Annotated in this window: 112 protein-coding genes and 1 tRNA gene (1 of these 113 only partly in view); 65 read left to right on the top strand and 48 right to left on the bottom strand. The window is 67.3% G+C overall.

Features of this window, described 5'->3' with window-relative positions; all coding sequences use genetic code 11:
• The 3 genes from recF to dnaA all read right to left on the bottom strand — a co-directional run.
• A protein-coding gene (gene recF, locus C9J49_RS12575) for a DNA replication/repair protein RecF (protein ID WP_111382310.1) crosses the window boundary here: on the bottom strand, positions 1 to 531 show its start. It extends 585 nt beyond the left edge of the window; only the first 531 of its 1116 coding nucleotides appear in the window; it begins with the start codon at positions 529 to 531; its stop codon lies off the left edge, out of view.
• Between the two features lie 4 nt (positions 532 to 535).
• Positions 536 to 1639, bottom strand: a complete 1104-nt coding sequence (dnaN, locus tag C9J49_RS12570; RefSeq protein WP_035594570.1) for a DNA polymerase III subunit beta — start codon at positions 1637 to 1639, stop codon at positions 536 to 538.
• Between the two features lie 64 nt (positions 1640 to 1703).
• On the bottom strand, positions 1704 to 3170 hold the full coding sequence (dnaA, locus tag C9J49_RS12565) for a chromosomal replication initiator protein DnaA (protein ID WP_046078887.1): 1467 nt from the start codon (positions 3168 to 3170) through the stop codon (positions 1704 to 1706).
• 516 nt (positions 3171 to 3686) lie between these two features.
• Here dnaA and rpmH point away from each other — a divergent pair.
• From rpmH to mnmE, 4 genes are all read left to right on the top strand, one after another.
• Positions 3687 to 3821 (top strand): 50S ribosomal protein L34, encoded by a 135-nt coding sequence (gene rpmH / locus C9J49_RS12560; protein ID WP_008959105.1) that lies wholly within the window; start codon positions 3687 to 3689, stop codon positions 3819 to 3821.
• A 13-nt stretch (positions 3822 to 3834) separates the two neighbouring features.
• Positions 3835 to 4230 (top strand): ribonuclease P protein component, encoded by a 396-nt coding sequence (gene rnpA / locus C9J49_RS12555; protein WP_107181721.1) that lies wholly within the window; start codon positions 3835 to 3837, stop codon positions 4228 to 4230.
• A 204-nt stretch (positions 4231 to 4434) separates the two neighbouring features.
• Entirely contained in the window at positions 4435 to 6120 is a 1686-nt protein-coding gene (yidC, locus tag C9J49_RS12550) for a membrane protein insertase YidC (protein ID WP_107181722.1), read from the top strand.
• 111 nt (positions 6121 to 6231) lie between these two features.
• Positions 6232 to 7602, top strand: a complete 1371-nt coding sequence (gene mnmE, locus C9J49_RS12545) for a tRNA uridine-5-carboxymethylaminomethyl(34) synthesis GTPase MnmE (RefSeq protein WP_107181723.1) — start codon at positions 6232 to 6234, stop codon at positions 7600 to 7602.
• Positions 7603 to 7752: 150 nt separating this feature from the next.
• Here mnmE and C9J49_RS12540 read toward each other — a convergent pair whose 3' ends face one another.
• From C9J49_RS12540 to C9J49_RS12525, 4 genes are all read right to left on the bottom strand, one after another.
• Complete coding sequence (locus tag C9J49_RS12540; protein ID WP_107181724.1) at positions 7753 to 8598, bottom strand: 23S rRNA (adenine(2030)-N(6))-methyltransferase RlmJ; 846 nt, start codon at positions 8596 to 8598, stop codon at positions 7753 to 7755.
• A gap of 74 nt (positions 8599 to 8672) precedes the next feature.
• A complete protein-coding gene (locus C9J49_RS12535) occupies positions 8673 to 9344 on the bottom strand; it encodes an OmpA family protein (RefSeq protein ID WP_107181725.1) in 672 nt (223 codons plus the stop codon).
• 86 nt (positions 9345 to 9430) lie between these two features.
• Positions 9431 to 10597, bottom strand: coding sequence for a radical SAM family heme chaperone HemW (hemW, locus tag C9J49_RS12530; RefSeq protein ID WP_107181726.1), 1167 nt, complete (start codon positions 10595 to 10597; stop codon positions 9431 to 9433).
• Positions 10594 to 11202, bottom strand: coding sequence for an XTP/dITP diphosphatase (locus tag C9J49_RS12525; RefSeq protein WP_046078883.1), 609 nt, complete (start codon positions 11200 to 11202; stop codon positions 10594 to 10596). The genes hemW and C9J49_RS12525 overlap by 4 nt, the downstream gene beginning before the upstream one ends.
• A 374-nt stretch (positions 11203 to 11576) precedes the next feature.
• On the opposite strand from C9J49_RS12525, the gene C9J49_RS12520 reads away from it, so the two are divergent.
• The 3 genes from C9J49_RS12520 (at position 11577) to C9J49_RS12510 (ending at position 15103) form a co-directional block, all read left to right on the top strand.
• Entirely contained in the window at positions 11577 to 12251 is a 675-nt protein-coding gene (locus C9J49_RS12520; RefSeq protein ID WP_107181727.1) for a LuxR C-terminal-related transcriptional regulator, read from the top strand.
• Between the two features lie 126 nt (positions 12252 to 12377).
• Entirely contained in the window at positions 12378 to 13808 is a 1431-nt protein-coding gene (locus tag C9J49_RS12515; RefSeq protein WP_107181728.1) for a sigma-54 dependent transcriptional regulator, read from the top strand.
• 218 nt (positions 13809 to 14026) lie between these two features.
• A complete protein-coding gene (locus C9J49_RS12510; protein ID WP_107181729.1) occupies positions 14027 to 15103 on the top strand; it encodes a transporter in 1077 nt (358 codons plus the stop codon).
• Between the two features lie 224 nt (positions 15104 to 15327).
• Here C9J49_RS12510 and C9J49_RS12505 read toward each other — a convergent pair whose 3' ends face one another.
• The 9 genes from C9J49_RS12505 to C9J49_RS12465 all read right to left on the bottom strand — a co-directional run bounded on the left by C9J49_RS12505 (position 15328) and on the right by C9J49_RS12465 (position 24793).
• Positions 15328 to 15990 carry a hypothetical protein gene (locus C9J49_RS12505; protein WP_146613001.1) on the bottom strand — a complete coding sequence of 221 codons (663 nt, stop codon included), beginning with the start codon at positions 15988 to 15990 and terminating at the stop codon, positions 15328 to 15330.
• A 23-nt stretch (positions 15991 to 16013) separates the two neighbouring features.
• Positions 16014 to 16727 (bottom strand): C39 family peptidase, encoded by a 714-nt coding sequence (locus C9J49_RS12500; RefSeq protein WP_107181730.1) that lies wholly within the window; start codon positions 16725 to 16727, stop codon positions 16014 to 16016.
• A gap of 52 nt (positions 16728 to 16779) precedes the next feature.
• A complete protein-coding gene (locus tag C9J49_RS12495) occupies positions 16780 to 17166 on the bottom strand; it encodes a hypothetical protein (RefSeq protein ID WP_146613000.1) in 387 nt (128 codons plus the stop codon).
• Positions 17167 to 17268: 102 nt separating this feature from the next.
• On the bottom strand, positions 17269 to 18402 hold the full coding sequence (locus C9J49_RS17415; RefSeq protein ID WP_181454298.1) for a hypothetical protein: 1134 nt from the start codon (positions 18400 to 18402) through the stop codon (positions 17269 to 17271).
• A gap of 564 nt (positions 18403 to 18966) precedes the next feature.
• Positions 18967 to 20202 carry a bifunctional aminoglycoside phosphotransferase/ATP-binding protein gene (locus C9J49_RS12485; protein WP_107181733.1) on the bottom strand — a complete coding sequence of 412 codons (1236 nt, stop codon included), beginning with the start codon at positions 20200 to 20202 and terminating at the stop codon, positions 18967 to 18969.
• Between the two features lie 36 nt (positions 20203 to 20238).
• Entirely contained in the window at positions 20239 to 21528 is a 1290-nt protein-coding gene (gene hemL / locus C9J49_RS12480) for a glutamate-1-semialdehyde 2,1-aminomutase (RefSeq protein WP_107181734.1), read from the bottom strand.
• A gap of 198 nt (positions 21529 to 21726) precedes the next feature.
• Positions 21727 to 22578, bottom strand: coding sequence for a hydroxymethylpyrimidine/phosphomethylpyrimidine kinase (locus C9J49_RS12475; RefSeq protein ID WP_107181735.1), 852 nt, complete (start codon positions 22576 to 22578; stop codon positions 21727 to 21729).
• Positions 22578 to 23009, bottom strand: a complete 432-nt coding sequence (hemJ, locus tag C9J49_RS12470) for a protoporphyrinogen oxidase HemJ (RefSeq protein ID WP_046078874.1) — start codon at positions 23007 to 23009, stop codon at positions 22578 to 22580. Before hemJ ends, C9J49_RS12475 begins: the two co-directional genes overlap by 1 nt.
• 8 nt (positions 23010 to 23017) lie before the next feature.
• The gene (locus tag C9J49_RS12465; RefSeq protein WP_107181736.1) at positions 23018 to 24793 is read right to left on the bottom strand and encodes a chloride channel protein; all 1776 of its coding nucleotides are present in this window, start codon (positions 24791 to 24793) and stop codon (positions 23018 to 23020) included.
• Between the two features lie 112 nt (positions 24794 to 24905).
• Between C9J49_RS12465 and argC the strand changes: the two genes are divergently transcribed.
• From argC to C9J49_RS12375, 18 genes are all read left to right on the top strand, one after another.
• Positions 24906 to 25940, top strand: coding sequence for an N-acetyl-gamma-glutamyl-phosphate reductase (argC, locus tag C9J49_RS12460; RefSeq protein ID WP_107181737.1), 1035 nt, complete (start codon positions 24906 to 24908; stop codon positions 25938 to 25940).
• Positions 25941 to 26069: 129 nt separating this feature from the next.
• The gene (gene erpA, locus C9J49_RS12455) at positions 26070 to 26423 is read left to right on the top strand and encodes an iron-sulfur cluster insertion protein ErpA (protein WP_035594520.1); all 354 of its coding nucleotides are present in this window, start codon (positions 26070 to 26072) and stop codon (positions 26421 to 26423) included.
• 114 nt (positions 26424 to 26537) lie between these two features.
• Positions 26538 to 27296, top strand: coding sequence for a transporter substrate-binding domain-containing protein (locus C9J49_RS12450; RefSeq protein WP_107181738.1), 759 nt, complete (start codon positions 26538 to 26540; stop codon positions 27294 to 27296).
• Positions 27297 to 27391: 95 nt separating this feature from the next.
• Positions 27392 to 28063, top strand: a complete 672-nt coding sequence (locus tag C9J49_RS12445; protein ID WP_035594515.1) for an amino acid ABC transporter permease — start codon at positions 27392 to 27394, stop codon at positions 28061 to 28063.
• A 14-nt stretch (positions 28064 to 28077) separates the two neighbouring features.
• On the top strand, positions 28078 to 28851 hold the full coding sequence (locus C9J49_RS12440; RefSeq protein WP_046078872.1) for an amino acid ABC transporter ATP-binding protein: 774 nt from the start codon (positions 28078 to 28080) through the stop codon (positions 28849 to 28851).
• A gap of 537 nt (positions 28852 to 29388) precedes the next feature.
• Complete coding sequence (gene mnmG, locus C9J49_RS12435) at positions 29389 to 31284, top strand: tRNA uridine-5-carboxymethylaminomethyl(34) synthesis enzyme MnmG (RefSeq protein WP_046078871.1); 1896 nt, start codon at positions 29389 to 29391, stop codon at positions 31282 to 31284.
• The gene (gene rsmG / locus C9J49_RS12430) at positions 31281 to 31934 is read left to right on the top strand and encodes a 16S rRNA (guanine(527)-N(7))-methyltransferase RsmG (RefSeq protein ID WP_046078870.1); all 654 of its coding nucleotides are present in this window, start codon (positions 31281 to 31283) and stop codon (positions 31932 to 31934) included. The genes mnmG and rsmG overlap by 4 nt, the downstream gene beginning before the upstream one ends.
• Before the next feature lie 64 nt (positions 31935 to 31998).
• Positions 31999 to 32769, top strand: a complete 771-nt coding sequence (locus C9J49_RS12425; protein WP_046078869.1) for a ParA family protein — start codon at positions 31999 to 32001, stop codon at positions 32767 to 32769.
• Positions 32770 to 32806: 37 nt separating this feature from the next.
• Positions 32807 to 33733, top strand: coding sequence for a ParB/RepB/Spo0J family partition protein (locus C9J49_RS12420; RefSeq protein WP_035594505.1), 927 nt, complete (start codon positions 32807 to 32809; stop codon positions 33731 to 33733).
• Between the two features lie 215 nt (positions 33734 to 33948).
• Positions 33949 to 34335, top strand: coding sequence for an ATP synthase subunit I (locus C9J49_RS12415; RefSeq protein ID WP_107181739.1), 387 nt, complete (start codon positions 33949 to 33951; stop codon positions 34333 to 34335).
• 14 nt (positions 34336 to 34349) lie between these two features.
• Positions 34350 to 35174, top strand: coding sequence for a F0F1 ATP synthase subunit A (gene atpB, locus C9J49_RS12410; protein ID WP_035594500.1), 825 nt, complete (start codon positions 34350 to 34352; stop codon positions 35172 to 35174).
• Positions 35175 to 35232: 58 nt separating this feature from the next.
• Entirely contained in the window at positions 35233 to 35460 is a 228-nt protein-coding gene (gene atpE / locus C9J49_RS12405; protein ID WP_016854214.1) for a F0F1 ATP synthase subunit C, read from the top strand.
• 75 nt (positions 35461 to 35535) lie between these two features.
• Positions 35536 to 36006, top strand: a complete 471-nt coding sequence (locus C9J49_RS12400) for a F0F1 ATP synthase subunit B (protein ID WP_107181740.1) — start codon at positions 35536 to 35538, stop codon at positions 36004 to 36006.
• Positions 36007 to 36020: 14 nt separating this feature from the next.
• Positions 36021 to 36560: a F0F1 ATP synthase subunit delta gene (locus tag C9J49_RS12395; protein WP_035594498.1), complete on the top strand. Its 540-nt coding sequence runs from the start codon at positions 36021 to 36023 to the stop codon at positions 36558 to 36560.
• A 16-nt stretch (positions 36561 to 36576) separates the two neighbouring features.
• Positions 36577 to 38121, top strand: coding sequence for a F0F1 ATP synthase subunit alpha (gene atpA / locus C9J49_RS12390; protein WP_035594496.1), 1545 nt, complete (start codon positions 36577 to 36579; stop codon positions 38119 to 38121).
• 71 nt (positions 38122 to 38192) lie between these two features.
• Positions 38193 to 39074, top strand: a complete 882-nt coding sequence (gene atpG, locus C9J49_RS12385; RefSeq protein WP_046078867.1) for a F0F1 ATP synthase subunit gamma — start codon at positions 38193 to 38195, stop codon at positions 39072 to 39074.
• 66 nt (positions 39075 to 39140) lie between these two features.
• The gene (gene atpD, locus C9J49_RS12380) at positions 39141 to 40517 is read left to right on the top strand and encodes a F0F1 ATP synthase subunit beta (RefSeq protein WP_016854219.1); all 1377 of its coding nucleotides are present in this window, start codon (positions 39141 to 39143) and stop codon (positions 40515 to 40517) included.
• A 24-nt stretch (positions 40518 to 40541) separates the two neighbouring features.
• Positions 40542 to 40973, top strand: a complete 432-nt coding sequence (locus C9J49_RS12375; protein WP_035594491.1) for a F0F1 ATP synthase subunit epsilon — start codon at positions 40542 to 40544, stop codon at positions 40971 to 40973.
• 104 nt (positions 40974 to 41077) lie between these two features.
• Here C9J49_RS12375 and C9J49_RS12370 read toward each other — a convergent pair whose 3' ends face one another.
• From C9J49_RS12370 to C9J49_RS12360, 3 genes are all read right to left on the bottom strand, one after another.
• Complete coding sequence (locus C9J49_RS12370) at positions 41078 to 42145, bottom strand: HlyD family secretion protein (RefSeq protein ID WP_107181741.1); 1068 nt, start codon at positions 42143 to 42145, stop codon at positions 41078 to 41080.
• Positions 42142 to 43689 (bottom strand): MFS transporter, encoded by a 1548-nt coding sequence (locus C9J49_RS12365; RefSeq protein ID WP_107181742.1) that lies wholly within the window; start codon positions 43687 to 43689, stop codon positions 42142 to 42144. The genes C9J49_RS12370 and C9J49_RS12365 overlap by 4 nt, the downstream gene beginning before the upstream one ends.
• Positions 43690 to 43826: 137 nt before the next feature.
• The gene (locus tag C9J49_RS12360; protein WP_052719324.1) at positions 43827 to 44258 is read right to left on the bottom strand and encodes a MarR family winged helix-turn-helix transcriptional regulator; all 432 of its coding nucleotides are present in this window, start codon (positions 44256 to 44258) and stop codon (positions 43827 to 43829) included.
• 190 nt (positions 44259 to 44448) lie between these two features.
• Between C9J49_RS12360 and mgtE the strand changes: the two genes are divergently transcribed.
• From mgtE to C9J49_RS12325, 7 genes are all read left to right on the top strand, one after another.
• Positions 44449 to 45819 (top strand): magnesium transporter, encoded by a 1371-nt coding sequence (gene mgtE, locus C9J49_RS12355; RefSeq protein WP_035594486.1) that lies wholly within the window; start codon positions 44449 to 44451, stop codon positions 45817 to 45819.
• 96 nt (positions 45820 to 45915) lie between these two features.
• The gene (locus C9J49_RS12350) at positions 45916 to 46713 is read left to right on the top strand and encodes an undecaprenyl-diphosphate phosphatase (RefSeq protein WP_046078865.1); all 798 of its coding nucleotides are present in this window, start codon (positions 45916 to 45918) and stop codon (positions 46711 to 46713) included.
• 30 nt (positions 46714 to 46743) lie between these two features.
• Positions 46744 to 47850, top strand: coding sequence for an FAD:protein FMN transferase (locus tag C9J49_RS12345; RefSeq protein ID WP_107181743.1), 1107 nt, complete (start codon positions 46744 to 46746; stop codon positions 47848 to 47850).
• A 45-nt stretch (positions 47851 to 47895) separates the two neighbouring features.
• Complete coding sequence (gene glmU / locus C9J49_RS12340; protein ID WP_046078863.1) at positions 47896 to 49263, top strand: bifunctional UDP-N-acetylglucosamine diphosphorylase/glucosamine-1-phosphate N-acetyltransferase GlmU; 1368 nt, start codon at positions 47896 to 47898, stop codon at positions 49261 to 49263.
• A gap of 10 nt (positions 49264 to 49273) precedes the next feature.
• A complete protein-coding gene (gene glmS / locus C9J49_RS12335; protein WP_046078862.1) occupies positions 49274 to 51106 on the top strand; it encodes a glutamine--fructose-6-phosphate transaminase (isomerizing) in 1833 nt (610 codons plus the stop codon).
• Complete coding sequence (locus C9J49_RS12330) at positions 51103 to 51996, top strand: DUF72 domain-containing protein (RefSeq protein ID WP_107181744.1); 894 nt, start codon at positions 51103 to 51105, stop codon at positions 51994 to 51996. The genes glmS and C9J49_RS12330 overlap by 4 nt, the downstream gene beginning before the upstream one ends.
• 342 nt (positions 51997 to 52338) lie before the next feature.
• Complete coding sequence (locus tag C9J49_RS12325) at positions 52339 to 53685, top strand: sodium-dependent transporter (protein WP_035594471.1); 1347 nt, start codon at positions 52339 to 52341, stop codon at positions 53683 to 53685.
• A 95-nt stretch (positions 53686 to 53780) separates the two neighbouring features.
• On the opposite strand, the gene C9J49_RS12320 is transcribed toward C9J49_RS12325, so the two are convergent.
• On the bottom strand, positions 53781 to 53990 hold the full coding sequence (locus C9J49_RS12320) for a PA3496 family putative envelope integrity protein (RefSeq protein ID WP_016854228.1): 210 nt from the start codon (positions 53988 to 53990) through the stop codon (positions 53781 to 53783).
• A gap of 203 nt (positions 53991 to 54193) precedes the next feature.
• Here C9J49_RS12320 and hexR point away from each other — a divergent pair, with 203 nt between their 5' ends.
• The 3 genes from hexR (at position 54194) to C9J49_RS12305 (ending at position 58617) form a co-directional block, all read left to right on the top strand.
• Positions 54194 to 55054, top strand: coding sequence for a transcriptional regulator HexR (gene hexR, locus C9J49_RS12315; RefSeq protein WP_035594469.1), 861 nt, complete (start codon positions 54194 to 54196; stop codon positions 55052 to 55054).
• Between the two features lie 67 nt (positions 55055 to 55121).
• Positions 55122 to 57320 carry a DNA helicase II gene (gene uvrD / locus C9J49_RS12310; protein WP_107181745.1) on the top strand — a complete coding sequence of 733 codons (2199 nt, stop codon included), beginning with the start codon at positions 55122 to 55124 and terminating at the stop codon, positions 57318 to 57320.
• Between the two features lie 196 nt (positions 57321 to 57516).
• On the top strand, positions 57517 to 58617 hold the full coding sequence (locus tag C9J49_RS12305) for a TRAP transporter substrate-binding protein (protein ID WP_046078859.1): 1101 nt from the start codon (positions 57517 to 57519) through the stop codon (positions 58615 to 58617).
• Positions 58618 to 58633: 16 nt separating this feature from the next.
• Here C9J49_RS12305 and C9J49_RS12300 read toward each other — a convergent pair whose 3' ends face one another.
• Positions 58634 to 59041 carry an acyl-CoA thioesterase gene (locus C9J49_RS12300; RefSeq protein ID WP_035594462.1) on the bottom strand — a complete coding sequence of 136 codons (408 nt, stop codon included), beginning with the start codon at positions 59039 to 59041 and terminating at the stop codon, positions 58634 to 58636.
• 167 nt (positions 59042 to 59208) lie between these two features.
• Between C9J49_RS12300 and C9J49_RS12295 the strand changes: the two genes are divergently transcribed.
• From C9J49_RS12295 to cysZ, 6 genes are all read left to right on the top strand, one after another.
• Entirely contained in the window at positions 59209 to 60156 is a 948-nt protein-coding gene (locus C9J49_RS12295; RefSeq protein ID WP_046078858.1) for a PstS family phosphate ABC transporter substrate-binding protein, read from the top strand.
• Positions 60157 to 60221: 65 nt separating this feature from the next.
• Positions 60222 to 61448: an ABC transporter permease subunit gene (locus C9J49_RS12290; RefSeq protein ID WP_046078857.1), complete on the top strand. Its 1227-nt coding sequence runs from the start codon at positions 60222 to 60224 to the stop codon at positions 61446 to 61448.
• Positions 61445 to 63004 carry a phosphate ABC transporter permease PstA gene (gene pstA / locus C9J49_RS12285; protein ID WP_107181746.1) on the top strand — a complete coding sequence of 520 codons (1560 nt, stop codon included), beginning with the start codon at positions 61445 to 61447 and terminating at the stop codon, positions 63002 to 63004. The genes C9J49_RS12290 and pstA overlap by 4 nt, the downstream gene beginning before the upstream one ends.
• A 28-nt stretch (positions 63005 to 63032) precedes the next feature.
• Positions 63033 to 63845, top strand: coding sequence for a phosphate ABC transporter ATP-binding protein PstB (gene pstB / locus C9J49_RS12280; protein WP_107181747.1), 813 nt, complete (start codon positions 63033 to 63035; stop codon positions 63843 to 63845).
• A gap of 24 nt (positions 63846 to 63869) precedes the next feature.
• Positions 63870 to 64598 (top strand): phosphate signaling complex protein PhoU, encoded by a 729-nt coding sequence (gene phoU / locus C9J49_RS12275; protein WP_035594454.1) that lies wholly within the window; start codon positions 63870 to 63872, stop codon positions 64596 to 64598.
• A gap of 83 nt (positions 64599 to 64681) precedes the next feature.
• A complete protein-coding gene (gene cysZ / locus C9J49_RS12270) occupies positions 64682 to 65422 on the top strand; it encodes a sulfate transporter CysZ (RefSeq protein ID WP_107181748.1) in 741 nt (246 codons plus the stop codon).
• Between the two features lie 84 nt (positions 65423 to 65506).
• Here the strand turns inward: cysZ and phoR are convergent, their stop codons facing one another.
• The 4 genes from phoR to C9J49_RS12250 all read right to left on the bottom strand — a co-directional run bounded on the left by phoR (position 65507) and on the right by C9J49_RS12250 (position 69059).
• Entirely contained in the window at positions 65507 to 66820 is a 1314-nt protein-coding gene (gene phoR, locus C9J49_RS12265) for a phosphate regulon sensor histidine kinase PhoR (protein ID WP_106488144.1), read from the bottom strand.
• A 1-nt stretch (position 66821) separates the two neighbouring features.
• A complete protein-coding gene (phoB, locus tag C9J49_RS12260; RefSeq protein ID WP_035594446.1) occupies positions 66822 to 67511 on the bottom strand; it encodes a phosphate regulon transcriptional regulator PhoB in 690 nt (229 codons plus the stop codon).
• Positions 67512 to 67635: 124 nt separating this feature from the next.
• Positions 67636 to 68529 carry a 4-hydroxybenzoate octaprenyltransferase gene (gene ubiA, locus C9J49_RS12255; RefSeq protein WP_107181749.1) on the bottom strand — a complete coding sequence of 298 codons (894 nt, stop codon included), beginning with the start codon at positions 68527 to 68529 and terminating at the stop codon, positions 67636 to 67638.
• Between the two features lie 53 nt (positions 68530 to 68582).
• Entirely contained in the window at positions 68583 to 69059 is a 477-nt protein-coding gene (locus tag C9J49_RS12250) for a chorismate lyase (RefSeq protein ID WP_081945801.1), read from the bottom strand.
• A 137-nt stretch (positions 69060 to 69196) separates the two neighbouring features.
• On the opposite strand from C9J49_RS12250, the gene C9J49_RS12245 reads away from it, so the two are divergent.
• From C9J49_RS12245 to C9J49_RS12235, 3 genes are all read left to right on the top strand, one after another.
• Positions 69197 to 70357: an FAD-dependent oxidoreductase gene (locus tag C9J49_RS12245; protein WP_107181750.1), complete on the top strand. Its 1161-nt coding sequence runs from the start codon at positions 69197 to 69199 to the stop codon at positions 70355 to 70357.
• A 166-nt stretch (positions 70358 to 70523) separates the two neighbouring features.
• Positions 70524 to 70799 (top strand): HU family DNA-binding protein, encoded by a 276-nt coding sequence (locus C9J49_RS12240; protein WP_016855929.1) that lies wholly within the window; start codon positions 70524 to 70526, stop codon positions 70797 to 70799.
• Between the two features lie 72 nt (positions 70800 to 70871).
• Complete coding sequence (locus C9J49_RS12235; RefSeq protein WP_046080328.1) at positions 70872 to 71228, top strand: hypothetical protein; 357 nt, start codon at positions 70872 to 70874, stop codon at positions 71226 to 71228.
• Positions 71229 to 71398: 170 nt separating this feature from the next.
• Here the strand turns inward: C9J49_RS12235 and recG are convergent, their stop codons facing one another.
• Positions 71399 to 73480, bottom strand: a complete 2082-nt coding sequence (gene recG, locus C9J49_RS12230) for an ATP-dependent DNA helicase RecG (protein ID WP_107181751.1) — start codon at positions 73478 to 73480, stop codon at positions 71399 to 71401.
• Positions 73477 to 74397, bottom strand: a complete 921-nt coding sequence (locus tag C9J49_RS12225; protein WP_035594432.1) for a hydrogen peroxide-inducible genes activator — start codon at positions 74395 to 74397, stop codon at positions 73477 to 73479. The genes recG and C9J49_RS12225 overlap by 4 nt, the downstream gene beginning before the upstream one ends.
• A gap of 99 nt (positions 74398 to 74496) precedes the next feature.
• On the opposite strand from C9J49_RS12225, the gene C9J49_RS12220 reads away from it, so the two are divergent.
• A complete protein-coding gene (locus tag C9J49_RS12220) occupies positions 74497 to 75372 on the top strand; it encodes an SDR family oxidoreductase (RefSeq protein WP_107181752.1) in 876 nt (291 codons plus the stop codon).
• Here the strand turns inward: C9J49_RS12220 and thpR are convergent.
• From thpR to C9J49_RS12185, 7 genes are all read right to left on the bottom strand, one after another.
• The gene (thpR, locus tag C9J49_RS12215) at positions 75369 to 75926 is read right to left on the bottom strand and encodes an RNA 2',3'-cyclic phosphodiesterase (RefSeq protein WP_107181753.1); all 558 of its coding nucleotides are present in this window, start codon (positions 75924 to 75926) and stop codon (positions 75369 to 75371) included. The genes C9J49_RS12220 and thpR overlap by 4 nt on opposite strands.
• A 169-nt stretch (positions 75927 to 76095) precedes the next feature.
• Complete coding sequence (locus C9J49_RS12210) at positions 76096 to 76485, bottom strand: RidA family protein (protein WP_016855923.1); 390 nt, start codon at positions 76483 to 76485, stop codon at positions 76096 to 76098.
• Positions 76486 to 76577: 92 nt separating this feature from the next.
• Positions 76578 to 78710, bottom strand: a complete 2133-nt coding sequence (locus C9J49_RS12205) for a bifunctional (p)ppGpp synthetase/guanosine-3',5'-bis(diphosphate) 3'-pyrophosphohydrolase (RefSeq protein ID WP_107181754.1) — start codon at positions 78708 to 78710, stop codon at positions 76578 to 76580.
• Between the two features lie 54 nt (positions 78711 to 78764).
• Complete coding sequence (gene rpoZ, locus C9J49_RS12200; RefSeq protein ID WP_107181755.1) at positions 78765 to 79028, bottom strand: DNA-directed RNA polymerase subunit omega; 264 nt, start codon at positions 79026 to 79028, stop codon at positions 78765 to 78767.
• A gap of 126 nt (positions 79029 to 79154) precedes the next feature.
• The gene (gmk, locus tag C9J49_RS12195; protein WP_035594417.1) at positions 79155 to 79769 is read right to left on the bottom strand and encodes a guanylate kinase; all 615 of its coding nucleotides are present in this window, start codon (positions 79767 to 79769) and stop codon (positions 79155 to 79157) included.
• A gap of 73 nt (positions 79770 to 79842) precedes the next feature.
• The gene (locus C9J49_RS12190; protein ID WP_107181756.1) at positions 79843 to 81039 is read right to left on the bottom strand and encodes an MFS transporter; all 1197 of its coding nucleotides are present in this window, start codon (positions 81037 to 81039) and stop codon (positions 79843 to 79845) included.
• A gap of 118 nt (positions 81040 to 81157) precedes the next feature.
• Positions 81158 to 82021: a YicC/YloC family endoribonuclease gene (locus C9J49_RS12185; RefSeq protein WP_046078845.1), complete on the bottom strand. Its 864-nt coding sequence runs from the start codon at positions 82019 to 82021 to the stop codon at positions 81158 to 81160.
• A gap of 111 nt (positions 82022 to 82132) precedes the next feature.
• Between C9J49_RS12185 and rph the strand changes: the two genes are divergently transcribed.
• On the top strand, positions 82133 to 82870 hold the full coding sequence (gene rph, locus C9J49_RS12180) for a ribonuclease PH (RefSeq protein ID WP_035594347.1): 738 nt from the start codon (positions 82133 to 82135) through the stop codon (positions 82868 to 82870).
• Between the two features lie 99 nt (positions 82871 to 82969).
• Here the strand turns inward: rph and C9J49_RS12175 are convergent, their stop codons facing one another.
• Positions 82970 to 83737 (bottom strand): exodeoxyribonuclease III, encoded by a 768-nt coding sequence (locus tag C9J49_RS12175; protein ID WP_035594346.1) that lies wholly within the window; start codon positions 83735 to 83737, stop codon positions 82970 to 82972.
• Positions 83738 to 83828: 91 nt separating this feature from the next.
• Here C9J49_RS12175 and pyrE point away from each other — a divergent pair, with 91 nt between their 5' ends.
• From pyrE to rep, 4 genes are all read left to right on the top strand, one after another.
• Positions 83829 to 84512, top strand: coding sequence for an orotate phosphoribosyltransferase (pyrE, locus tag C9J49_RS12170; RefSeq protein WP_046078844.1), 684 nt, complete (start codon positions 83829 to 83831; stop codon positions 84510 to 84512).
• 17 nt (positions 84513 to 84529) lie between these two features.
• Positions 84530 to 85084, top strand: a complete 555-nt coding sequence (locus C9J49_RS12165; protein WP_107181773.1) for a YfaZ family outer membrane protein — start codon at positions 84530 to 84532, stop codon at positions 85082 to 85084.
• An 84-nt stretch (positions 85085 to 85168) separates the two neighbouring features.
• Complete coding sequence (gene trmL, locus C9J49_RS12160; protein WP_046078843.1) at positions 85169 to 85675, top strand: tRNA (uridine(34)/cytosine(34)/5-carboxymethylaminomethyluridine(34)-2'-O)-methyltransferase TrmL; 507 nt, start codon at positions 85169 to 85171, stop codon at positions 85673 to 85675.
• Entirely contained in the window at positions 85672 to 87729 is a 2058-nt protein-coding gene (rep, locus tag C9J49_RS12155) for a DNA helicase Rep (protein WP_046078842.1), read from the top strand. The genes trmL and rep overlap by 4 nt, the downstream gene beginning before the upstream one ends.
• A gap of 95 nt (positions 87730 to 87824) precedes the next feature.
• Here the strand turns inward: rep and C9J49_RS12150 are convergent, their stop codons facing one another.
• On the bottom strand, positions 87825 to 88622 hold the full coding sequence (locus C9J49_RS12150) for a cytochrome c5 family protein (RefSeq protein WP_107181757.1): 798 nt from the start codon (positions 88620 to 88622) through the stop codon (positions 87825 to 87827).
• Between the two features lie 209 nt (positions 88623 to 88831).
• Between C9J49_RS12150 and C9J49_RS12145 the strand changes: the two genes are divergently transcribed.
• Positions 88832 to 88908: transfer RNA gene (locus tag C9J49_RS12145), tRNA-Arg, on the top strand.
• Positions 88909 to 89112: 204 nt separating this feature from the next.
• Positions 89113 to 89859, top strand: a complete 747-nt coding sequence (locus C9J49_RS12140) for a sulfite exporter TauE/SafE family protein (protein WP_107181758.1) — start codon at positions 89113 to 89115, stop codon at positions 89857 to 89859.
• A gap of 9 nt (positions 89860 to 89868) precedes the next feature.
• Here C9J49_RS12140 and C9J49_RS12135 read toward each other — a convergent pair whose 3' ends face one another.
• Complete coding sequence (locus tag C9J49_RS12135) at positions 89869 to 91962, bottom strand: bifunctional diguanylate cyclase/phosphodiesterase (protein WP_107181759.1); 2094 nt, start codon at positions 91960 to 91962, stop codon at positions 89869 to 89871.
• Positions 91963 to 92326: 364 nt separating this feature from the next.
• On the opposite strand from C9J49_RS12135, the gene C9J49_RS12130 reads away from it, so the two are divergent.
• Positions 92327 to 94042 carry an EAL domain-containing protein gene (locus C9J49_RS12130; RefSeq protein ID WP_181454297.1) on the top strand — a complete coding sequence of 572 codons (1716 nt, stop codon included), beginning with the start codon at positions 92327 to 92329 and terminating at the stop codon, positions 94040 to 94042.
• A gap of 15 nt (positions 94043 to 94057) precedes the next feature.
• Here the strand turns inward: C9J49_RS12130 and C9J49_RS12125 are convergent, their stop codons facing one another.
• From C9J49_RS12125 to flgA, 3 genes are all read right to left on the bottom strand, one after another.
• Positions 94058 to 94507, bottom strand: coding sequence for a flagella synthesis protein FlgN (locus C9J49_RS12125; protein ID WP_046078838.1), 450 nt, complete (start codon positions 94505 to 94507; stop codon positions 94058 to 94060).
• On the bottom strand, positions 94504 to 94794 hold the full coding sequence (gene flgM, locus C9J49_RS12120) for a flagellar biosynthesis anti-sigma factor FlgM (protein ID WP_052719322.1): 291 nt from the start codon (positions 94792 to 94794) through the stop codon (positions 94504 to 94506). Before flgM ends, C9J49_RS12125 begins: the two co-directional genes overlap by 4 nt.
• 92 nt (positions 94795 to 94886) lie before the next feature.
• Positions 94887 to 95567, bottom strand: coding sequence for a flagellar basal body P-ring formation chaperone FlgA (gene flgA / locus C9J49_RS12115; RefSeq protein WP_107181761.1), 681 nt, complete (start codon positions 95565 to 95567; stop codon positions 94887 to 94889).
• A gap of 159 nt (positions 95568 to 95726) precedes the next feature.
• Between flgA and flgB the strand changes: the two genes are divergently transcribed.
• From flgB to flgL, 11 genes are all read left to right on the top strand, one after another.
• Positions 95727 to 96143, top strand: a complete 417-nt coding sequence (gene flgB / locus C9J49_RS12110) for a flagellar basal body rod protein FlgB (protein WP_107181762.1) — start codon at positions 95727 to 95729, stop codon at positions 96141 to 96143.
• An 11-nt stretch (positions 96144 to 96154) separates the two neighbouring features.
• Positions 96155 to 96562, top strand: coding sequence for a flagellar basal body rod protein FlgC (flgC, locus tag C9J49_RS12105; protein WP_035594316.1), 408 nt, complete (start codon positions 96155 to 96157; stop codon positions 96560 to 96562).
• Positions 96563 to 96566: 4 nt separating this feature from the next.
• Entirely contained in the window at positions 96567 to 97280 is a 714-nt protein-coding gene (gene flgD, locus C9J49_RS12100) for a flagellar hook assembly protein FlgD (RefSeq protein ID WP_046078835.1), read from the top strand.
• 73 nt (positions 97281 to 97353) lie between these two features.
• The gene (locus tag C9J49_RS12095) at positions 97354 to 98889 is read left to right on the top strand and encodes a flagellar hook protein FlgE (RefSeq protein WP_046078834.1); all 1536 of its coding nucleotides are present in this window, start codon (positions 97354 to 97356) and stop codon (positions 98887 to 98889) included.
• A 17-nt stretch (positions 98890 to 98906) separates the two neighbouring features.
• Positions 98907 to 99659 carry a flagellar basal body rod protein FlgF gene (locus C9J49_RS12090; RefSeq protein ID WP_107181763.1) on the top strand — a complete coding sequence of 251 codons (753 nt, stop codon included), beginning with the start codon at positions 98907 to 98909 and terminating at the stop codon, positions 99657 to 99659.
• A gap of 25 nt (positions 99660 to 99684) precedes the next feature.
• Positions 99685 to 100467, top strand: a complete 783-nt coding sequence (gene flgG / locus C9J49_RS12085; protein WP_035594307.1) for a flagellar basal-body rod protein FlgG — start codon at positions 99685 to 99687, stop codon at positions 100465 to 100467.
• A gap of 37 nt (positions 100468 to 100504) precedes the next feature.
• Positions 100505 to 101179, top strand: a complete 675-nt coding sequence (locus C9J49_RS12080; RefSeq protein ID WP_082090855.1) for a flagellar basal body L-ring protein FlgH — start codon at positions 100505 to 100507, stop codon at positions 101177 to 101179.
• A gap of 78 nt (positions 101180 to 101257) precedes the next feature.
• Positions 101258 to 102325 carry a flagellar basal body P-ring protein FlgI gene (locus tag C9J49_RS12075; RefSeq protein WP_106488212.1) on the top strand — a complete coding sequence of 356 codons (1068 nt, stop codon included), beginning with the start codon at positions 101258 to 101260 and terminating at the stop codon, positions 102323 to 102325.
• Positions 102325 to 103341: a flagellar assembly peptidoglycan hydrolase FlgJ gene (gene flgJ, locus C9J49_RS12070; protein ID WP_046078831.1), complete on the top strand. Its 1017-nt coding sequence runs from the start codon at positions 102325 to 102327 to the stop codon at positions 103339 to 103341. The genes C9J49_RS12075 and flgJ overlap by 1 nt, the downstream gene beginning before the upstream one ends.
• Positions 103342 to 103447: 106 nt before the next feature.
• On the top strand, positions 103448 to 105091 hold the full coding sequence (flgK, locus tag C9J49_RS12065) for a flagellar hook-associated protein FlgK (protein WP_107181764.1): 1644 nt from the start codon (positions 103448 to 103450) through the stop codon (positions 105089 to 105091).
• Positions 105092 to 105109: 18 nt separating this feature from the next.
• Positions 105110 to 106333 (top strand): flagellar hook-associated protein FlgL, encoded by a 1224-nt coding sequence (gene flgL, locus C9J49_RS12060; protein WP_107181765.1) that lies wholly within the window; start codon positions 105110 to 105112, stop codon positions 106331 to 106333.
• A gap of 102 nt (positions 106334 to 106435) precedes the next feature.
• Here the strand turns inward: flgL and fliR are convergent, their stop codons facing one another.
• The 8 genes from fliR to C9J49_RS12020 all read right to left on the bottom strand — a co-directional run bounded on the left by fliR (position 106436) and on the right by C9J49_RS12020 (position 111446).
• A complete protein-coding gene (gene fliR, locus C9J49_RS12055) occupies positions 106436 to 107230 on the bottom strand; it encodes a flagellar biosynthetic protein FliR (protein ID WP_107181766.1) in 795 nt (264 codons plus the stop codon).
• A 6-nt stretch (positions 107231 to 107236) separates the two neighbouring features.
• Positions 107237 to 107506, bottom strand: coding sequence for a flagellar biosynthesis protein FliQ (fliQ, locus tag C9J49_RS12050; RefSeq protein ID WP_046078827.1), 270 nt, complete (start codon positions 107504 to 107506; stop codon positions 107237 to 107239).
• A 16-nt stretch (positions 107507 to 107522) separates the two neighbouring features.
• On the bottom strand, positions 107523 to 108275 hold the full coding sequence (fliP, locus tag C9J49_RS12045) for a flagellar type III secretion system pore protein FliP (RefSeq protein WP_046078826.1): 753 nt from the start codon (positions 108273 to 108275) through the stop codon (positions 107523 to 107525).
• A complete protein-coding gene (gene fliO, locus C9J49_RS12040; RefSeq protein ID WP_107181767.1) occupies positions 108272 to 108691 on the bottom strand; it encodes a flagellar biosynthetic protein FliO in 420 nt (139 codons plus the stop codon). The genes fliP and fliO overlap by 4 nt, the downstream gene beginning before the upstream one ends.
• The gene (fliN, locus tag C9J49_RS12035; RefSeq protein ID WP_046078825.1) at positions 108688 to 109197 is read right to left on the bottom strand and encodes a flagellar motor switch protein FliN; all 510 of its coding nucleotides are present in this window, start codon (positions 109195 to 109197) and stop codon (positions 108688 to 108690) included. The genes fliO and fliN overlap by 4 nt, the downstream gene beginning before the upstream one ends.
• Positions 109190 to 110233, bottom strand: a complete 1044-nt coding sequence (fliM, locus tag C9J49_RS12030; RefSeq protein ID WP_106488171.1) for a flagellar motor switch protein FliM — start codon at positions 110231 to 110233, stop codon at positions 109190 to 109192. The genes fliN and fliM overlap by 8 nt, the downstream gene beginning before the upstream one ends.
• Before the next feature lie 19 nt (positions 110234 to 110252).
• On the bottom strand, positions 110253 to 110732 hold the full coding sequence (gene fliL / locus C9J49_RS12025) for a flagellar basal body-associated protein FliL (protein ID WP_046078823.1): 480 nt from the start codon (positions 110730 to 110732) through the stop codon (positions 110253 to 110255).
• Positions 110733 to 110852: 120 nt separating this feature from the next.
• Entirely contained in the window at positions 110853 to 111446 is a 594-nt protein-coding gene (locus tag C9J49_RS12020; RefSeq protein WP_107181774.1) for a flagellar hook-length control protein FliK, read from the bottom strand.
• On the opposite strand from C9J49_RS12020, the gene C9J49_RS17245 reads away from it, so the two are divergent.
• Positions 111445 to 111690, top strand: a 246-nt coding sequence (locus C9J49_RS17245) for a hypothetical protein (RefSeq protein ID WP_220084872.1), incomplete at its 3' end; no start/stop codon positions are given. The genes C9J49_RS12020 and C9J49_RS17245 overlap by 2 nt on opposite strands.

Here is a 111690-nt window from a genome sequence, read left to right as displayed (position 1 = left end):
GGCATCCAGTGAAGCATCGTGCATTCTACCATGCCTGAACAGGGCATTCCGATGCTTGAGGGCGCGACGATAGCGCCGCCAGGCGTCGAGGAAATCGTGTTTCACGTGAAACACGCCCCAGTCGAGAAACTCGCGGCGACCGGCCGGCGAGCCCTCGAGCAGGCGGAAGGCGTCGGGATTGATCAGCTGCAGCGGCAGCACCTCGACCAGCCCCGAGAGGCGGTCCAGGCGCTCGCCGCCCAGCCGCAGCTCGAGTTCCTCGGCATCGCGCCGGCGGCGGACGCCGAGCGGCACCGGGGGATCGCCCGCCAGGCGGGCGTGGAGGGTCAGGCTCTCGGCATCGTGGGCGATGGCATTGGGCAAGCGGCGCGTGCGAAACGAACGCCCCATGCCCAGCACGTGGATGCCCTCGAGCAGGCTGGTCTTGCCGCTGCCGTTGGCGCCCGCGAAGAGATTGATCCCCGGCCCGGGGGTGAGCTCCAGGGCCTGCAGGTTGCGCAGGCCCTGGAAGGCGAGACGATCGAGGGGCATCCCGTCAGAGACGCATGGGCATGACGACGTAGAGGGCGTCGCCGCCTCCCGTCTCTTCCATCAGCGCACTGCTGTTGGGATCGGCCAGGGTCATCTGCACCCGCTCCTGGTCGAGCACGTTGAGCACGTCCACCAGATAGCCGACGTTGAAGCCGATCTCCATGGCCGGCCCGGAGTATTCGATGGCCACGTTCTCCTCGGCCTCTTCCTGCTCGGGGTTATTGGCCATGACCCGCAGGTTGCCCTCCTCCAGGTTGAGGCGCACGCCGCGATACTTCTCGTTGGAGAGGATGGCGGTACGCGACAGCACCTGACGGAGCTCGGAACGCTCGGCGATGAACACCTTGTCGCCGTTGCGCGGCACGACGCGCTCGTAGTCGGGGAACTTGCCGTCCACCAGCTTGGAGGTGAAGGTGAAGTCGCCGGTGTGGGCGCGGATATGGGTGGCGCCGAGGGTCAGGCTGACCGGCTCGTCGCTGTCGTCGAGCAGGCGTACCAGCTCGAGAATGCCCTTGCGCGGCACGATCAGCTTCTGCGACGGCTCGACCTGAATCTCGGCCGGGCGCGAGCAGACCGCCAGGCGGTGGCCGTCGGTGGACACCGCACGCACCAGGTTGCTGGCGAACTCCAGCAGCATGCCGTTGAGGTAGTAGCGCACGTCCTGCTGCGCCATGGCGAAGGAGGTGGAGTCGATGAGGTGCTTGAGCGTGCCGCGCGGCAGGCTCAGCTCGACGCTGCTCTGGCCGTCCTCGATACTCGGGAATTCGGCCACCGGCAGGGTCGAGAGGGTGAAGCGCGAGCGGCCGCTACGCAGCACCGCGCGCCCCTCTTCCAGCGACAGCTGGATCTCGGACTGGTCCGGCAGCGACTTGCAGATGTCCATCAGCTTGCGCGCCGGCACGGTGATGCCGCCCGGCTGTTCGACCTGGCTGGCCACGGTCCGCCCGATCAGCTCGACCTCGAGATCGGTGCCGGTCAGCGAGACCTGGTCCTGCTCGACCTGGATCAGCACGTTCGACAGCACCGGCAGGGTCTGGCGACGCTCCACCACGCCGGCGACCAGCGCCAGCGGGCGCAGCAGCGCTTCACGGGAGATGGAAAATTTCATGTCGACTCCACTTCTCTTGTCCTGGAGGAATTGAGGCCGGGCCCGGCCCTTCGCATTCGGGCAATCAGCTGGTCAGCAGACGCAGCAGATTCTTGTAGTCCTCGCGGATGTCCGCGTTCTCTTCCTGAAGCGCCTGCACCTTGCGGCAGGCATGCAGCACGGTGGTGTGGTCGCGCCCGCCGAAGGCATCGCCGATCTCCGGCAGGCTGTGGTTGGTCAGCTCCTTGGCCAGGGCCATGGCGACCTGGCGGGGGCGTGCCACCGAGCGTGAACGCCGCTTGGAGAGCAGATCGGCGAGCTTGATCTTGTAGTACTCGGCGACGGTGCGCTGGATGTTGTCGACCCCGACCTGCTTGTCCTGCAGGGCCAGCAAGTCCTTGAGCGATTCGCGGATGAAGTCCTGGGTGATCGGCCGCCCCATGAAGTGGGAGTCGGCGATGACCTTCTTCAGGGCGCCCTCCAGCTCGCGAACGTTGGAGCGGATCTTCTGGGCGATGAAGAAGGCAGCGTCATGGGGCAGATCGACCTTGGCCTGGTCGGCCTTCTTCATCAGGATCGCCACCCGGGTCTCGAGCTCCGGCGGCTCGATCGCCACCGTCAGACCCCAGCCGAAGCGCGATTTGAGGCGCTCCTCGACGCCGCTGATCTCCTTGGGATAGCGATCCGAGGTCAGGATCATCTGCTGGCCGCCCTCTAGCAGGGCGTTGAAGGTGTGGAAGAACTCCTCCTGGGAGCGCTCCTTGCCGGCGAAGAACTGGATGTCATCGATCAGCAGCGCATCGACGCTGCGATAGAAGCGCTTGAAGTCGTTGATCGCATTGAGCTGCAGCGCCTTGACCATGTCGGCGACGAAGCGCTCGGAGTGCAGATAGACCACCCGCGCGTTCTCTCGTCGACCGGCCAGGGCATTGCCGACGGCATGCATCAGGTGGGTCTTGCCGAGGCCGACGCCGCCATAGAGGAACAGCGGGTTGTAGGCGCCGCCGGGATTCTCCGAGACCTGGCGAGAGGCGGCCCGGGCCAGCTGGTTGGACTTGCCCTCGACGAAGGTCTCGAAGGTGAAGCTCGGGTTGAGGCCGCTGTTGTGCTTGAGGCTGCCTTCCACCTGTACCTGGCGCTCGCTGCCAGGCCGGCGGGGCGCCTCCGCACCCTCGTCGCGCAGCTGGTCGATCTCGCTCTCGTCGGCCACGTCGCCACGCGGTGGCGTCTGCACCGCCGGGGCGCGAGGCGCGGCGGAGACCGGGTCGCCCAGTTCGCGGGTCTGCGGGGCCGGCGACGCCACACGACGACTGCCCACGGTCACCACCACCTTGGGCGGCTTGGCCGGCGACAGTTCGCGCATGAGTTCGCTGATCCGCTTGGCGTACTTGTCACTGACCCAGTCGCGCACGAAGCGATTGGGGGCCAGCAGCCGCAGCTGGTTGGCGTCCCCTTCCTCCGCCTGCAATGGGCGAATCCAGGTGTTGAACTGCTGGGAACTCAGTTCGTCCTGCAGGGTATCCAGACATTGTTGCCAGAGAGCGAGCGACACGCGACCTCACCATTCGGTTGAAGAACGACCGGATATTGTATCGTGCCACCCGCAGGTTATCCACATGGATGACGCCTGCGGACATCGCTGTGGAAAACCTGCCCGGGGAGGTAGGAAGATCCTGCGAGGAATCTGAGTACGTGAGTGGCCCTGTGGATGACTCGAGATTCCATCCACCCTTCATCCACCGGTTGCTCGCCGATCGCCAACGGGGTGTCCACACGATTATGATACCCACAGCTTATTGAAGAGGAAGCGAATATATCGGTTATCCACAAATCTTTTCCCCACCAATAATCACAGGGCGTAATAGAAAACCCATACTAGTAATGGTAATGGATCTACCAAGGCCCGCGAGAGAACGACCCGTCGAAAAGTCGCAAGGAAAAATTGCGCCCGAGGCCCGATATCACTACAATTTCCGGTCCTGAGCCGAATCTACCCGGATTCCCCACCGGAACCCGGGCGCCTCTGAATCGCCGATTTGTTCCAAAAACCACGTGGGAATAACGAGTTATGAAACGCACATTTCAACCTAGCGTTCTCAAGCGCAAGCGCGCGCATGGTTTCCGTGCTCGCATGGCCACCAAGAACGGTCGTGCCGTCCTGGCGCGTCGTCGCGCCAAGGGCCGCAAGCGCCTGAGCGCCTGATCGCGGACCTCGCGTGTCCAGTCAGGGCTTTCCCCGGCAGCTGCGCCTGCTGACTGCCGGGGACTACCGACGCGTCTTCGACACCGCTGCCTTCAAGGTCCATGGCAAGGGATTGATGGCCCTGGCCTCCCCCAATGATCTGGGGCATCCCCGCCTCGGACTGATCTTCAGCAAGAAGAACGTGCGTCGGGCCGTCGACCGCAACCGCCTCAAGCGCATCGCGCGCGACTCCATTCGTCTTCGCCAACACCGACTTCCCCCTGTGGATATCGTGCTGCTCGCCAGACGCGGCGTTCAGGATCTGGACAACGCCACCGTCCACCGTCAGCTGCACGGCATGTGGAAACGTCTGGAACGCGAAGCGAACAAGGCGGCCACGAGCGACGCACCTGAGGCAGAGCGTCGATGACGCCGACTGCCCGTCGCTGTTGGCACCGCCCGGAGCCTGCATGCGCGTGATCACGCCAGACGCCATCCCGCTTGACCTCGTCGCGTTCCCAAGGGACGCTCGGCGAGCCAACGCTAGCCTGCCCCCGGCAGGCTTTCGCGTATGTCGGGCCGGCGAGCGGCATCGCGCCACCGGATTGTTCACCACCCATCGAGCAGACCCCTCATGGATGTAAAACGACTACTACTGCTGATTCCCCTGGCGGTCCTCGCCTACCTGATCGTCGTGCAGTGGAATCAGGATTACGGTCAGGTGGCCACCGCCCCCCAGGCCCCGACCATCACCAGCGAGAATCCGACGTCCTCTTCCCCGGACGCCGGCGGTGACGACCTCTCGGTACCGACCCGGAACACGGCACCCGACGACATGGCCGGCAACATTCCCGGTCAGGCACCGTCCGGCAACAGCCGTGACCTGGTGGCCGTCTCCACCGACGTGCTGGACGTGCGCATCGATCCGCAGGGCGGCGACATCGTCTACGCCGCCCTGCCCCAGCACCAGTTCGCGCTCGATTCCGGACAGCCCTTCGTGCTGCTGTCCAACGACCAGACGCGTAGCTACGTGGCCCGCTCCGGCCTGCAGCTGGAAGGTCACCAGGGCCGCCTGACCTTCGCTTCCGAACAGACCGAATATCGTCTCACCGAGGGCGAAGACGCACTGCAGGTGGATCTCTCCGCCAGCGTCGACGGCGTGGACGTCATCAAGCGCTTCACCTTCGATCGCGACAGCTACGCGGTGAAAGTCGACTACCTGCTGGACAACCAAAGCGAGACGCCGCTCACCGCGCGCTTCATCGGTCAGCTGGTCCGCGACGACAGCGCCGACCCGTCGACCGGGCCCAAGATGGGCATGAGTTCCTATCTGGGCGCCGCCTACTCGACGCCGGACGACAGGTACCTGAAGGTCGACTTCGACGAGGTCAAGAAAGGCAGCTTCGAGAACCGCGACGTCGAAGGCGGCTGGGTCGCCATGATCCAGCACTACTTCACCTCCGCCTGGGCCCCGCCCCAGGACCAGCAGAACCTCTACTACGCCACCACCGACTCCCAGAACCGCAACGTGGCCGCCTTCGCCGGCGCGACCGAGAACGTGGCCGCGGGCGGCTCCGCCACCCTGGGCGCCACCCTCTACATGGGCCCCAAGATCCAGGAGCGCCTCGAGGCCGTGGCCCCGCACCTGGAACTGACCGTCGACTTCGGCTGGCTGTGGTTCATCGCCAACCCGCTGTTCTGGCTGCTGGATCACATCCAGAACGTGATCGGCAACTGGGGCTGGTCGATCGTCATCCTGACCCTGCTGGTCAAGGCCGCCCTGCTCCCGCTCTCCGCCAAGGCCTACAAGTCCATGGCACGGATGCGCAAGCTCGGCCCGGAGATGCAGCGGCTCAAGGAGCAGTACGGCGACGATCGCCAGAAGATGTCCCAGGAGATGATGAAGTTCTACCAGAAGGAGAAGATCAATCCTCTGGGCGGCTGCCTGCCGATCCTGGTACAGATGCCGGTGTTCATCGCCCTGTACTGGATGCTGCTCGAGTCTGTGGAGCTGCGCCACGCCCCCTTCATGTTCTGGATCCAGGATCTGTCGGTGAAGGATCCGTTCTTCGTGCTGCCGATCCTGATGGGCGCCTCGATGTTCGTGCAGCAGCTGCTCAACCCGACGCCGCCGGACCCGACCCAGGCGAAGATCATGAAGCTGTTGCCGGTGGTCTTCACCTTCTTCTTCCTGTGGTTCCCGGCCGGCCTGGTGATCTACTGGGTGGTGAACAACATCACCTCGATCGCCCAGCAGTACTTCATCACGCGCAAGATCGAGGCCGACCCCAACGTCGGCAAGGGCATGAAGACCAAGTAACGGTTCCCCGTCACAGGTCTTCCCTCCCGCTCCAGACCCCCGCTTCGGCGGGGGTCTGGCGTTTGCGGGGCCGTCACCGGACAATAGCCACGTCTCACCGAGGAGCCACCGATGGCCGAAAGCCTCTATTCCCAGGACACCATCGCCGCCCTGGCCACGCCCCCGGGGCGCGGCGGCGTCGGCATCATTCGCGTCTCAGGGCCTGCCTGCCGGTCGATCGCCAGCAGCCTGCTGGGACACTGCCCTGCCCCGCGCTTCGCCCTCTACGGGCCGTTCAGGGGCGACCAGGGCATGATCGACGAGGGCATCGCGCTGTTCTTCGAGGGCCCGAACTCCTTCACCGGCGAGGACGTGCTGGAGCTCCAGGGCCACGGCGGCCCGGTGCTCATGGACCTGCTGCTGGAGCGCTGCGTGCGGCTCGGCGCCCGCCTGGCCCGCCCCGGCGAGTTCTCCGAGCGCGCCTTCCTCAACGACAAGCTCGACCTGGCCCAGGCCGAGGCCATCGCCGACCTGATCGAGGCCAGCTCCCGGGGCGCCGCCGAGAACGCCCTGCGCTCGCTGCAGGGCGAGTTCTCGCGGCGGGTCGAGGGGCTGGTGCAGCGCCTGATCGAACTGCGCATGTACGTCGAGGCGGCCATCGATTTCCCCGAGGAGGAGATCGACTTCCTGGCCGACGGCCACGTGGCCGCCAAGCTGGCCGAGATCCGCGGCGAACTCGGTGAGGTGCGAGCGGCGGCGGCCCAGGGCGCGCTGATGCGCGAGGGCATGAGCGTGGTGATCGCCGGGCGTCCCAATGCCGGAAAGTCCAGCCTGCTCAATGCCCTCACCGAGCAGGAGACCGCCATCGTCACCGATATCGAGGGCACCACCCGGGACGTGCTGCGCGAGCACATCCATCTGGACGGCATGCCGCTGCACGTGATCGATACCGCCGGCCTGCGCGACACGCCGGACGCGGTGGAGCAGATCGGCGTGGCCCGGGCCTGGAGCGAAATCGAGAAGGCCGACCGGGTGCTGCTGATGGTCGATGCCGCCACCACGGATGCCCTCGACCCCATGGCGATCTGGCCGGAATTCGTCGAGCGCCTGGCCGATCCGTCGCGGCTGACGCTGGTGCGCAACAAGGTCGATACCAGCCAGGAAACGCCGGGACTCGACTTGTCCACAGCCACACCGGTAGTGCGGCTGTCGGCGAAGACCGGTGAGGGTGTGGATAACCTCAAGGAGCATCTCAAGGCGGTGATGGGCTTCTCGGCCACCACCGAGGGCCGCTTCTCGGCCCGGCGACGCCATCTGGACGCCCTGGATCGCGCCGAGCAGGCGCTCGGCAACGGCGAGGCCCAGCTGGCCGGCTACGGCGCCGGCGAACTGCTTGCAGAGGACCTGCGCGACGCCCAGCAAGCGCTGGGCGAGATCACCGGCGAGTTCAGTGCCGACGATCTGCTGGGTGAGATCTTCGGCAGTTTCTGTATCGGCAAATAGGGGCAAGCGGGTCACAGCAGTCGGCGCGCTGCGCCGGCTCTCCACCAGCCCCCGGGTTCGATCTTCGGCAGTTTCTGTATCGATAAATGGCGGCGAGCAAGGCAGCAGGTGCCTCTGCGTCGGGCCGTAGAGACTTTCCTGAGCCCGTTCCTACTCGCCCACCCACCAGTCACCGCGATGGCGGGCGGTGGGCCCCCACAGCGGCAGCAGTGCCGCCATGGCCTCATGGATGCGCTCATCGAGGCCCCAGGGCGGGTTCACGACCAGGATGCCGCTGCCGTACATGCCATGGCCCTCACCGGGGTCGCCCAGCGTCAGTTCGCTGCACCAGATCTTGCGCAGGCCGCCGTCGCGAAGGCCTTCCAGCAGCGCCTGATGGCGTCCGGCGGGCAGCATCGGATACCAGATCATGACCACGGCGTGGCGCGCCTTGCGCATGGCCGACAGCACGGTGTCGGCCACCTCGTCGTATTCCGCCTTGCGCTCGTAGCTGGGATCGATCAGCACGCACAGCCGCGGCGTCTTCACCGGTAGCGCCTTCAGCAGCCCGGCCAGGCCATCGCCCTGGATGCGCTTCACCGCCTCCGGCAAGGCCTGGTCGGCCAGGTGGCCGTGCTCGCCGGGGTGCAGCTCGAACAGCCGCAGCCGGTCCTGCTCGCGCAGGCGATGCGACAGCCACCAGGGCGAACCGGGATAGTGGTCAAGCCCGCCGCCCTGCTGGACCTCGCCCACCGCCGCCAGCCAGTCGCCCAGCAGCGAGGAGGCCTTCGACAGCCCCGTCCTTTTCGCCCACGGCCTGGCCACGCCCTGCTGGTATTCCTGCAGCCGTGCCGTCTCGGCGGCGGCCAGCGGATAGAGCCCGCGACCGGCGTGAGTATCGATATACGTAATAGATGATTTTTTACGTAACAAGTGATCGACGACGGCGTAAAGCGTCAGATGCTTGTGAACGTCGGCGAAGTTGCCCGCATGGTAGGCGTGCTGATAGGAAAGCATGGCGGTGGTCGTGTCATGGGAAAGAAAAGGGCCCGCCCCTGACAGGGGCGGGCCCGGCAAGCGTGGGAACCCGATCAGCCCTGGGTCATGGGCGTCAGAGTGATCTCCACGCGACGGTTCTGAGCACGGCCGGCTTCGGTCTCGTTGCTGGCCACCGGCTGGTTCTCGCCGTAGCCGTTCATGTAGAGACGGTTGGAAGCCACACCGCTTTGCGAGAGGTAGCTGCCGACCGCCTGGGCACGACGCTCGGAGAGACGCTGGTTGTAGCTGGCGTCTCCGGTACTGTCGGTGTGGCCGGCGATGTTGACGCGTGTCTCGGGGTACTGGGTCAGCACCGAGGAGACATCGTTCAGCGCGTTGCGCGCCTGCATGGTCAGCTCGCTGGAATCGAAGCCGAAGGTCACGCTGCTGGGCATGTTGAGAATGATGTCGTTGCCCTGACGTTCGACACCGATGCCGGTGCCTTCCATGCTCTGGCGCAGTTGCTCTTCCTGCTTGTCCATGTAGGCGCCGATGCCGCCACCGGCGGCGGCCCCCACGGCGGCGCCGATCAGCGCGCGGTCGCGACGACTGGTGCTGCCGTCGCCGCTGAGCGCACCGGCGGCGGCACCGACCACCGCGCCGATGGTGGCGCCGGTGCCGGTCTGGCTGCGCTGGGTCTCACCGGTGTTCGGGTTGGTCGTGGTGCAGCCCACCAGCAGGGCGGCGGCCGCGAGCGGCGCGATCATGCGAACGGTCTTGGTCATAGCGTCGTCGACTCCGTGTTGACGAATGGCATTCCGGCCGGCCCCTCTCTTTCCCAGGTTACCAAGGTATTCACCAGGGCCTTCTTTCAGGCGTCGATCAGGGCCAGCAGCTCGTTCAAGAATAATAGACCCTGGGGGGAGGCTTGAAGCCTTTCGCCATCTTCCACCAGAAGTCCTTTTTTCCTCGCCACTTCGAGATTTGCCTGCAGCCGACCCACCGGCCGGCCGGTATGGGCCGACCAGGTCGACAGCGGCACGCCCTCGACGAGACGCAGCGCGTTCATGGCGAACTCGAGCGGCAGCTCGTCGGGCGAAATCGGCTCGCGACCGGCCACGAAGCCGCGCGGGTCATCATGCCGTCGCAGGTAGGCCTCGGGCTGGCGGGTCTTCCAGCGACGCTCGACATGAAAGCCGTCATCGTCGTGAGCGCTCAGCTTGCCATGGGCGCCGGCCCCGATGCCCAGATAGTCGCCGAATCGCCAGTAGTTGAGATTGTGGCGCGCCGGGCGGCCTGGCTGGGCATAGGCGGAAATCTCGTAGCGCGCGAAGCCGGCGGCTTCCAGGCGCTCGTGCCCGAGCTCCTGGATGTCCCAGAGGGCCTCCTCCTCGGGCAGCTCGGGCGGGCGCGAGTGAAACTCGGTGTTGGGCTCGAGGGTGAGCTGGTACCAGGACAGGTGCTCGGGCGCGAGCGCCAGTGCCTGTTCCAGGTCGTCGAGGGCCAGCGCCGGCGTCTGGCCCGGCAGGCCATGCATCAGGTCCAGGTTGAGGTTATCGAACCCGGCCTCGCGGGCCTCGGCAACGGCCAGTCGGGCCTCTTCACCGCTGTGGATGCGGCCCAGCGCGGACAGCTGCGCGTCCTGAAAGCTCTGCACGCCGATCGAAAGCCGGTTGATGCCCGCGGCGCGATAGCCGGCGAAGCGGCCCCGCTCCACGGTCCCCGGATTGGCCTCCAGGGTGATCTCGATATCGTCGGCGAAGGGCAGGCGAGATGAAACCGCCTCGAGCAGACGGCGGTAGAAGTCGGCCGACATCAGGCTCGGCGTGCCGCCGCCGATGAAGATGCTGACCAGCACCCGCCCCGCCGCCAGCGGAAGATCGGCGTCCAGGTCGGCGATCAGCGCCGCCAGATAGGCCTCCTCGGGCAGGCTGGCTCTGGCCCCGACACCGTGGGAGTTGAAATCGCAGTAGGGGCACTTGCGCACGCACCAGGGCACGTGGATATAGAGCGCCAGGGGCGGCAGTGAATGGCTCATGAGGAGAATGACTCGCCGTCGAGCTGCGCCACCAGGGCCTGCAGGGCGCGCCCCCGATGGCTCAGACGGTTCTTCTCGTCGGATGAGAGTTCGGCGGCGGTCTTGCCGCATTCCGGCACCCAGAACAGCGGATCGTAGCCGAAGCCACCTTCGCCGCGAGCCTCGGTGAGAATCTCGCCGTCCCAGCTCTGCTGTACGATCAGCGGCACCGGGTCCTCCGCGTGACGGAGCAGCACCAGCACGCACCAGTAGCGGGCCGTGCGCTGAACCGTCGGCACGTCCGACAGGGATTCGAGCAGGTAGGCGTTGTTGCGGGCGTCATCCTTGGGCTCGCCGGAGAAGCGCGCGGAATAGATGCCGGGGCGCCCCTGCAGGGCATCCACCGCCAGCCCCGAGTCGTCCGCCATCGCCGGCAGGCCGCTGACACGGCTGGCTTCCCGGGCCTTGAGCAGGGCGTTCTCGACGAAGGTCAGCCCGGTCTCCTCGACCTCCGTCACGTCGAAGTCCGACTGAGGACGAACGTCCATGCCCAGGGGCGCGAGCAGCTGGCCGAATTCGCGCAGCTTGCCGACATTGCCGCTGGCCAGCACAACAGTTGTCGTCATTTCATCATCTCGATTGGTCACTATCGTTGCGGCGGCATTCTAAGCGCCCCCTGAGGCGAATGAAACAGGAAGGCCGCAGGCGATCTACGCCCTGAACGTGAGTCAACAACATAGGCGAACCCAGCGAGCGTCAATCCTTTAGACTGATTTTTCTCATACTAAATGGCGAACAACGTGGCCTCGAAAAACAAAAAGCCTCCAACCCATTGATAGAGGGGAAATATCTCACTGGTAATAAAAAAGAAAATTTTAATAACTATTTATTAGTTACATTCCATTACAATGAAGACGAGACTGGATAAGACCTTACTCTGATCCCGTTACTCGTAAGGAATAAGGGGCGAGCATGTCAGATATTTCATTGAGGTCAGGCTATGGAAAACAATAATCGCCTAATACAGCTGGTCACCGAAAACACGCCCCAGTCTCAGCTGTTCGCTGACTACCTGCGCCAACAGCTCGACTGCCAGGTTGCCATCCTGTCGCCTTCCAATACACGGAAGCTCAAAGCGGACAATGAGGGAATCCTCATCCTGCTCGATGCCGACCATATGGACGACGCCGCGATGCAGGCCTGGCAATCCCATGTCGCAGAGCGGCCTGAGGCCTCCCTGGCAAGCTTCAATCTCAGGGATGAGGACCATGCCGTCGAGATATTGTCCTGCATGCATGTCAGGGGAATCTTCTACCGTGACGACAGCCTGCCACTCATCTGTAAAGGACTGCGCACCCTGCAGGAAGGGCAGCTATGGATGTCGCGCTCCCTGATGGGCCGAATGCTGGAGTTCTACCGGCGCCACCAGATCAACGCCTATCGACCGGCCTGTGGCCTGACACAACGCGAACTCGAGATCATCGGCCTGCTGGGATCCGGTGCTTCCAACATGGAAATCGCCGATCGCCTCTTTGTCAGCGAACATACCGTAAAGTCACATCTTTATAATATATTCAAGAAAATCGATGTGCATAACCGCCTCCAGGCTGTCAACTGGGCACGACATAACCTCGGCGCTCCCCCCCCGGTCCCCCAGAAATCTCATCACGGCTAGGTCATCGAGACTAGAAAATTCATGTGAATTTTTCTCGAGCCGAATGCTAGATTTCAGCCCGTGCAGAACAGCGGTTAATTCCGTTTATTCGCAACCAATCGTTCTATAGAACATCAGGGATGTGCGATGAAATCCAACAACAAGCTACTCTTCATTGATAAGCCTTTAGAAGGTGGCGAAAAACTCATCGGGGAGCTGAAAGAGTGTGGCTGGGATATTACGCATATTGAAAGACTGGACAGCATTCCCTTCACAGAAAACCTCCCGGGCCATGATGTCGGCATCGTTGTCCTGACACAAGAAGATCTCGATGACGCCAAGCAATTCGAGAATGCTGTCAACAGGCTTGATACAAGACTGATAGCCATCGGTCACCAGGAAGTCTTCGATAACCTTCGTCACCATCAAGGTATCGCCCGCCTCTTCTTTGGTTATCATCGTCTTCCGGTCGATACGGAGAGGCTCCATCATGCGCTTGAAAACCTCTTGTCGGTCATCAATCTGGATAAAGGTATTCTAGAGGAAGGTGGCCACAGGGGCAGACATGAATGCCAGATGGTCGGTGAAAGCCCTGTCATCAAGACGCTATTCAGGTCCATTCAAAAGGTGGGGGCCGTCGATGCCCCCGTTCTGATCCAGGGAGAATCCGGTACGGGCAAGGAGCTGGCGGCCAAGGCCATTCACCGGGCATCCGCTCGCTCGAAGTCTCCCTTCAATGCCATCAACTGCGGCGCCTTGCCGAGCAATCTCATCCAGTCGGAACTGTTCGGTCACGAGAAGGGTTCCTTTACCGGTGCTTCACAGAGAAAGATTGGCATCATCGAGAACACGGATGGTGGCACGCTTTTCCTGGATGAAATCGGCGACCTCCCCCTGGACATGCAGGTCAACCTGCTACGGTTTCTGGAAAACCATACGATCCAGAGGGTAGGGGGACTCAAGGAAATCGAGGTCGATGTTCGTGTTCTGGCCGCAACACACGTGGACCTCGAAAAGGCAGTAAGCGAAGGAAAATTCAGGGAAGATCTCTTTCACCGCCTCAATGTCCTTCAGATTCGAGTACCTGCTCTGCGCGAGAGAGGCGATGACATCGCCACCCTGGCCCATTACTTCTTCAACAAGTTCTCCATGGAAAAATCTTCCATCGTCAACGGGTTCAGCAAGGACAGCCTGTCCGTCATGCAGCTTTATGAGTGGCCGGGCAACATTAGAGAACTGATCAATCGCGTAAGAAGGGCGATGGTCATGAGCGAGCATCCACTGATTCGCCCCAGCGATCTTGGGCTGGAGCGTCGAGTGCTGGACTCTCGTTACGCGTCAAGCCTGGAGGAGGCGAGAGACCTGGCAGAACGCGGTGTCGTCATGGCATCTCTGACACGCCATTCCTTCAATATTCTTCACGCCGCACGAGAACTGGGGGTTTCCCGAGTCACGCTCTATCGTCTGATGGAAAAGCACAAGATACATCGTGAAGGCCAGGGGGATGACATTGCGACTCACGACGAACAAACAGGTTCGAAAGAACCTAACGTATTGAATTTCAAGAGAGTTAAATAAATCCTCTATCTTCAATGCCAGACATATTGATCGCTTTCGTTCGCCGGCTGGAGTCCAAGGATGCAATAACGTTAGCCGGAGTCTCCACGATTCCACCCAGCACCAGGACAGGTTGGTCTATGCTCTCCACGAGTATCACTCAAAAAGGCCCGATGGCGTGAAAGCCATGGGGCGCGATAGCGCAAGGCCTTGAAACAAGGGACAAAAGGGACAACGCCATGAAACTGATCCAAAGAGGTTTCACGCTGGCCTGTGGTCTGGCACCACTCGCCATGGTCGGACATGCCTGGGCCCAGACGGGCAGTGACGGTGCCATCGATCCCGTGGGGCAGCGACCGCCCCCCGCGGAAGAGGCTCCGGAGATTCAGGCCATTCCCGATATCGGTGGCGTATTGACGCCCAAGGGGCGTCTCGTCATCGAGCCCGAGTTCCAGTACTCCCACGCCAGCGTCAATCGGCTGACCTTCCGCGGCGTCGAGATACTCAGCACGCTTCAGATCGGCGTGCTGGCCGCCGAGGATATCGATCGCGATACCTTCACCACCTCCGTCACCGGCCGGCTCGGGGTAACCGACCGACTCGAACTGGAACTGCGCGTGCCCTATTTGTACAGGGACGATACGGCAAGCTTCAGCGTCAACGAGGCCAACGAACCCTTCGATCTCGATAGAAGCCAGTCCGGGGATGGACTGGGGGATATCGAGCTGGCCGCCCACTATCAGATCAACAGCGGCCGCGATGGCGGCCCCTTCTACGTGGGTAACCTGCGCTACAAGTCGACCACCGGCACGGGCCCCTTCGACGTCGATCGCGACAGCAATGGCATTGAGCGGGAACTGGCCACCGGTTCTGGCTTCCACTCGATTGAGCCCAGCCTGACCGTGCTGCTTCCGTCCGCACCGGCGGTCTACTTCGCCAACCTGGGCTACCTGTTCAACCTCGAGGACGATGTCAACGAAACGATCGGTGGGGTCAGAGTCAAGGAGGTCGATCCGGGGGATGCCGTACGCATGAGCCTCGGCATGTCGTACTCGATCAATCCTCGGTCCTCCTTCACGCTGGGCTACAAGAACGATTTCATCCAGGAGACCGATACCACCTTCGTCAATCCGGATACCGGCAGTACCGTCACCCAAAGCGGCCGCTCGCTGAACGTGGGCTCCATGCTGCTCGGCTGGTCCTACCAAATGTCCGACGATTCGGTGTTCAACCTGGGGCTGGAATTCGGCGTGACGGAAGACGCCCCGGATACCACCCTCACCCTGCGGACTCCCTTCGGGCTGAATGTCTTCTGACAAACGATGACTAGGCTTTATCCGAAAAGTCGACGAGCGAAGGATAGACAAGGCAAAAATCAGTGAAAAAGCGGAGTTTACGAGCTGTAAATAAGCATTTTGATCGGACTCGCGCCCGAGCTGATTTTTAACGCCGTATAGCCGAGCGCAGACAGTTTTCAGACATTGCCTAACGAGAAAAGGCTGCCCGAACGGGCAGCCTTGTTTGTGTATCGCTCTATCAATCAGCGGGGAAGAATCCCCTGCAGCGAGTTGAGAATCGCACCTCGCTGGCGGGAAGAGCGCATCTCGCCGATATTCATGACCTGCACGCTGACGTCGATATCGTTACTGATGCTTTGCCCGCTGGCCGTGGTCGACAGGCTGCTGACGATCGCATCGCGCGTGATATTGTGCAGCGCTGCCGTCATCCCCCCCTTGCCATCGCTCATCAGGACACCGGAAAAGTCGGAAAGCCCGGTGAGGTCGATCTTGCCGCCGATACTCGCCGCATCGACGCCACCGGGCCCACCCACCTGGGTCACGGTATCGGTGCCCGACTGCTCCAGCGTACTGGACAGCACCCTGGCGCCGGCATTGTCGAAGGCCACTTGAGTGATGTAACGAACCCGTTCATTGATGGCCGTGGTCAGCTTGGCGCCGAAGTTCAGTTCCATCCCCGCCAGCCGAAAGCCGCCACGAAGCTCTGCCATGCCTTCCTCAGGCAATACTTCCCCTCGGTAGTAAATATCGTGCGTTCCCGCCGACAGGATGCCGGACGGTGATGTCGCGGCCGGGGATGCCGACGCCATCGCCAAAGAAACCGACGCTACCAGGAGGCTGATGCCCCGCCGGCAGCCTCTCCACCGGCTTCCCCCCATCACATTTCCTGCATGCTGCATGCTCATGGTTGGTCACTCCTGCGAGATCATCACCTACCCAGCTCGTTGGCGCCCGGCAGTGTCAGCAGATACGATCCCACGCTGGTGCGCTGAACCCCTGACTCGATCGGCGAGGGGGGCCGCACGCGCCAGTCCCGTTCACTGTTGAAGTTCGCTCGTGCCACCTCGATTTCGTTGCGTACACCGAGCACCTTGTTGCTCCATAACGTCTCGAAGATATCCTTGGGCACCACGACCGTTCCGGCTGCCGGATCGCCCACCAGCACGTTGTCGGCATCCATTCCCTTGACGACCACGAAGTGCTTGTACCCCCCGGTATTGACCAGCGTAATGGCCGGAACGCCGATGCGGATAAAGTCATCCAATGCGATCTCGAAGCCATCGGCATTGAGCCCCCTGTCATCCAGGAAGCGCTTCATGTCCAGCATGGAGAAGCCGTAGGTCTCGATCTGCTCACGATCCCCACGACGGATCATGGCCTCGAAGACCTCGCCCTCGGTGGTGGGGCGGTCATAGTGGTAGGTCATCAGGGTGGCAACGGCCGCGGATCCACAGCTGTAGTCATACTGCTGGCGCACGACACCTTCCCAGCTGAGCTCCGCCAGACTCTTGGCTTCGACCTCGAAGTGGCCGAAGGGATTGGAAATTCTCACCGTTCCCGCCTCGGCAGGCGGAATTAACGACTCGGACGCCGACAGCATCATAACGACGAACAGGGCAGCGCCTTTCAGCTGCTTACGCATGATCGAGCCCCCTGACACCGAACGGCACTATTACCACCGTTTGGGGTGTCGTTCATGGGTTGGCGATATAGACACTGATACCGATGGCGTTGTTGATCGCATTGGCATTCCCGGTCACGTTGTTGAAGATGCCGGTACCGCTGTAATGGCCCATCGAACCGCCTTCGAAGGTGATATTGCCTGTCACCATGTCGCCGTTGACCACCTTGAAGCTCGATCCGGCGCTGATGGCTTGCATGTCCTGAATGCTCTGAACCGTTACCTGGTCGAGATGCACGTTGACGTCTCGACCCCGTGCCTGCTCCAGAACATCCGCCGAGACTTCCTGCATCGACCCGAAGCCGTCGGTCATTCGGGCATCGTCGGCCTGCAGGCTCGACGCCATGCCGGCAGACAATATGATGGCACCCGCGGCGAGCCACTGCACTGAACCTTTCATCGCTCTGCCTCCACTGACTATAAACGGACAGTGAAGGAACTGGCGGAACCTCGTCCGCCAGTTCCCGATTGGGCAAACGGGCCTCTCGCGAGGCCCGAGCCATCAGTTGCCGATGCTCACGCCGCTGTGGGCGGAGATGCTGGTACCAGACAGCTGCGAGTTGTAGAACCCGCTGGAGCTGTTCATGTTGGACACACCACCGTAGACGCCGCCGGCCGCCACGGAGATGCTGGATGCGCCGGTGCGCAGGACGGCTGCGCCGCCGTTGCCACCGTTGCCCCCGGCACCGCCATTGGCGCCTGCGGCATAGGCATCGCCGCCGACGCCTTTGCCGCCACCGCCGCCGCCGCCGTAGCCGCTGCCGCCATGACCGGCCACTGCCCCGGCCCAGCCACTGCCGCTACCGTCACCACCGGTGCCTGAACCGGCACCAAGCCCGGTGCCACTGCCGTCCCCAGCGCCGGATTTGGCGTTGGTGGGACCGGCCCCGGCCTTCTGATCGCCGGAATCGTCGGCGAGTCCCAGCCCGAGGCCGACCAGGGCACCGATCCCAGTGCCAGCGGCACTGCCATCGCTATTGCCTGCGGAGGATCCGGCCACTGCTCCGGAGTTGCCGCCTAGGCCTGCACCGACTCCGACACCTGTACCGGTGCCAGCGCCGCCTTGGCCTGCACCCAGGCTACCCGCTCCGGCATCGCCGCCACGGGCGCCATTGCCATTGCCGCCATTGCCGCCGAGGCCAACGCCGGCGCTGATAGCCACGTTCGCACCGCCTTGGCCACCCTGGCCACCTTGGGCACCATGGGCACCATGGACGTTGATGGAAGACCCATTCACGACGGACGTCATGTTCTGCTCGGAGATCACACTGATGGCGGTGTTGTAGGACTCGCTCATGGCCCAGGCATCGCCGCCGTCACCGGCCGGCCCGCCGGCACCGCCGTAACCATAGCCAAGCCCGGTAGCAGCCGCGCTACCGCCTTTCCCCTTGCCTTCGCCAAAGCCGAGGATGCCGGTACCGGTACCGGTGCCATTGGCTTCGGAATTGGCTGCACCAAACCCGTTGCCGGAGCCGCCACTACTGCTGCCCCCGGCGCCGCCAGTTGCCTGCGCATCGGAATCCACCAACTGGAACGCATTATCGCCATTGGCGGTCGGGTTGGCCTGGGCAGTGGAAATCGCCATGACCAGCGCCAGCAGGGAAGTTCCCGCGATTGCATATGCTTTGGTACTCATGATCACACTCCCGTTCGATTCGACAGAATCCCTTGCGTCTTGCCGGACGATCCTCGGATCGCTGCCGGCGTCGGTGTCACGGCCTGCTGAGCCGGAGGTCCCTCATGAACCCTTGAAGATCCCACTCGCAGGCATGAAACCTAGAGCACGGGACGTGCCAACTTTCAGTAACCTTCTGATAGTGCGGACGAAGAAATCGGAAGGCGTCGGGTATGGGGAGGGGCAGGCAAGGCAATGGCGGGATATTGCCGAGCGGAGTGTCAGGCTGATGAAACAGTGACTCCGTGCCTGGAGTGGCCATGCGAGGATAAAATATTTAAAAACAGCTATTTAACATATTGAAACATATTAGGTACAAACCTGTTTCAGTCTTGACACTGTCGTCACGCCTCAATATTTATCCCTGATTTTCAATATATTATGTCGTATCAGCTAACACCGAACCGCAGGGCGGTATGCCAAGCCGACGTAACACTCGGGAACGCGTGAGAAGGAGAAGTAAGGGAGAAGATGGGGAAGAAAGCATGGAGAGACCGGCCCTGGTAGCCGGTCTCGGCAGGCACTTCAGCTCCAGTGCATATGCTCCTGGATCAGCCCGGCCAGCGTTTCGCCGGCGTTGTCCGCCGTCGTGTCCAGCCGCACGAGGTGGAAGCGTTCCTCGTCGGAGAAGGGTTCGAAGGCCGCCTGCTGATGCGACAGCACCGCGAGACCTTCCTCCGCGGTCACGCCATGGCGCCCGGCTCGCTTGGTGATGCGCCGCGTCAGGGTCGCCTGATCCGCCTCGAAGCTGACCAGCAGCACCGGCAGCCCCCGGCTCTCGGCCTGATGCCGCAGCCAGTCGCGCTGCGCCTGGGTCAGGCAGGTCGCGTCGATGCAGGCCGGCAGGCCGGCATCCAGCAGGTGGCCGGCACACTGCGCCAGCCGCTGATAGGTACGCTCGGTGGTCGAGGCATCGAAGATATCCACAGACGCTTCGCCCTCCACCGCCTGTGGAGAAAGTCCATGCAGGCGACGCCGCTCAGCATGGGATGCCACCCGCACCGCGCCCAGGCGAGTCACCAGGTTGCGGGTGAAGCGACTCTTGCCACTGCCCGACACCCCGACGCCGATGACCAGCGGCGGAAAGCGGAACTCCGCGTGCCGTTCCGCCAGCTCCAGATAGCGGCGGCAGGCGCCCATGGTCTCCGCCAGCAGGGCAGGGCGCTCGTCGTCGCCCTCGGCCGCCTCCAACCGACGCAGGGCGCGACGCGCGCCGGCCAGGCACTCGAGCACCCGGAACACCGACAGCAGCCGGGCGGCCTGGTAGTCGCCGCTGAGCCGCAGGTACCCGTCCAGCGCCAGCCGTGCCAGCCGCGACTCGTCACGCACCTCGAGCCCCACCAGCAGCGAGGCCAGGTCCGCGGCCGGATCCTGGACGACCTCGGCGCCGTGGCCCTGAAGGTCGCGATCGATGGCATTGACCATCACCACGCGCCCCTCGTCCAGCAGCCGGCTGTCAGGGTGCTCGCAGGCCCAGCTGCGCGGCAGCCGCCGGGCCTCGCGCGTCTTGAAGACGGGCGCCAGGCGGGACAGGTTCTCCTCCAGCCAGCGACTCAGGGCCTGCAGTCGCTGGCGGTCTTCGTCGGCGACGATCAGCGCCGTCAGGGCCTGCGTCTCGGCGGCCACGCGCCGCTGAACGGCCTCATGCAGGGGCGTGGCCTCGTCGGTGGCGTGATCGGCATGCCAGGCGCTCAGGCGCTCGACCAGCGTCTCCAGGGTGACATCTCGGGTCGGACTTCCGGGGGCGTGTCGCTGGTTCATCGTTCTTCTCCGTTCACGCGGTCTTGTCGGGTGCCGTCAGTCCTGGCGCATGGCGGCGAAGGCCACCTCGGCCGCGTCCAGGGTCAGCTGGATGTCCTCGGGCGCATGGGCGCTGGACATGAAGCCGGCCTCGAAGGCGGAGGGCGCCATGTAGACGCCCTGCTCGAGCATGCTGGCGAAGAAGCGGCGGAAGGCGTCGCCGTCGCAGGCGGTGGCCTGGGCGAAGTTATCGACCCGGCTCTGCCCGGTGAAGAAGACGCCGAACATGCCACCGGCCTGTTGGGTGATCATGTCGATGCCGGCGGCATCGGCCCGCTCCTGGAGGCCGTGGCACAGGGTCTCGACGCGCTGGCTGAGAGCGTCGTGGAAGCCCGGCTCGCGCAGCTTGGTGAGCAGGGCGATGCCCGCCGCCATAGCCAGTGGATTGCCCGCCAGGGTACCGGCCTGATAGACGGGCCCCAGCGGCGAGATGTTCTCCATGATGCCGCGGCGGCCGCCGAAAGCGCCCACCGGCATGCCGCCGCCGACGATCTTGCCCAGGCAGGTCAGGTCGGGCTCGACGCCGTAATGCGCCTGGGCACCGCCCATGGCGACGCGGAAGCCGGTCATCACCTCGTCGAAGATCAGCACGCTCTCATGGCGATCGCAGACCCGGCGCAGGGTCTCGAGGAAGCCGGGCTGCGGCGGAATGCAGTTCATGTTGCCGGCCACCGGCTCGACGATGATGCAGGCCACCTGGTCGCCGATCTCCTCGAAGCACTGCTCGACCGCATCCGGATCGTTGTACGACAGGGTCACGGTGTGCTCGGCCAGGGCCGCCGGCACGCCCGGCGAGCTGGGCTCGCCGTGGGTCAGGGCACCGGAGCCGGCCTTGACCAGCAGCGAGTCGGAGTGGCCATGGTAGTTGCCCTCGAACTTCACGATCTTGTCGCGTCCGGTATAGCCGCGGGCCAGGCGGATCGCCGACATGGTGGCCTCGGTGCCGGAGTTGACCATGCGCACCATCTCGATGCTGGGGATCATCTCGCAGATCAGGTCGGCCATGGTGGTCTCGATGGCCGTGGGCGTGCCGAAGGAGAGGCCGCTGTCGAGGCGCTCGCGCACCGCGCCGAGTACCTCCGGGTCGGCATGGCCGGTGATCATCGGCCCCCAGGAACCGACGTAGTCCACATAGCGCTTGCCCTCTACGTCGAACAGGTAGGCGCCCTGCGCCCGCTCCATGAACACCGGCGGACGTTCCAGGCCCTTGAAGGCACGCACCGGCGAATTCACGCCTCCGGGAATATGGCGGCAGGCCCGTTCGAAGAGCTGGGCGGATGTGGTCATGTCAACCTCATTAGCTGTTGAAAGTAAGCGTCGCATCACGCCGGAGCCGCGCGGTCACGGCGTTCGGCTTGTGGATAAATCTCTGGACAATCTCTGGGCGAGCGGTGATTCCCCGGTGAACGTCGCTCAATCCCCGCGAAGATGTCTCGGTCATGGCCTCATTCTCGATGCTTGGGCCGTGGATGACCAGTCCGGCGCCTAGGCGTCCTGCTCGAAGCGAGCCACCGGCAGCCGCCACAGGCGCCTCGGCAGCCACTGATCGTCGCCGTCGTCGTGACCCGGGCGCCAGCCATGGGACAGCGTCTGCCAGGTGTAGGCCTGGGCCTGCTCGCAGGCCGCCACCAGCGATTCTCCTTGGGCCAGCCGCGCCGCCAGCGACGACGCCAGGGTGCAGCCGGAGCCGTGAAACACGCCTGGCAGCCGCGTCCAGGTCCACTGGCGATCGCCGTCCGGCACGTGCAGGGTGTGCCGTACCCGCCCCGCGGGCACCCGCTCCTCGGGATCGTCGGTACCGGTGACCAGCACCGCCTGGCAGCCCAGGTGCATCAGTTCGACCGCACGCTCGGTGTCGTCGGCGCAGGCGCCACCGGCCAGTCGGCCCAGCTCCCGGCGATTGGGCGTCAGGATATCCACAAGGGGAAGCAGGCGCCGGCGAAAGGTCTCGATCAAGGTGGGTGTGGACAACTCATGCCCGCCGCCGGCCCTGAGCACCGGGTCGACCACCACCGGCACGCCCGGCCGGCGCTGGATGATCTCCACCACCGCGTCGAGGGCCGCCTCGGAGGCCAGCAGGCCGACCTTGATGGCGGCGATCTCGATGTCCTCCAGCGCCGCGGCGGCGTCGCGGATCAGCACGCCGTCCACCGGCTGCACGGCGCCGACGTCGCGGCAGTTCTGCACCGTCAACGCCGTGGGCACGGTCAGCGCCCAGCCGCCGCAGGCGGCCACCGCCTCGCTGTCGGCCACCAGGCCGGCGCCGCCGGTGGGATCGTGGCCGGCCAGCACCAGTACCGCCGGCAGATGGGGGTGAGTCTGCGCATCCCCTGTCATCAGAACGGCTTCAGCACGGCGAGCAGGACGATCGCCAGCAGGGCGAGTACCGGCAGCTCGTTGAAGATCCGAAAGTAGCGATGGCTGCGGCTGCAGCGACCGTCGGCGAACTGCTTGAGATAGATCAGGCACACGTGATGATAGGCCACCAGCGCCGCCACCAGGGTCAGCTTGGCATGCATCCAGCCCTGGGACAGCCAGCCCGGATTCAGCGCCAGCAGCCCGCCGCCGAGCACCAGCACGGCGATCATCGAGGGCGTCATGATGCCCCGGTAGAGCTTGCGCTCCATGGTCTTGAAATACTCGATGGCCTGGGACTCGCCGCGATCCCGGGCCATGGCGTGGTAGACGTAGAGGCGCGGCAGATAGAACAGGGCGGCGAACCAGGTCACCACGGCCACCAGGTGCAGGGCCTTGATCCAGAGGTACATGTCGACTCCTAGCCGGGGGGGGCATCGCTGTAGCGATAGTAACGCTCGATGGCGTCGCGGGTGATGATACCGGAAATCCGCTTCTGCTTCGGCCGATGCCCGTGCTCCACGTAGAGGGCGTCGGCATGCTTGGTGTTGAGCCGCAAGAAGGCCTCGGAGAGCGTCGCCTGCAGGTGGATTGGCGCCAGGTCGAGGCGCTGCCCGGGGATCTCCAGCAGGTCCAGGCGGCCCTCCTTGTCGATCAGCTTGTCGGTCTCGTCGTGTTCGAGCATCCAGCGCGCCAGGTCGGCCGCCTTCAGCGCCAGGGTCGGCTTGGCATCGCTGGAGCGCTCGATCACGATCCACACCGGCTTCGCCACGAGCAGGGCACTGGCCTGGTCGAGGGTCACCCGACGGCGCGAGCGTACCAGATCGCGCTCCATCACCGCCGGCACCGAGACCCGGCTGAGGGCCTGCATCAGCGGCTGCTGCAGCGGATGCAGGCCGTGGCGGGTCACGCTGATGAAAAAGCCGTCGCAGCCGCACAGCTGACGCGACGTCAGACCGGCCACCACCACCGCCAGCATGCCGGGCAGGATCAGGTTGGGGTTATGGGTCAGCTCCAGCAGCGCCATCAGCGCCGCCAGCGGCGCCTGCAACACGGCCCCCATCATCGCGGCCATGCCCAGCATGGCGTAGACGGCGGGGCCGGCGGCAAGATCCGGCAGCAGCTGGGCACCGAGCAGGCCGCACAGGGCACCGGCCGCTCCGCCGGCCACCACCACCGGGCCGATGATGCTCACCGGGATGCCGCAGGCCACGGTGAAGGCGGTGATCAGCAGCTTGCCGATGGCGACCGCCAGCAGCACGTCGAGGCTCAGCGAGCCGCCGATGGTCAGCCCCAGGGTGTCGTAGCCCATACCCTGCACCTGGGGGTACCACCAGGCCATGGCGCCGACCACGCCGCCGGCCAGCGCGAAGCGCAGCGCGAAGGGCACGCGCTTGAGGCGATCGCCGGCACGCGCCACGCGCACGAAACCGCCGGCCAGCAGGCCGATGCCCAGTGCGCTCAGCACGATCCACGGCAGGTTGAGCAGCGACCCCAGGGCGAGACCGGTGCCCTCGAAGGGCAGCTCGAAGCCGAACACCGCCTGGGAGACCACGGCCCCCATGGTCGAGGCCAGGATCACCGGCATGAAGCCGGTGATGGTGTACTCCATCATCACCACTTCCATGGCGAAGATGACCCCGGCGACCGGCGTATGGAACGAGGCCGAGATGCCCGCCGCGGTGCCGCAGGCCACCAGCACGCGCAGGCTGTTGTGCGGCAGGCGCAGGCGCTGGCCGAGTCCGCTGCAGGCCGCCGCGCCCAGATGAATGGCAGGCCCTTCGCGCCCCGCCGAGAGCCCGCCCAGCACCGAGATCAGGCCCACCCACCATTGGGTGAACCAGTTGCGCACCGGGAAGCGCCCCTGATGGTAGGTCAGTCGCTCGATCACGTGGGCGATGCCGATCTGTCGGCCGGCGGGCCGCAACCACCATAGCCAGGCACCGATCAGCGTCACCGCCAGCAGTGGCAGCAGGGCACGCGTCAGCGGCGACAGCGCCTCGAAGTTCTCGGGATTGCCACCGGGCAGGAAGATCATGGCGCCCAGCTGGAGCGCCAGGCGGAACAGCACCATCAGACCGCCGGTGATCAGGCCGGACACCAGGCCCAGCACGCAGAGCTGGGGCAGGGCATCCACGCTGGCCAGCTGGCGGCGGAAACGGTCGAGACTCAGGCGAGGGCGTGGCAGACGCGGCAAGGTATCCTTCCTGTTCGCTGCGGCTCCCCCGCAAGGCTGGGTGGGAGCCCTCTCTCTTGTGTATCATATCCTCCCACCCAGGTCCCAGCGTCCACCATCGAGGAGCCCCATCGTGATCAAGGTCGGAATCGTCGGCGGCACCGGTTATACCGGCGTCGAACTGCTCAGGTTGCTGGCTCGCCACCCGGAGGTCAGCGTCGAGGCCATCACCTCGCGCAGCGAGGCCGGGCTCGGGGTCAGCGAACTGTATCCCAACCTGCGCGGCCACTACGACGAGCTGCGCTTCAGCGAGCCCGATCCGGCGCGCCTGGCGGCCTGCGATGCGGTGTTCTTCGCTACGCCCCACGGCGTGGCCCACGCCCTGGCCTTTGATCTGCTCGAGCGCGGCACCCGGGTCATCGACCTGTCGGCCGACTTCCGCCTGCGCGACGCCGACGAGTGGGCCGCCTGGTACGGCCAGCCCCACGGCGCGCCCGAACTGCTCGAGGAGGCTGTCTACGGCCTGCCCGAGGTGAACCGCGAGCGGATTCGCCAGGCGCGCCTGATCGCCGTGCCCGGTTGCTACCCCACCGCCGTGCAGCTCGGCCTGCTGCCGCTGCTGGAGGCCGGCCTGATCGACGCCGATCACGTGATCGCCGACTGCAAGTCCGGCGTCACCGGCGCCGGCCGCGGCGCCAAGGTGCCGTCGCTGCTGGCCGAGGCCAGCGAATCGATGAAGGCCTACGGCGCCTCCGGCCACCGTCACCTGCCCGAGATCCGCCAGGGCCTGGGCGACGCCGCGAACGGCCCGGTGGGCCTGACCTTCGTGCCGCACCTGACGCCGATGATCCGCGGCATCCACGCCACCCTCTACGGCCGCCTGCAAGGCGAGCCGGGCGACCTGCAGGCGCTGTTCGAGCAGCGCTTCGCCGACGAGCCCTTCGTCGACGTCATGCCCGCGGGCAGCCACCCCGAGACGCGCAGCGTCAAGGGCGCCAACGTCTGCCGGATGGCCGTGCATCGCCCCGGCGACGGCGACACCGTGGTGGTGCTCTCGGTGATCGACAACCTGGTCAAGGGCGCCTCCGGCCAGGCCGTGCACAACCTCAACCTGATGTTCGGCCTCGACGAAAACGCCGGCCTCGACGCCCCGGCGATGATGCCCTGAGGCCATTGCCTGCCCCCGTCGCCATCGCGCCGGGGGCAGGGCTCCCTCCTCTATAGTTGACCCTTTTGCTAAGGGTTATGGATAATCGTCGTCCTGCACGACATTCATCGATTTCCGGGGAGGTCACCCATGAGCGGTGCCGCATCCTTCGTTCCTACCCCTCTGCTGCTCTCCGACAGCGCCAAGGCCCGTCTCAAGGCCCTCGGCGAGGCGGAAGGCAAGTCCGGGCTCACGCTGAGGGTCTACGTGACCGGCGGCGGCTGCTCCGGCTTCCAGTACGGCTTCGACCTCGCCGAGGACATCGCCGACGACGACACCCTGATCGAGTTCGGCGACGTGGCGCTGGTGGTCGACCCGCTCTCCTACCAGTACCTGGTCGGCTCCACGGTCGACTACGAGGAAGGTCTGGCCGGCGCGCGCTTCCTGATCCAGAACCCCAACGCCACCACCACCTGCGGCTGTGGCGCCTCCTTCATGGTCTGATCCGCAGCGTTGACGACCAGCCCCGCCGCAACATTTGCCGAGACTTGACGCTCTCACGGCAACTCGCCATGGTTGATTTGTACTCCACAACAAATCACTCCAATGGAGAAGCACATGAAGCGTCAATTCACGGTCGCCTCGCTGGTGTCCTGTCTGGCCCTGGGCCTCGCCACCTCGGCCCACGCCCAGGAGACCCTGGACGTCGTCACCGACCCGAGCTTTGTGCCCTTCGAGATGATGGACCAGGAAACCGGCCAGATGGTCGGCTTCGACATGGACATCGTCGCCGAAGTCGCCGAGCGGGCCGGGTTCGAGTACAACCTGCGCACCATGGACTTCAACGGCATCATCCCCGCCGTCCAGACCGGTAACGTCGACATCGCCATCGCCGGCATCACCATCACCGACGAACGCGCCGAGATCGTCGACTTCTCCGATCCCTACTACGACAGCGGCCTGCGCCTGCTGGTCAACGCCGACGACGACAGCATCCAGTCCATCGAGGACCTGGAAGGCAAGTCGGTCGGCACCAAGATCGGCTCCACCAGCTACGACTTTCTCCAGGAGAACCTGGGCGACGACGCCGACATCACCCCCTATCCGGGCTCCAGCGACATGTACATGGCGCTGCTCGGCGGCAGCGTCGACGCGGTCTTCTACGATGCGCCCAACGTCGGCTACTTCTCCCAGACCCAGGGCGAGGGCCGAGCCAAGGTCGTCGGCCCGCTCTACGAGGGCCAGCAGTACGGCATCGTGCTGGTCAAGGGCAGCGACTGGGTCGAGCCCGTCAACGAGGCCCTGGCCTCGATGAAGGAAGACGGCACCTACGACGAGATCCACAGCAAGTGGTTCGGCAGCGCCAGCGGCGAGTAATCGTCGCCCAACGCCTGAACGGGGTCGGGTCACATGACCCGGCCCCGTTGCATTTCGGCTCGTCACTCTCCTGCGCATCCTGACGGAGTTCCCACGTGGACGTCACCTTTCAATTCGACTGGCAGGCGGCCTTCGCCTCCATTCCCCATCTGCTCACGGGGATTCCCTATACGCTGCTGATCTCCTTCGCCGGCCTGGCGATCGGTTTTCTGATCGGCATCCTGTTCGGCCTGCTGCGCATCAGCCCGTCGCGCTGGCTGCGAGTGCCCGCGGTGGCCTACATCGAGGTCTTCCGCGGCACGCCGGTGCTGGTGCAGGTGCTGTTCATCTTCTATGGCCTGCCGCAGCTGCTCGGCGGCCCCATCAACGCCCTGGTGGCCGGCATCGCCGCCATCGCGGTCAATTCCGGCGCCTATATCTCGGAGATCGTCCGCGGCGGCGTGCAGTCCATCGAGCGCGGCCAGCGCGAGGCGGGGCTGTCGCTGGGCCTGTCCCGGCGCCAGACCTTCCGCTACATCATCTGGCCCCAGGCGCTGCGACGCATGATCCCGTCGCTCGGCAACCAAGGCATCATCAGCATCAAGGACACCTCACTGTTCTCGGTGATCGGCGTGGGCGAGCTGGTCCGCCAGGGCCAGGTCTATATCGCCACCACCTTCAACGCCCTGGAGGTCTATCTGATGGTGGCCATGCTGTACCTGGTCATCACCCTGTCGCTCTCGGCGGCGCTGCGCCTGCTCGAGCGCAAGGGCCTGGTCGGACAATGAAGGAAGACACGCACATGAACCAACCGACGTCCCCCTCCGGCGGCGAGCGCATCGTCCGCATGGAGAAGCTCAACAAGTCCTTCGGCGACCTGCACGTGCTGAAGAACATCGATCTCGAGGTCACTCCCGGCGAGGTGGTGGTGATCATCGGTGCCAGCGGCTCCGGCAAGTCGACCCTGATCCGCTGCATCAACGGCCTGGAGGAGTTCCAGCAGGGCGAGCTGGAGGTCGATGGCAATCCCCTGAAGCCCCACGGCAAGGCCACCCAGGCGCTGCAGAAGATCCGCACCGAGGTTGGCATGGTGTTCCAGCAGTTCAACCTGTTTCCGCATCTGAGCGTGCTGGACAACGTCACCCTGGCGCCGATGAAGGTGCGGGGGCTGGGCCGCCATGAGGCCACCGATACCGCCGAGCGCCTGCTCGACCGGGTCGGCATCGCCGATCAGGCCGCCAAGTATCCGACCCAGCTCTCCGGCGGCCAGCAGCAGCGCGTGGCACTGGCCCGGGCGCTGGCCATGGAACCGCGGCTGATGCTGTTCGACGAGCCGACCTCGGCGCTGGACCCGGAGATGATCGGCGAGGTGCTGGACGCCATGCGCGAGCTCGCCAACGAGGGCATGACCATGCTGATCGTCACCCACGAGATGGGCTTCGCCCGTGAGGTGGCCGACCGGGTGATCTTCATTCACAAGGGCGAGATCGCCGAGGAAGGGCCACCGGAGACGATCTTCGACTCGCCTCAGGCCGAGCCCACCCGGCAGTTCCTGTCCCGGGTGCTCAAGCACTGACAAGCGCCATGCCTCCCGCCTCAAAGGGCCCTGTCGTCAGCGACAGGGCCCTTTTTTTGGGCGTTTTTCGGCCTGTGGACAAGATTTTTCGCCGCTCGTCGCTCACGCGGGCCATGGCGGGGCTGGGAACAGAACGAGGTGGTTGTTCACAGCCGCGGTGACAAGCCCGGAAGAACTCGGTGGACAAGCCGTGTTCGCGGTGGCTTGTGGGTAACCCGGGGTGTTACCCACAGGCCCCGAACATGCCCTCCGCAGGCGGTCCGCGCCTTTTCCTTGCTTTGGTCAACATTACAAGGTGTTGATAAGTAAGTGGTAAAATCAGTTATCCACGAGAAATGTCCACACCAGTAATCACTACCACAACAGAACTTCTTTTTATCTATATGTTTTTTTATTTAAGTCTCGGCGGAAGGGAGGCGGATCGGCCTGAACGGGTGTGGAAAACCCTGACGATTACCCACAAGGGGGTTATACTGGCGGGCTGATTCGACCCCTGAACCGCAACATTCGGCGCGACGGCGCCGATCGAGGTGAACCTTGGAGTACCCCGACCGCTTCGACGTCATCGTCATCGGCGGTGGCCATGCCGGGACCGAAGCCGCCCTGGCCTCGGCTCGCATGGGCTGCCGGACCCTACTGCTGACCCACAACATCGAGACCCTCGGTCAGATGTCCTGCAACCCCGCCATCGGCGGGATCGGCAAGAGCCATCTGGTCAAGGAGATCGATGCGCTGGGCGGCGCCATGGGACTCGCCACCGACATGGGCGGCATCCAGTTCCGGGTACTCAATTCCCGCAAGGGTCCCGCGGTGCGGGCCACCCGCGCCCAGGCCGATCGCGTGCGCTACAAGGCGGCGATCCGCGGCATGCTGGAGAACCAGGCCAACCTGACGATCTTCCAGCAGGCCGCCGGCGATCTGATCGTCGACGGCGACACCGTGCGTGGCGTGGTCACCGAGACCGGCGTGCGGTTCATGGGTGAGACCGTGGTGCTGTGCACCGGTACCTTCCTCGGCGGGGTGATCCACATCGGGCTGGACAACAGCCGTGGCGGTCGCGCCGGCGATCCGCCCTCCAACGCCCTGGCCGAGCGCCTGCGTGCGCTGCCGTTCCGCGTCGATCGCCTGAAGACCGGCACGCCACCGCGCATCGATGCCAAGAGCGTCGATTTCTCGGCGCTCGAGGAGCAGCCGGGCGATACCCCGACGCCGGTGATGTCCTATCTCGGCAGCCGCGAGATGCACCCGCGCCAGATCAGCTGCCACATCGCCCAGACCAACGAGCGCAGCCACGAGATCATCCGCGCCAACCTGGATCGCTCGCCGATGTTCTCCGGCACCATCGAGAGCGTCGGGCCGCGCTACTGCCCGTCCATCGAGGACAAGGTGCATCGCTTCGCCGACAAGGCGAGCCACCAGATCTTCATCGAGCCGGAAGGGCTGGATACCCACGAGCTGTATCCCAACGGCATCTCGACCTCGCTGCCGTTCGACGTTCAGCTGCAGGTCGTGCGCTCGATGAAGGGCCTGGAAAACGCCCACATCACTCGTCCGGGCTACGCCATCGAGTACGATTTCTTCGATCCGCGAGACCTCAAGCACTCGCTGGAAACGAAATTTATCCACAACCTGTTCTTCGCCGGGCAGATCAACGGCACCACCGGCTACGAGGAAGCCGGCGCCCAGGGGTTGCTGGCCGGCCTCAACGCGGCCCGTCGGGCCAGCGGGCTCGAGGCCTGGTGGCCGCGGCGCGACGAGGCCTACCTCGGCGTGCTGGTCGACGACCTGATCACCCTGGGCACCAAGGAGCCCTACCGGATGTTCACCTCGCGGGCGGAATATCGCCTGCTGCTGCGCGAGGACAACGCCGACCTGCGCCTGACCGAGGCCGGCCGTGGCCTGGGCCTGATCGATGACCGCCGCTGGGCCGCCTTCAGCGCCAAGCGCGAGGGCATCGAGGCCGAGAGCGCGCGCCTCAAGGCCAGCTGGGTGCAGCCCAAGACCGAGGCCGCCGACCGCGTGGCCGAGAAGACCGGCCAGCCCCTGGCCCGCGAATACAACCTGCTGGACCTGCTCAAGCGTCCGGAGCTCGGCTACGCCGACGTGGCCGGCCTGGTCGGTGAGCCGGTCGAGGACGAGCGCGTCGCCGAACAGGTGCAGATCCAGGCCAAGTACCAGGGCTACATCGACCGTCAGCAGGACGAGATCGACAAGCTCAAGCGCCACGAGGCCACCCGGCTGCCCGACGACTTCGATTACGAGCAGGTCGAGGGGCTGTCCAACGAGATCCGCCAGAAGCTCATCGAGGCGCGTCCCGAGACCCTGGCCCAGGCCGGTCGTATCTCCGGCGTGACCCCGGCGGCGGTCTCGATCCTGCTGATCCACCTCAAGAAGCGACGCCTGCTGGACGACACCCGAGTGGCCAACGGATGACCCCGAACGATACGATCCTGAACGACCGCCTCGAGCGCGGCCTGGCCGAGCTCGGCCTCGACGTGCCGGCGGCTCGCCGCGAGCGGCTGGTGGCCCTGGTGGGGCTGTTGCACAAGTGGAATCGCGCCTATAACCTCACCGCGGTACGCGATCCCGAGGAGATGGTCGCCCGGCACGTGCTCGACAGCGCCGCCGTGCTGCCCTTCGTGACCGGTCCGAGCCTGCTCGACGTGGGCGCCGGCCCGGGCCTGCCAGGGCTGGTGCTCGCGATTCTCGCGCCCGAGCTCGACGTCACGCTGCTCGACAGCAACGGCAAGAAGGTGCGCTTCCAGCGTCAGGCGGTGATGGAGCTGGGCCTCGAGCGAGTCACGCCCGTCCAGGCCCGGGTGGAAGCCTTCGAGGCCCCCGCCGGCGGCTTCGATCAGGTCATCTCGCGGGCCTTCGCCAGTCTCGAGGACTTCCTCGCCCTGAGCCGGGAGCTACCGGGGGAGGGGGGACAGTGGCTGGCGATGAAGGGGCCCGCCGTGGAGGACGAGCTCGCCGGCCTGCCGGAAGGGATCGCGGCGGTGGCCCGCCATACGCTGAGGGTGCCCTTCTCGGTGGGCGATCGCCGCCTGGTGATCCTCGAACGCGCCCCCGGCGAGCGCTGAGCCGCGCCCGGGGAGGCCGCCGGGCGCCGCCGTGAACCCTGTCTCCCAACGCAAGGATGTCGCCGTGACCAAGATTATCGCCTTGACCAACCAGAAGGGCGGCGTGGGCAAGACCACCTCCGCCGTCAATCTGGCCGCCAGCCTGGCCTCCCTGGAGCGGCGCGTGCTGCTGGTCGACCTGGATCCCCAGGGCCACGCCACCATGGGCAGCGGCGTCGACAAGCACGCCCTCGACGGCAGCGTGCTCGACGTGCTGCTGGGCGAGAAGCGGGCCACCGAGGTGATCCTGGACTGCCCCGAGGCCGGCTACGCGCTGCTGCCCGGCAACGGCGACCTGACCGCCGCCGAGGTCGAGCTGCTCGACCGCGAGGAAGGGCGCGAGCAGGGCCTGGTCAAGGCGCTGGGCGAGGTCGCCGGCGAATACGACGTGGTGCTGATCGACTGCCCGCCCTCGCTCAACATGCTGACCGTCAACGGCCTGACCGCCGCCGATGGCGTGCTGATCCCGCTGCAGTGCGAGTTCTACGCCCTCGAGGGGCTCTCGGCGCTGCTCGATACCGTTGAGCAGATCAAGGGCAGCGTGAACCCGGGGCTCGAGATCCATGGCATCCTGCGGACCATGTTCGACGGCCGCAACAGCCTGACCCGCGACGTCAGCAAGCAGCTGCGCGACTACTTCGGCGACGCCCTGCTCAAGACCACCATCCCGCGCAACGTGCGGGTCGCGGAGGCGCCCAGCCACGGCCTGCCGGTCACCAAGTACGCCCGCTTCTCGCGGGGCAGCCAGGCACACCGGGTGCTGGCCAAGGAACTGATTCGCCGCCTGTCGCTGTAGCCGACACCGTTTGGTGCTTACCGATGAGGGGAACTCGATGACGCGCAAACAACGCGCTCTGGGACGCGGGCTGGATGCCCTGATCGGCGCCGGCGCCCGCCGCCGCGAAAGCCTGGACCTGCCCGGGGCAGAGGAGGCGACGGAGGAGGGCGAGCTCAACGGCGCCGAGCCGCTGGCTCCCGCCGCCGACGAGCGACTCGAACGCCTCCCGCTGGGACAGCTGTCCCGCGGCAAGTACCAGCCGCGCCGCGACATCCAGCCCGAGGCCCTCGAGGAGCTGGCCGACTCGATCCGCGCCCAGGGCGTGATGCAGCCGATCGTGGTGCGGCCGATCGGCGAGCAGCGTTACGAGATCATCGCCGGCGAACGGCGCTGGCGGGCCGCCCAGCTCGCCGAGCTCGACGTCATCCCCGCGGTGATCCGCGAGGTCACCGACGAGGTCGCCCTGGCTCTGGCCCTGATCGAGAACATCCAGCGCGAGAACCTCAATCCCATCGAGGAGGCGCTGGCGCTCAAGCGGCTGCTCGACGAGTTCGAGCTGACCCAGCAGCAGGCCGCCGATGCGGTGGGCCGTTCACGAGCCCAGGTGGCCAACCTGCTGCGCCTGCTGGCGCTGGATCCCGAAGTGCAGACGCTGCTCGAACGCGGCGACCTGGACATGGGGCACGCCCGGGCGCTGCTGGCGCTGTCGGGCCCCAAGCAGCGCCAGGCCGCTCATGAGGTGGTCAACAAGGACCTCACGGTGCGCGCCACCGAGGCGCTGGTGAAACGGCTCGCCGAAGGGCAGCCGGCCAAGGCCGAGGCCCCGGCCGCGAGCCCCGACGTGGCGCGCCTGGAGTCGCGCCTCGGCGACCTGCTCGGCGCACCGGTGAAGATCCAGCACGGCCGCGGCGGGAAGGGGAAGGTGACCATTCGCTACTCGAGCCTGGACGAGCTGGACGGCATCCTCGGCCACATCAAGTAGACCCTATTAGGGTGCTAAACAGTTTTTCGAAACTTATCGACTTTTAGTCGTAAGCTGGGGCGATTTCGCGCGATATCGGCCCGCGATCGGTTGAAGGCATCGAGGGGGTTCCCTATAATCGCGCCGGGCTCGCCATTGGCTACCGCCAACGGCGGGGCGCGAGGAAACGGGACGCCGACGTCGGCCCCAATGTCGGCAACGTGCACGGAGATCCCATGGCAGCCAGGTACAGGCGCCCGATTCTCGGATGGTTGATGGCCGCGCAGGTTGCTATGCTCGGTGCGCTGTCCGGCCTGGGATGGCTTCTGGGAAGCCCGGGAGACGCGGTCTCGATCCTGCTGGGTGGCGGCGTGGCGCTGATCGCCAACGGCTACTTCGCCTGGCGAATGTTTCGTCACCGGGGCGGCCGCCAAGCGCGCCGGATGGTGAGCGGCCTCTATCGTGCGGAGGCGGGTAAGTTTGGTTTGACGGTGGCTCTGTTCGCGGTGGTGTTCATCGCAGTGCCCCCCTCAAATCATGCTTTATTCTTTGGCGTTTATGTGGTGATGCTGTTCGTTCACTGGCTGGCCGCCTGGCTGGGCACGCGACCATTACCCCACTGAAATCGAGGCAGCTCATGGCAGGCAATAACCCGACTCCTGTGGAGTATATCCAGCACCATCTGCAAAACCTGACATATGGCTACCACCCCGAGAACGGCTGGTCCATTGCGCACTCCGCTGCCGAGGCTCAGGACATGGGGTTCTGGGCCATTCACCTGGATACCATGGGCTGGTCGCTGGCCATGGGCGCGCTGTTCATCTGGCTGTTCCGCAAGGTTGGCAAGGCCGCGACCACCGGCGTGCCCGGCAAGCTGCAGAACGCCATCGAGATGGTCTTCGAGTTCATCGAATCCACCGTACGCGGCGCCTTCAAGGGCAAGAACCCGCTGATCGCCCCGATCGCGCTGACGCTGTTCGTGTGGATCTTCCTGATGAACCTGCTCAAGCTGGTGCCGGTTGATTTCGCGCCCGCCCTGTTCGCCCGCTTCGGGGTCGAGTACATGAAGCTCGTGCCGACCACCGACCCCAATGCCACCCTGGGCATGGCGCTGGGCGTGTTCTGCCTGATCATCTATTACAGCATCAAGGTCAAGGGCCTCGGTGGTTTCGCCAAGGAGCTGTCGCTGACGCCCTTCAACCACTGGCTGCTGATCCCCTTCAACCTGGTGATGGAAATCATCGGCCTGCTCGTCAAGCCGCTCAGCCTTGGCCTGCGTCTCTTCGGTAACATGTTTGCCGGCGAGGTGATCTTCATCCTGATCGCCCTGCTGCCGTTCTGGGTGTCCTGGACCCTCAACGTTCCCTGGGCCATCTTCCACATCCTGGTCATCACCTTGCAGGCGTTCATCTTCACCGTGCTGACGGTGGTTTACCTGAACGCTGCTCACGAGCATCACTGAATCGCGTAATACCCGATAAACCCTTGAAACTTAACCTCAACTCGTAAGGAGTATCATCATGGAACTCGTCTACATCGCCGCTTCCCTCATGATCGGCCTGGGCGCTCTGGGTACTGGCATCGGCTTCGCTCTGCTGGGCGGCAAGCTGCTCGAGACCACCGCTCGCCAGCCGGAGCTGGGCAACCAGCTGCAGACCAAGACCTTCCTGATGGCCGGCCTGCTGGACGCCGTGCCGATGATCGGCGTTGGTATCGCGATGTACCTGATCTTCGTCGTCGCCGGCTAACGATTGGCATACCGAGCGCGCTGCGCTCGGTTTGCTTGTTTCCGGTCGCCACGAATCTGTCAGAGGTACGCCCCTGTGAATATCAACATGACGCTTATCGGACAGATGATCGCCTTCGCGATCTTCGTCTGGTTTTGCACCAAGTACGTGTGGCCGCCGATCAGCAATGCGCTCCATGAGCGCCAGAAGAAGATCGCCGATGGCCTGGATGCTGCCAGCCGTGCTTCTCGCGACCTCGAACTGGCCGAACAGCAGGCCAGCGAGACCCTGCGTGAAAGCAAGGAGCAAGCGGCCGAAATCCTGGAGCAGGCCCACAAGCGGTCCACCCAGATGATCGACGAGGCGCGTGATCAGGCCCGCCTGGAAGGCGAGCGCATGATCGCCCAGGCCAAGTCCGAGATCGACCAGGAAGTGAACCGCGCGAAGGAAGAGCTGCGTGGCCAGGTCTCGCGGCTCGCCATCGTCGGCGCCGAGCGGGTCCTGGAAGCCTCCATCGACGAGAAGCAGCACGGCAAGCTCGTTGACCAACTTGCCGAAGAGCTTTGAGGAGGAGGTGACCCATGGCGGAACTGTCTACCGTCGCTCGCCCCTACGCCAAGGCGGCCTTCGAACACGCCGTCGGACGTAAGGCGCTCGAGGACTGGTCCGGCATGCTCACCACCGTGGCGCATGTCGTCGAAGACGACGACATGCGCCGTCGAGTGCTGGGCAACCCGCGACTCTCCAGCGCACAGAAGGTGGATGCGATCGTCGAGATCTGCGGCGATGCCGTCGACGACGACGTGCGCAACTTCCTGCGTCTGGTCGGCCAGCAGGGTCGCCTGACGGCCCTGCCGGTCATCGCCGAGCAATTCGAGCTGCTCAAGGCCCAGGAGGAGAAGCGCATGGACGTCGACATCGTCTCTGCCTTCCCGCTGGACGAAGCGCAGCAGGACAAGCTCGCGAGCGCGCTGGCCAAGCGTCTGAACCGCGAAATCTCCATTACCACTCAGGTGGATTCCACCCTCCTGGGAGGCGTCATCCTGCGCGCCGGCGACACCGTCATCGACGGGTCGGTGCGCGGTCGACTGAACCGCCTCCACGAGGCCCTTTCCGCCTGAGTCTGAGGGACATGGCATGCAGCAACTGAATCCTTCCGAGATCAGCGACATCATCAAGCAGCGTATCGAGAAGCTGGATGTCGCGACCGAAGCCCGCAACCAGGGCACCATCGTCAGCGTGTCTGACGGTATCGTGCAGATCCACGGCCTCACCGACGCGATGTTCGGCGAGATGATCGAGTTCCCCGGCGGCATCTACGGCATGACGCTGAACCTCGAGCGCGACAGCGTCGGCGCCGTGGTGCTGGGCGACTACCTGCAGCTCGAAGAGGGCATGACCGCCCAGTGCACCGGCCGCATCCTCGAGGTGCCGGTGGGCCCCGAGCTGCGCGGTCGCGTGGTCGATGCCCTGGGTAACCCGATCGACGGCAAGGGCGACCTCGGCACCGACAAGACCGACGCGGTGGAAAAGGTCGCCCCGGGCGTCATCACCCGTCAGTCCGTCGACCAGCCGATCCAGACCGGCTTCAAGTCCATCGACGCCATGGTGCCGATCGGCCGCGGCCAGCGTGAGCTGATCATCGGCGACCGCCAGATCGGCAAGACCGCGATCGCCATCGACGCGATCATCAACCAGAAAGGCACCGGCGTCACCTGTGTCTACGTGGCCATCGGTCAGAAGCAGTCGACCATCGCCAACGTGGTGCGCAAGCTCGAAGAGCACGGCGCCATGGAGCACACCATCGTGGTCGCCGCCGGCGCCGCCGATCCGGCCCCGATGCAGTTCCTGGCCGCCTACTCCGGCTGCACCATGGGCGAGTACTTCCGCGACCGCGGTGAAGACGCCATGATCGTCTATGACGATCTGTCCAAGCAGGCCGTGGCCTATCGTCAGGTCTCCCTGCTGCTGCGTCGTCCGCCGGGCCGTGAAGCCTTCCCGGGTGACGTCTTCTATCTCCACTCCCGTCTGCTCGAGCGCGCCGCGCGCGTCAACGCCGACTACGTCGAGAAGTTCACCGACGGCGAAGTCAAGGGCAAGACCGGCTCGCTGACCGCGCTGCCGATCATCGAGACCCAGGGTGGCGACGTCTCCGCGTTCGTTCCGACCAACGTGATCTCCATCACCGACGGTCAGATCTTCCTCGAGACCGATCTGTTCAACTCGGGCATCCGTCCGGCCATCAACGCCGGTCTCTCGGTGTCTCGTGTCGGTGGCTCCGCCCAGACCAAGATCGTCAAGAAGCTCGGCGGCAGCGTGCGTCTGGCCCTGGCCCAGTACCGTGAGCTGGCGGCCTTCGCCCAGTTCGCCTCCGACCTGGACGAGGCCACCCGCAAGCAGCTGGAGCACGGTCAGCGCGTCACCGAGCTGATGAAGCAGAACCAGTACGCGCCGATGTCCGTGGCCGAGATGGCCGTCTCCCTGTACGCCGCCAACGAGGGCTACCTGGAAGACGTCGAGGTCAGCAAGGTGCTGGACTTCGAGCGTGCCCTGCAGGACTACATGAAGGCCGAGCACGCCGAGCTGCTCGACAAGATCAATGAGTCCGGCGACTACAGCGACGACATCAAGAGCGGCCTCAAGGCCGGTCTCGACAAGTTCAAGGCCACTCAGAGCTGGTGACCCCGCCGGCCCGCTCCTCCCGGGGAGCGGGCCCTGGAGCTTTCTGAGGGCCACGAACGGAGTAGATCGCTATGGCAGCTGCAAAAGAGATACGCACCAAGATCGGCAGCATCAAGAACACGCAGAAGATCACCAGTGCCATGGAGATGGTCGCTGCGTCGAAGATGCGCAAGGCGCAGGACCGGATGAAGGCCAGCCAGCCCTACGCCCAGCAGATCCGCAAGGTGGTCGGCCACGTCGCCGACGCCAACCCCGAGTACAAGCATCCGTGGATGCTGGATCGCGAGGTCAAGCGGGTCGGCTACATCGTGGTGTCGAGTGACCGCGGCCTGTGCGGTGGCCTGAACGTCAACATGTTCAAGGCCGTCGTCAAGGAGGCCAAGGCCTGGCGCGACAGTGGCGCCGAGCTGGATTTCTGCGCATTGGGCAGCAAGGCCACCCACTTCTTCCGCAAGTATGGCGGCAGCCTGGTCGCGGCCAAGAGCGGCCTGGGCGAAGCGCCGGAAGCCGACGAGCTGATCGGCAGCGTGAAGGTGATGCTGGACGCTTACGACGAGGGCAAGCTGGATCGTCTGTACGTGGTGTTCAACGAATTCGTCAACACCATGACGCAGAAGCCGGTGGTTCGCCAACTGCTGCCCCTGTCGCCCGAGATGGGTGCCGAAGAGCAGAACGAAGAAAACAAGCGTCCCGGAAACTGGGACTACCTGTATGAGCCGGATGCCAAGGAGCTGCTGGACAGCTTGCTCGTGCGTTTCGTCGAGGCGCAGGTCTATCAGGCGGTGGTCGAGAACGTGGCCTGCGAACAGGCCGCGCGGATGATCGCCATGAAGAGCGCCACCGATAATGCCGGCAATCTGATCGACGACCTGGAGCTGGTGTACAACAAGGCCCGTCAGGCGGCCATTACCCAGGAAATCTCCGAGATCGTCGGTGGCGCCGCCGCCGTATAACGCCGAGGAAGGGCGAATCCCTTCCGGCAACCGGGTTTCATTTGCAGGTATTTGAGAGGAACCAAGATGAGCGGACGTATCGTACAAATCATCGGCGCGGTGATTGACGTAGAGTTTCCGCGGGACGATGTTCCCAAGGTCTACGACGCGCTGAAGGTCTCGGATGCCGAGACCGTTCTCGAAGTCCAGCAGCAGCTGGGCGACGGCGTGGTGCGCACCATCGCCATGGGCTCCACCGAGGGCCTCAAGCGTGGCATGGACGTCACCAACACCCAGGCCGCCATCTCCGTGCCGGTCGGCAAGGAGACCCTGGGTCGGATCATGAACGTGCTCGGCGAGCCCATCGACGAGGCGGGCGAGATCGGCGAAGAAGAGCGCATGCCGATCCACCGCAAGGCACCGGGTTATGCCGACCAGGCGGCCACCAGCGAGCTGCTGGAGACCGGCATCAAGGTCATCGACCTGGTGTGCCCGTTCGCCAAGGGCGGCAAGGTCGGCCTGTTCGGCGGCGCCGGTGTCGGCAAGACCGTCAACATGATGGAGCTGATCCGCAACATCGCCACCGAGCACAGCGGTTACTCCGTGTTCGCCGGTGTCGGTGAGCGTACCCGTGAGGGCAACGACTTCTATCACGAGATGCAGGAGTCCAACGTTCTCGACAAGGTGTCGCTGGTCTACGGCCAGATGAACGAGCCGCCCGGGAACCGTCTGCGCGTGGCCCTGACCGGCCTGACCATTGCCGAGAAGTTCCGCGATGAAGGCCGCGACGTGCTGCTGTTCGTCGACAACATCTATCGCTACACCCTGGCCGGTACCGAGGTGTCCGCACTGCTGGGCCGCATGCCCTCCGCGGTGGGTTACCAGCCGACCCTGGCCGAGGAGATGGGCGTCCTGCAGGAGCGCATCACCTCCACCAAGACCGGCTCCATCACCTCCGTGCAGGCGGTGTACGTGCCCGCGGACGACCTGACCGACCCGTCCCCGGCCACCACCTTCTCGCACCTCGACGCGACCGTGGTACTGGCGCGTTCCATCGCCGAGCTGGGTATCTACCCGGCCATCGACCCGCTGGATTCCACCTCTCGTCAGCTGGATCCGCTGGTCGTCGGCGAGGAGCACTACAAGACCGCTCGCGGCGTGCAGGGCGTGCTGCAGCGCTACAAGGAGCTCAAGGACATCATCGCCATCCTGGGCATGGACGAGCTGTCCGACGAGGACAAGCTGGCCGTGTCCCGGGCGCGTAAGATCCAGCGCTTCCTGTCGCAGCCGTTCTTCGTCGCCGAGGTCTTCACCGGCGCCCCCGGCAAGTACGTGTCGCTGAAGGAAACCATCCGTGGCTTCCAGGGCATCCTCGACGGCGAGTACGACGAGCTGCCGGAGCAGGCCTTCTACATGGTCGGCACCATCGACGAGGCCGTCGAGAAAGCCAACCAGATGAAGTAATCCCTCCACCTGGGAGACGTCATCATGACGAAAACCTTCAAGTGCGAGATCGTCAGCGCCGAGGCGTCGATCTTCTCCGGCGAAGCCGAGCATGTCGTGGCAGCCGGTCGCGCGGGGGATCTCGGGGTGTTGGCGGGGCACACGCCGCTGCTCACCGAACTGGCCCCCGGCCCGGTGCGCATCGTCCGTGGCGGAGGTGAAGAGGATCACTTCTACGTCTCGGGCGGCTTCCTCGAGGTCCAGCCCGAGGTCGTCACCGTGCTCGCCGATACCGCCGTGCGCGCCGACGACCTGGACGAGGCCGCCGCCGAGGAGGCCCGCCAGCAGGCCCTCAAGGCGATGCAGGACAAGTCCGCCGAGATGGACTACACCCGCGCCACGGCCGAACTGGCCGAGGCTGCGGCCCAGCTGCGGACCATCCAGCAGCTGCGTCGCAAGGTGGGTCGCAGCGGCTAAGGTCGCGCCACGCCCCGTGCGATGAAAGCGCCCCCCGACTGAGTCGGGGGGCGCTTTTTTTGGTCGGCAGGCGGGGCGATGGCCGCGGGAAGGCTCTTCGAGGCTCAGCCGTCGGCGTCGGTATGGATGGTCGTCTCGACCGAGAGGCCGACCTTGAGCCGGTCGAGCCCGGGCTGATCCGGTTCGATGGCGATGCGCACCGGCAGGCGCTGGACGATCTTGGTGAAGTTCCCCGAGGCATCGTCGTGGGAGATCGGCGAGAAGGTGGTGCCGGTGGCCGGGGCGAGGCTGTCGACGTGGCCCTCGAGCGTCATCCCGGGATAGGCATCCACCGAGATCGTCACCGGCTGGCCGACGCGAACCTCGGTGATCTCGACCTCCCGATAGTTGGCGGTGACGTAGATCGCATCGGTCGGCACGATCGCCATCAGCGCCCCGCCGGCCTCGGTCCAGGCGCCGACGCGACCGGCCTGTTCGGCCACGATGCCGTCTCTAGGCGCCGCCACCCGGGTATGAGACAGCGAGAGACGGGCCTGCTCACGCTCGGCCCGGGCCTGGGCCAGCGTCGCCTGCGCACTCGCCCGCCGCGCTTCCAGGACCTGAGTCTGATGACGCACGTCGTCCAGGCTGGCCTGGTCCGCCTGGCGGCGGGCGTCCAGTGCCGAGGCGTTGGCGGCGGCCTGCTGGGCGTTCTGCTGCGAGGCATTGCCGTCATGACGCAGGCGGCGGTAGCGCTCGGCGTCGAGGCGGGCGTAGTCGACGTTGGCGATGTCCTCGTCCACCACGGCCTGGGCGTGGCGAATTCGAGACGGCTGCCTGGCCAGTTCGGCCTCGATCTCCGCCAGCCTGGCCTGCGCCGACGCCACCCGGGCCTCGGCGGCATCGACGGCGGCACGATAGTCGCGCGGGTCGATGTCGATCAGGGCGTCGCCTCGCGACACCGTCTCGTGATCCTCGACGTGCACGGCGACTATATCGCCGGCGACGCGCGGCGAGATGACCGTGTAGTCGGCATCCAGCTTGGCATTGTTGGTCCAGGCTCGGCCGTCGCTCATCCACCAGGGGGCGGTCAGGAAGGCGCCCCCCAGGGTCACGCACAGCAGCGCGGCGGCGCCGATGAGGCGTGGGGCGAGGGAGCGGGAAGGGGCTTGGGGCGTCTGGGTATCGGTCATATCGGTCGGGGGCGGTTGAACCGCGGTGCGTGGGTGCGTTTGGGCAGCAGGCAGAGCGGCACCAGCAGCAGGGCCAGCAGCGCCATCAGGCGCCAGGCATCGGCATAGGCCAGGACCGTCGCCTGCGCATCGATTCGTTCATGAAGCTGCAGCAAGGCCTCGCCGCCTGGGCCTCCCATGGGCCAGTTCAACGCCTCGCGGCCGTGGCCGCTCAGCGGCGCCGACTGCATCAGCGAGAAGCGCATCGTGCCCAGCCGTTCCATCAGGGCATGGGCGTGGCGATCGATGGCGACCGCGAGGTAGTGCCCGATGAGGCCGCCGGCCACCGGACCGGCCAGCGCCCGGGAGGTGTTGATCGTCGCCGAGGCGAAGGGGCCTTCCATGGGATCGACGACCGCCGTGGCGGTCATCAGCAGGCCGACCACGACCATGGACTGTCCGATCGCGAAGACCACCTGGGCGACGTAGAACTGCTCCCGCATCCACGCCAGGGTGACGTGGCTGTTCGACCAGCTGGCCGCTGCCATCAGCAGCAGCCCCGATGCCATGATCCAGCGCGAGTCGATGCGCTCGACATTCAACACCAAGGCCGCGAGCGGCAGGATCATCAGCGGCGGCAGCGCGACGGCCAGCGTCACCGGCAGGCTCTGCAGCGGGCGATAGCCCTGGACCTCGGCGAGAAACTCGGCGGGCAGGGAGGCGCTGGAGGCGCTCAGGGCGATCACCCCGACCAGCATGCAGACGCCGAAGCCGAAATTGACGCGTCTGAGCAGTTGCGGACGGATCAGCGGCGCAGGCCCGAACGCACAGCGCCACAGGAACAGGGGCAGCAGCACCAGGCTGGCCAGGGCCAGCCCGCGGATCCGCGGCGAGTGAAGCCAGTCCAGGCGCTCGCCCTGGGCGAACAGGGTCACGACGCTGGCACACAGTGCCCAGCCCAGCCCCCAGCCGAGCCAGTCGAACTGCCGCCAGCGCGCCAGGCGCAGCGGATCCTGCGGCAGGCCATGGAGGATCAGCCCCGACGCCACCAGGCACAGCGGCAGGACCGCCCAGAACACGAAGCCGATGCCCGGACCGTGGTGGGCCCAGGCGACCACGGGCATGGCGATGTTGGGCGCGAAGGTGGCCGTCAGGCCGTAGGCGGCGAGGCCGAACAGCTTGAGCGCCGGGGTCAGGAAGCGCAGGGCGACCATCATCAGCAGCGGGATGAGAAAGCCCGTGGTGAGCCCCTGACACCAGCGCAGCATCAGCAGCAGCGAGCGCGACTCGGTGGCGGCGCAGGCCAGCCCGAGCAGGCCCAGCGAGACGGCGGCCACGGCGGCGAAGCGGCGTACCGAGAAGGTCATGGCCAGCCACGGCGCGACCAGCATGCCCATGGCGGCACCGATACTGTAGAGGGTGGTAAACCAGCTGCCTTGATCGACACTGTATCCGAAGGCGCCGCGGACATCCGCCAGGGCCAGCGAGGTCGCTTCCTGGTTGATATCCGCGCCGATACAGGCCAGCAGCATGCCTACCAGCCCGAGGACAAGTCGCAGGGACATCGAACGCTCTGGCGGTGGGGATAGTGGCGCGGTGAGGGGGCCGCGAAGGAGCGCACACGCTACCGGCACAAGTTGACTATGTCAATTTGTGCCGGTGGCAGGATCCGAGAGTCCCGCGTGTGCAGGGGCGGGCGCGCTCAGTCGGCGGTGCGGTCCACGTTCTCCAGCATGCGCTGCAGCAGGGCGTTGAGCTGCGTGACTTCCTCGGGCGCGAAGCCCGACAGCGCCTGGCTCGCCAGTTCGCCACGGGCCGCCTCCAGCCGCGAGAAGAGGCGCTGGCCTTCCTCGGTCAGCGCCGCCTGGGTGATGCGCCGCGGGGTGGAGCTGCCGCTGCGGCGGATCAATGCCTGCTGCTCGAGCTGCTTGAAGGCGCGTGCCACCTGGCCCTTGTCATGTCCGCGTCGCTGCAGCAGCTGCTGCTGGTTGTGCGCCGGGAACCGGCCCACGATGGACAGCACCCGCAACAGGAATGGCGGCAGCTCGATGCCTTCGCGGCGCGCCAGTTCACTCAGGCGGGCGCGGCTGGTGAAGCCGAGTTCGGCCAGCGTGTCGAGAATCCTGCGTTCCATTCCTGTCGTCCTCCCTGCATCGATGCCAGGCCGATCGGTGCCTGCGTCGGTCAAGGATACAGCGATCCGTGTCCCGACCTCATCCCTTCCCGGCGGCGCCTCCAGGGGCGCCGCCGAAGCTGACGCCTTCCACGCCCTGTGCGATGATGACGCCCCTTCTCGTTCGCGCTGGCACAGGGAGGATCAGACCATGCCACTCAGCGATGCCCTGAATCGCCACAAGGAAGGCCTGCTCGCCGCCCTGGAGGTCGACGACCGTGAGCGCCTGGGCACCCTGCTGCCGGAGCTTCGCTCCGCGGACATCGCCGAAATTCTCCAGGACCTGCTCGAGAGCGAGCATGAACTGCGCGCGCGCGCGCTGCTGGACTGCCTGCCGTTGGAACGGCGTGCCAGCGTCATGGGCCATCTGCACGGCGAGGAGCAGCTGGCGATCGCCGCGGGCATGGGCGACGACCGCCTCCAGGCGGTGCTCGAGGAGATGGGCGGCGACGAGCGCGCCGACCTGTTCAAGGCGCTCGACGACGATCGCCGCGAGGCGCTGCTGCGGCGTATGGCCCACCAGGAGCGCGAGGAACTCAAGCGCCTGGCGAGCTATGAGGAAGGCACCGCCGGCGCCCTGATGACCTCCGACTACGTGGCCATTCCCGCCGGCATGACCGTTTCCCGGGCGATGATGCGCGTGCGCCAGACCGCCCCGGACGCCGAGACGGTCTACCAGCTCTACGTGATCGACCCCGAGGGGCGCCTGGCCGGTACCATGTCGCTGCGTCAGCTGATGGTGGCGCGCCCCGGCGCCCGGGTCGACGACATGATGATCCACGACGTCATCCACACCTCGGTGGACACGCCCCAGGAAGAAGTGGCGCGGATCGTGGCTCGCTACGATCTGCTGGCCCTGCCGGTGGTCGACGAGATGCGTCGCCTGGTCGGCATCGTCACCCACGACGACGCCCTGGACGTGGTGGAATCCGAGGCCACCGAGGACTTCCACAAGGGGATGTCGATCGGCGCCCTGGAGGATGGCGTCAGCCGGGTACCGCTGTGGAGCCTGTATCGCAAGCGGGTGACCTGGCTGGTGCTGCTGGTATTCGGCAACCTGCTGTCCGGCGCGGGTATCGCCCACTACGAGGCGACCATCTCGGCCCAGGTGGCGCTGGTGTTCTTCCTGCCGCTGCTGATCGGCAGCGGCGGTAACGCCGGCGCCCAGGCCGCGACCCTGACGGTGCGCGGCCTGGCGACCGGCGACGTCGGGGTGCGCGACTGGGGCAAGCTGTTCGGTCGCGAGCTGCTGGTGGCCGGTTCGCTGGGGCTGACCATGGCGCTCGCCGTGGCGCCTATCGGCGTGTTTCGCGGCGGCGAGGCGGTGGCCATGGTGGTGGCGGTCAGCATGATCGCCATCGTGTTGTTCGGCAGCCTGCTCGGCATGTGCCTGCCGTTCGTGCTCGATCGCTTGGGCTGGGACCCGGCGACCGCCTCGGCGCCGCTGGTGACGACCCTGATCGACGCCTCCGGGGTGCTGATCTACTTTGGCATCGCCACCATGGTATTGCCGGTCGGATAAAAAACGCCCAAGCCGGGGAACGTCGACGCGTCGCCAGGGTCCTTAGGCCTTGATTTACCAAGCTACTTACCGTTTTTGCTGATAGAGACCCCGCCCATGGAATGGCTACAGATCGTCGTGCTCTCCCTCGTTCAAGGATTGAGCGAGTTCCTGCCCGTCTCCAGCTCCGCGCACCTGATCCTGGTACCGGTCTTCTCCGACTGGCCCGACCAGGGCCTGGCCTTCGACGTGGCCCTGCACCTGGGCAGCCTGGCGGCGGTGGTGCTCTACTTCCGCCACGAGCTGGTGACCATGACGGCCAGCTGGGGGCGCAGCGTCGCTGGCCGCGGCACCGACGACGACGCCCGCCTGGCCTGGTGGGTGATCCTGGCGACCATCCCGGTGGCGGTGGTGGGCCTGGCGTTCGAGGATGTCATCTCGGAGGTGATGCGCTCGCCGTTGGTGCTGGCCGGCGGGTTGATCGTGTTCGGCGTGGTACTGGGGATCGCCGACTGGCGCCATCGCGGCACGCGCAGCGAGTACCGGATGAGCGTCCGCGATGCCCTGTGGATCGGTCTGGCTCAGGCCCTGGCGCTGATTCCCGGCACCTCGCGCTCGGGCATCACCATGACCGCGGCGCTGATGCTCGGCCTGTCCCGCGAGGCGGCGGCTCGCTTCTCCTTCCTGCTGTCGATCCCGGTGATCGTGCTGGCCGGCGGCCTGGAGGCCCTGGGCCTGGCCCAGGACGAGGTCCCGGTGGCCTGGGGCGACCTGGCGGCGGGCACGGTGCTGTCCGGCATCAGCGCCTACCTGTGCATTCATTTCTTCCTGGTCTTCATCCGCCGCATCGGCATGCAGCCCTTCGTGGTCTATCGGCTGATATTGGGTGTGGCCCTGATCTGGCTGTTCGGTTGAAGAAGCACTTATTTACCTGTTGGAGGACTCATGCCACTCCCACGTTTTCTCTTCGCCTTCCTGACGCTTGTGCTGGCCGCCCTGCTGGCCGGCTGTTCCGAGCGCACGCTCGAGACGCCGGTCACGCTCGAGGGCGATATATTCGGCACCTTCTATCAGGTGACGCTGGCGGATCCGATCACCGCCGAACGCCGCGATGCGCTGGAGTCAGGCATCCTCGACGAGCTCGAGGCCGTCGATGCCTCGATGTCCACCTACCGTGACGACGCCGAACTGGTGGCCTTCGACCACGCGCCGCTGGGCGAATGGCAGACGCTCTCCGCGCCGCTGATCGAGGTGCTGTCGATCGCCCATCGGGTGGGGGAGGCCAGCAACGGCGCCTTCGACGTCACCGTGGGCGGCCTGGTCAACCTGTGGAGCTTCGGCCCCGAGGCGCGGCCGCGCGAGGTGCCGGACGATGCCCTGATCGAGCAGCGCCTCGCCGAGATCGGCATGGAGACCCTGGAGATCGATGCGGAGCAGCGCCGTGCGCGGCGCCTGAAGGACGTGTTCGTCGACCTCTCCGGCGTGGCCAAGGGCTATGCCACGGATCGGGTGGCGGCCTACCTGGCCGACCAGGGCCTCGACAACTACCTGGTCAACATCGGTGGCGAACTCGAGGTGGCCGGCCATCGCGACGCCGAGGCCGAGCCCTGGCGCATCGGCGTGGAGCTGCCCCGCGACGGCCGGCCCCAGGCCAAGTATGTACTGCCGCTGGAGGATACCTCGGTGGCCACCTCCGGCGACTATCGCAACTACTTCGAGGAAGACGGCCGGCGCTATTCGCACACCATCGACCCGCGTACCGGTCGGCCGATCCGCCATCGCATGGCCTCGGTGACCGTGGTGGATGACTCGAATGCCCGCGCCGACGCCTGGGCCACCGCCATGTCGGTGCTCGGCGAGCAGGAAGGCATGGCGGTGGCCGTCGACCATGACCTGGCGGTGCTGATGCTGGTGCGCAACGCCGCCGATGACGACTGGCTGAGCGTGGCGAGCCCGGCCTTCGCCGAGCGCTTCGGTCGCGACAGGCTCGCGGAGATGGGCGTCAGGGTGGTCGGCGAGACCACCGCCGGCATGGCAGGCGAGGCCCCCTAGGCACTAGAATGGCCCGATTCAACGATTGATCGACAAGGAGTCCCGATGAGCCTCGACGTGGTGATACTGGCGGCCGGGCAGGGTACCCGGATGCGTTCGACCCTGCCCAAGGTGCTGCATCGCCTGGCCGGCCGCCCCCTGGTGCGTCATGTGATCGACACCGCCGCCGGCCTCGAGGCCGATCGCACCCACGTGGTGGTGGGCCATGGCGCCGACCGCGTACGCGAGGCGCTGTCCGACTGCCCGGTGCGCTTTGCCCGTCAGACCGAGCAGAAGGGCACCGGCCACGCCGTGGCCCAAACGCTCGATCACCTCGGTGACGGCAAGGTGCTGGTGCTCTATGGCGACGTGCCGCTGACTCGCCGCGAGACCCTGCGCGACCTGCTGGCGCGGGTCGACGAGCAGCACATGGGCCTGCTCACCGTGACCCTCGACGATCCCACCGGCTACGGTCGCATCCTGCGCGACGAGGCCGGCGAGGCGGTGGCCATCGTCGAGCACAAGGATGCCTCTGAGGCCGAGCGCACGGTGCGCGAGTGCAACACCGGTATCATGGCCATGACCGCCGCCCAGCTGCGCCGCTGGCTGCCGCAGCTGTCCGCCGACAACGCCCAGAGCGAATACTATCTGACCGACGTCATCGCCATGGCCGCCGCCGAGGGCGTGAAGATCGCCACCGCCCAGCCGGCCCGGGCGCTGGAGGTCGAGGGCGTCAACAACCGTCTGCAGATGGCTCAGCTCGAGCGCGCCCACCAGCGCGACATCGCCGAGTCGCTGATGACCGCCGGCGTGGCCCTGGCCGATCCCGCGCGCCTCGACGTGCGCGGCACCCTGACCTGCGGTCACGATGTCGAGATCGACGTGGGCTGCGTGTTCGAGGGCGATGTCGAGCTGGGCGAGGGCGTGCGCATCGGTCCCTACTGCGTGATCCGCGACAGCCACGTGGGGGCCGAGAGCGAGATCGAAGCCCACAGCGTGCTCGAGGGCGCCGTGGTGGCCGGTCACAACCGCATCGGGCCCTTCGCCCGGCTGCGTCCCGGCTCGCGCCTGGCGGTGGGCGCCAAGGTCGGCAACTTCGTCGAGACCAAGAACGCCGAGGTGGGCGAAGGCAGCAAGATCAATCACCTGAGCTATGTGGGCGACGCCCGGCTGGGGCGCGACGTCAACGTCGGCGCGGGCACCATCACCTGCAACTACGACGGCGCCAACAAGCACCGTACCGAGATCGACGACGGGGCCTTCATCGGCTCCAACACCGCCCTGGTGGCGCCGATGCGCGTCGGCCGTGGCGCCACCGTGGGCGCCGGCTCGACCCTGAGCCGCGACGTGGCGGACGACAGCCTGGCGGTGAGCCGCGGACGCCTGATCAGCAAGGAAGACTGGCAGCGGCCGGTCAAGAAAGACGACCTCTAAGGAGCGAACCATGTGTGGCATCGTCGGCGCCGTCGCCCAGCGCAACGTGCAGGGCATCCTGCTGGAAGGGCTCAAGCGACTCGAGTATCGCGGCTACGATTCCGCGGGCATGGCCGTGCAGGCCGGGGATGGCCGGCTCGATCGTCGCCGCGCCCTGGGCAAGGTGGCGGCTCTGGAGGAGACGCTCGCCGCCGCGCCCCTGGCCGGCCACAGCGGCATCGCGCACACCCGCTGGGCTACCCACGGCAAGCCCAGCGAGGCGAACGCCCACCCCCATCAGTCGGGCGAGCGCGTGGCGCTGGTGCATAACGGCATCATCGAGAACCACGAGGCGCTGAAGGCCGAGCTCGAGGGCGAGGGCTATGCCTTTTCCTCCGAGACCGATACCGAGGCCATGGCCCACCTGATCGCCCGCGAGGCCGAGCAGGGTGACCTGCTCGGCGCCGTGCAGCGCGTGCTGGCCCGGCTCGACGGCGCCTATGCGCTGGGCGTGGTGCACGCCGACGAACCCGGCGTGGTGATCGGTGCCCGCCAGGGCAGCCCGCTGGTGGTCGGCGTCGGCATCGAGGAGGCCTTCCTGGCCTCCGACCCGCTGGCGCTGCTGCAGGTCACCGACCGCTTCATCTACCTGGAGGAGGGCGACGTGGTGCGCCTCTCCGACGGCGGCAGGATCGAGGTCTTCGACGCCGGCGGTGCCGCGGTGGAGCGTCCGGTGCAGACCTTCGAGCACGGCGACGGCGCGGCCAGCAAGGGCGGCTATCGCCACTTCATGCTCAAGGAGATCCACGAGCAGCCGGCTGTGATCGCCGCGGCCCTGGAGGGCCGGCTCGGCGATCGCAGCGTGCTGGTGGAGAGCTTCGGCCCCGAGGCCGAGGCGCTGTTCGGTCGGGTGCGCCAGATTCACCTGGTGGCCTGCGGCACCAGCTATCACGCCGGCATGGTGGCGCGCTACTGGCTGGAGCGCTATGCCGGCGTACCGGTGCAGGTCGAGGTGGCCTCGGAGTTCCGCTATCGCCGGGTGGTGGTGCCCGAGGGCACGCTGTTCGTGACGCTGTCCCAGTCCGGCGAGACCGCCGATACCCTGGCCGCGCTGCGCTTCGCCAAGCAGCTCGGCTACCTGGGCAGCCTGGCGATCTGCAACGTGCCGGGCAGCTCGCTGGTGCGCGAGTCGGACCTGACGCTGATGACCCAGGCCGGCCCCGAGATCGGCGTGGCCTCGACCAAGGCCTTCACCACCCAGCTCACCGCGCTGATGCTGCTGACCCTGGCGCTGGGCCGCGTCCGCGGCCAGGACGCCGACGAGCAGGCGTCACTGGTCGAGGCGTTGCGCCATCTACCGGCCCAGGTCGGTGAAGTGCTGGCGCTGGATCCGGCGGTCGAGGCGCTGTCCGCGGCCTTCGCCGAGAAGCATCATGCCCTGTTCCTGGGCCGTGGACCCGAGTTCCCGGTGGCGCTGGAGGGCGCGCTGAAGCTCAAGGAGATCTCCTACATCCACGCCGAGGCCTATCCCGCCGGCGAGCTCAAGCACGGGCCGCTGGCGCTGGTCGACGCCGAGATGCCGGTGATCGCGGTGGCGCCCAACGACGCCCTGCTCGACAAGCTCAAGTCCAACCTCCAGGAGGTGCGGGCTCGGGGCGGCGAGCTGTTCGTGTTCGCCGACGAGGGCGTGGCGCTGGAGGACGGCGAAGGCATTCGGGTGCTGCGCCTGCCCCATGTGGAGGAAGCCCTGGCGCCGATCCTCTACACCGTGCCGCTGCAGCTGCTTTCCTATCACGTCGCCGTGCTCAAGGGCACCGACGTCGATCAGCCGCGCAACCTGGCCAAGTCCGTCACCGTGGAATGAGGAACGGGGCTGCCTCTCCGGCCGCCGGTGAGCCGCCGCGTCTGCATCTCGGCCTGCCGATGTGGGCCAACCCGGACTGGCGTGGCGGCCTCTACCCGCCCCACGGCGGGAATGACGACCTGCTGGCCGACTATGCCCGGGTGTTCTCGGCGGTGGAGGGCAACACCACCTTCTACAGCGGCGCGCCCCGCGGCGAGACGGTGGCGTCCTGGGCGCGCCAGGCGCCGCCCGGCTTCCGCTTCTGCTTCAAGCTCCCGCAGTCGCTGACCCACGAGCGGCGTCTGGTCGACGTCGAGGCGGGCTTCGACGACTTCCTCGCGGCCCTCGCACCGCTGCACGATCGCCTGGGGCCGATGATGGTTCAGCTGCCGCGAGACTTCGGCGCCGAGGAGCTGCCGCGTCTCGAGGCGCTGCTGGAACGCTGGCCGAGCGGGCTGCCCTGTGCGGTCGAGGTGCGCCACCGTGAGTTTTTCCACAAGGGGACGGCCGAGGCGGCGCTCAACAGGTTGTTGATAAGTCACGGCGCCAACCGCGTGATGCTCGACGTGCGGCCGCTGTTCTCCACCGCCGCCGGTCATCACCCGGGCATGCAGCAGGCCCAGCACGAGAAGCCGAAGCGCCCGCTACATGTGATTTCCACAGGGGAGGCGCCCGTGGTGCGCTTCATTGGCCATGTTGACGAAGCGATCAATATCGACTATTTCGCGCCCTGGATCGAACGTCTTTCGTTGTGGATAAAACAGGGGAAAACCCCTTTCCTGTTTGTGCATACCGCCGACAATCGCCGCGCGCCTCAGCTGGCGCGCCGGCTCTATGCCTCGGTGGCGGCGCGGGCCGAACTGCCGCCGCTGGGCGACTTCCCCGGCGAGCGTCAGGCCACGCTGTTCTGAGCCACCAGCGCCACGTTCCGAACGACAGGCCGCGCGCTGCGTGGTTTTGCCGCCATGGGTGGCCTCCGGGCAGACGATCGGATATGTTACGACTCGCTCGTCACTTGCCATCGAATATCGCCGACCCTCACGCCTAACCCCTGTGGGGTGTCGCGGTGTTTCCTTGCGGTTTCCACCTTCCATCCCCGGTGGAAACGCAGCCCTGGTAGTGATCCTGCTTGGCATGCGTTATGCCCTTGAATGCGCCGAACCGAGATCCGGCACGGCGTGGACGTGGCGACAACAATCAGAACGTCATCGCATCCGATCGATCGATGGCGACACGACCCTTCAAGGTGAATTATGTCCCTCAAGCAACAGCAACACGCGCACTGGTCGTCCCGGCTGGGCTTCATCCTCGCCGCCACCGGCTCGGCGGTCGGTCTGGGCAATATCTGGAAGTTCCCCTACATGGTGGGCGAGAGCGGTGGCGCGGCCTTCGTGCTGGTCTACCTGCTGTGCATCGCGCTGATCGGCCTGCCGATCCTGGTCACCGAGTGGATGATCGGCCGCCGCGGTCAGAACAATCCCGCCAATGCCATGGCCGACCTGGCCAAGGCCTCCGGCCGCACACGGGCCTGGATGGTGGTCGGTATCAGCGGCATCCTCGGTGCCTTCCTGATCCTGTCCTTCTACAGCGTGATCGGCGGCTGGTCGCTGTACTACACCCTGAACTCCGTCACCGGTGCCTTCAGCGGTCAGGGCGCCGACGGCATCGGCGAACTGTTCAATGACATGCTGGGCAGCCCGGGGCTGCTGCTGGCCGGCCATTCGGTATTCATGCTGCTGGTCATCGGCATCGTGGCCCGCGGCGTCACCCAGGGCATCGAGAGCGCCGCGCGCATCCTGATGCCGGCGCTGGGCGTGCTGATGGTGGTACTGGTCGGCTACGGCATGACCACCGGCCACTTCGGCGAGGCGCTCGCCTACCTGTTCAACCCGGACTGGAGCAAGTTGTCCGGCGAGACCGTGCTGGCGGCCCTGGGCCATGCCTTCTTCACCCTATCGCTGGGCATGGGCATCATGATGGCCTACGGCTCCTACCTGGGCGAAGAGGTCAACCTGCTCAAGACCGCGCGTACCGTGGTGATCATGGATACCGTGATCGCGCTGGGCGCCGGCCTGGCGATCTTCCCGCTGGTGTTCGCCAACGACCTCGATGTGGCTTCCGGCCCGGGGCTGATCTTCGTCACCCTGCCGCTGGCGTTCGGCCAGATGGGCGGTGGCATCGTGGTCGGCCTGCTGTTCTTCCTGCTGCTGACCTTTGCCGCCCTGACCTCGGCCATCTCGCTGCTCGAGCCGGTGGTGGAGTTCGTCGAGGAGCGCACCCCGCTGCCGCGCGTGGGCTCCGCCCTGGTGGCCGGCGTGGCGGCCTGGGCGCTGGGCATCGCCGCGCTGCTGTCGTTCAACCTGTGGAGCGACCCGGTGCTGTTCGGCCTGAACGTCTTCGACCTGCTGGACAAGGTGACCAGCAAGTTCATGCTGCCGCTCACCGGCCTGGGCGCCATCGTCTTCACCGCCTGGTGCCTCGACAAGGAAAGCGTGCGCCGCGAGCTGGGCATGGACGTCTACGACTTCAGCCTGTGGAGCCTGATCACCCGTTTCATCGCGCCGATCGGCGTGGCCGTGGTGTTCTTCACCAGCCTCTGATGGCACGGCGATGTCGGGAGATGTCTCCTGCGCCCGAGAGCCCCGCCCCGTGCGGGGCTCTTTGCGTTGGGTGCCTGCGGTCGCGGGAGTCCGGATCAGTGCATCTCGTCGGCGTCGTCCTCGGGCAGGTCGGCAATGTCCTGGCTGAGACGCTTGAACTCCTCGTGGAGCTCGATGCCGCGGCGGGCGCGCAGGTTGCGCTGGGCGGCGGTACGGGAGCGTTCTTCGTGCTCGACGACTTCCATGCTCATGAAGATGTCGAGGAGTTCGCTCTTGACGGAGGATAACCGTTCGACATTACGCATGATCGACTCTCCTGTCTGCAGTGAGGGTGCCGGCATCGAATCAGGGACGCTGCGCGACACTGCAATTCTTACTATACGCCTCTTGACAGAATGATGAAGATAGGAGTGTCAACGATCCTTTCGGCGCCTTGCTGCCCATGGGGGCGTCGGTTGGGGCATACTGTGGGCATTCCCCCTCGAATCCGCCGATCCAGGAGTGCCGCGTGAGCCTTGGCCTGTTCGATGAAATGAGACGCCGCATGACGCACTTCCGCCGCTCCGAGCAGAAGGTGGCGAGGTTCGTGCTGCGCAATCCCGATGAAGTGATCCATATGCGCATCGTCGACCTGGCCACCGAGGCCAAGGTCAGCGAGCCGACGGTGGTGCGCTTCTGTCGCGCCCTGGGCTGCAACGGCTTCCAGGACTTCAAGCTCAAGCTGGCCCAGATGCTGGCCACCGGCAGCCAGTTCGCCCAGTTCTCGATGAACGACAGCGACTCGGTGGCGGAATTCTCCCAGAGCATCTTCGACTCCACGGTGGGCACCCTGCTCTCGGTGCGCGACCGCCTGGACAACGATTCGCTGAGCCAGGCGATCAATGCCCTGGGCATGGCCAACCGGGTCGAGTTCTACGGCTTCGGCGCCTCCGGCGCGGTGGCCTTCGACGCCCAGCACAAGTTCTTCCGCCTGCAGATCTCCACCGCCGCCTACACCGACCCGCACATGCAGAACATGTCGGCGGTGACGCTCAAGGAGGGCGACGTGGTGGTGGCGATCTCCCAGACCGGGCGCACCCGGGCCCTGGTGGCCAGCGTGCGCCTGGCCCGCGAGGCCGGCGCCACGGTGATCGGACTGTGCCCCAGCGGCTCGCCGCTGGCGGAGGAGGTGACCCTGCCGCTGTACATCGACGTTCACGAGGACACCGAGATCTATACCCCGATGAGCTCGCGGATCGCCCACCTGGTGATGATCGACGTGCTGGCGGTCGGCGTGGCCAAGTCCCGCGGCCCCAGGCTCGCCGAGCAGCTCAAGTCGGTGAAGAAGAGCCTCAACTCGCTGCGCTATCCGGAGCCCGACGAGTCCTGAACCGGCCGTGACCGGCGCGATATGGTAAGCTGTCGGGCCATTTTCCGAGCAGCGATGCCTTCCCGCTATGGACGACGTCACGGCGATTCTCGACCACATGAACCCGGCCCAGCGTGAGGCCGTCAGCGCGCCCCAGGGCAACATGCTGGTATTGGCCGGCGCCGGCTCCGGCAAGACCCGGGTGCTGGTACATCGCATCGCCTGGCTGATGCAGGCCGAGGGGCTCTCGCCCTACGCCGTGCTGGCGGTGACCTTCACCAACAAGGCGGCCCGCGAGATGCGTACCCGCCTGGAGGCGCTGCTGGGCATCTCGCTGCGCCACGTCTGGGTCGGCACCTTCCACTCCATCGCCCATCGCCTGCTGCGCACCCATTGGCAGGACGCGCGGCTGCCCCAGCACTTCCAGATCATCGACGGCGACGACCAGCTGCGCCTGATCAAGCGGCTGCTCAAGGACCATAACGTCGACGACGAGCGCTTCCCGCCGCGCCAGGTGCAGTCGTTCATCTCCGGCTGCAAGGAGGAGGGGCTGCGCCCTCATCAGGTGGACGCCCACGGCGACGCCTACATGACCCAGATGGTCGAGCTCTACGAGCGCTACCAGCTGACCTGCGAGCGCGGCGGCCTGGTCGACTTCGGCGAGCTGCTGCTGCGAAGCCTCGAGCTCCTGCGCGACAATCCCGCCCTGCTGGCCCACTACCAGGAGCGCTTCGCCCACGTGCTGGTCGACGAGTTCCAGGACACCAACACCCTGCAGTACGCCTGGCTGAAGCTGCTCACCGGCATGACCACGCCGATGACCGTGGTCGGCGACGACGACCAGTCGATCTACGGCTGGCGCGGCGCGCGGATCGAGAACATCCGCCGCTTCGAGGACGAGTTCCCCGCCACCAAGACGGTGCGCCTGGAGCAGAACTACCGCTCGACCAGCGCCATCCTCGACGCCGCCAACGCCCTGATTCGCCACAACTCGGAGCGCATGGGCAAGGAGCTGTGGACCGCCGGCGACCGCGGCGAGCCGATCTCGCTGTACGGCGGCTTCAACGACCTGGACGAGGCGCGCTTCATCGTCGACACCATCCGCGAGAAGGTCGAGGAGGGCATGACGCGCCGCGAGATCGCCATCCTCTACCGCTCCAACGCCCAGTCGCGGGTGATCGAGGAGACGCTGATCCGCCAGGGCGTGCCCTATCGCATCTACGGCGGCCAGCGCTTCTACGAGCGCCTGGAGATCAAGAACGCCCTGGCCTACCTGCGGCTGCTGCTCAACCGCGACGACGATGCCTCGCTGGAGCGGGTGATCAACGTGCCGGCACGCGGCATCGGCACCCGCACCGTCGAGGTGCTGCGCGAGCGCGCCCGCCATGTCGGCATCTCGCTGTGGCAGGCGCTGCACGACGCCCAGCTCGATGGCTCGCTCAAGGGCCGCGCGGTGTCCTCGGTGAAGGCCTTCGCCGACCTGATCGAGCGGCTCGACGACGAGACCTCCGGCATGGCGCTCCACGAGATCATCGATCACGTCAACGAGCGCACCGGGCTGGTCGAGCACCACCGCAACGAGAAGGGCGAGAAGGGCCAGGCCCGGGTCGAGAACCTCGAGGAGCTGGTCACCGCCGCCAAGGCCTTCAGCCAGGGCGAGACCCTGGACACCGTGGAGGCCGGCGAGGGCATGGCCGCGCTGGAGGCGTTCCTCGCCGAGGCCGCGCTCAACGCCGGCGAGCACGAGGCCGACGAGTTCGAGGACTGCGTGCAGCTGATGACCCTGCACTCGGCCAAGGGCCTGGAGTTCCCGGTGGTGTTCGTGGCCGGCGTCGAGGAGGGCCTGTTCCCGCACAAGATGTCGATGGAGGAACCCGGTCGCCTCGAGGAGGAGCGCCGGCTGTGCTACGTGGGCCTGACCCGGGCGATGCAGAAGCTCTACCTGACCCACGCCGAGCTGCGCCGCCTGCACGGCAAGGAGACCTTCCAGCGGCCGTCGCGCTTCCTGCGCGAGTTGCCCGAGGACTGCCTCGAGGAGGTGCGGCTGCGGGGCCAGGTCTCGCGGCCGGTCACCGCCTCGCGCCCCGGCCCGCGCCAGGAGAGCGTCGACGGCGGCGCCGACTTGCCCTCGCTGGCGCTGGGCCAGCGGGTCAGCCACCCGATCTTCGGCGAGGGCGTGATCCTCAACGCCGAGGGCGAGGGCGAGCGCGCCCGGGTGCAGGTCAGCTTCGAGGGCGAGGGCGACAAGTGGCTGGTGCTGGGGTTCGCGAAACTGACGCCGCTTTGAATCTGTCAGCGCGTCCTCCACGTCGGCGTGCCATGGCTCGCGGCCGCCGACGGATCAGCCCCGAACCATCCTGTTCATGGCACGGCGGTCGTTCGCTTGCTGATAAATGCCGCTTTCGCGATACTGCCCGGCGGACACTGACATGCTTCGGCATGCGATACGAAAAGAACAGCAAGGACAAGGAGCCGCCCTCTCCATGGAGCGTCGCAACTTTCTCAAGACCAGCCTCAAGACCCTGGGGGCCGGCACCGCCGGTGCCGTCGCCGCCCCCTTCGTCAGCACCGCCAGCGCCCAGGAGACCATCACCTGGAACATGGTGACCTCCTGGCCCAAGAACTTCCCGGCCCTGGGCACCGGCGCCAACGACCTCGCCGAGCGCATCGAGCGCATGTCCGGTGGACGCATGCGGGTGAAGGTCCACGGTGCCGGTGAGCTGGTCCCGGCGCTGGAGGTCTTCGACGCGGTCTCGGCCGGCACCGCCGAGATGGGCCACTCCGCCTCCTACTACTGGCGTGGCAAGGTCGCCGCGGCGCAGTTCTTCACCGCCGTGCCCTTCGGCATGACCGCCACCGAGACCAACGCCTGGCTCTACTACGGCGGCGGGCAGGCGCTGTGGGACGAGCTCTATGCCGAGCACAACCTCAAGCCCTTCGCGGTGGGCAACACCGGTACCCAGATGGCCGGCTGGTTCAAGAAGGAGATCCACTCGCTGGACGACATGCAGGGGCTCAAGCTGCGCCTGCCGGGGCTTGCCGGCGAGGCCATGAACGGCATCGGGGTGACCACCCTGACGATTCCGGGCAGCGAGATCTTCACCTCCATGGAGACCGGGGTGCTCGACGCCGCGGACTGGGTCGGCCCCTACAACGACCTGGCCTTCGGCCTGCATCAGGTGGCCGACTACTACTATACCTCGGCCTGGAACGAGCCCAGCGCGATCCTCGAGGGCACGGTCAACCTGGAGGCCTGGAACGCCCTGCCGGACGATCTCAAGGCGGTGGTCACCGAGGCCTGCCGGGCCTCCAATCTGGCGATGCTCAGCGAGTTCGCCTTCCGCAATGCCGAGGCGCTGCGGACCCTGGTCGACGATCACGGCGTCAAGCTGCGCCGCTTCCCCGACGACGTCATGGCGGCGCTGCACGAGTCGTCCGGGCAGGTCATCCAGCGGCAGGTCGAGAACGACGAGGCCTCGAAGCGGATCTTCGAGGCCTATCGCGACTTCCAGCAGCGGGTCAGCGCCTTCACCGGCATCGGCGAGTTCGACTACCTGAAGTCGCGGGAGGCGCTGGTCGGTTGAGGCGACTCGGGGCGGCTCAGCCGCCCTGACGCACCGCGCGGATGCGGCCGTTGTCGTCCAGCGCCACGGTCACGAAGCGCGCCTCGGTGACCTTGTGCAGCTCGTCGGGGTCGCGCTCGTGGGGCGAGCGGCTCCAGACCTCGACATCGATCTTGATCGAGCTGTGGCCGATCTCGCGCACATCGGTGAAAATGTTGACCATCGAGCCGACTCGCACCGGGCACAGGAAATCCATGGCCTCGATGGCCACGGTGGCGGTGCGCCCTCCGGCTTCGCGGCCGGCGGCGATTTCGGCGGCCTGCTCCATATGGCCGACCAGCCAGCCGGCGGCGATGTCGCCATGGAAGTTGGTGTCCTGGCGGCGGGCGACCAGCTTGAGAGTCAGATGGCCACGGGGGGCCGGAATGTCGTCGAGTTCGCTCATGGCATCGGTTCGCCTGGCTTGTTGTTGTGTGGGCGTCATGGTGGGGGATCGACGGAGCGATCGTCACCGGCTAGGGATCAGCGAAACATGATAAACGTCGAGGGCGTGGCCACTCTACCCTGTGGGGACGAGGGTCGCGCCCGATCCGTATGAGCGGGAGAAACTTCATGATAGCGGTCCTTCGTCGCTGCCTGCCGGCCTGGCTGCTGGTCCTCGTCGGGCTCTGGAGCGCGCCGGCCTCGGCCGAACACCATGTCGGCACCCTCGATACCGTCGGCTCCGACACCATGGCGGGGCTGATCCTGCGCTGGGGCGAACTGCTCAGCGAGCACTACCCGGGGCTGCGCGTTCAGCTCCAGGTGGCCGGCTCGGCCAGCGCCCCGCCGGCGCTGACCGCCGGTACCACCCTGCTGGGGCCCATGTCGCGGCCGATGAGCGAGGAAGAGCGCCAGGCCTTCGTCGATCGTCATGGCTATCCACCGCGGGAGATCGTGGTGGCGCGGGATGCGCTGGTGGTCGTGGTGAATCGCCATAACCCGCTGTCGAGCCTGGCGCGCCGCGAGTTCGACGCCATCTTCTCCGAGACTCACTACTGTGGGGCCGAGCGAGGCATCCACCAGTGGCAGGCGCTGGGGCTCGATTTCCCGGCGGGGCCCATCGTGCTGCACGGTCGCAATGCGGTATCCGGCACCCACGGACTGTTCCGCCGCGAGGGCCTGTGCGACGGCAGCTTCCGCCCCGAGGTCAACGAACATCCAGGGTCGGCCGCGGTGGTCGAGGCGGTGGCCGACGACCCCCTGGCCATCGGCTACGCCGGCCTCAATCACCTCACGCCCGGCGTGCGCGCGCTGGCCCTGCGGGACCCCGAGGGGCGCCTGCACGAGCCCACGCCTCTGGCGGTGCGTCGCGACGACTATCCGCTGGCCCGGGACCTGAGGATCTACGTCAATCAGCCGCCGGGCGAGGTGCTGCCCGTCGCCGAGCGGACCTTCCTCGAACTGGTGCTCTCGGTCGAGGGCCAGGCCATCGTCGAGGAGATGGGCTTCGTGTCGCTGCCGGCCGCGAGCCTGGCCCGCCAGCGACGCATCCTGCAGCCCACGCGCGACGAGACGTGACAGTGTCACCCGACTGTCATGACAATGTCGTAACCTTGCGCTAACCCACCGACTCGCCGGCCTTCATGCACGACTCTTCCTCTTCACCGCTGCTGCGACGCCGCCTGCGCCAGGGCCGCGACCGCCTGGCCACGGCCTTGATCACCGCCGGCGGCATCGGCGTGATCGCCGCCGTGATGGCCATCGGCGTGTTCCTGGCGGTCGAGGTCCTGCCGCTGTTCTGGTCGTCGTCGCCGGGCGAGCCCGAGGTGAGCCTCGCGTCGCTGTGGCTGCCCCAGCCCTATCCCGGCCTGGACGAGCCCGTCTATCGCTGGCAGCCGGCGCTGCCTGAGGGGGAGCCGGGGCCGCGCTTCAGCCTGGCGCCGCTGGCCTGGGGCACCCTGGAGGCCGCGGCCTGGTCGCTGGTGATCGCCGTACCGCTGGCGCTGGGCGCGGCCGCGCACTCGGCGCTGTTCATGTCGCGGCGGCTGCGCGCTCATATCAAGCCCACCCTGGAGCTGCTCGAGGCCCTGCCCGGCGTGGTGATCGGCTTCCTCGCCGGCCTGGTGCTGGCCCCCTGGCTGGAACGCCACCTGGGGCTGGGACTGACCCTGCTGTTGCTGCTGCCGCCGGGCCTGGTGCTGGGCGGTGCCCTGTGGAGCCGGCTGCCCGGCCGGGTACGCCAGCGCCTGCCGCTGGGCTGGTCGGCGCTGTGGCTGCTGCCCTGGCTGCTGCTGCTGTGGGGCCTGGCGAACGGGCTGGCGCCCTGGCTGGAGGGCTGGTGGTTCGGCGGCGACCTGCGCACCTGGCTCGCCGCCCACCTGGGGCTCGACTACGCCAGCCGCAACGCCATCATCGTCGGCATGGCCATGGGCTTCGCGGTGATGCCGACCGTCTACGCCCTGGCCGAGGATGCCCTCTCCGGGGTGCCGAAGAGCCTGGCCGAGGGCGCCCAGGCGTTGGGCGCGACGCGCTGGCAGACCCTGTGGCGCGTGGTGCTGCCGGCGGCCGGGCCGGGCGTGTTCTCGGCGGTGATGATCGGCGCCGGGCGTGCCGTGGGCGAGACCATGATCGTGCTGATCGCCAGCGGCAACACGCCGCTGATGACCGCCAGCCCGCTGGACGGCCTGCGCTCCATGGCTGCCAGCATCGCCACCGAACTGCCCGAGGCGGCGCCCGGCGGAACCCACTATCGCCTGCTGCTGCTGGCCGCGCTGCTGCTGTTCGTCTTCACCTTCCTGGTCAATACCCTGGCCGAGGTGGTTCGCACCCGCCTGCGTCGTCGCTACCGCCGGCTGGGGGGCACGCCATGATCCGTGCCTGGCGACGCCCGAGACGAGCCCGCCTGCCCCGGGGCGAAGGTCCCTGGGCCTGGCTGGCCGCCGGCAGCATCTCGCTGTCGCTGCTGCTCCTGGCCCTGCTGCTGGTGCTGCTGGCCTCGCGGGGGCTGGGGCATTTCTGGCCCAGCGACGTGGCCCAGCTGACCCTGGCCGACGGCCGGGTCCTGGCCGGCCGTGAGGTGAGGCAGACGCCGCTGCCCGACGCCGAGGGCGAGGAGCGCCTCTACCGCACCGGCAACCGCGACCTGAACGGCGATATCTGGACCTGGGTCCCGGTGGCCGATATCGAGACCGAGACCTATCCCCGCGAGCTGATGGTGCTGGAACGCCGTCGTTGGGGGGATTTCATCGGTCGCCTGGTGGCCTGGATGCCCGACGAGGGCGAGCGCCTGCAGGGCGAGGCGGCGTGGGAGGCATTGCGCGCTCGGCTGGCGGAGCAGGTGCGATGGCGTGAGGAGATCGCCCGGCTGCGCGACCGGGCCCTGCTGCCGCTGGCGGCCCGGGCCGAGTGGGACGAGACGCCGGAGACAAACCGCGTGCTGGGCGACGTCGAGGCACGGATCCGTGTCCTGCGCGATCGCATGGTGGGCGATCTGGTGGTGATGGAGAGCGCCGACGGTCGTCGCATTCGCCTGCCCGTCGAGGAGATCCTGCGTGCTCGATGGCCCAACGCCATGAGCCCCGTGGCCAAGTTCGCCGACTGGGGCAAGGGCCTGTGGCGCTTCCTCTCCGAGGGACCGCGGGCGGGCAACGTCGAGGGCGGGGTCTGGCCGGCGATCTTCGGCACCATCCTGATGGTGATGCTGATGTCGCTGCTGGTCACGCCTTTCGGTGTGCTGGCGGCGGTCTATCTCAACGAGGTGGCCCACCAGGGGCGCCTGACCCGGCTGGTGCGCATCGGCGTGCGCAACCTGGCCGGCGTCCCCTCCATCGTCTACGGCGTGTTCGGCCTCGGGGTGTTCGTCTACGGCCTCGGGGGCCGCCTCGATCAATGGTTCTTCGAGGAATCGCTGCCATCGCCGACCTTCGGTACCGGGGGCCTGCTGTGGGCCTCGCTGACCCTGGCGCTGCTGACCCTGCCGGTGGTGATCGTGGCCACCGAGGAGGGGCTGGCGCGGATCCCCGACCGCCAGCGCGAAGGCGCCCTGGCGCTGGGCGCCACCCGCCTGGAGATGCTCAGCCGGGTGGTGCTGCCGATGGCCACCCCGGCGATGCTCACCGGGATGATCCTGGCGGTGGCCCGGGCGGCCGGCGAGGTGGCCCCCTTGATGCTGGTCGGCGTGGCCAAGCTCGCGCCCCAGGTGCCGCTGGACGGCGACTTCCCCTTCCTTCACCTTGAAAGGAAGTTCATGCATCTGGGCTATCACATCTTCGATACCGCCTTCCACAGCAACGATGTCCAGGCGGCAATGCCGCTGGTCTATGCCACGGCGCTGCTGCTGGTACTGGTGATCCTGGTGCTTAACCTGACTGCAATATTTCTGCGCCATCATCTGAGATCACGCCACGGTAGCCTCTCGCGTCTCTGAGGCCGGCCGTGGTGCCAAGGGGTATGTAATGCCGGTCAAGCAGGACCCGGCTCCGCGGCACGGAGCCTTCATCGATTTCGCGCCCGAGGCCTCCTGCCTGGAGATCTCGGGCTTCGGGCTGCGCTACGGCGACAAGCCGGCGCTGCGCGACCTCAGCCTGCGGGTGCCGCGTCATCGGGTCACCGCCTTCATCGGGCCCTCGGGCTGCGGCAAGTCGACCCTGCTGCGCGCCCTCAACCGCCTGCACGACCTCAACGAGGACGTGCGGCGGGAGGGCGAGATTCGGCTCGAGGGCCAGGAGATCCATGCCCCCGAGGTGGCGGTGGCCGAGCTGCGCCGGCGGGTCGGCATGGTGTTCCAGGCGCCGAACCCCTTCCCGATGTCGATCTACGACAACGTGGCGTTCGGGCTGCGGCTGCAGGGCGGGCTGCGCAAGCGGCGTATCGACGACATCGTCGAGTGGTCACTGCGCTCGGCGGCGCTGTGGGAAGAGGTCAAGGATCGCCTCCAGGCCTCGGCCTGGGCGCTGTCCGGCGGCCAGCAGCAGCGCCTGGTGATCGCCCGGACCCTGGCGGTGGAGCCCGAGGTGCTGCTGCTCGACGAGCCGGCCTCGGCCCTGGACCCGATCTCGACGCTCAAGGTCGAGGAGCTGATCCGCAACCTGAAGTCGAGCCTGACCCTGGTGCTGGTCACCCACAACATGCAGCAGGCGGCACGGGTCTCGGATTTCACCGCCTTCCTGCAGGGCGGCGAACTGGTGGAGTACGCCCCCACCGATACCCTGTTCACCAATCCGCGCCTCGCGCGCACCGAGAACTACATTACCGGACGCATGGCCTGACGCCAGCGCCCTCAGGAGAGTCTCATGGACATCACCAGCGATATCCACAGCCAGCACATCTCGCGGCAGTTCAATCATGAGCTCGAGGAGCTCAAGACCCACCTGATGGCCATGGGCGGTCTGGTCGAGAAGCAGGTACAGGACGCCGTCCGTGCCCTGCTCGACAGCGATTCCGCCCTGGCCGAGCGAGTGGTCGACAACGATCGCGCCGTCAACGACATGCAGATCAAGATCGACGACGAGTGCACCCAGATCCTGGCCCGCCGTCAGCCGGCGGCCTCCGACCTGCGCCTGGTGCTGGCGGTGATCCGCGCCGCCTCCGACCTGGAGCGCATCGGCGACGAGGCCAGCAAGATCGCCCGCAACGCCCTGGAGCTGGTCGAGAGCCAGAACGGCAGCCGCGGCTTCGTCGAGGTACGCGTGATCAGCGAGCACGTGCGCAAGATGATGCGCGACGCCCTGACCGCCTTTGCCCGCTTCGACACCGAGATGGCGCTCAAGGTGGTCCAGGAGGACGAGCAGGTCGACAACGAGTACAAGAGCGCCATGCGCTCGCTGATGACCTTCATGATGGAAGACGCCCGGGCGATATCCCCGGTACTCGGCATCATGTGGATCCTGCGTGCCCTGGAGCGGATCGGCGATCACTCCAACAACCTGGCCGAATACGTGGTCTATCTGGTCAAGGGGCTCGACATCCGCCACACGGCCCCGGATGATCTCGACGACGAGGTGCGCGGCGACGAGGGCTGAACCCCGCTCGACCGCTACCGTCAAAGAAGCGGCCGTCGCCCCTGGCGACGGCCGCCGTCGTCGTGATGGAGGAAACGATACCGATGCTGGATGCCTTCTCGGCGCTGTCCCGGGGAACCCGCCTGGTCTACACCCCCGGCCTGCGCCGCTACGTGTTCCTGCCGATACTGGCCAACCTGGTGGTCTACGCTGCCATGCTGAGCTACGTGCTGACCCACTTCGGCGGCTGGCTCGACGGCTGGATGGCCATGGTGCCGGGCTGGCTCGACTGGCTGTCGTGGCTGATCTGGCCGCTGTTCGTGCTCAGCCTGGGGCTGATCGTGTTCTTCAGCTTCACCCTGGTGACCCAGCTGATCGCCGCGCCCTTCTACGGCCTGCTGGCCGAGAAGGTCGAGCGCGAGGTGACCGGCCGGCCGCCGTTGGACGACCGTGGCCTGGCACGCACCGCCATCGATGCCCTGGGCCGTGAACTGGTCAAGCTAGGCTACATCCTGCCGCGCATGGCGCTGCTGTTCGTGATCGGCTGGATCCCGGTGATCAACCTGGTCGCCCCGCTGCTGTGGCTGCTGTTCTCGGCCTGGATGATGGCGGTCACCTACCTCGACTATCCCATGGACAACAACAAGGTGACCTTCGCCGACATGCGCCGCCGGCTGGCCGCGCGCCGCTGGCCGACGTTCACCTACGGCGGCTGGGTGATGCTGATCACCTGGCTGCCGCTGGCCAACCTGTTCCTGCTGCCCGGTGCCGTGGCCGGCGCGGTGCTGATGTGGGAAGACCACTACCGGGCGCTGACGCCCGATGCTGCCCCGGCGAGGCGCTGATGCCCGCGCCCCGGGCAGGCGTCGTGATCACGTGACATCCCTCCGCCCGGCCTGCGTCGGGCGGAGTGGCGTCCGGGTACGGGATCAAGCGCGCCGCGAAGCCGGCGCGGCGTCGGTGAGGCGGGCGGCGGGGAAGATGCAGCGGAAGGTGGCGCCCTCGCCGAGCCGGGAGTCGATCTCCAGCTGGGCGTCGTGGCGCAGCAGCACGTGCTTGACGATGGCCAGCCCCAGGCCGGTGCCGCCGGTGGCGGTGCTGCGGCCCTTGTCGACCCGGTAGAAGCGCTCGGTCAGGCGCGGGATGTGCAGCGGATCGATGCCCTCGCCGTCGTCCTCCACCTCCAGGCAGGCGCCGTCGCCCCAGGGGCGCCAGCGCAGCACGATGCGGCTGCCCTCGCCGGCATAGCGCACGGCATTGAAGGCCAGGTTGGAAACGGTGCTGTGCAGCTCCTTCTCCGAGCCGAGCAGGCCGCGGGGCTCCTCGACCGCCACCTCCAGCTGGTGGTGGCCCTCGGACAGCGCCTCGGCGTCGCGCCGCACGGCCTCGAGCAGGCTGGTGGGGTCGATGCGGATGTCGTCGTGGCCGCCCTGGTCGTTCTCCAGCCGCGACAGCAGCAGCAGGTCGTTGACCAGGTTCTGCATGCGCTTGGTCTGGCTCTGCATCTGGCCGATGCCTCGGCCCAGGCGCTCGGGCAGCATCTCGGCCATGTCGCCGTAGGTCTCGAGGTAGCCCGCCAGCACGGTGAGCGGGGTGCGCAGCTCGTGGGACACGTTGGCCACGAAGTCGCGGCGCATCTGCTCCAGGCGGTGCAGGCGGGTGATGTCGCGGGCCATCACCAGGCGCTCGTCGTCGCCGTAGAGGGTGATCTGGAACTGCAGGATGAGGTTCTCGTCGATCGGCGAGCACAGCGTCAGCGGCTCGCGATAGTCCCGGGCGTGGAAGTAGTCGACGAAGCTTGGGTCGCGCATCAGGTTGGTGATGTGCTGGCCGCGGTCCAGGGCCGGCTTGAGGCCCAGCATGCGTTCGGCGGCGCTGTTCCACCACTCCATGTCGCCGTGGCGGTCGAGCATCACCACGCTGTCGCGCATCGCCTCCGAGGACTCCTGGATACGGCTCAGGGTGTCGCGCAGCCGGCGCTGGGTGAGGCGCTGGCCCTTCTGGTAGCGGTAGAGGCGATCGAACAGCTCGCCCCACAGGCCGGAGGCCGAGGGCGGCTCGTCATGGGGATGATGGGTCAGCCATTCCTGCAGGGCGTGCAGCTGGCGCAGCTGGTAGAAGAGATAGAGGGCGAGCCCCACGGCGATGCCGGTGCCGCTGAAGCCGAAGGGCCAGCCGACCAGGGCGCCGGCGCCCACCAGGGCACCCAGCCGCCACCATTCGCGTCGCCACAGCCGGCCCACGTCAGCCCTTGGCGGAGAAGCGGTAGCCGGTCCCGCGCACGGTCTGGATCAGCTGCTGGTGCGGCTCGCCCAGCGCCTTGCGCAGGCGGCGGATGTGCACGTCCACGGTGCGCTCCTCGACGTAGACGTTGCCGCCCCAGACCTGATCCAGCAGCTGGCCGCGGGTATAGGCGCGCTCCTGGTGGGTCATGAAGAACTGCAGCAGGCGGTACTCGGTGGGGCCGATCTCCAGCGACTGGCCGTCGATGCTGACCCGGTGGCTGACCGGGTCGAGCATCAGGCCCTCGACCTGCACCGGCTCCTCGACGCCGCGCGGCGTGGCGCGGCGCAGCACCGCCTTGAGGCGCGCCACCAGCTCGCGGGGCGAGAAGGGCTTGGTGATGTAGTCGTCGGCCCCGGATTCGAGGCCCTGGATCTTGTTGTCCTCTTCGCCCTTGGCGGTGAGCATGATGATCGGCAGTTCCGAGGTGCCTTCCTCGCGCTTCAGGCGGCGGGCGAGCTCGACGCCGCTGGTGCCGGGCATCATCCAGTCCAGCAGCACCAGGTCGGGCTGGTGATCGACGACCATGGCGTGGGCGCTCTGGGCATTGTCCGCCTCGAGGACGCGATAGTCGGCCATCTCCAGCGCCACGGCGATCATCTCGCGGATGGGCGCTTCATCATCGACGATCAGTACGGTCTTGGCGGTCATCCCGGGGCCTCATGGTCGAGATCAGTGACATATTGGTGACGATGACAGCATGTCCTTGTGACAATACCGTGACAGTCACCGCCTGTCGCCCCCGCTTAGCCCCGTCGTTCGACCCCGTCCGGCATCACCCGCCGGCGGCCGGCCACAGCGACAGCGCGATGCCGGCGAACGCCAGCAGCCCCGACCAATGGTTGTTGAGGAAGGCCTGGAAGCAGAGATCGCGATCGCGATGGCGGATCAGCCGCTGCTGGTGGACGAAGGTGGCGGCCATCGCGGCCAGGCCGACCCAGAAGAAGCCGCCCAGGCCGAGGCGTTCGCCGGCCCAGGCCAGCAGGGCCAGCGTGGCCAGCTGCAAAAGGCCGATGATCAGCCGGTCGGCACGGCCGAACAGCACCGCGGTGGACTTGATGCCGATGCGCAGGTCGTCGTCGCGGTCGACCATGGCGTACTCGGTGTCGTAGGCCACGGTCCACAGCACGTTGGCGGCGAACAGCAGCCAGGCCTCCAGCGGCACCTGGCCGAGCACCGCGCCGAAGGCCATGGGAATGGCCCACGAGAAGGCCGCCCCCAGCACCACCTGGGGCAGGTGGGTGTAGCGCTTCATGAAGGGGTAGACGAAGGCCAGGATCACGCCGCCCACCGACAGCATCACGGTGAAGGCGTTGGTGAAACACACCAGCACGAAGGCCGCCAGCACCAGGCCGGCGAACAGCGCCTTGGCCTCGCCTTCGCCGATGCGTCCGGTGGCCAGCGGACGCGACTTCGTCCGCTTCACGTGGCCGTCGAAGTGGCGGTCGGCGTAGTCGTTGACCACGCAGCCCGCGGCCCGCATCAGGTAGACCCCGGCGACGAAGATCAGCAGCAGCCGGCGCTCGGGAACGCCCTCGGCCGCCGTCCACAGCGCCCACAGCGTCGGCCACATCAGCAGCCAGGTGCCGATGGGGCGGTCGAGGCGGGTCAGTTGCAGGAAGTCGGGCAGCCGGTCCAGCCCCTTGGGGCGCATCAGGGAACGTTCCATGTGGGTCTCTCGGTTGAATCGGACGACACGGGTTTCGGGCGATGCCTGGGAGCCTATCGCGCCGGCAGGGCCAGGTCATCCGCCATGTCGTCGAGGAAGAACTCCTGGACCAGCACCGCGAAGCGGCCGTGGCGCAGCACCGAGCGTCGGCCCCAGGGGCCGGGAGCGTCGTGGAAGGGGGCCGGGTCGGCGCTGACCTCGATGGGGCCGCGCTCGAGGCCGGGCTGGCGGAACAGCCAGTGACCCAGCGAGCGCTCGCCGAGGCCCGCCAGCCGCTGGCCACGGAGGCCGTGAAGCGGGGCCACCGAGCGCGCCATCACCCAGGGCCGGTCGTCGAGGCACAGCGCGACCTCGCGCCGCCAGGCCAGGCGGCCCGGCGCCATGCCCAGTGCCAGGGCCTCGTCGCGCCGCGGCCGGCCCAGGCGCTGGTCGAGCAGCCTGACCCGGAAGCGGCGCGGCGCGCCGGCCTCGATCAGCCGACGGGTCAGCGAGTCCCGTGAGGCGACCCAACGCCACCAGGCCGGGCTCATGGCGGGGCGGGCCGCCGCCAGGGGGCGCCATCGGGGAGCGAGGGCCGGACCGTGATTCACTGCGCTACTCCGCGTCCAATGCAAAGGGCGGCTAGTGTACCATGTCGGGCCGTCGCGCCCCTGCAGCGAGGAGCCCCATGAGCGCACCCCTGACCATCATCGGCTCCGGCATGGCCGGGCTGGGCCTGGCGCGCCAGGTCCGGACCCGGCAGTCCGAGCGCCCCATCACCCTGATCACCGCCGACGGCGGCGAGGACTACTCCAAGCCGCTGCTCTCCACCGGCTTCGCCAAGCGCCTGCCGCCGGATCGCCTGGCCTCGCGCAGCGCCCTGGAGGCGGCCGACCAGCTCGGTGTGACGATGCGCACGCACACCCGGGTCGAGGCCATCGACCCGGCCGCGCGCACCCTGACCCTCGGCGCCGAGCGGCTGCCCTGGGGCGAGCTGGTGCTGGCCACCGGCGCGGCCCCGGCGCCGCCCTTCGCCATCCCCGAGGCGCTGGCCGGCCGGGTCCATACCGTCAACGATCTCGACGACTACCGTGCCTTCCACGCCGCCCTGGCGGCGCTCGATCGCCCGGCGCGGGTCGCCGTGGTCGGCATCGGCCTGGTGGGCTGCGAGTTCGCCAACGACCTGGCCGCCGGCGGTCATGCGGTCGAGCTGATCGCCCCGGAGTCGGCGCCGCTGCCGCGGCTGCTGCCCGAGCCGCTGGGGCGGGCGCTGGGCGAGGCCTTCGTCGAGGCCGGCATCGCCCTGCACACCGGGCGCATGGTCGACCTGCTTTCGCCCGAGGGCGAGCGGGTGGCGCTGGGCCTGGACGACGGCACCGCCCTCGAGGCCGACCTGGTGCTGGTGGCCACCGGCCTGCGGCCCCGCACCGCGCTGGCCGAGGCGGCCGGGCTTGCCGTGGGGCCGGCCGGGATTCTCGTCGACCGCCATCTGGCGACCTCGACGCCCGGCATCCATGCGCTGGGCGACGTGGCCTGCGTCGACGGCGTCAATGCCATGTACGTCCAGCCGCTGCAGGCCGGCGCCAAGGCGCTGGCGGCGACGCTTTCCGGCACGCCCACCGAGGTGCGCTACGGGCCCTGGCCGGTGCTGGTGAAGACGCCGCTGCTGCCGGTGGTGGCGCTTCCTCCCGCCGTCTCTCCCGCCCGCTGGCGCATCGAGGGCGAGGGGCATGATCTGAGCGCCCTGGCCGAGGATGAAGACGGACGTTTGATCGGATTTGCGTTGACAGGCGCCCGCGTGCGTCGGAAAGTCGAACTGGCGCGCGCTGCGCCGCCGTTGCTAGGCTAGTGACGTCAACGACGGCGCCCCCGGGATTCCGGGTCTGGCAGCGGCGTTGCCACACGGCGTCATCCGCATGCCGCCCCGTCGGCGGCATGCGAGTGGTGCATGAATCACCGCGAACAACAATGCGGCCGATGGGATCATCGGCAGGATGTCAAACCAGGAGGGCTGTATGCGCAAACCCGAACTCGCCGCGGCGATCGCCGAACGTGCCGATCTTTCCAAGGACAAGGCCAGCCAGGTGCTGAACGTCATTCTCGACGAGATCACCGGCAGCGTGTCCGACGGCAAGGACGTGTCGCTGATCGGTTTCGGCACCTTCACCGTGCGCGAGCGTGCCGCCCGCACCGGCAAGAACCCCCAGACCGGCGAGTCCCTGACCATTCCGGCCAGCAAGACCGTGGCCTTCAAGCCGGGCAAGGGCCTCAAGGACGCCGTCGCCAAGTAAGGCGCGAGGCGCGGCCCGATGCTCGGGCCGCGCGATCCTTCCTCATTTCGCTTTCCGACCAACGGTATCCCGATGAAGCTCCGCCTGATGCTGTGGGTGCTCGGCGTGCTGCTCAAGCGTGCGCTGCGTCGCAAGCCCGCCTTCCGCGAGCGCCTGGGTGAACTGAAACGCCTCGACTGGGGCATCGGCACCGAGGATCTCGCCATCGCCCGCCACTATCGGATGTCGCCTCGCGGCATCGAGACCGGGAACGGCCTGCCGGTGGATCTCGACCTGGAGCTGCGTTTCGAGGACGCGGACAGCGCGATCCGGGTGCTCCGCAAGCCCACCCAGAAGGCCTTCCTCGACGGCATGATGGCCGGCCGCGTGCGGCTGGTCGGCGATGCCAGGGACCTCGACCGCCTGCAGGGACTGCTGAAGCACCTGTAGCGCCGAGCTACAAGCGCCGAGCTACAAGCGCCGAGCTACAAGCGCCGAGCTACAAGCGCCGAGCTACAAGCGCCGAGCTACAAGCGCCGAGCTACAAGAAAACCCCGAAGGCTTCCACCTTCGGGGTTTTCTTTTGCGGCGAACGATTTCACGCTGCTGGCTTGCAGCTGTCAGACCTGCCCGTAGCGGCCGGCTTCCTCGCCCAGCCAGCGGCGGATCAGCGGCCGGCTGGCCTCGGGGTGCTCGGCCAGCAGCGCCTCGGCCAGCGGCGAGATGCGCGGCAGCAGGTCGGCGTCGCGCTCCAGATCGGCGATCTTCATCTGCGCCAGGCCGGTCTGGCGAGTGCCCAGCACCTCGCCGGGGCCGCGGATCTCCAGGTCCTGCTCGGCGATGCGGAAGCCGTCGGTGGTCTCGCGCATCACCGTCAGTCGCTTGCGCGAGTGGTCCGACAGCGGCGGATGATAGAGCAGCACGCAGAAGCTCGCGGTGGCGCCGCGGCCGACCCGGCCGCGCAGCTGGTGCAGCTGGGAGAGGCCCAGTCGCTCCGGGTTCTCGATGATCATCAGGCTGGCGTTGGGCACGTCGACGCCGACCTCGATCACCGTGGTGGCCACCAGCAGGTCCAGCTCGCCGGCCTTGAAGGCCGCCATCACCTCGGCCTTCTCGGCGGCCTTCATGCGGCCGTGGACCAGGCCGATCGAGAGCTCAGGCAGCGCCGCCACCAGCTCGTCGCGGCTGGCCTCGGCGGCCTGGCACTGCAGCGCCTCGGACTCCTCGATCAGGGTGCAGACCCAGTAGGCCTGGCGGCCCTCGGCGCAGGCGTGGCGGATGCGCTCGACCACCTCGGGGCGGCGCTCGTCGGGCACCACCACGGTCTTGACCGGCGTGCGGCCGGGGGGCAGCTCGTCGATCACCGAGACGTCCAGGTCGGCGTAGGCGCTCATCGCCAGGGTGCGCGGGATCGGCGTGGCGGTCATCACCAGCTGGTGGGGCGTCAGCCCACCGGCCTCGCCCTTCTCGCGCAGCGCCAAGCGCTGGTGGACGCCGAAGCGGTGCTGCTCGTCGATGATCGCCAGGCCCAGGCGATGGAAGTGAACGTCGCCCTGGAACAGCGCGTGGGTGCCGACCACCATCTGCGCCCGGCCGTCGAGGATCGCCGCCTTGGCGTCGAGCCGGGCCTTGCCCTTGAGCTTGCCCGCCAGCCAGGCCACCTCGATGCCGAGCGGCTCGAACCAGGCCTTGAAGGCCCGGTAGTGCTGCTCGGCGAGGATCTCGGTGGGCGCCATCATGGCCGCCTGGCAGCCGCCGGCGATGGCGGACAGCGCCGCCATGGCGGCGACCACGGTCTTGCCCGAGCCCACGTCGCCCTGCACCAGGCGCAGCATGGGCCGCTCCTCGGCCAGGTCGGCGCGGATCTCGTCGAGTACCCGGCGCTGGGCGCCGGTCAGCGAGAAGGGCAGCTGGGTCAGGAAGCGGGCCTGCAGGCCACGGCCGTCGGACAGCGCCGGCGCGCCGTCCTCCTGGATGCGCAGGCGTACCTCGCGCAGGCTCAGCCGGTGGGCCAGCAGTTCCTCCAGGGCCAGCCGGCGCGCGGCCGGGTGGCGGCCCTCGGCCAGCGCGTCCGGGTCGGCATCCGGCGGCGGATGGTGCAGCTCGCGCAGGCTGTCGTGCAGCTCCGGCAGGGCGTACTGGTGGCGCAGCGCCTCGGGCAGCCATTCCGGCAGCGCCTCGGGCGTGGCGTCGAGGCGTGCCAGGGCCTGGTCGATCAGCGCCCGCAGGCGCGTCTGGTGCAGCCCCTCGGTGGTCGGGTAGAGAGGCGTGAGGTGATCCTCCACCGCCGGTGCGCCCTCGCCGATCAGGCGATATTCCGGGTGGTAGATCTCGAGCCCGGTGGCACCGGCCCGGGCCTCGCCGAAGGCGCGCACCCGGGCGCCGGGGCAGAACTGCTGCTGCTGGGCCGGCGAGAAGTGGAAGAAGCGCAGGCTGAGTATGCCGGAGCCGTCCCTGAGCCGCACCAGCAGGCTGCGGCGCCGGCCGCGCACCACGTCGGCGGCCATCACCTCGCCCTCGACCACGGCCTCGTCGCCGGAGCGGAGGCCGGCGACGGGGGTGATGCGGGTGCGATCCTGGTAGCGCAGCGGCAGGTGGAACAGCAGGTCGGCGACGGCATCGATGCGCAGGCGGCCCAGCTTCTGGGCCAGCGCCTCGCCGACGCCCTTGAGGTCCGTGACGGGGGCGTCGAGGCCGCTCATGCCGGCTCGTTCGTGGCCGCGCGGCAGTGGGCGATGGCCTCGGTGACCGCGTCGATGGCCTGGGGCCGCGGGAAGCTGGCCCGCCAGGCGATGGCCACGGTGCGGCCCGGGCCGGGGGCCGTGAAGGGGCGGCTGGTGAGCAGGCCGCTCTCGTAGTGGCCGGTGCCGATCGCCGAGCGCGGCAGCACGGTGATGCCGAGCCGCGAGGCGACCATGTGCCGGATCGTCTCCAGCGAGCCGCCCTCGGCGGTCAGGGTGTTGTTGGGGCTGTTGAGCTTGTGGCTGATCGCCGGGCAGGCCTCGAGGATCTGGTCGCGGAAGCAATGGCCCTCGCCGAGCAGCAGCAGGCGCTCCTGGAGCAGATCCTCCTTGTCGATGCTCTCGCGCTCGGCCCAGGCGTGGTCGGCCGGCAGCAGCACGTCGAAGGCTTCCTCGTAGAGCGGCTTGGTCACCACGTCGGTCTCGGTGAACGGCAGCGCGACGATGATGGCGTCCAGCTCGCCGCTGCGCAGCTTGCGCCGCAGCTCGCCGGTGAAGCCTTCCTCGATGTAGAGCGGCATCTGCGGCGCGCGGCGGGTGAGCTCCGGAATCAGGTGCGGGAACAGGTAGGGGCCGACGGTATAGATGGCACCGATGCGCAGCGGACTGGCCAGCTGGTCGCGCCCGGCGCTGGCCAGTTCCTTGATCACGCTGCTCTGTTCCAGCACGCGCTGGGCCTGCTCGACGATCTTCTCGCCCAGCGGCGTGACCTGTACGGTGGACTTGGAACGCTCGAACAGTGCCACGCCCAGCTCTTCCTCCAGCTTCTTGACTGCCACCGAGAGGGTCGGCTGGGACACGAAGCAGTGCTCGGCGGCGCGGCCGAAGTGGCGTTCCTGGGCCAGGGTTACGATGTAACGGAGTTCTGTTAGAGTCATTTTGGTGCCGGGGCTTCCTCGATTGTCAGTGTGTCGCGGGCCCCATCCATAGGGCACCCCAAGGGTCATAGGGACTTTTTATCAGGGGGCGAGGGAAAGGTGAAGACAACGACGCTGATTCTGGGCTGCGGCGACATCGGTACGACGCTGGGCCAGGCGCTCAAGGCCGACGGCCACAAGGTCATCGGGGTGCGCCGCGATGCCACCAGGCTGGCCGATACCGGCCTCAAGGGCATCTCGGCGGATCTCGGCGACGCGACGGCGCTGGCCGAGCTGCCGGATGCGGATATTCTGGTCTATGTGGTCAGCGCCGACCGCTTCGAGGAAGAGGCCTATCGGGCGGCCTACCCGGATGGCCTCAAGGCGGTGCTCGCCGAGTTCGGTGGCCGCAAGCGCCCGCCGAAGCACGTGTTCTTCGTCTCTTCCACCAGCGTCTACGCCCAGCAGGGCGGCGAGACGGTGGATGAGGCCAGCCCCACCGAGCCCACCGGCTTCTCCGGCGCGCTGATGCGCGAGGCCGAACAGGCGCTGATCGATCACGCGTTGCCCGGGTCGGTAGTGCGCTTCTCCGGCATCTACGGCCCGGGGCGCGACCGCCTGATCCGCCAGGTCGGCGAGGGCCGTATCGCCGCCGCGACACCGGCCATGTACTCCAACCGCATCCATCGCGACGACTGCGCCGGCGTGCTGGCCCACCTGATCGGGCGGGCGCTGGCCGGCGAGTCGCTGCATGAGCTCTATCTCGCCAGCGACTGCGAGCCGGCACCGCTCCACGAGGTGATGGCCTGGCTGGCCAGGCAGCTCAAGGTCGAGGCCACCGAGACCATCCAGTCGCCGCTGCGCCGCCGGGCCAGCAAGCGCTGCGACAACGCTCGCCTGCTCGAGAGCGGCTATCGTTTCCGCTTCCCCACCTTCCGCGAGGGCTATCTGCAGGTGCTGCGCGAGGGCGGCTACCTGCCCGAGGCCACCACCTAGCGTTCCTCGTCCTTCCGACCGTCTGCCGACACGTCCGGGAGTGGCCCGGGCGTGCGCGCCAGGCAGGCATAGCGGCTGCCCCGGGGCGTGACGGTCGAGCGGATCAACTCGACACGGGAATACGTCCAGTCCAGCGCCACGGCCGGCAGGTCGGGGGCGGGTGGTCGCTCGGCCCGGCGCAGCAGGGTGACATGCGGCACGAAGCGCTCGGGGCGCCCTTCGATGCCGAGCCGCTCGAGCCCGTTCCAGAGCTGATGCTGGAGGGCGCCGAGCGCTGGATCGGGGGCGTCGCCGCCGACCCAGACGATGCCCGGGCGGCGGAACCGGCCCCAGCGGTCGAGCCGCCAGCGGCCGGGCAGCAGGGTGAAGCGCGCCAGCCAGTCGGCGATGGCCGTGGCCCGGGCGTCGGACTGCTCGCCGAGGAAGGCGAGCGTGAGGTGAAAGCCGTCGTCCGGCATGCGCCGGCCGCCGCAGCGGGAGCGGGCGGCATCGGCCAGAACGCCGAGCCGCCGGCGCAGGGCCGGCGGCGGTATCAGGGCCAGAAACAGGCGCATGGCAGGAAGGCTCTCTTCAGAGAGGTAACGGAAAGCGCGGATTCATGTCGCGAGCGATGAGAGGCTGGTCGCCGCCGGAGCGCAGCTACCGGAGTGTAGCCTGCTACATGAGGATAGCGAGCACCGCCGGCGGCCAGGATCTCGAGCGCAGCAATGAATCAGCCTTTCCTTAGTCGCCGATGACCAGCACGGCCTCTGCCTCGACCTGGCTGCCCTTGGGCAGGGCCTTGACGCCGACGGCGGCGCGGGCCGGGTAGGGCGCGTCGAAGAACTCTTCCATGATGCCGTTGACGATGGCGAAGTTGTCCAGGTCCACCAGGTAGAGGTTCAGCTTGACCACGTCCTTGAGGCCGCCGGCGGCCTCCTCGGCGACGGCCTTCAGGTTGGCGAAGACCTGACGGGCCTGGGCCTCGAAGTCGTCGGAGACGATCTCCATGGTGGCCGGGTCCAGCGGGATTTGGCCGGACATGTAGACGGTGTTGCCGGCCTTGATGGCCTGGGAGTAGGGGCCGATGGCGGCGGGTGCCTGGTCGGTGTTGATGACGGCCTTGTTGCTCATGGTGTGCTCCATGTGTTGTTGGCGATGATGGTGAAGTGTCCAATGACGGCGCCCCCGCCCGCCGCGACCGCGACGGGCGGGGGCGCCGGGGGTCAGTTGCCCAGCCGGGTGATCTTGCCGACGTGGGACAGGTTGCGCAGGCGCTTGATGATGCGCGCCAGGTGCACGCGGTTGCGTACCGAGACGGTGAGGTTGACGATCGACAGCCGGGCGTCGCGCTCCTCGATGCCGATGCGCTCGATGTTGGCATCGGCGTCGGTGACCAGGCCGGCCAGTTCCGCCACCAGCCCGCGGCGGCTCTCGATCTCCAGGCGCAGCGGCACCGGGAAGTCCTCGTCGGCCTGGTCGGACCACTCGAGGGCGAGCAGCTTGTCCGGGTCGCTCTTGAGTTCGGCCAGGTTACGGCACTCGGTGCGGTGGACGACGATGCCCTTGCCCACCGAGAGATGACCGATGACGGGATCGCCGGGCAGCGGGTGGCAGCAGCGGGCGAACTTGATCACCATGCCTTCGGCGCCGCTGATGACGATCGGCCCCTGCCGGTGCGGGGTCTCCGCGGTCGGCAGCTGCTCGCCGTGATGCAGGTCGACCAGGCGCCGGGCGGCCACGTGGGCGACGCGCGCTCCCAGGCCGATCGACTCCAGCAGGGCATCCTGGCTCTTCAGCTCCAGCTCGGCCAGCAGCGTGGCCATCGGCCCGCCGGGCAGCTCCTCGAGGCTGGTCTCGAACTCCGCCAGCGCCTTGTTGAGCAGCCGGCGGCCGAGCTGGACGGCCTCGGTGTGCTGCTGGTGCTTGAGCGCGTGGCGAATCGCCGAGCGCGCCTTGGCGGTGACCACCACGTTGAGCCAGGCCAGGCTGGGCCTGGCGCCGGGCGCGGTGATGATCTCCAGCGTCTGGCCGCTCTCGAGCCGGGTGGAGAGCGGCGCCAGATGGCGGTCGATACGGCAGGCGATGCAGCTGTTGCCGATGTCGGTGTGCACGCTGTAGGCGAAGTCGATCACCGTGGCGCCCTGGGGCAGCTCCATGATGTCGCCCTTGGGCGTGAACACGTAGATGTCGTCCGGGAACAGGTCGTTCTTGACGTGCTCGATGAACTCCAGCGAGTCGCCGGCGTGGCGCTGCATCTCGAGCAGACCCTTGATCCAGGAACGGGCCCGGGCATGGCTGCCCTCGGCGATCGGATGGTCGGTCTGGCCGGCCTTGTACAGCCAGTGGGCGGCGATGCCGTTGTTGGCCATGGCCTCCATCTCGCGGGTGCGGATCTGCACCTCGATGGGCATGCCGCCGCTGCCGAACAGGGTGGTATGCAGGCTCTGGTAGCCGTTGGCCTTGGGGATGGCGATGTAGTCCTTGAAGCGCCCGGGCACCGGCTTGTAGAGGTTGTGGACCATGCCGAGGATGCGATAGCAGCTGTCGACGTCGTCGGTGATGATGCGAAAGCCGAACACGTCCATGATCTCGGCGAACGACTTCTTCTGGTCGCGCATCTTGCGGTAGATCGACAGCAGGTGCTTCTGGCGGCCCATGACCGAGCCGGTCATGCCCTCTTCGTCGAGGCTGTTCTGCAGGGTGTCCTGCACCTGGCGGATCGCCGAGCGGCGATGGCCGCGGGCGCTGGCCACGGCGCGCTTGATGCGCTCGGCGCGCATCGGATGGATCGCCTGGAAGGAGAGGTCCTCGAGCTCGACGCGGATGGTGTTGATGCCCAGCCGGTTGGCGACCCGGGCATAGATCTCCAGCGTCTCGCGGGCGATGCGGCGCTTCTTCTCCGGGCGCAGCGCGCCCAGGGTGCGCATGTTGTGCAGTCGGTCGGCCAGCTTGACGATGATCACCCGGATGTCCCGGGACATCGCCATCACCATCTTCTGGAAGTTCTCGGCCTGGGCGACCGCCTTGTCCTCGAAGGTGATCTGGGTGAGCTTCGAGACGCCGTCGACCAGCTCCGCCACGGCCTCGCCGAACTGCTCGCCCAGGGCCTGCTTGGAGACGCCGGTGTCCTCGATGACGTCATGCAGCATGGCGGCCATCAGGCTCTGATGGTCCATGTGCATGTTGGCCAGGATGTTGGCCACCGCCAGGGGGTGGGTCACATAGGGCTCGCCGGAGCGACGGCGCTGGCCGTCGTGAGCCTGCTCGGCGTAGTAGAAGGCACGCTTGACCTGCTGGATCTCGTCCTGAGGAAGGTAGCCGCCGAGGCGGTCGGCCAGGTCATCGATGGTGAACATGCGGCGTGCCCTGAAGGTTGCGTGATGGCCGTGCGGATGGCGGCGACGCCGGCATCACTCCTCGGCGGGGATGCCCGACTCGCCTTCGGGGCGCGGACGCACGGGGGCGGCCTCGACCGGTTCGTCCAGCACGCTGGAATCGACCAGGCCATCGGCGATCTCGCGCAGCGCCATCACCGTGGGCTTGTCGTTTTCCCAGGGCAGCAGGGCATCGCGGGAGCCGCGGGCCAGCTGGCGAGCGCGCTGGGTGGAGATCATCACCAGCTTGAAGCGATTTTCGACGTTTTCCAGACAGTCTTCGACGGTAACACGCGCCATGGATGCCTTCCTGAATGCTGACGGGCGAAGCCCCGGCCGGCGCCGCTGCGCCCCGGGGATTCACCGATGAATAGAGGGGTTAGATTACTCGACGCCCGGCGCGCCTGACAAGCGCCGCGGCCGGGCTCAGGCGAGCAACGAGGCCAGCAGCGGGGCGTGGCGCTCGCGGGTACGTTCGGTGGTCAGGCGCCGGGCGATGACCAGCGACTGCAGCTCCTGCTCGGCGGTGGTGAAGTCGTCGTTGATCACCACGTAGTCGTACTCGTCGTAGTGCGACATCTCGCTGACCGCCTCGCGCATGCGGGAGGCAATCACGGCGTGCTCGTCGGTGCCGCGGCCGGACAGGCGGCGTTCCAGCTCCTCCCGGGACGGCGGCAGGATGAAGATCGAGACCGCGTCGGGCAGCTGCTCGCGGACCTGGCGGGCGCCCTGCCAGTCGATCTCCAGGATCACGTCCTGGCCGGCGGCCAGCAGTTCCTCCACGGCGCGCCGCGAGGTGCCGTAGTAGTTGTCGAATACCCGGGCATGCTCGAAGAAGTCGCCTTCGTCGATCATGCGCTCGAACTCGGCCCGCTCGACGAAGTGATAGTTCACGCCGTCCACCTCGCCCTCGCGGCGGGGCCGGGTGGTGTGGGACACCGAGACCTGGATGCCGTCGAGGCGTTCGATCAGTTCGCGCACCAGGCTGGTCTTGCCGGCGCCGGAGGGGGCGGAAACGATGAAGAGCGTACCTTGGGGCATGGCGGGTCCTGCGATATCGACGGCTGCGGAGGAGGGCGCGAAGTATCGCATACTTGTCGCCCTCGCCCCAGCCTCAGGCCACGGCGGCATTCGCCTCGCGGCGCTCCAGGTAGCGCCCGGTGAAGAACATCGCCAGCCCGCCGAGCGCCAGCACGGCGCCGACCAGGCCGCTGGCCGACCAAGGGGCTCCGCCCTTGATCACCACCGCCGCCAGCCAGGCGCCCAGAGCGTTGGCGCAGTTGAAGGCGGCGTGGTTCATCGAGGCGGCCATGGTCTGGGCGTCGCCGGCGACGTCCATCAGCCGGGTCTGCAGCGCCGGGCCCAGGGCCATGCTGGTGCCCACCAGGCCGACGAACAGCAGCCCGGCGATCAGGTGGTTGGCGGCGAAGAAGAAACCGGCCTGCACCACCAGGCACCAGATCAGGATGCGGGGGATCGCCTTGAGCAGGTTCTTGTCGGCCAGCCGCGCGCCGACCAGGTTGCCGACGATGGTGCCGATGCCGAAGATCGTCAGCACCCAGGGGCCGATGGCTTCGCGCATGCCGGCCTGGGCCGAGAGGGTCGGCACCACGTAGCTGAACACCGCGAACATGCCGCCGAAGCCGATGCTGGCCACGCCCAGGGTGAACAGCACCCGCTGCTTGACCAGCGCCGAAAGCTCGCGCTTGGGGCTGGCATGGGGATCGGCCGCCTGGGTCGGCACCCACAGGCGGATCAGCACCGCGGTGGTCAGGGCGATGGCGCCGACGCCGAGGAAGGCGCTCTGCCAGCCCAGCCACTGGCCGGCCCAGGTGGCCAATGGCGCGCCGACCAGGATGGCGGTGGTCAGACCCAGCATCACCCGGCTCACCGCCCGGGCGCGCTGCTCGATGGGCACCGCATTGGCCGCCACCAGGGCGGCGACGCCGAAGTAGGCGCCGTGGGGCAGGCCGGCCAGGAAGCGCAGCCCGACGAACGGCCAGAACGAGGTGGCCAGGGCGCTGGCGACGTTGCCGACGGCAAACACCAGCATCAGCACGATCAGCAGGGTGCGGCGCGGCACCCGGGCGGCCAGCGCCGAGATTAGCGGTGCGCCGACCACCACGCCCAGGGCGTAGCTGGAGATGGCGTAGCCGACGTCGGCGGAGGCGACCTGGAGGGCGCCGGCGACCCGCTCCAGCAGGCCCATGATCACGAACTCGCTGGTGCCGATGCCGAAGCCGCCGAGGGCCAGCGCCAGCTCGGCCAGGCGGGGATGGCGCGCGGTGGCGCCGGCAGAGGGTGTCGACATGGGAAACCTCGGGGAAATAAAAAAGACCCTGACGGTGTCAGGGTCGCGTAAAATTACTACAAAAGTATAACGCAGCTGTCGTTAGGAAGCGAAGGGGTGCCTGTTAGCGGCCGCGGCATCATTCGATGTTCTGGATCTGCTCGCGCATCTGCTCGATCAGCACCTTGAGCTCCACGGCGCAGCGGGTGGTCTCGGCGACCACCGATTTCGACGACAGGGTGTTGGCCTCGCGGTTGAGCTCCTGCATCAGGAAGTCCAGGCGGCGGCCGATCGGGCCCTTCTGGGCGAGCTGACGTTCGACCTCGCCGACGTGGGTCTCCAGCCGGTCGAGCTCCTCGGCCACGTCGGCCTTCTGGGCCAGCAGCACCAGTTCGGCCTCCAGGCGCTGGGGCTCGAGCTCGGTGCGCATCTCGGCCAGCCGCTCGAGCAGCTGGGTGCGCTGACGCTCGAGGATCGTCGGCAGCAGGCCGCGGACCTCGGCGATCTGCGCGCGGATGCCGATCAGCCGCTCGCGGATCAGCTCGGCGAGCTGTTCGCCTTCCCGGGCGCGGCCGGCGATCAGGTCGTTCAGGGCCGCCTCGAACAGGGCGTTGGCCTCGGCCTTGATCGCCTCGAGGTCGAGCCCGGGCGTCTCGAGCACGCCGGGGTGGTCGAGCAGCGCCAGGGCGTCGGGCATCGATGCCTCGGGCACGGCCTCGCGTACTTCGCTCAGCGCCGCGCCCAGGGCACGAAGCTTGGCGTGATCGACGCTGGCCTCGGCGCGGCGCTCGGCGGGCTCGAAGCGCAGCGTGCACTCGACCTTGCCGCGGGCCAGGCGGTTTCGCAGCGCGTCGCGGAAGCCGGGCTCCAGGTCGCGCAGGGCCTCGGGCAGGCGGAAGTGCGGGTCCAGATAGCGCTGGTTGACCGACCGCAGCTCCAGTTGCAGCCGTCCCCAGTCGGCATCGCGATCCTGCCGCGAGAAGGCGGTCATGCTGTACACCATGGCGGGGCTCCTTGTGGGTCGGTCGAGGTCGGGGCGAGTCAGTGTAACCGATTCCTCCGGCAAGCCGTGTAGAATGGCGGGCCATCCATTTTCGACTGCGAGAGAGCTGCCATGGCCGAGGACTTCCGGCGTCCCAGCGGACGCGCCCCCGACGAGCCCCGCGAGATCCGCCTGACCCGCGACTACACCCGTCACGCCGAGGGCTCGGTGCTGGTCGAGTTCGGTGATACCAAGGTGCTGTGCAACGCCAGCGTCGAGGCCGGCGTGCCGCGCTGGCTGCGCGGCAAGAAGCAGGGCTGGGTGACCGCCGAGTACGGCATGCTGCCTCGCGCCACCCACACCCGCGGCGGTCGCGAGGCGACCCGCGGCAAGCAGGGCGGCCGCACGCTGGAGATCCAGCGGCTGATCGGCCGCTCGCTGCGCGCGGCGGTGAACCTGAAAAAGCTGGGCGAGTACACCATCACCGTGGACTGCGACGTCATCCAGGCCGACGGTGGTACCCGCACGGCCTCGATCACCGGCGGCTGCGTGGCGCTGATCGACGCCGTGCGCTACCTGCAGCGCGAGAAGCTGATCAAGGGCGATCCCTTCCATCAGCTGATCAGCTCGGTCTCGGTGGGCATCTACAACGGCGTGCCGGTGGTCGACCTGGACTATCCCGAGGACTCCCGCGCCGGCACCGACATGAACGTGGTGATGGCCGAGGGCGGCGGGCTGATCGAGGTGCAGGGCACCGCCGAGTCCGGCACCTACAGTCGCGCCGAGCTCAACGCCATGCTCGACCTGGCCGAGCAGGCCGGCGCCTCGCTGTTCGCGCATCAGCGCGAGGCGCTGGGCATCCGCGGCTGACGGTTTTCGTCAGACGCGTCGCCCACAAACGCAGCACGCCGGCCCTCGGGCCGGCGTGCTGCGTCATGCCTGGGCATGACGGCGACGAAGGGAGGCGCGTTACAGCGGCAGGTCGTACTCGACGATCAGCGGCGCGTACTCGGAGAAGGTCGCGTCGTAGTCGATCCAGGCGTCCACCACGTGGCGGCGGAAGTTGGGGCCGACCAGCTGGTAGTCGACGCGCCAGCCTTCCTGGCGTTCGCGGGGCTGGTCCTGGTCCAGCGCCGGCCACCAGGTGTACTCGCCGGCGTCGCGGTTGATCTCGCGGAAGGTGTCGATGAAGCCGGTCGGGCCGAGCACCTGATCCATCCAGGCGCGCTCCTCGGGCTTGAAGCCGGGGGTCGTCTGGTTGTCGGCCCAGTTCTCCAGGTCGATGGTCTTGTGGGCGATGTGCCAGGTGCCGGCGATGATGTATTCGCGGCGCTTGCGCGCCATCTTCGACAGGTATTCCTGGTACTGGGCCATGAAGGCCTGCTTGGCGGCCGGATCGCTGCCGTCGGGCATCAGGAAGCTGGCGATGCTGAAACGGTCGTAGTCGGCCTGCAGGAAGCGCGCCTCATGGTCGCACTGGGGGAAGCCGAGGCCATACATGATCGCCTTGGGGATCTTGCGGCAGTACAGGCCGACGCCCGAGAAGCCGTCCTGTTCGGCGTCGAGGAAGTAGCCCTCGTAGCCCTCCGGATAGAGGATGCTGTCGTCGAGCTCGAAGCTCTTGGCCTTGAGATTCTGCACGCAGACGACATCGGCATCCTGGTTGGCCAGCCAGTCGAGAAAGCCCCGACCCACCGCCTCTCGGATGCCGTTCACATTGATGGTGGCGATTTTCATACATGGTCCCTTTTGCGTCGCGCGTGTATGATACCCGACGTTTCGACGTTTGGGTAAATGGCGTCCGCCAATAGACGTGATAGGAGGCTCCGTGGCCGCATCGACCCTGCAACCGTATCAGCAGGCCTTCATCGAGTTCGCCATCGAGCAGGGCGTGCTGCGCTTCGGCGAGTTCACCCTCAAGTCCGGGCGCACCAGCCCCTACTTCTTCAATGCCGGCCTGTTCAAGAGCGGTCGCGCCCTGGCGCAGCTGGGCCGCTTCTACGCCCAGGCCATCGCCGACAGCGGCCTCGAGACCGACGTGCTGTTCGGTCCGGCCTACAAGGGCATTCCCCTGGCCGCGACCACCGCGGTGGCGCTGGCGGATCATCATGACCGCGACCTGCCCTATGCGTTCAATCGCAAGGAGGCCAAGGCCCACGGTGAAGGCGGCAACATCGTCGGTGCGGCGCTTGCCGGCCGCATCCTGATCATCGACGACGTCATCACCGCCGGCACCGCGATCCGCGAGGTGATGGGGCTGATCGAGGCCGCCGGCGCCGAAGCCGCCGGCGTGGTGGTGGCTCTGGACCGCCAGGAGCGCGGCGGCGATGACCGCGATCCGCGCAGCGCCATCCAGCAGGTCGAGGCCGCCTACGGCATGCCGGTGGTGAGCATCGTCACCCTGGACATGGTGCTCGAGTACCTCGAGGTCCACGCCGGCGACGAACTGCGCGGCCACGCCGAGGCAATCCGCGCCTACCGCGATCGCTACGGCGTGCAGAACCGCTCCTGACGAGACGAGATGTGATCATGAAAGCGATGATGGCGTGGCTGGGCGGCCTCGGTCTGGCCCTGGCGACCCTGAACTGCCAGGCGGGCAGCCTGGATCTGAACCTGAGCGACGAGGCCGTGCAGTTCGCCGCCAGCGGCGAGGTCGCTCCGGGCATTGCCGTGGGTGGCGGTCTCCTCGACAGCGAGGATCGCGTGGATACCCAGGCCGTGCATGCCGAGGTGCTGGGGGTCGAGCGCACTCGTCGCTATGACATCGGCGTCGGCGCCCGCTGGACCCAGCTGGATACCGATGCCGGCGACGGAGGTGGCCTGGGCCTGGGGGGCTACGGCTATGCCTATGTGCCGCAGGTGCCGGCGCTTTCGCTGGGCGGCTATGGCTTCTATACCCCGGGCGTGGTGAGCGCCGGCGACCTCGAACGAGGCCTGGAGTATGGCCTGCGGGCACGCTATGGCGTCACGCGCAACGTGGATGCCTATGTCGGCTATCGTCGCCTGCGCGCCGACCTCCACCGGCCCGGCGGTACCCGGACCCTGGACAGTGGCGCCCATGCCGGCGTGCGGCTGGTCTTCTAGGGGCGATGTCGCGTTCGGTCGTGCCTCGGGCCCCGTTTCGGGGCCCGAGGCCGTTGTCGGCCCAGCCTTCTTCCGGAGTGATCGATGCTCGACGTGGTGCTCTATCAGCCCGAGATACCGCCCAATACCGGCAACCTGATCCGCCTGTGTGCCAACACCGGCTTCCGACTCCACCTGATCGAACCGCTGGGCTTCGCCCTGGATGACAAGCGCCTGCGCCGTGCCGGCCTCGACTACCACGAGTGGGCCCGCGTCAGGGTGCATGCCGACTGGGCGGCCTTCCTCGCCGAGGTGGCGCCGAGGCGGGTGTTCGCGGTCTCGACCCGCGGCCGTACCGGCTATCACGAGCCCGCCTACCGTGAGGGCGACGCCCTGGTGTTCGGGCCCGAGACCCGCGGCCTGCCCCAGGCAATGCTCGATGCCCTGCCCGAGACCCAGCGCCTGCGCATCCCCATGCTGGCCGAGAGCCGCAGCCTTAACCTGTCCAATGCCGCCGCGGTGCTGGTCTTCGAGGCCTGGCGCCAGCTCGAGTTCGTGGGGGCCGGTCTTCCCGACAGCGAGTCGATCGCCGCACCGAGGAACGAGCCATGACCCAGAGCATCGCCAGCCGCATCGCCAAGCTCAACCCGCGCCAGCAGGAGGCGGTGCGCGCCATCGACGGGCCTTGCCTGGTGCTGGCCGGCGCCGGCTCGGGCAAGACCAGCGTGATCACCACCAAGATCGCCTACCTGGTGCAGGAGTGCGGCATGAGCGCCCGGCGCATCGCCGCGGTGACCTTCACCAACAAGGCCGCTCGCGAGATGAAGGAGCGGGTGGGCAGCATGCTCCAGGGGCGCCAGGGCCACGGCCTGACGGTGTCCACCTTCCACACCCTGGGCCTCAACATCATCCGTGGCGAGCTCAAGGCGCTGGGCTACAAGCCGGGCTTCTCGCTGTTCGACCCCGAGGACGCCAAGGCGCTGCTGCGCGACCTGATGAACAAGGATGCCCAGGTCGACGCGGACCAGATCAACCAGGTCCAGGCGGCCATCTCCAACTGGAAGAACGACCTGGTGCTGCCCGGCCAGGCGCTGTCCCATGCCGATAGCGAGGACGAGCTGTTCGCCGCTCGGGTCTACGAGGCCTATGTGCGCCACCTCAAGGCCTACAACGCGGTGGATTTCGACGACCTGATCCTGCTGCCGGTGACGCTGCTGCGTGACGATCCGGAGGCACTCTCCCGGTGGCGCAAACGCATTCACTACATGCTGGTGGACGAGTACCAGGACACCAACGTCAGCCAGTACCAGCTGGTGCAGCTGCTGATGGCCGAGCGCCAGACCTTCACCGTGGTGGGCGACGACGACCAGTCGATCTACGCCTGGCGCGGCGCGCGGCCCGAGAACCTGGTGACCCTGGGCGAGGACTTCCCGCGCCTGAACGTGATCAAGCTCGAGCAGAACTACCGCTCCACCGGCACCATACTGCGCGCGGCGAACACCCTGATCGCCAACAACCCCCACGTCTACGAGAAGACCCTGTGGTCGGACATGGGGCAGGGCGCGGCGATCCGGGTGGTGGTCAATCGCCACGAGGAGGCCGAGGCCGAGCGGGTGGCCAGCGAGATCCTCACCCGGCGCATCAAGGAGCGCGCCGAGTGGCGCGACTTCGCCGTGCTCTACCGCGGCAACTTCCAGGCCCGGCTGCTGGAGCTCAAGCTGCAGCACTACCAGATTCCCTACAAGCTCTCCGGCGGCACCTCCTTCTTCTCTCGCAACGAGATCAAGGACGCGATGGCCTACCTGCGGCTGCTGATCAATCCGGCCGACGACAACGCCTTCCTGCGCATCGTCAACGTGCCGCGCCGCGAGATCGGCCCGAGCACCCTGGAGAAGCTCGCCAACTACGCCACCGAGCGCGGCGGTTCGCTGTTCGCCGCCTGCCAGGAGCTGGGGCTGGCCGAGCTGCTGCCGACCCGTGCGGTGGAGCGTCTGGGTCGCTTCACGCACTTTATCGAGGGCGTACGCCGGCGCATGGACGGCGGCGATGCCATCGACGCCATCCGCGACATGCTGCGCGAGATGGACTACGAGGCCTGGCTCTACCAGAACGCCAGCGCGCCGACCATCGCCGAGCGGCGCATGGCCAATGTCTGGACACTGATCGACCAGCTCGAGAAGTCCATGGATCGCGATCCCGACGAGGATACCGCCAGCACGGCCACCGAGACCGACGGCGTGGAGGCGGCGATCTCGCGGCTGGTGCTGCGCGACATCCTCGAACAGCAGGCCGAGGAGGACGACTCCGACCGCGTGCAGCTCTTGACCATGCACGCCTCCAAGGGCCTCGAGTTTCCCCACGTCTACCTGATGGGGCTGGAGGAGGAGCTGCTGCCGCACCGCAACGCCATCGAGGTCGGCACCGTCGAGGAGGAGCGACGACTGGCCTACGTGGGCATCACCCGGGCGCGGCGCACCCTGACCATGACCCTGGCGCGCCAGCGCAAGGCCTACGGCGAGCTGATGGACTGCACGCCGAGCCGCTTCCTCGACGAGCTGCCGGAAGATGCCCTGGAGTGGGAAGGCCGGGCCGACCGCGAGGATCCGGAGAAGAAGCAGGCCCGCGGCAAGGACGCCATCGCCGGGCTGCGCTCGCTGCTGAACTGACCTCGTTCGAGACCAGCGCAACACAAAGCGGGGCGCCACTGGGCGCCCCGCTTTGTGTTGACAGCGTTTCCGGCGGCGCCGGACTGGTGCGAGCGTTACTGTGCCTCGCTGACCATGTAGTCGACGATGGCCTTGATCTCCGCGTCGGGCAGGCCGGCCCCGCCCTTGGGCGGCATGGTGCCGATGCCGTTGATGGCGTTGGCATAGAGGGTCTCGATGCCCTTGTCGATGCGCGGCCCCCAGGCCTCGGCGTCGCCGAGTACCGGGGCGCCGGCGACGCCGCTGGCATGGCAGGCCGCACAAGGCGCGCTGGCATAGAGCGCCTCGCCGTCCGGGCCGCCCTCGGCCGCGGCGGTGTCGTCGCCGGTGGTCTCTTCCGTGGGGGTGCTCTCTCCCTCGGCGACCGCGGTGTCGCCGGCCTCGGCGGCGGATTCGTCCGTGGCCGGCACGTCCATCACCGGCTCGACCAGATGAGCGACCGCGGCGCGGACCTCCGCGTCGGAGAGGTTGGGGTTGCCGCCGCGGGCCGGCATGGCGTTGAAGCCGTTGATGGCATGATCGAGCAGGGTCGCGAAGCCCTTTTCGGTGCGCTCGGCCCAGGCGGCCTCGTCGCCGCGTACCGGCGAGCCGGCGGCGCCGGTCTCGTGGCAGGCCATGCAGATGCTGCCGTAGATGCCCTCGCCGTCGATCGCGTCGCCGGCGGTGCTCGCGCCTCCGGCGTTGGCCGAGGCCATGGCGGTGCCGCAGTCCTCGCCTTCCAGGCACAGTTGTCCGACCGGGGCCAGGCGCTCGGCGATGGCCTCGTGATCCGCCTCTTGCTGGGCGTGGGCCGTGGAGGCGGCCATGAGGCCGAGGAAAAGCAGGCCCATCGGTATCAGCTTGCTGGCATTCACTCTCACCACCTCTTCATTGACGGTCTTGTTGGCGGATCACGGACGGCGGCGTGATGGGCGCAGTATAGCGACAGTCCCCCGCCCGGAAAATGTCGCCGGTCAACTGTACGGCGAACAGGGCCGGCCGCACTCGGGCATCGCGGCTGGACAGTGCCTGGGCGGCACGGTAGGATGTCGCTCGCCTGATAGCGATAGCCATCGGGCCTCGCGCGCCCTTAGCTCAGCTGGATAGAGCGTCGCCCTCCGGAGGCGAAGGTCAAAGGTTCGAATCCTTTAGGGCGCGCCACAGGATCTCAGAAGGGCCCACGGTCATCCGTGGGCCCTTTCTCGTTTGCGTCACCCTACTCCTCACAGTTTTCCACAGCGCCTCGTTATCCACATCCCCCTTTGCCTGCCGCGCGAGGTGAAAGATGCCTGTTTGCCCCGGTATGCTCTCCGCCAGGCTCACTGCAACGGTAACCCGCAAACGGCGGGGCACAAGGATGCGCACATGACCCTGCCCGACTACTCCTGGCTCGCCTGGACGCTGATCGTGCTTTCCACTTATCTCACCGGCGTGTCCAAGGGCGGGTTCGCCGGCGGCTTCGGCACCCTCTCGGTGCCACTGATGGCGCTGGCCATCGGCCCCATCGAGGCGGCGGGATTGCTGCTGCCGCTGCTGCTGGTGATGGATGCGCTGGCGGTGAAGGCTTGGTGGCGACACCGGGACATGGCCGAGGTCAGGCGGCTGCTGCCGGGGCTCGCCATCGGCGTGGCGGCGGCGACCCTGGTGGCGGGGCGACTGGAAGAGGATCACGTGCGCCTGCTGCTCGGCGTGATCTCGCTGCTGTTCGTCGCCTACATGGTCGCCAGGCCCGCCGCGTCGCGGCCGATCCGCGCCTTCTGGGCCTGGCCGGCGGCGATCGCCACCGGCATCACCAGCTTCATCGCCCATGCCGGGGCGCCGCCGATGAACCTCTATCTGGTGCCGCGCCATCTGCCCAAGATGACCTTCATCGCCACCACCACCCTGGCGTTTGCCGCCGTCAACCTGATGAAGCTGCCGCCCTATCTGGTGCTCGGCGAGATCAACCTGACCAGCATCGGCGCCTCGCTGCTGCTGGTGCCGGTGGCCTGGGCCGGGGTTCGCAGCGGCCTGTGGCTGCAGCATCGGGTCGACGAGCGGCTCTTCTACCGGCTGGTGGTATTGGCCATGGCGCTCGTCGGCGTGCAGCTGATCGTCAAGGCGCTGGGGTAGAGCGGCGATTCAGGCCGAGGTGGCCGGCCGAGGCTCGTCGAACTGCGGGCGGTCGGCGAGGAAGGACTCGAGCGCATCGCCCGGCAAGGCCTGGCTGCACAGGAATCCCTGGTACTCGTGGCTCTGCAGCCGGCGGATGAGCGCCAGCTGCTCCTCGCTCTCGATGCCCTCGGCGACCACTCGCAGGTCGAGGCTGCGGGCCAGGGCGATCACGGCGGTCACGATCGCCATGTCCTGTGGGTTGGTGACCGCCTCGGCCAGGAAGGTGCGGTCGATCTTCAGGCGATCGATGGGGAAGCGACGCAGCTGGGCCATGTTCGAATAGCCGGTGCCGAAGTCGTCGATGGACAGCATCACGCCCAGCTCGCGCAGCGCGTTGAGGACCTCCAGGGCGTGGTCGGGATCCCGGATCAGCGTGCTCTCGGTCAGTTCGAGTTCGAGGTGGCAAGGGGGCAGGCCCGTGTCAGCCAGCACGCGCTTGACCCTGTCGACGAAGTGGCGGTCGTTGAGCTGCACGGCGGAGATATTGACCGCCATGTCGAGGGCCTGGCCGTGCTCGTCGGCCCACTTCCGGGCGTAGCGACAGGCGGTGCGCAGCACCCATTCGCCGAGCGGCTGGATCAGCCCGGTATCCTCGGCCAGCGGTATGATCTCGTCGGGTGTCACCGTGCCGAGTTCCGCATCGTGCCAGCGCAGCAGCGCCTCCACGCCGGTGATGCGGCCCGAGTCGACATCGACCTTGGGCTGATAGGCCAGGCTCAGGTCGCCTTCCTCGATCGCTCGGCGCAGCCGACGTTCCAGGTGGCTGCGCCGCTCGGCGTGCGAGGTCATGTCCGGCTCGAAGAACTGGAAGGTGTTGCGGCCCCTCTGCTTGGCGTCGTACATGGCCGCGTCGGCGTGGATCATCAGCGCGTGCTTGTCGCCGCCATGGTCGGGATAGAGGCTGATGCCGACGCTGGTCGAGGCCTTCACCACGCTGTGCTCGATCTGGAAGGGCTTGTCCAGGGTGCTGACCAGGCGTCGGGCCAGGGCGGCGGCCACGTCAGGTGTCACTTCGCTCTCCAGCAGCACCATGAACTCGTCGCCGCCGACCCGGGCCACGGTGTCGATGTCGCGCACCGCGGCCTGCAGTCGGCTGGCCGCCTGCTGGATCAGCGCGTCGCCGACATGGTGACCCAGCGAGTCGTTGATCTGCTTGAAGCGGTCGAGGTCGACGAAGAACACCGCGAACATCGAAGGCGGGGCGGCGAGCAGGGCGTCCAGGCGTTCCTCGAGCAGCAGCCGGTTGGGCAGCTGGGTCAGCGCATCGCGATAGACCATGCCCTTGAGCTCCCGGTTGGCCTCGCGCAGCGAGTCGGCGAGCCGGGCGTTGCGCGATGACAGGTGAGCGTCGAACAGCGAGATCAGCAGCGCGGATACCATGATGCAGGTCGACACCAGGGCCACGGTGACGGCGAGCTGGTGGGGCGACAGGCCGCCGCTCGCCGTCGGCATGCCGCCCTCGGGATAAAGGGCCGCCGCCATGCCGGTGTAGTGCATGCCGGAAATACCCACGGCCATGACCAGCGCGGCCAGGCCCTTCTGCCAGAGCGGCGGCTGCCGGTCGGCGGCCGGGTTGAGGTGGAAGGCGAGCCACAGGGCCAGGCCCGCCGCCGACACGGCGATGGCCAGCGAGAGCAGGAACAGGGTCGGCCGATAGCGCAGCGCTCCCTGGATCTCCATGGCCTCCATGCCCAGGTAGTGCATCAGGCAGATGCCGAGTCCCATGACCAGGGCACCGAGACCCAGGCGTCGGCGACTCAGCCGGCCGGTATGGACGACGCCCAGGGCGAGTGCGGCGGAGAGAATCGCCGCCATCAGCGAGAGCACGGTCATGGGGACGTCGTAGCCCACCGTCGCGGCCATCTCCATGGCCAGCATGCCGATGAAGTGCATCGCCCAGATGCCGGTGCCCATGGCGAAGGCGCCACCGGCCAGCCAGGCATGGCCGAGGGCGCCGGTGCTGGCGCGGACACGGCCGGCCAGATCGAGGGCGGTCAGCGAGGCGATGGCGGCGACACCGAAGGAGAGGGCGACCAGGGTGAGGTTGTAGGAGGCGCTCATGGCATGAACCGCGGTGATGGCAAGGGGAACGAGTCTGGGGAAGCGGTCTGTCGAAGGCAAGCGGTGTGCGCTCACGGGGGGAGGGCGCGACGCTGGCGTGCCGGGTGGCGCCGGTCGCTCGACACGCAGCGAGAAGGCGTCTCATTTCTTGAGATATCGCCAAGATGTCGGCATTTCGCGGTGCTTTTCGCGACGAGCAGGTCACGAACCGTTGTTACACTGGAGACTGGAAGCGTCGAGGGCTCTCGGGCGAGCCCAGGAGTGCCGCGATACGGTGGTCTGCGCCGATGAAATGCTCAAGAACGCCCGGCCACGGCCGACATCCGATGGCGTGACGCAAATAGATACTGACGGGACGGGCGCGATGGCGGGCGACGGTGGCGGGGAAAATACACAGGGCAACGGCAAGCAGACACGGGTGCAGTCTCTGCCCGCTCCCCTGTCGCGTCTGGTCGTCGAGCAGGCGCCGTTCGGGCTGGTGCTGGTGGATGACGCGGGCCGGGTCCGGTGGGCCAACGCCGGTTTCCGGGCGTTGCTCGAGCTCGACGAAGAAGAGCTGATGGGGCGTCCGGTCGATGGCTTGATCCGCTACTCCGGTTTCCTGCACGACCGTCATGACGAATGGGTTGCGCTGGAAGAGGGCTGGGAGCCGGCGCGCCTCGCCGCCGATCCCCAGGACGATGGCCATCTGGTGCTGGTGAGCGCGACCCCGGTGGAGCGGGAGCAGGGCGATCGGCTGCGCCTGCTGAGCGTCATCGACCCCGGGGAATCCTCCGCCGCCCTGGAGCCCGGCGCCTGGCAGAGGCTGCCCGTGCGCCTGCCGAACGTCTGGCTGTTCGAGGACCGCCTGGAGCATGCCCTGGAGCGTGCCGATCGCACCGAAGGGTGTGTCGGGCTGATCATGCTGCGGCTCGACGGCCATGCGACGCTGCGCGAGACGCTAGGCGCTGCGGCGTTCGAGGCGCTGGCCGGTCGTGTCGAACAGCGTCTCGCCCGCACCCTTCGCCGCGAGGACAGCCTCGTCAAGCTGCGGCCCGGCTGCTGGGGCGTGCTGATCGAGCCGCCGCTCACGCCCGGCGGGCTCCAGGCCACGGTGATGCGCTGCCTCGAGGCCATGGAGCCGCCCTTCCGCCAGGAGACGCACCCGACCCTGCTGACCCTCTCCGCCGGGGTCGCCATCTATCCCGAGGACGGGGAGCTGCCCTCGCAGCTGTTGAGCAGTGCCGAGACGGCGCTGGAGCGTGCCGGGCCCTCGGGGCACGCCTTCTTCGATGAAGCCCTGCGCCACCATCTGGACGCGCAGCTGGCGTTCCGTCAGCGGCTGCAGGACGCGCTGCTGAATCCGGAAGCGCATTTCCGGCTGCTCTACCAGCCGCTGATCGCACTGGACAGCGGTCGCTGCCTGGGGCTGGAGGCGCTGCTGCGCTGGCATCATCCGACCCTGGGGCCGCTGTTGCCTGCCGATTTCCTGCCGGTGGTGACCGAGCTGGGCGAACAGGTGCGTCTGGATCGTTGGGTGATCGCCACGGTGATCGCCCAGCATGCCGCCTGGCAGGCCGAGGGCTCGCCGCTGGCCGAGCTCGACGTCGCGGTGAACGTCGACGACGACCTGCTCGATCAGGCGGTGTTCGATCGCCGTCCGCTGGATCTCTTCCTCAGGCAGCAGGGGCTGGAGCGTGGCTGGCTGTCCCTCGAGCTGGGGCAGCAGGGGCTGATCGAGCATGCCGCCAGCCAGACCCATCTGCTGCGGCGTCTGGAACGTCTCGGCGTCGGCCTGGTGGCCAACGATATCGGCGCCGCGCCGCTGGATTTACCGCGTCTGTCGACGCTGCCGATATCGCGGATCAAGCTGAATCCCAGGATGATCGACTCGCTGGAGCGGGGTGGCGTGCTCGAGGCCTTGCTGCGCTGCTTTCAGGCACTCGGTGTGGAGGTCGTGCTGATCGGCATCGAGACACTGGCCCAGCTGGAGGCCGCGCGTGCGCTGGGGGTATCGCTGGGGCAAGGTAACCTGCTGGGCACGCCCCAGGCGCCGGCCGACCTGGCGGGTTGGTGGGAGGCGCGCCCGACGACGGCCTGAGACGAACGGCTCGTTTCAGGCCCGGGCGTCGAGGCGGCGCGACTGGAGGCCGGTGCGGCCGTCGGCGGAGTAGGTGTCGGGGTCGGCGAGGCGGTGGATGGTGTCGAGCATCTGCTGGTTGTGGCGCATGCGCAGTTCCAGCAGACGTCCGTTGCGCTCGTTGAGCCGGGCGATGTGGCGTGCCTGGTTCAGCATGGCCTGCCAGCCGTCGAGACAGCCGGCGTCGGCGGCGGCCTGGCGGGCGCCCTCGGTGCCCTCGGCGTAGCCCAGTTGGCGCTGGACCCGGGCGCGGGTTTGCTCGGTCTCCTCCAGGTCCTGCTGGACGGCGGTCTTTTCCTCGGCCAGGGCATTGAGGCGCCGGCCGTCGATCTCGCCGGCCACCAGCAGGCCCTGCTCTTCCTCGAGCAGCCGCCCCAGGCGTGCCAGGCGTTCGGCCTGGCCGTCGAGGAGTCGCTGCAGGCTCACTGAGTCTCGCCCTCGTCGGCCAGCAGATCCTGCACGCTGGCGATCAGGCCGTCGGCGATGCGCTCCGGCTTGATCTCCAGCTGGCCGTCGCGAATGGCTTCGCGCAGCTCGTTGACCCGGGCGGCGTCGATGTCACGGCTCGGGTCGGTGGCGCCCTGGCGCAGGTGCGTCGAGGTGGCCGGTTCCGGGGCGTCCTGCCCCGCCGCGGGCGTTTCCCGGGTCTGGCGCGTCGTGTCGCGTGACTCGACCTGTCCGGGGCGCAGGGGATGGTGATTGTCGACTTTCACGGTGAAAGGCCTCGTGAGCGGTGCGTTATTCGAGCTATCGGCACTCGAAGCCGACACTTTAATGCCCGGCCGGGGGTAACGGCCAGTCCGGGTCAGCCCTCCACGGCCAGCCGGTTGCGACCGATGATGCGCCCTTCGAGGATGCGGCGATCGTCCAGCCGTACCCGGATGCGTTCCCCGCGCCCGCCGGCTCCCAGTGCCTCGGCCTGACGGGTGACGCGAAAGCCCTGGCCGCCGGCCTCCAGGATCACGCTCGCGCCGCGTTCCACCAGCCGTGGCGCACGCACCTGATGCGACTGGATCGCCCGTCCTGCGGTCAGCGAACGGCGGGCCTCCTGGCCGACGATCGCCTCGATGGATCGCAGGGCCCGCCTCGGCAGCCGGTCGAGCTCCCCCCGCCGTTCCTCCAGATCGTCACGCGTCAGCCGCGTGCCGGCTTCGATGGCATGCGCCGTGACCGGATAGCGGCCGATCACGCTGACCTCGGCCTGCAGGTAGCGCGTCCGGTGGTCTTCGCCCGAGCAGCGAACGCCCACCGACAGCCGCCCCAGCGGCGCGCGAGACGTGTCCCTCAGGAAGGGGGTCGGCTGCTGGCAGGTCGGGAAGTGCGCGGCGGGCGGATAGAGCGTCACGCTGACCTCGTCGCCCAGCGGGGCGGCCTCGGCGGTCAGGAAGGCGCGCACGGCGTCGAGCATCGCCGTGTCCTCAGCCGACGCCGGAAGGGCGGCCAGCAGCAACAGCGGTAGCAGGCAGCGGCGGATCAATCGGGACATGGGCACGCTCGGAGGAAGTTCCTGACGGCAGTCTAGCGCTCGCTTCGACGGGGGATGCCGTGAAATGGCCCGGCTATCGAAGGCTGTTCGATCCTTTGGGCTGACAGCACCGTGGCTATTCTCCATCGTCGACGAATTTCCTTTTCCGGAGCGTGCCGGATGATCGATCAGCTCGAAGCCTCCCTCAACTTCTCCCAGCAGGCCCTGAGCCTGCGCCATGAGCGACAGAAGGTGCTGGCCAGCAACATCGCCAACGCCGATACCCCGGGCTACAAGGCCCGCGACATGGACTTCGGTGCCGAACTGGCCAGGGCGACCCGTCAGGGCGCTGCCGGTGCGGGCGGCGGGCTGTCGCTCGCGCGCACCGACGGCGGCCATCTGGCCGGCCAGGGCATGCCGTCGCCGCGCGGGGAGCTGCTCTATCGGGTGCCGGACCAGCCGAGCCTCGATGGCAACACCGTCGATATGGACCGCGAGCGCACCGCCTTCGCGGACAACTCGGTGCGCTATCAGGCCTCGCTGACGCTCCTCAACAGTCGTATCCAGGGCCTCAAGAAGGCCATGCAACCCGAATAAGGAGCGGTGGCATGTCGATGTTTTCCGTGTTCGATATCTCCGGCTCGGCGATGAGCGCCCAGTCGCAGCGCATGAACGTCACCGCCAGCAACCTGGCCAACGCCGACAGCGTGGCCGGCCCCGACGGCGAGGCCTATCGCGCCAAGCAGGTGATGTTCGAGAGCCAGGCTGCCTCGCGCCGTGGCGTGGGTGGCGTCGGGGTGCGCGAGGTGGTCGAGGATCCGGCGCCGCTGCGCCAGGAGTATCGCCCCGAGCACCCGCTGGCCGACGAGCAGGGCTACGTGAGCCTGCCCAACGTCGATCCCGTGGCGGAGATGGCCAACATGATCTCCGCCTCCCGTTCCTATCAGGCCAACGTCGAGGTCATGAACACCAACAAGCAGTTGATGCTCAAGACCCTGACCCTGGGCGAGGGCTGATCCCATGGCATCCACCATCGATTCCGGCGTGCTCAACGGCCTCAATGGCGGCGCCTCCGGGGCGAACCGGGCCGGCGGCGGCTCGGGGCTGACGTCTGCCCAGTCCGACGAGCTGCGCAACAACTTCATGACCATGCTGGTGACCCAGCTTAAGAACCAGGATCCGATGGATCCGATGAAAAACGAGGAGATGACCTCCCAGCTGGCGCAGATCAACACCGTCAGCGGCATCGAGAAGCTCAACGACTCGCTGTCCGAGATCACCAGCCAGATCGACGCCGGGCGCACGCTGCAGGCCACGGCGCTGATCGGGCAGGGCGTGATGGTGCCCGGCAACCGGGTGCTGCTCGACCAGAACGATGCGGGTGACGTGACCACCACGCCCATGGGCGTCGAGCTGGCCGCCCCGGCCGACCGGGTCAAGGTGACCGTCACCAACGGCGCCGGTCAGGTGGTCAATGCCTATGACCTGGGGGCCATGGACGCCGGCGTGCAGTCCTTCAGCTGGGACGGCAAGACCAGCGACGGCCAGGTCGCCGCCGATGGTGCCTACCAGTTCCGCGTCGAAGCCAGCCAGGGCGACAGCCCGGTATCGGTCGAGTCGCTCAACTACGCCATGGTCAACAGCGTCACGCCGTCCCCGGACGGTGATGTCCGGCTCGACCTCGGCGCCGTCTACGGCCAGGTGGGGCTTGGGGACATCAAGCAGATTCTGTGATGCGTCGGGGCCGGTTCGAGGGGCGGGTCGGCTCAGCACCTTTCATGATTCGATAACGCAGGGATAACACGACATGGGCTTCTCACAAGCGCTCAGCGGCCTGAACGCCGCCTCCTCCAGCCTCGACGTGCTGGGCAACAACATCGCCAACTCCCAGACCGTGGGCTACAAGAGCTCCAGTGCCCAGTTCGCCGATGTTTTCGCCGGCTCCACCGGTCTGGGCACCAAGGTCTCGGCCGTGCTGCAGGACTTCGGAGACGGTAATATCGAGAACACCGGCCGCAATCTGGACCTGGCGATCAGCGGCGACGGCTTCTTCCGCTTCCAGCAGGATGGTGAGGTGGTCTACTCCCGCAACGGTCAGCTGTCCATGACCGCCGACGGTTACCTGGTGAATGCCCAGGGCGCGCGGATCATGGGCTACGGGCTCAACGCGGCGGGCAATGTTCAGGTCGGCGGCCAGCCAGAGGTGCTGCAGGTGCCAGCGGACGACATGGCAGCCAGTGCCACTACCGGTGTCTCGACCACCTTCAACCTGGATGCCCGGGAGGCGGTCGATGAAGGGCTCAGCCAAGCCGAAGTGACCGACGCTACGGGGGCCGCCACCACCCTGGACTATCACTTCTCGAATAACTTCTCGACCTACGACTCTCTGGGAAATTCGCGCAACGTCACCGTCTACTACGAGAAGGTCGATGCCAATACCTGGCGCGGTCGGGCGGTGATGGACGGCACATACTCTGAAGAGAACGATTTCTTCCTGCGCTTCGACAATAACGGTCAGCTCCAGGACCAGGGCGTGGCTGGTGTCGACGCCAACTTCCTGCAGGCGGAGGACACGCTCGAGCAGCGCGAGGTCGAGCTGGTAACGGCGACCAGCGACCGCGATGCGGCGCAGGATGCCTACGACAGTGCCCAGGCTGCCGTCGACGCAGCCCAGGCGGCTTATGATGCCGATAACTCCCAGGCCAATCAGGATGCCCTGGATGCGGCCAAGGCAGCGCTTGCGACGGCCAAAAATGAGCTGACTGACGCGACGACGGCATATAGCGATGCGCTTGGTCAACGCAATACTGCCCAGGCTGCCTATACCACCGCCTATAACGCCCTGGATGCCGATATCGAGACGGCGATGACCTTCGCCGCGCAGGGTGGCGCCGCCGAGCTGACCTTCGACTATCGACCGACCGGCTCCACCCAGTTCGGCAATACCTCCTCGACCAGCTCGCTGACCCAGGACGGCTATACCTCCGGCGCCCTGGTGGGCATCACCATCCAGGACGACGGCACCGTGATGCGCAACTACGCCAACGAGCAGTCGGTGCCGGCCGGGCAGATCGCCCTGGCCAACTTCCGCAACCCGGAAGGGCTAGAGGCGGTGGGTGATAACGCCTGGTCGGCCACCGCGAGCTCCGGTCAGGAGCTGCTCGGCGAGCCAGGCACCGGGGTGCTCGGCAGCGTCCAGTCCAGCGCCATCGAGACCTCCAACGTGGACCTGGCCAGCGAGCTGGTCGACATGATCGTCACCCAGCGGGCCTACCAGGCCAATTCCCAGACCATCTCCACCCAGGACGAGGTCCTGCAGGCCGCCATCAACCTGAGCCGCTAAGCCCGGGAGGCTGAGTCATGGATCGCATCCTCTATACCGCCATGAGCGGCGCGCGCCAGAGCATGGAGCAGCAGGCGGTGGTCAGCCACAACCTGGCCAACGCCTCGACCACCGGCTTTCGCGCCCAGCTGCATGCGATGCGCGCGGTGCCGGTGGAGGGCGACGGGCGCCTGGACACTCGCGCCTCGGTGGCGGCATCCACGCCGGGCGCCGATACCTCGTCCGGCCCGATGACCCGCACCGGCCGCACCCTGGACGTGGCGATGAAGGGCGATGCCTGGCTCGCCGTCCAGGCCCCCGACGGCACCGAGGCCTACACCCGCCGCGGCGACCTCCAGGTCGATGGCGACGGTCTGCTGCGCAGCGCCGGCCATCCGGTGATCGGCGAGGGCGGCCCCGTCCAGGTGCCCCTGGGCGCGCAGGTCTCGCTGGGCGCCGACGGCACGATCAGTGCCATCGCCCCCGGCCAGGGGCCCGACGCCCTGGTGCCGGTGGGTCGCCTCAAGCTGGCCACGCCGGGGCCCGATGGGTTGGAGCGCGGCGTCGATGGCCTGTTCCGCGCCCCCGGCCAGGACGGCCAGCCCGGCCTGCTGCCGGCGGATGACGATGCCAAGCTGATCAGCGGTGCGCTCGAGGGCAGCAACGTCAATCCGGTGGAGACCATGGTGTCGATGATCGACGTGGCGCGCCGTTACGAGATGCAGACCAAGGTCATGAGCACCGCCGACGAGAACGATCAGCGGGCCAACAGCCTGCTCTCGCTGAGCTGAGCCGAACGAACATGAGGGAACCAGAATGATCAAGTCACTATGGACGGCCAAGACCGGCCTGGAGGCCCAGCAGACCAAGCTGGACGTCATCTCCAACAACCTGGCCAACGTCAACACCAACGGCTTCAAGCAGTCCCGGGCGGTGTTCGAGGACCTGCTGTATCAGAACCTGCGCCAGCCCGGTGCTCAGACCAACGCCCAGGACCGGCTGCCGTCGGGCATGCAGGTCGGTACCGGCGTGCGTCCGGTGGCCACCGAGCGCCTGCACACCCAGGGCGGGCTCGAGCAGACCGGCAACAGCCGTGACCTGGCCATCGAGGGCCGGGGCTTCTTCCAGGTGATGATGCCGGACGGCACCACCGCCTACACCCGTGACGGCAGCTTCCAGCTGGACCAGAACGGCCAGATGGTCACCGCCAACGGCTATCCACTGGAGCCGGGCATCGTCATCCCGCCGAACGCCCTGTCGGTGAACATCGGCGAGGATGGCATCGTGTCGGTCAAGGTGCCGGGCGACAGCGAGCTTCAGGAAGTCGGCCAGGTCACCCTCTCCACCTTCGTTAATCCCACCGGGCTGGAGAGCCTCGGCGGCAATCTGTATGCCGAGACCACCGCCTCCGGGCCGCGCACCGAGGATATTCCCGGCATGAACGGCACCGGCAGCATCATGCAGAACTACGTCGAGACCTCCAACGTCAGCGTGGTCAAGGAAATGGTCAGCATGATCCAGACCCAGCGTGCCTACGAGATCAACAGCAAGGCCGTGCAGACCAGCGACGAGATGCTCTCGCGCCTGGCCCAGCTGTGAGGCGAGTGATGGACCGGAGGGCGAGGGCATGAGCGGGATGATTCCGGGTGGTGCATGGCGCTGGCTGCTGGTCGTGGCACTGGCGGTGTTGGGGGGCTGTGCGCAGATTCCCCACGCCTCGGTGGTCGGCGAGCAGGAGCGGATCGAGATTCCGGAGCGGCCGATGGCGCGCGCCAACGGGGCCATCTACCAGCCGCGCAGCGGTTATCAGCCGCTGTTCGAGGATCGTCGTCCGCGGATGATCGGCGACATCCTGACCATCGTGCTGGACGAACAGGTCAGCGCCAGCAAGAACGCCCGCTCGAACGCCGACCGCAACGGCTCGTCCAGCCTCGAGCTGGCCCAGCTGCCGGATGCCCTCGATACCCTGGCGGAGTACGGCTTCGATGTCTCCGGGGAGAGCGACTTCCAGGGCGGCGGTGGCTCCCAGGCCAACAACTCCTTCACCGGCACCATCACCGTGACCGTGATCGACGTGCTGGGCAACGGCAACCTGCGGGTGCGCGGCGAGAAGCAGATCGCCATCAACCAGGGCACCGAGTTCATCCGCTTCGGCGGGGTGGTCAATCCCCGCGACATCACCGGCGAGAACACCGTGCCCTCGACCTCGGTGGCCGACGCCCGCATCGAGTACGTCGGCGACGGCTACATCAACGAGGCGCAGCACATGGGCTGGCTGCAGCGCTTCTTCCTCAACGTCTCGCCCTTCTAGGAGAGTGGCATGATGACCGGCACTCGACGCGCGCTGGGCGCACTTCCGCGGCTGGCCTCCGGGCTGGCCTTCGTGGCGATGATCCTGTTGGCACTGCCGGCCCAGGCCGAGCGACTGCGAGAGCTGGCCAGCTTCGCCGGCGTGCGCGACAACGCCCTGGTCGGCTACGGCCTGGTGGTTGGGCTCGACGGCACCGGCGACCGCACCACCCAGGCGCCCTTCACCGGCCAGAGCCTGACCAACATGCTCTCCCAGCTCGGCATCACCGTGCCGGCGGGCACCAACATGCAGCTGCGCAACGTGGCGGCGGTGATGGTCACGGCCGAGATGCCGGCCTTCGCCCGCCCCGGGCAGAACCTCGACGTGGTGGTGTCCTCGGTGGGCAACGCCGACAGCCTGCGCGGCGGCACCCTGCTGATGACCCCGCTGAAGGGCGCCGACGGCAGCGTCTACGCCCTGGCCCAGGGCAACCTGCTGGTCGGTGGTGCGGGGGCGGCGGCCGGCGGTTCCAGCGTGCAGGTCAACCAGCAAGGCGGGGGGCGCATCGCCAACGGCGCCACCGTGGAGCGCGAGGTGCCCCTCGACCTGGGCGCCAACGGCGGACTGCTCGAGCTGCAGCTCCAGACCGACGACTTCGGCACCGCCCAGCGGGCGGTCAGCGCCATCAACCAGGAGTTCGGTCGTGTCGTGGCCTCGGCCCGCAACGCCCGGGTGATCGCCCTGGACGGCCCACTCGATCCCAACGCGCGGGTCAATTTCATGGCCCGGGTCGAGAACGTCCAGGTCACGCCCACCGAGGAACCGGCCCGCGTGGTACTCAACTCGCGGACCGGGTCGGTGGTGCTCAACGGCCAGGTGACCCTGCGCCGGGCAGCGGTGGCCCAGGGCAACCTGTCGATCGTCATCGACAGCGACGTGGACGTCAGCCAGCCGAACCCGTTCGGCAACGGCCAGACCGTGGTGACCCAGGATGCCGAGATCAGCATCCAGCAGCAGCCCGGCACCCTCAAGGTCGTTGAGGGCGCGGACCTGATGGAGGTGGTCGACGCGCTCAACTCCTTGGGTGCCACGCCCAACGACCTGATGTCGATCCTCGAGGCCCTCAAGGAAGCGGGCTCGCTGCGCGCCGAACTGGAGATCATCTGATGAGCCTGGATGCTCCCGACACCGCCCGCGGCCAGTTCGCCCTGGACATCCAGGGCCTGGAGCGCCTCAAGCACAATGATTCCGGCGAGGGCCTGAAGGGCGCCGCCCAGCAGTTCGAGGCCCTGTTCGTGCAGATGATGGTCAAGAGCATGCGCGAGGCGGTGCCGACCTCGGGGCTGCTCCAGAGCCAGGCCGGCGACATGTATCAGGAGATGCTCGACAAGCAGTGGTCGCAGAGCGTGGCCGAGCGTGGCCTGGGGCTGGCCGACCAGCTGGTGGCCCAGCTCGAGGGCTCGGTCGGCGGGCGCGATGCCTCGGCCTCGAGTCACCGCAACATCGAGGCGCTGATCGCCGGGATTCCCCGCGGCACGCCGCGCCCGCTGACCGATGCGCTGATGGCCGAGCCGGACACTGGCGCGCGGGCCGAGGGTGACGCGTCATCGGCGCCGACCTCCTTCCTCGAGGCGCTTCAGACCGGCGTGGATGAGCCGGCGTCCGCCGTGGCGGATCCGGCCGCGATGGCGGACCGGCCCGAGCACGTTCAGGCCTTCCTGGCCAGGCTCGCCGGCCCGGCCCGTGAGGCCAGCCGCGAGAGCGGCGTGCCGGCCGAGTTGATCCTCGCCCAGGCGGCGCTGGAGACCGGCTGGGGGCGGCGCGAGATTCCCACCGCCGACGGCGGCAACAGCCATAACCTGTTCGGCATCAAGGCCGGCAGCCGCTGGCAGGGCGAGACCACCGAGATCCTGACCCATGAGGTGATCGACGGCCGTCGCCAGGCGGTGCGCGATCGCTTCCGCGTCTATGACTCCTTCCAGGCAGCGTTCGCCGACTACGCCCGTCTGATCGGCGACAATCCTCGCTATGCCGGCGTCAGTTCGGCCGCGACGCCCGACCAGGCGGCCCGGGCCCTGCAGCGCGGCGGTTATGCCACCGACCCGGCCTATGCCGACAAGCTGATCGCGGTCATGGACACCCTGGGGCCACTGCCCGAGGGCCAGCGACTGGCGTCACGCTGATCGGCATTTTCCCGGGGGCTTTCAGTCCCCGGCTCAAGGACATTCGGCCTCAAGTCCGGCCCGCCGCGGCCGATAGCCAGAGAATCGGCAAAAGGGAACATCTGTCATGAGCATCTTCTCCACCGGCCTCAGCGGCCTCAACGCCGCCCAGAACGCCCTGGCGTCCACCAGCAACAACATCAGCAACGTCTACACGCCCGGCTACAACCGCGAGGTGACCGTGCTGGGGGAGAGCGGCACGGGCACGGGCGGGGTGCAGGTCAACGATATCCAGCGCCAGTTCAACCGCTATGTCGCCGACCAGCTGAATGACGCCACCAGCAAGACCAGCGCGCTGGAAACCTACGGCACCCAGGTGGAGCAGATCGACAACCTGCTGGCCGACGAGGCCGCCGGGCTCTCGCCGCTGATGCAGGACTTCTTCTCCTCGATGGAGGACCTGGCCAGCGCACCCTCCGACCCGGCCGCCCGCCAGGGCGTGCTCGGCTCGGCGGATACCCTGAGCGCCCAGTTCCGCTCCTTCGACGGCTACCTCCAGGACATGCAGAACGGCATCAACGGCCAGATCGAGGACGAGGTCACCCAGATCAACAACACCACCGAGCAGCTGGGCTCGATCAACCGCGAGATCGCCCTGGCACGTGCCAAGCAGGGCGAGGCGCCCAATGCGCTGCTCAACCAGCGCGACCAGCTGGTCCACGAGCTCAGCGAGCGCATGGACCTGCGTCTCAACATCCAGGACGGCAAGTCCTACAACGTCAGCCTGCCCAATGGCCAGCCGTTGGTGATGGGCGATCGCAGCTTCAAGCTGGAAGCCATGGCCTCGCCGGAAGATCCTCAGCGCACCGTGGTCGGCTATCCGGACTCCAGCGGCAACGTCCGAGCCCTGGACGAGGACGCCATCAGCGGCGGGACTCTGGGCGGGCTGATGGACTTCCGAGCCGAGACCCTGGACAAGACCCAGAACCAGATCGGCCAGATGGCGGTCTCGCTGGCGGTGGCGGTCAACCGACAGCATGCCGAAGGCATCGACCTGAACGGCGACGCGGGCGGCGAGTTCTTCAGTATCGGTGAGCCGCGAGCCTTCTCGGCCGAGCGCAACACGGGCACCGCCGAGATCGCCGGGGCGGCCTTTGATGCCGACAGCATCGATCAGCTCAAGGCCACCGACTATACGGTGCGCGTCACCGACGCCGCGGCGCCGGCCTTCGAGGTGATGCGCGAGGACACCGGGGCCGTACTGGAGGCCGCCGACGTCGACTATGCCGGCGGCGAGCTGAGCTTCGGCGGCCTGACCCTGAGCTTCGACGATCCTGCCGGCCTGGCCGACAACGATCGCTTCGTGGTCCAGCCGGTTCGTCGTGCCGCGGGTGGCCTGGAGAGCGCCATCGGCGATACCGACAGGATCGCCGCGGCCGGTCCGGGGGGCGGCTCTGGGAACAACGAGAACGCCCTGGCCCTGCAGGATCTTCAGCAGAAGAGCGTGGTGGGCGGTTCGGCCTCGCTGAGCGAGGCCTATGCCTCCCTGGTCAGCGACGTCGGCAACCGGACCAATATCGTCCAGGTCAATCTGGAGGCCCAGCAGGGGCTCAGCCAGCAGCTGGAGGCCGTCCAGCAGTCCGAGTCCGGGGTCAACCTGGACGAGGAGGCAGCCAACCTGATCCGTTACCAGCAGTACTACCAGGCCAACGCCAAGGTCATCGATACCGCCACCTCGGTGCTCGACACCGTGCTCGGTCTGCGCGGTTGATAGGGAGAGTCTCACGAGATGCGCATCAGTACCCTCACCATCTTCAATCAGAGCGTCGGCTCGCTCAATCAGCAGCAGGCCAGGTTCAACGACGTCAGCCAGCAGATCGCCAGCGGTCGCCGGGTGACGAGCCCGTCCGACGATCCCCAGGCGGCCGCTCGGGCCGTGGGCGTCAGTCAGTCGCTGGCCGTCACCGAGCAGTACACAGACTCCCGCGTCAGCGCCCGTAACTCGCTGTCCCAGGGCGAGAGCGTGCTCAACAGCGTCAGTGATGCGATCACCAGTGCCAAGACCCTGCTGGTTCAAGCATCGAACGGCACCCTCAGCGATGCGGATCGGCAGTCCGTGGCCTCGGAGTTGAGTGGCATCTACGAGACCCTGCTTGGCCAAGCCAACGCCACCGATGGCAACGGCACCTACCTGTTCGGCGGCTACAGCGACAGCAGCGCGCCCTTCGTCAAGGGCAACGGTGGCGAGGTCGAGTACGTGGGTGACAGCGAGGTGCGCCGGCAGCGTATCGATGCCTCGCGGCTGATGGAGGTCAGCGACAGCGGGCAGGCGATCTTCCAGAGCGTGCCCGGCGGCGCCGGTCATGTGGCCGCTGCTGAGGCCGGCAATGCCGGTGGCGTCACCTTCTCCGGCCCCCAGGTGCTGGACGATGAGGCAGTCGACGCCGACCAGCCCTATACCATCACCTTCACCGGTGACGAGGCGTCGGGGTTCACCTACGAGGTGTTGAACGGCGATGGCGACAGGGTGGCCGATGGCGCCTATTCGCCCGGTGAAGAAGGTACGCGGATCGCGTTCGAAGGCCTGTCCATGGAGCTGGACGGTCAGCCCGTTGACGGCGACAGCATCGCGGTGAAGCCCGCCGATCAGGGCAATACCGACCTCTTCACCACCCTGGAGAACGCGATATCCGTGCTGGAAAGCCCGGCCGGCACCGAAGCGGAGCGGGCCGTGCTCGGCAATACTCTGAGCACCTCCATGCGCGAGCTGGACAACAGCCTGGACAATGTCTTGACGGTGCGCGCCTCCATGGGCGCGCGGCTCAACGAGCTTGACGTGGTGGATGGCGTCAGCAGCAACCGCACCCTGAACTACGAGCAGACCCGGTCCGATCTGGTTGATCTCGACTATGCCGCAGCGATCTCCGAATACAGCCTGCGTCAGGTCGGCCTGCAGGCGTCCCAGCAGACCTTCGCCAACATGAAGGGCATGTCGCTCTTCCAGTACCTCTGATCCTGCCCTTGCCTGCCGGTCATGGTCTTCCCTGCCCATGATCCCTTTCCCCGCCCTGTCGTCCCACGACAGGGCGGTTTTTTGTTGGCAGTAAGAGGCGACTCAGCCGCTCAGCGGCGCCAGCACCTGCAGGAATTCACTCAAGAAGGTGAGGCCCTGTCCGAACAGTCGTTGCAGGACCCGGCCCAGGTCGGTCATCAGCACCATCAGCAGCACCACCCCGACCGTCAGCGAGGCCGGGAAGCCGATGTTGAACACGGTGAGCTGGGGCGCCGAGCGGTTGAGGATGCCCAGCCCCAGGTTGATGATCAGCAGCGCCGCCACCAGCGGAAGGGCCAGCAGCATGCCGAAGGAGAAGATGGTGCCGCCGTAGCGGGCCAGCATCTCGAAGGCGGCGGGGTCGTAGCGCCCCAGGCCGATGGGCAGGGTCTGAAAGCTCGAGGCCAGCAGCTCGAGCACCATCAGGTGGCCGTTGAGGGCCAGGAACATCAGCAGCGTGATCGTGTACAGGATGCGCGACAGCACCATCATGTTGGTGCCGCTGGCCGGGTCGAAGAAGGTGGCGAAGGCCAGGCCCATCTGCAGGCCGATGAATTCACCGGTGGCCTGTACCACCACCAGGGTGACGCGCATCACCAGGCCCATGGCGGCGCCGACCAGCAGTTGCTCGATGACGATGCCGAGCCCCGCCCAGGAGAACAGCGGCACGCTCGGCATCGCCGGCAGCACCGGGGCCATCACCACGGTCAGCGAGGCGGCCAGGGCGATCTTGGCCTGGCGTGGCACGCTGGAGTGCCCCCAGAGCGGCGAGGTCAGCATCAGCCCGCTGATGCGGCAGAAGGGCCACAGGAAGGCGACCAGCCAGCCGTGCAGCTGGTCGAACGTGATCTCGACCATGATGGCCTACATCACCATGCTGGGGATGTTGCCGAACAGCTCGCGGGTGAAGGTGGTGATCAGGCCCAGCAGCCAGGGGCCGGCGAGGACCAGCACGGTGAACACCGCCAGGATCTTGGGGATGAACGACAGGGTCATCTCGTTGATCTGGGTGGCGGCCTGGAACAGGCTGACCAGCAGGCCGGTGAACAGGGCGGTGAGCAGCAGCGGGCCCGCCAGCAGCAGGGTCACGCGCATGCCCTGGTAGGCGATGGTCATTACCGTCTCGGGGGTCATGGCAGTCTCCGGGCGTTCACACGTAGAAGCTTTCCGCCAGCGAGCCGATGATCAACTGCCAGCCGTCGACCAGCACGAACAGCATCAGCTTGAAGGGCAGCGAGATGGTGATCGGCGGTACCATCATCATCCCGAGGCCCATCAGCGTGCTGGCCACCACCAGGTCGATGATCAGGAAGGGGATGAAGATGGTGAAGCCGATCTGGAAGGCGGTCTTCAGCTCGCTGGTCACGAAGGACGGCACCAGTACGCGCAGCGGCACATCCTCCGGGCCCTGCATCTGCCCGACGTCGGCCAGGCGCGCGAACAGCGCCAGGTCCGGCTCGCGGGTCTGGGCCATCATGAACTCGCGGAACGGGCCCTGGGCCTGGGTCAGGAACTCGGGAAAGGCGATGCTGCCGTTGGACAGCGGCACCCAGGCCTGGTCGTACACCTCGCCGAACACCGGGGCCATGATGAAGAAGGTCAGGAACAGCGCCAGGCCCAGCAGGATCTGATTGGGCGGCGTGGCCTGGGTGCCCATGGCGGTGCGCAGCAGGCCCAGCACGATGATGATGCGGGTGAAGCTGGTCATCATCAGCACCGCCGCCGGCAGGAAGGCCAGCGAGCTGAGCAACAGCAGCGTCTGCAGCGACAGCGACCAGCGCTGGCCGCCGTCCTCCATCGGCTGGCTGATCAGCCCGGGGATCTGCTGGGCCAGGGCCAGACCCGGCACCAGCAGCAGGGCCAGCAGCCACCAGCGGGCGTGACGCGTGGCGAAACGGTTCATGGGCGATCCCGGTCGTGTCGGCCCAGCCCGGCGTTGTGACGCAGGGCCTTGGCGAAGCGGGCGGCGAAGCCGTCGTCCTCGGAGAAGGCGGGAGCTGTCGCCGGCGACTCGGGGGCCGGCAACTCGTGGAGCTTGTTCACCTGGCCTCCGCCGACGCCCAGCACCAGCCAGGTGCCCTCGACCTCGACGATCACCACCCGCTCGCGCTGGCCGATGCTGGTGCTGCCCACCAGGCGCGGACGCTGGCCCTGGCCGCGCCCGCCACCGTTGAGCCGTCTGAGTAGCAGGCTGCAGGCGACGATGATCGCCAGCACCAGCGCCAGGGCCGCGGCGGTCTTGCCCAGGGTGGCCATGCCGATCAGCGCCTCGCCGCCGCCCAGGCCATCGGCGACGGCACCGGATGCGCTCTCGCTCATCGATTCAGCTTCTGGACGCGCTCGGAGGGCGTGATGATCTCGGTGATGCGGATGCCGTACTTGTCATCCACCACCACCACCTCGCCCTGGGCGATCAGGTAGCCGTTGATCAGGATGTCCATCGGTTCGCCGGCCAGCCCCTCGAGCTCGATCACGGAACCCTGGGCGAGCTCCAGCAGCTGCTTGATGGTCAGCTTGGTGCGACCCAGCTCCACGGTCAGCTTGACCGGGATGTCCATGATCATCTCGAGATCGCGGGGCACCGCCTTGTCCTGGCCTCCCTCCAGCGGCTGGAAGACGCTGTCGCTGGCGGGCTGCGCTGCGGCGCCGCTGTCCGCGGCGGGGGCATCGTCACCCTCGGCTTCCTCGGCGGCGGCCTGCTCGGCCATGGCGGCGGCCCAGGGATCCTCCTCCCCGCTCGGCGTGGCATCGCCCTCCTGTTCGGACATGGCGGCCGCCCATTCGTCGTCGAGGTTCTGATCGTCGGGCTTGTTGGGATCAGTCATGCTTGGCTTCCTTGGATGTCGGCTGAGCCCCCTTGACGAAGGCGCTGGACGGCGCGTGGCCCGCCGCGTGATCGAACAGTCGACGCACCCGCAGGGCACGTTGCTCGTGCTGGCTGCCGTATTCGCATTCCATCACCGGCACGCCGTCCACGCTGGCGGTCACGGTTTCGGGCAGTTCCAGCGGCAGCACGTCGCCGGCCTTGAGGGCCAGCACCTGGGAGATGCGTGAGGGGATGTCGGCGAAGTTGGCCACCAGCTCGATCTCGGACTGGCGCAGCTCGCCGGCCATGCGCTTCGACCAGCTGCCGTCCTGATCCTGATGGCCCTCGTTGACCGGGTTGGTCAGCAGGTCGCGCAGCGGTTCGATCATCGAGTAGGGCATGCAGATCTGGAAGCTGCTGGCCAGGTTGCCCACCTCGAGATTGAAGCTGGTGTTGACCACGATCTCGTTGGGCGAATTGGTGATGTTGGCGAACTTCGACTGCATCTCGCTGCGCAGGAAGCTGATGTCCAGCGGATAGACCGACTTCCAGGAGTCGCCGTAGGCCTCGATGGCCAGCTGCAGCATGCGCTGGATGATGCGCTGTTCGGTGTTGGTGAACTCGCGCCCCTCGGACTTGGTGAGGAAACGGCCATCGCCGCCGAACAGGTTGTCCACCACCATGAATACCAGGTTCGGCGGAAACACGATCAGCGCCGAGCCCTTGAGCGGCTTCATGGCGATCATGTTGATGTTGGTGGGCACCGGCACGTTGCGCGAGAAGTCGCTGTAGCTTTGGTACTTCACCGAATCCACGGTGATGTCGGCGCTGCGCCGGATCAGGTTGAACAGGCCCATGCGGAAGTAGCGGGCGAAGCGCTCGTTGATCATGTCCAGGGCATGCAGGCGTTCGCGGATGATGCGGTGCTGGTTGGCCGGATCGAAGGGGCGGACCTGCGGCTGGCCGTCCTGGCCCTCCGCGGGCTCGTCGTCCCCGCTGACGCCCTTGAGCAGGGCGTCGATCTCGTCCTGGGAGAGCAGATCTTCTTGAGACATGGTCGCTACGGGCCCGGCGTCATTGCACGATGAATTCGGTGAACAGCACGTTCTCGATGGCCAGTTCCGGCTGCGGCTCCACCATCGGTGCCTCGAGGGTGGCCTTCACCTGTTCGGCGAGGCGCCGCTTGTCTTCCTGCGAGGCGAGGTCGGCGGCCTGCTTGCCGGAGAGCAGCATCAGCAGGCGGCTGCGCACCTCGGGCATGTGTTCGGTCAGCAGCGCCTGGCTCTGCTCGTCGGCAACCTTGAGCGAGATGCCGGCGTAGAGCAGCCGTGACCCGTAGTCGTCGTCGGCCAGGTTGACGGTGAAGGGTTCGATCTCCACGAAGATCGGGGCCTTGTGCTCGATGGTCTCGGGCTCCTGAGCCATGGCCTTGCCGTCGTCCCCGTCGCCGCTCATGACCATGAACAGGGCCGTGGCCGCCGCCGAGGAGGCGATCACCACCAGCACCACCAGTAGCCACAGCAGTTTCCGGGAACCTCCGCTGGATGTCGCCATTACCGTTCCTATGCTGAATATTCTGCCGATAGCGGGGAATTATGCCGCCCGCGAGGGCGGCACGATGAATCGAACAGGCCCGATGAACGGGGCCATCTCCGGATTTTGCGACCTGCCCGATCAGGCGTAGAGATCGACGCGGCCGTCCAGGATCATGCTGCCGGGCACCGCCGCGGGCGTGACGGTCTCTGCGGATGAGTCGCTCTCGCCTCCGCTCGTGCCGGCGGCCGCGTCGGCGAATCGGCGGCCTTCTCCTTCGGTGCCGCCCTGGCGCTGCTCGCCCACCGAGGTCTCGCCCAGGGAGATGCCCTGTTCGGCCAGCGCCTCACGCAGCTGCGGAATCGCCTGCTCGAGGGCATGGCGCACCTGGCCGTGGGCCGACAGGAAGTGCGCCTGGGCGCCCTGATCGCCGACCTTGAGCGTCACCGACAGCGGGCCCAGCTCGGCCGGGTGCAGCCTCATCTCGATGCGCTGCTCGCCGCCCTGACGGGCGAACTGGAGCAGCTGCTGGCCGAGCTGGCGGGGCCAGGACTGGCTGCCGACCGGCGCGCTCAGGCTGGCCTGCTGGGCCGTGGCGGCGAGACTGCCGGGACTCGTCGAGGGCGTCAGCGGCAGGGTGCCTTGGCCGCCGGGAACGGAACCGCCCGCGAGCAGCGGTGCCTCCTGAGCGTTACCACCCGGGCTCTGCTGGCGGGCGGCCAGGGCCTCGATCATGGCCTGCGACGAGGTGGTGGCGGGGGTGGCCGGCGCGCCACCGGCGGCCTGGCGTACCGCCTCGGCGGCGGCCAGCGCGGCCGAGGCGGGACGGCAGGCCGGCGCCGAGGCTGGCTCTTATACACATCTCCGAGCCCACGCGACTCCTGAGCCTCTCGTATGCCGCCTTCTTCTTGAAAAAAAAAAAAAACAAACACGGCAAATCCAGAACAGCTTCAAACTCGACTATGGTCCAACGTGCCAG

Source organism: Halomonas sp. SL1 (genome assembly GCF_003030865.2).
Classification (GTDB): domain Bacteria; phylum Pseudomonadota; class Gammaproteobacteria; order Pseudomonadales; family Halomonadaceae; genus Halomonas; species Halomonas halophila.
Note: the sequence above shows the minus strand (reverse complement) of the source record. Positions and strands in the feature narration are given on the sequence as shown.

Coding starts and splice junctions, on each gene's coding strand:
- C9J49_RS12250 (WP_081945801.1), bottom strand. CDS start 69,059: ATGAGCCCGGCCTGGTGGCGTTGGGTCGCCTCACGGGACTCGCTGACC.
- glmU (WP_046078863.1), top strand. CDS start 47,896: ATGAGCCTCGACGTGGTGATACTGGCGGCCGGGCAGGGTACCCGGATG.
- C9J49_RS12135 (WP_107181759.1), bottom strand. CDS start 91,962: ATGAGCGCCTCCTACAACCTCACCCTGGTCGCCCTCTCCTTCGGTGTC.
- rpoZ (WP_107181755.1), bottom strand. CDS start 79,028: ATGGCGCGTGTTACCGTCGAAGACTGTCTGGAAAACGTCGAAAATCGC.
- pstA (WP_107181746.1), top strand. CDS start 61,445: ATGATCCGTGCCTGGCGACGCCCGAGACGAGCCCGCCTGCCCCGGGGC.
- erpA (WP_035594520.1), top strand. CDS start 26,070: ATGAGCGGTGCCGCATCCTTCGTTCCTACCCCTCTGCTGCTCTCCGAC.
- fliQ (WP_046078827.1), bottom strand. CDS start 107,506: ATGACCCCCGAGACGGTAATGACCATCGCCTACCAGGGCATGCGCGTG.
- fliL (WP_046078823.1), bottom strand. CDS start 110,732: ATGGCGACATCCAGCGGAGGTTCCCGGAAACTGCTGTGGCTACTGGTG.
- C9J49_RS12500 (WP_107181730.1), bottom strand. CDS start 16,727: ATGCGTAAGCAGCTGAAAGGCGCTGCCCTGTTCGTCGTTATGATGCTG.
- yidC (WP_107181722.1), top strand. CDS start 4,435: ATGGATGTAAAACGACTACTACTGCTGATTCCCCTGGCGGTCCTCGCC.
- C9J49_RS12370 (WP_107181741.1), bottom strand. CDS start 42,145: ATGACCGATACCCAGACGCCCCAAGCCCCTTCCCGCTCCCTCGCCCCA.
- fliM (WP_106488171.1), bottom strand. CDS start 110,233: ATGTCTCAAGAAGATCTGCTCTCCCAGGACGAGATCGACGCCCTGCTC.
- flgD (WP_046078835.1), top strand. CDS start 96,567: ATGGCATCCACCATCGATTCCGGCGTGCTCAACGGCCTCAATGGCGGC.
- C9J49_RS12305 (WP_046078859.1), top strand. CDS start 57,517: ATGGAGCGTCGCAACTTTCTCAAGACCAGCCTCAAGACCCTGGGGGCC.
- C9J49_RS12330 (WP_107181744.1), top strand. CDS start 51,103: ATGAGGAACGGGGCTGCCTCTCCGGCCGCCGGTGAGCCGCCGCGTCTG.
- flgJ (WP_046078831.1), top strand. CDS start 102,325: ATGAGCCTGGATGCTCCCGACACCGCCCGCGGCCAGTTCGCCCTGGAC.
- rep (WP_046078842.1), top strand. CDS start 85,672: ATGACCCAGAGCATCGCCAGCCGCATCGCCAAGCTCAACCCGCGCCAG.
- C9J49_RS12300 (WP_035594462.1), bottom strand. CDS start 59,041: ATGAGCGAACTCGACGACATTCCGGCCCCCCGTGGCCATCTGACTCTC.
- fliN (WP_046078825.1), bottom strand. CDS start 109,197: ATGACTGATCCCAACAAGCCCGACGATCAGAACCTCGACGACGAATGG.
- C9J49_RS12345 (WP_107181743.1), top strand. CDS start 46,744: ATGCCACTCCCACGTTTTCTCTTCGCCTTCCTGACGCTTGTGCTGGCC.
- atpB (WP_035594500.1), top strand. CDS start 34,350: ATGGCAGGCAATAACCCGACTCCTGTGGAGTATATCCAGCACCATCTG.
- hemW (WP_107181726.1), bottom strand. CDS start 10,597: ATGAGCCATTCACTGCCGCCCCTGGCGCTCTATATCCACGTGCCCTGG.
- C9J49_RS12175 (WP_035594346.1), bottom strand. CDS start 83,737: ATGAAAATCGCCACCATCAATGTGAACGGCATCCGAGAGGCGGTGGGT.
- rsmG (WP_046078870.1), top strand. CDS start 31,281: ATGACCCCGAACGATACGATCCTGAACGACCGCCTCGAGCGCGGCCTG.
- C9J49_RS12505 (WP_146613001.1), bottom strand. CDS start 15,990: ATGAGCATGCAGCATGCAGGAAATGTGATGGGGGGAAGCCGGTGGAGA.
- hemL (WP_107181734.1), bottom strand. CDS start 21,528: ATGACCACATCCGCCCAGCTCTTCGAACGGGCCTGCCGCCATATTCCC.
- C9J49_RS12020 (WP_107181774.1), bottom strand. CDS start 111,446: ATGATCGAGGCCCTGGCCGCCCGCCAGCAGAGCCCGGGTGGTAACGCT.
- C9J49_RS12205 (WP_107181754.1), bottom strand. CDS start 78,710: ATGTTCACCATCGATGACCTGGCCGACCGCCTCGGCGGCTACCTTCCT.
- C9J49_RS12090 (WP_107181763.1), top strand. CDS start 98,907: ATGGATCGCATCCTCTATACCGCCATGAGCGGCGCGCGCCAGAGCATG.
- trmL (WP_046078843.1), top strand. CDS start 85,169: ATGCTCGACGTGGTGCTCTATCAGCCCGAGATACCGCCCAATACCGGC.
- C9J49_RS12095 (WP_046078834.1), top strand. CDS start 97,354: ATGGGCTTCTCACAAGCGCTCAGCGGCCTGAACGCCGCCTCCTCCAGC.
- ubiA (WP_107181749.1), bottom strand. CDS start 68,529: ATGGAACGTTCCCTGATGCGCCCCAAGGGGCTGGACCGGCTGCCCGAC.
- C9J49_RS12510 (WP_107181729.1), top strand. CDS start 14,027: ATGAAACTGATCCAAAGAGGTTTCACGCTGGCCTGTGGTCTGGCACCA.
- C9J49_RS12245 (WP_107181750.1), top strand. CDS start 69,197: ATGAGCGCACCCCTGACCATCATCGGCTCCGGCATGGCCGGGCTGGGC.
- C9J49_RS12420 (WP_035594505.1), top strand. CDS start 32,807: ATGACGCGCAAACAACGCGCTCTGGGACGCGGGCTGGATGCCCTGATC.
- C9J49_RS12515 (WP_107181728.1), top strand. CDS start 12,378: ATGAAATCCAACAACAAGCTACTCTTCATTGATAAGCCTTTAGAAGGT.
- C9J49_RS12225 (WP_035594432.1), bottom strand. CDS start 74,397: ATGACTCTAACAGAACTCCGTTACATCGTAACCCTGGCCCAGGAACGC.
- C9J49_RS17415 (WP_181454298.1), bottom strand. CDS start 18,402: ATGAGTACCAAAGCATATGCAATCGCGGGAACTTCCCTGCTGGCGCTG.
- C9J49_RS12320 (WP_016854228.1), bottom strand. CDS start 53,990: ATGCGTAATGTCGAACGGTTATCCTCCGTCAAGAGCGAACTCCTCGAC.
- rpmH (WP_008959105.1), top strand. CDS start 3,687: ATGAAACGCACATTTCAACCTAGCGTTCTCAAGCGCAAGCGCGCGCAT.
- C9J49_RS12475 (WP_107181735.1), bottom strand. CDS start 22,578: ATGACAGGGGATGCGCAGACTCACCCCCATCTGCCGGCGGTACTGGTG.
- C9J49_RS12415 (WP_107181739.1), top strand. CDS start 33,949: ATGGCAGCCAGGTACAGGCGCCCGATTCTCGGATGGTTGATGGCCGCG.
- hemJ (WP_046078874.1), bottom strand. CDS start 23,009: ATGTACCTCTGGATCAAGGCCCTGCACCTGGTGGCCGTGGTGACCTGG.
- flgK (WP_107181764.1), top strand. CDS start 103,448: ATGAGCATCTTCTCCACCGGCCTCAGCGGCCTCAACGCCGCCCAGAAC.
- C9J49_RS12540 (WP_107181724.1), bottom strand. CDS start 8,598: ATGCTTTCCTATCAGCACGCCTACCATGCGGGCAACTTCGCCGACGTT.
- C9J49_RS12295 (WP_046078858.1), top strand. CDS start 59,209: ATGATAGCGGTCCTTCGTCGCTGCCTGCCGGCCTGGCTGCTGGTCCTC.
- flgL (WP_107181765.1), top strand. CDS start 105,110: ATGCGCATCAGTACCCTCACCATCTTCAATCAGAGCGTCGGCTCGCTC.
- cysZ (WP_107181748.1), top strand. CDS start 64,682: ATGCTGGATGCCTTCTCGGCGCTGTCCCGGGGAACCCGCCTGGTCTAC.
- recG (WP_107181751.1), bottom strand. CDS start 73,480: ATGAGCGGCCTCGACGCCCCCGTCACGGACCTCAAGGGCGTCGGCGAG.
- flgC (WP_035594316.1), top strand. CDS start 96,155: ATGTCGATGTTTTCCGTGTTCGATATCTCCGGCTCGGCGATGAGCGCC.
- flgA (WP_107181761.1), bottom strand. CDS start 95,567: ATGTCCCGATTGATCCGCCGCTGCCTGCTACCGCTGTTGCTGCTGGCC.
- C9J49_RS12240 (WP_016855929.1), top strand. CDS start 70,524: ATGCGCAAACCCGAACTCGCCGCGGCGATCGCCGAACGTGCCGATCTT.
- pstB (WP_107181747.1), top strand. CDS start 63,033: ATGCCGGTCAAGCAGGACCCGGCTCCGCGGCACGGAGCCTTCATCGAT.
- fliO (WP_107181767.1), bottom strand. CDS start 108,691: ATGAGCGAGAGCGCATCCGGTGCCGTCGCCGATGGCCTGGGCGGCGGC.
- phoB (WP_035594446.1), bottom strand. CDS start 67,511: ATGACCGCCAAGACCGTACTGATCGTCGATGATGAAGCGCCCATCCGC.
- C9J49_RS12235 (WP_046080328.1), top strand. CDS start 70,872: ATGAAGCTCCGCCTGATGCTGTGGGTGCTCGGCGTGCTGCTCAAGCGT.
- C9J49_RS12485 (WP_107181733.1), bottom strand. CDS start 20,202: ATGAACCAGCGACACGCCCCCGGAAGTCCGACCCGAGATGTCACCCTG.
- C9J49_RS12185 (WP_046078845.1), bottom strand. CDS start 82,021: ATGGTGTACAGCATGACCGCCTTCTCGCGGCAGGATCGCGATGCCGAC.
- C9J49_RS12395 (WP_035594498.1), top strand. CDS start 36,021: ATGGCGGAACTGTCTACCGTCGCTCGCCCCTACGCCAAGGCGGCCTTC.
- C9J49_RS12525 (WP_046078883.1), bottom strand. CDS start 11,202: ATGACGACAACTGTTGTGCTGGCCAGCGGCAATGTCGGCAAGCTGCGC.
- thpR (WP_107181753.1), bottom strand. CDS start 75,926: ATGCGCCTGTTTCTGGCCCTGATACCGCCGCCGGCCCTGCGCCGGCGG.
- C9J49_RS12080 (WP_082090855.1), top strand. CDS start 100,505: ATGATTCCGGGTGGTGCATGGCGCTGGCTGCTGGTCGTGGCACTGGCG.
- atpA (WP_035594496.1), top strand. CDS start 36,577: ATGCAGCAACTGAATCCTTCCGAGATCAGCGACATCATCAAGCAGCGT.
- flgB (WP_107181762.1), top strand. CDS start 95,727: ATGATCGATCAGCTCGAAGCCTCCCTCAACTTCTCCCAGCAGGCCCTG.
- atpE (WP_016854214.1), top strand. CDS start 35,233: ATGGAACTCGTCTACATCGCCGCTTCCCTCATGATCGGCCTGGGCGCT.
- flgG (WP_035594307.1), top strand. CDS start 99,685: ATGATCAAGTCACTATGGACGGCCAAGACCGGCCTGGAGGCCCAGCAG.
- C9J49_RS12165 (WP_107181773.1), top strand. CDS start 84,530: ATGAAAGCGATGATGGCGTGGCTGGGCGGCCTCGGTCTGGCCCTGGCG.
- atpG (WP_046078867.1), top strand. CDS start 38,193: ATGGCAGCTGCAAAAGAGATACGCACCAAGATCGGCAGCATCAAGAAC.
- C9J49_RS12495 (WP_146613000.1), bottom strand. CDS start 17,166: ATGAAAGGTTCAGTGCAGTGGCTCGCCGCGGGTGCCATCATATTGTCT.
- dnaN (WP_035594570.1), bottom strand. CDS start 1,639: ATGAAATTTTCCATCTCCCGTGAAGCGCTGCTGCGCCCGCTGGCGCTG.
- phoU (WP_035594454.1), top strand. CDS start 63,870: ATGGACATCACCAGCGATATCCACAGCCAGCACATCTCGCGGCAGTTC.
- glmS (WP_046078862.1), top strand. CDS start 49,274: ATGTGTGGCATCGTCGGCGCCGTCGCCCAGCGCAACGTGCAGGGCATC.
- mnmE (WP_107181723.1), top strand. CDS start 6,232: ATGGCCGAAAGCCTCTATTCCCAGGACACCATCGCCGCCCTGGCCACG.
- C9J49_RS12075 (WP_106488212.1), top strand. CDS start 101,258: ATGATCCTGTTGGCACTGCCGGCCCAGGCCGAGCGACTGCGAGAGCTG.
- C9J49_RS12350 (WP_046078865.1), top strand. CDS start 45,916: ATGGAATGGCTACAGATCGTCGTGCTCTCCCTCGTTCAAGGATTGAGC.
- C9J49_RS12190 (WP_107181756.1), bottom strand. CDS start 81,039: ATGTCGACACCCTCTGCCGGCGCCACCGCGCGCCATCCCCGCCTGGCC.
- C9J49_RS12140 (WP_107181758.1), top strand. CDS start 89,113: ATGACCCTGCCCGACTACTCCTGGCTCGCCTGGACGCTGATCGTGCTT.
- C9J49_RS12520 (WP_107181727.1), top strand. CDS start 11,577: ATGGAAAACAATAATCGCCTAATACAGCTGGTCACCGAAAACACGCCC.
- C9J49_RS12450 (WP_107181738.1), top strand. CDS start 26,538: ATGAAGCGTCAATTCACGGTCGCCTCGCTGGTGTCCTGTCTGGCCCTG.
- C9J49_RS12360 (WP_052719324.1), bottom strand. CDS start 44,258: ATGGAACGCAGGATTCTCGACACGCTGGCCGAACTCGGCTTCACCAGC.
- C9J49_RS12365 (WP_107181742.1), bottom strand. CDS start 43,689: ATGTCCCTGCGACTTGTCCTCGGGCTGGTAGGCATGCTGCTGGCCTGT.
- gmk (WP_035594417.1), bottom strand. CDS start 79,769: ATGCCCCAAGGTACGCTCTTCATCGTTTCCGCCCCCTCCGGCGCCGGC.
- C9J49_RS12130 (WP_181454297.1), top strand. CDS start 92,327: ATGGCGGGCGACGGTGGCGGGGAAAATACACAGGGCAACGGCAAGCAG.
- mgtE (WP_035594486.1), top strand. CDS start 44,449: ATGCCACTCAGCGATGCCCTGAATCGCCACAAGGAAGGCCTGCTCGCC.
- C9J49_RS12325 (WP_035594471.1), top strand. CDS start 52,339: ATGTCCCTCAAGCAACAGCAACACGCGCACTGGTCGTCCCGGCTGGGC.
- C9J49_RS12535 (WP_107181725.1), bottom strand. CDS start 9,344: ATGACCAAGACCGTTCGCATGATCGCGCCGCTCGCGGCCGCCGCCCTG.
- uvrD (WP_107181745.1), top strand. CDS start 55,122: ATGGACGACGTCACGGCGATTCTCGACCACATGAACCCGGCCCAGCGT.
- fliR (WP_107181766.1), bottom strand. CDS start 107,230: ATGGTCGAGATCACGTTCGACCAGCTGCACGGCTGGCTGGTCGCCTTC.
- C9J49_RS12290 (WP_046078857.1), top strand. CDS start 60,222: ATGCACGACTCTTCCTCTTCACCGCTGCTGCGACGCCGCCTGCGCCAG.
- C9J49_RS12210 (WP_016855923.1), bottom strand. CDS start 76,485: ATGAGCAACAAGGCCGTCATCAACACCGACCAGGCACCCGCCGCCATC.
- fliP (WP_046078826.1), bottom strand. CDS start 108,275: ATGAACCGTTTCGCCACGCGTCACGCCCGCTGGTGGCTGCTGGCCCTG.
- C9J49_RS12440 (WP_046078872.1), top strand. CDS start 28,078: ATGAACCAACCGACGTCCCCCTCCGGCGGCGAGCGCATCGTCCGCATG.
- C9J49_RS12375 (WP_035594491.1), top strand. CDS start 40,542: ATGACGAAAACCTTCAAGTGCGAGATCGTCAGCGCCGAGGCGTCGATC.
- rph (WP_035594347.1), top strand. CDS start 82,133: ATGGCCGAGGACTTCCGGCGTCCCAGCGGACGCGCCCCCGACGAGCCC.
- atpD (WP_016854219.1), top strand. CDS start 39,141: ATGAGCGGACGTATCGTACAAATCATCGGCGCGGTGATTGACGTAGAG.